Genomic DNA, 115,343 nt, shown 5'->3' on the forward strand with positions numbered 1-115,343 from the left:
TTTAAATTATTGAAGTTTTCTTTTAAAGTCTTTAACTTCTTCTTGGACCGCGGCTGCGCAGCCTATCTTAAATTCTTTTCTTTTATATTTGCAACTACAAAATAGTCAGAATACTAAAATCAATTTCCAATTCTGTTTTTCTCTTCTTGATTCCCAACGCTTCGTTGCCTTACATTTATTTTATCACTTCCAAACTTGTAAGAAACAGAAATACGAAAAGATTGTGTATCGTAATATTGTCTAAAAGACTGATTAACATCTAGTGATCTGTTGTAAATCGTATACTGGTTCGTTTTTAGAAAGTCATCGATGACAAATGATAATTGCAGTTTTTTGTTTAACATAGCGTATTTAATAGCTATGTTTAAATTGGAGTAGGAGGAAATATTAGACTCTCCATAACTTGTGGGGAAACTATAACTGTAAGCTAGTTGCCCGGTAAATGTCTTGCTTTTATTGAGTACAAAACTATTTGTTGTTGATACATAGCTTCCCCAACCTGAATATTTGGGTTCCAAATATTCAGAATAAACATTGTTTTCTGAGTAAAATACCCCAGCATTGTTGATTGAATTCCACCATGTAAAAAAGTCAAACGTCAGTGTTTCATCTAAACCTATAAAATTAGTCGTAAAATAATTCCGTCGTATGAATCTTTGAATTCTATTTATTTCGTCATGGACAGTAAGTTGACCAAAACCATTTTCAGTTTTAGAAAATGAAAGTGTAGAAACTAATAATTGTTTGAAGTTGTGCGAAAATTCTAGATTATGTGAAAATGAAGGTTGCAAAAAAGGATTACCCTCCTCATAAGAATTGGAATTGATATACCATCTAGCAGGATTCAGATCAGAATAGGAAGGCCTATTTATTCTGCGGGAATAATTGGCCGAAAAAGTGTTGTCTTCATTGCTCTTATAGGAAGAATATAAAGTTGGAAAAAATTTATAATAATTGTATCTCTTTGTGCTTTGAGTAGTTTGTAAAAAACCGGTTGTTTGCACAAATTCTGTTCTTAATCCTAATTTTAATTCCCACTTTTCTCCAAGTTTTTTGCTTGAGGAAAAATAGAGTGCCTGATTATTCTCTTTGTATTTAAAAACATTTACCTGGGTTGAATTAATTATATAAACTCCGTTGTTGTTATCATAACTTAATATTTCCACATCACTATTACTGTTTGTAGCACTTATTTTTGCACCAAAATTTATACTTGCCCACTCGTGCGGCATCTCAAAATCAATATCCGTAGAAAAATTACTTATTTTTTGATTATTTCCATTTTCATTATATTGTCTTTCAGTGATTAAATCTATATAATTATTATTTTCGTTTTGAAAAGTGTTCGCTTTGTTAGAACCGTAAGTAAAATAATCCGTATTGATTGTATATTTTTTACCTATACTATCGAGTTTAGTTGTTAAATTCAAATTTAAGGAATGGTTGTCGATATTTCTGTCTGTAAAACCGCTAGAATTTAAATAACGATCCAAAGAGTTCGTTTGATTGTTATATATATTACTTAAGTTATTGTCATTTACATTAGATCTATTAATACTCCCTAAATATTGAACCCCGAATTTTGATTTATTCGTTAAGTCATAAGTAAGCCCAATTAATGAACTGAAAACATTTTGACTAGTTTTGTGAACTACTTCGTTTTTCCATTTTTCTAGTGGATATTTATATGTTACATCATTGGTGTAAATACTTTTTCCGTTTCTTTCGGATAAATCCAAAACTAACCCAAATTTATTTTTTTGATAGGATAAATTTCCGCCAGTAGTCCCAGTTGCATACGTCGCCTGTTTGTAGTTAGCTCTTGTAGTAGCACTCCAACTATCTTTTTTTGCTTTTTTTAATTTAATGTTTATCAATCCACTATTGCCCTCCGCGCTATATTTTGCAGGTGGAGCGGTTATCACCTCAATACTTTTTATAATATCCGACGAGATGGTTTTCAAATAATTTACTAAATCATCTCCAGAGAGCAGTATCATTCTATCATCCACCATTACGCCCATGCCACTTTTGCCAATCATTTTTATGGCATCATTTTGCACTTTTATTCCCGGTGTCACTTTCAATGCATCGATAGCATCACCGCCAGCTGCAGCAACAGAATTCTCAACATTGAATACCAATCTATCTACTTTTCTTTCTATGAGTTTCTTTTTGCCCTGCACGACAACCTCAGCCAGCACTTCATTCCTTTGACTAATTTTTATGTTTCCCAAATCGAAATCTTGGGTTAAATCTATTTTTGAATTATATAATGTCTTTCCGAATTGTCTTATTTGTAAAAGATAGTTACCTTTTGTTATTGTTAATACAAATTCCCCTTTAGAATTAGTCAACTCACTTTTTTGAGCGATTGAATCTTTATTTATCAACAAAACTTCTGCTAAGTCAATAGGATTGTTTTCATAGTTGAAAACTTTACCAGTTACTTTTATCTGTGAAAACGAAACAGAACTATAAATAAGAACTAAGGCAATAATAATTTTTTTCATTGAAATAATAATTTGATTTTCTAAAACCAAAACTAGCCGAAAGACTATATTCAAACAAACGACAGTAGTCTAGATTTATAAATACAGAGTCTGAATTTATAAATTCTTCAAAAACACTCCTGTAATCAACTGATTTTTAAAAACATTATAAAATTATTTTTTTTTAAGGGTTTCACAGGTGTTTTACGGAAAATAGGAATTAATTTGTAAAATAATTAACTAATTTTGGCACATACACTCTTACAAGACAACATTTTTTATTCTTTCTATGTCAAAATCAAAAATAAGTTATTGTTCCTTTTCTTCCTTTATAATAAGGACCCCAGCTTATCCTATTGATTTTTATAAAAATCTCACAAAAGGACTATTTATTGAGTCAGATGCAATAAAAGAAATACTGAAAAACACTCCAATAAATGAAGGCCTGTTTTTGGCATCGCCTGAATTGTATGCCGAAATCCAAAAATGGATTATACAAGAAGATTATCCTGTTGAAAAATCAAATAAAATTAAACTATCGGGATTAAAATACCTTTTCCGGATGTCCACCAGGTGCACTCCTTTTGGACTTTTTGCTGCTTGTGGTGCGGGTAAACTGGCTAATGAAACGATTATCAACATCGATAAAGAAAAAAGCTTTCATAGAAAAACCCGTTTCGACATGCAGTTCCTTACTAATTTGGCCAGTGAATTAACCGCAAATCTAACTATCCAAAACCAAATCCTTTTTTATCCCAATTCGACACTTTATCATTTAGGTAACTTTTATAGATATGTGGAGTATACTTTACATCAAAATAAACGTAAGTATTCTCTTGAAGCATTAAAACGAACGGATTATTTAGATTTGGTATTACTGAAATCCATTGCCGGTGCTAGCAAAAAAGAATTGACAACTGTTTTGGTTTCTGACGAAATAACCAAAAATGATGCGAATACCTTTATCGAAGAATTGATAACCAATCAAATCTTGGTTTCAGAATTAGAGCTTACGCTGACAAGCCCATCCAAAAAAAAACTCTCCCTCCTTAACCCCTCTCCGGAGGATTGCTTCGCTGCTCGCAATGACAGAGAAACCAGTTCTGAAAATAAAACGAATGGTTATAGTTTGGAATTGGATGATTTAAATAAACAATTATTTGAAATTGATACTAAATTTGACAACCCAATTTCTTGTTATGAAGACATAATAGAAACTGTTGCAAAAACAAACATTCCTTTTGATAAAAAGTATTTGCTTCAAACTGATTTATTTCTGGATTCTAACGATTTTCAACTGGACAAGAAATATACCTCGGAATTGCTTAAAGCAATAGATGTTTTGAATAAAATTTCTGAAAAACCAAAAAATACTCTATTAGAAAATTTTAAAAAAGCTTTTGTTGAACGATATGAAAGTGAATCTATTCCATTAGTTAAAGCACTCGATGTAGAAACAGGAATTGGTTATTTACAACATAATGATAGTTTTGATGTTACACCATTATTAGATAGTATAGGAATAAGTCAAAAAAACGAAACTCATAATCATCAAATAAGCTTGAATAAAGCGGAGAAAATTATCTACAAAAAATTGCAATATGCCTTGCAAAATAATGACCACTCAATTGAATTAAAACAATCTGACTTTAATAATAATGATTTTTCAGGACAAAATTTACCTGCTACTTTTTCGTGTCTTTTTGAAATTGTTGAAGAACAAGGAAAAGAATGGATCATAATTCAAAGCATTGGCGGTTCAAGTGCTGCCAATCTATTGGCTCGGTTTTGCTATGGAGATCCTGGAATAAATGATTTAGCAAATGAAATTACCCAATACGAATCGGAAAATTATTCCGATAAAATCTTAGCTGAAATAGTTCACTTGCCAGAAGCAAGAACTGGAAATGTTTTACGTAGACCCAGTTTTAGGGCTTTTGAAATACCTTATTTAGGACAATCTAGTTTACCTGTTTCAAACCAAATAAATATTGAAGATTTAGTACTATTTATGAAAAATGACCGCTTAGTTTTGTGGAGCAAAAAACATGATAAAGAGGTTATACCCAGATTGACTAATGCGCACAATTATTCCTATAATGCGTTGCCCATTTACCATTTTTTGTGTGATATGCAATTTGAAAATTGTAAATCGGGAATAGGGTTTAATTGGGACAACTTGGAAATTTTTTTTGATTATTTTCCTAGAGTGACTATTGGGAATTGTATTGTATCAAAAGCCAAATGGGTATTTAACAAAGAAAAACATCCTGAATTTTTTAAAGTTTTGACAAAAAAAGAAATAATTTACGACAAAAATATTTTTAGTTTTGCGACACATATTCTTTCTTTTGAGGATAATGAACTTTTACCTCAATATGTTTCGCTGGCAGATGGAGATAATGCACTGATAATTAATCTAGAGAATAGTACTTGTATTGAAATGCTAGTTGAAACTGTTAAAAATAGATCGCAATTTGTTTTGGAAGAATTCTTATTTCCTTCAAGCAAAGTGGTTACCGGAAAAACAGATTGTTATGCAAATCAATTTATTGTAGGAATGAAAAGGGATAAGAAGTAATGATAAAATGAAAGAAATAAAAAGAACTTTTATTCTGGGAGAGGAATGGCTTTATTATAAAATTTATTGTGGGAGTTACTCTGCGGATGCTGTTTTGATTGAAAGTATATTACCAATCGTTAAGGAGCTACAAGAAAGGAAGCTTATCGATCATTGGTTTTTTATCCGTTATAATGATCCTAAAAATCATTTGAGAGTGCGTTTTCATTTGACTAATGTAGATAATCTTCAAGAAATCATAAAATTAATGCAACTCTATTTCGGTAAGTTGGTTGAAAAAGATATCGTTTATGACATAGCAACGGCAACCTATAAAAGAGAAATAGAACGATATGGTAAAACAATCATAACAGCAGTTGAAAAATTGTTTTATTACCACAGTGAGAAAATATTACAACTTATTGAGAACACCACTCCGGAAGATGATGAAATAGCCAGAATATTTGCTACTTTGCAAATGATAGATGATTTATTGGAAGAATTCGAGATATCTTTGACTCATCGACAAGAGTTTATACATAGTATGCAATTGCAATTCAAAGAAGAACATAATATAGGAAAGGACAATACAAAAAAACTAGACCAGCTGTATAGAAATTATAGAATGGAGATTTCATTGTTTATTACAGAAAAACAAGAACCATTATATTTAGAAGGACTCCTTGAAATAATAAAGACGAGAGAAGAGGAAACCAAAATAATAAAAACTATTTTGAGTAAAATTAAAGAAAACAGCACTATTACCTCACTTGATTTGACTGCCTCACTCATTCACATGAACATCAATAGAACATTTAGATCTAAACAAAGACAATATGAAATGTTATGTTATGATTTCATGAACCGATATTACAAAACCAGACTAGCCAGAAAATGAAAAATTCGATTATAATTATTTTATTATTGATTACGACAACTCTTTTTTCTCAAAAAAAAGAAAATTTTATCATTCCAGATTCTTTAAAAAAAATGTCTTTTGAAGACTTGGAGAAGCGTTTTGACAATTCTCTTTTTAATAAAAAAATCCTTGCTATTTATGCTAAAACCTATTATAAAAAATCTAAATTACAAAACGACGAAATACTAATCGCAAATGGAATGTATATGGCTGCTTATGTTGCTGTAAATGACGTAATTTCATTACAATATGCCGATTCCATCATAGCATTAACCAAAAAAGGTAATGATTTAAAATATCCAGCTAAAGGGTACATATTTAAGAGTAATATTTTTTTTACTAAAGATCAGTTAGACAATGCATTATATAACATTTTAGAAGCCAAAAAATATTCCAATAAAGCAGGAAATGCAGAACAGAAAATATTGATAAAACAACAAATAGGTTTAATTAAAATAGAATTAGGCAAACCCAAAGAAGCATTACCTTTGATTTTAGAGAATTATGACTATTTTAAATTAAAACATATAAACTCTCCTGAATTTATATATTCTGCTTGGATATTATCCGATATATATAATCGATTAGAAAAACCCAACATTTCTTTATTTTACATAAATATTATTTTAAGAGATATTAAAAAAGATAATCGTTATTATAAGTATTTCTTAATGAATAAAGGAGTTTCCTATCATTTAAAAAAACATTACCCTAAAAGCAATGAATTATTAGATCAATCAATATTGTTGTTAAAGAATGATAAATTGAATCTAGCAATCAGTTATTATTATAGAGGAGAAAACGTTTTGCAAGGTGAAAAAAATATACTTAAATCTAAACAATATTTTGAAAAAGTTGATTCGATATTGATTACTACAGATGAATTTACAACTCTTTTACGAAATAATTACATCAACTTAATTCAAATCACTAAGAAGTTAAAAGAAGACAAACAACAATTGTATTATTTGAATCGATTGATTGAAATAGATAAGAGATTAAATAATAACAATATTGTTTTATCTGAAAATATCAATCACAATTATGACACTCCACTTTTATTATCTGAAAAAGAAAAGGTTATTGTTAAAATAAATCAAGAAAAATACATCTACATTATTATTGGGTTTATTGTTTTTGCTGGTTTAGTTTTTTCACTCTATTGTTTAGTAAAAACTAAAAGAGAAAAACAACTTTATGAAAAAAGATTTCGTGAATTGATGGAGCAACCGATAAATGAAGTAATACCAGACAACATAATAGCGGAAGAAAACAAAACCAAATTGTTTGTAGATTTGCCAATAGTGATTGTAAAAGAATTATTAATAAAGTTGGCAATATTTGAAGAAGAACATGGCTATTTGGAATTGAATTTAAAATTAAATGATCTTAGCAAACGGTTGAATACGAATAGTAGCTACTTGTCTAAAACCATAAACCATTATAAGGGTAAAAACTTTACCCAATACCTTAACGATTTAAGAATTACTTATATAATAAACAAATTGAAAGTAGATAAAAAAATTAGAAAATATACGATAAAGGCCATAGCCGAAGAAGTAGGTTTTAGTAATTCTGAGTCATTTGCTAAGGCTTTTTTTAATAAAACGGGACTACAACCCTCCTATTTTATAAAAAAAATTGAGGATAATAATGAAATTTAATTTTTTTAACGTATTGAAATTAAAGTACATACTGTTATTTTAAATCGAAATTTATAAATCTAGACTACGGTTATTTTTTTATGAATAAGTAGCTCCTTACATTCGCCCAAATTTAATTTAAAAACAAATCATGAAAAAAAAGGCAATTAAAACCGAAAAAAAATTATCGTTAGAAAAATTTAAAGTAGCTGAATTAAAAAATCCCAAAATGATTATTGGGGGAGACCCAATTGATATAAAAACAATTACTACTCATGTTAATATATAAAGATATTTGTCTAAATAATTTTCATTGTAAAACAACCACTTTGTTAGGATTAACATACTGAAATTAATAAAACCTAATCACAAATAATACAAATCAATTATGTCAAAGATTATCTTTTTTATTACACTTTTAATTTGCCTAGTAACTAATTTTCTATTTGCACAAAACATTAAATCACCGGAAACACCTATGGAAACAACCGTTTTTAAGAAAAAGATAGTAGACACTTATCAATATCTTGAAAATACCAACGACACATTGGTTCAAAAATGGTACAAACAAAACGGTATCCAAAGTAGGGATGTTTTAGATAACATTTCAGGAAGAAAAGAAATTGTAGCTAAATTGCTTGAGATTGAAAATAGAAAATCATTTAGTGTAACATTATTGAATATTACAAATAATAATTATAGCTTTTATTTAAAGAAAACAGAGGATGATAAAACAGGAAAACTCTATTATAAAATAGCTGAAACAGGAGAAGAAATATTACTTTATGACCCATCTGAGTACAAAAAAGACCTTGATAGCAAGTATATTATAAATTACATTAAGCCTTCATGGGACTGTAAAACAATTGCTTTGGGTTTGTCTAAGAATGGAGAAGAAATAGCCGAAATAGCCTTTTTAAATGTCGAGACAAAAACACTTTTACCAGAAATCATAACGCATTGTTGGCCCGCTGAATTTGAAGTTAATTGGCTTCCTGATAATTCTGGAATCATGTACTTACACATTCCTGTAATTGACTCTAAAGATAAAAACTATATCCTAAATACTGAGTCGGTAGTATATAAATTAGGTAACAATCCATTAAATCATAAAGCTTTCTTCTCTAGAAAAAACAATCCAGAAATGAATATAGATCCTTCGGATTTTCCAATGATTGATAGTTATGATTTTGAAGACAAATATATTATTGGAACTTTAAGTGGTGCAACATTCTATGTAGATAGTTACTATGCTGATATAGAAGAGTTGAAAAATTCAAACGTAATTTGGAAACCACTTTTCAAAAAGGAAGATGAGCTTTTAAATCCTATAGTTTACAATGATGATTTGTATTGTATGTCTTCTAAAAACGCATCCAATTTTAAAATCATCAAAACCAAAATAACGAGCCCTGATTTTCAAAATGCAGAGATTGTTGTGCCGGAAAATAAAAATGAAACTATTGATGACTATGCTATAACCAAAGATGGATTATTTTATTCCACCACAATAAATGGTGTGGAAGCCAAATTGTATTTTGTTGCTGATAACAAAACACAACAAATAGATTTACCTATCAAAACAGGTATGCTATCTATAGTAACAAAAAACAAATTTAGTTCTGAATTATGGGTAACTCTTAGCGGGTGGCTGAATTCAAAGCAAAGATATAGTTATGACGTTACAAAAAATAAATTTACAGAAGCTGATTTAACTCCAGCCATTGTTCATCCTGAATTTAAAGACTTTGTAGTTGAAGAAGTCGAAATTCCTTCATACGATGGAGTTTTAGTTCCTGTCTCGTTGATTTATAAAAAAGGACTTCAAAAAAACAAACTGAATAATGTGCTAATCGATGGTTACGGTTCTTATGGAATCTCTATGACTCCCTCATTTCAACCAATTTATTTATCTTGGGTTCTTAATGATGGCGTATATGTAGTGCCACATGTGAGAGGCGGTGGCGAAAAAGGTGACGATTGGCATAAAAAGGGTTATAAAACCACAAAGCCCAATACTTGGAAAGATTTAATTGCCACTGCTGAATATTTGATTAAAGAAAAAATTACTACTAAAGAAAAAATTGCAATTTATAGCGGAAGCGCTGGAGGTATCCTAGTAGGAAGAGCTATAACCGAAAGACCTGATTTATTTAAAGTAATGATTTCTAGAAATGGGATATTAAATCCTTTAAAAATCAATGAAGCACCAAACGGACCAAATAACATGAAGGAGTTTGGCAATCCAGACATAGAGAAAGAGTTTAATGCGCTTTATGAAATGGATGCCTATCATCATATAAAAAAAGGAGTGCAATATCCAGCCTGCCTTATTTCGATAGGGATGAATGATGCACGTGTAGCACCGTGGATGTCTGGCAAATTTGTTGCCAAACTAAATGCATCAACAACTTCAAATAATCCAGTTCTTTTTGCTGTGGATTATAAGGCAGGGCACGGAATGGACAGTTCTAATTTACAACTTTATAATGATTTTGCAGATAGATTTGCTTTTGCCTTTTGGCAAATGGGGCATCCAAAGTTTAAGTTGATGAAAAAGTAATTTAGATTGAAACAATTCCCTCATTATTTGCAGAATGATTCTAAAGACTGTGGACCAACCTGCCTAAAAATCATCGCCAAACATTACGGCAAAACTATAAACATACAAGAGTTACGCAATTTATCAGAAACCACTCGCGAGGGAAGTAATCTGTTATTTCTAAGCGATGCCGCCGAGAAAATAGGTTTTCGAACATTAGGTGTAAAACTCAATTTAGAAAGATTAGATGAAGCACCATTGCCTTGCGTATTGCATTGGAACAAGAAACATTATGTTATACTATATAAAATTAAAAAAGGGACCTATTTTATTTCGGATCCTGGATTTGGTTTAATAGAATACAACCAGAAAGATTTTATAAAATTATGGATTGGCAACAATGCAGACGAAACCACAGAAGAAGGCATTGCTTTATTAGTTGAGGCTACTCCAAAATTCTTCCAGTCTGAGTTTGATAAGGAAGAAAAAAAGGGATTGGGATTTGGCTTATTATCCCAATATGTATTGCGGTACAAATCCTTTTTAATGCAATTAAGTGTTGGTTTGTTGGCGAGCAGTTTATTGCAGCTTATTTTTCCTTTCTTGACGCAAAGTATTGTAGATGTCGGGATTCAAAACCAGAATATTCATTTCATTTATTTGATTCTATTTGCACAATTGTTCCTATTTGCGGGAAGAACAGGATTGGAACTCATCAGGAGCTGGATATTATTGCATCTTTCCACACGAATCAATATCTCCTTGATTTCGGATTTCTTTATCAAATTAATGAATTTGCCGATTTCCTTTTTTGATGTTAGGATGACGGGCGATATTATGCAACGTATTAATGACCACCATCGTATTGAGCGAATACTTACCACTTCATCATTAAACGTACTGTTCTCGGTAATCAATATGTTCATTATGGGTGGGGTTTTGGCGTATTATAACCTACAAATATTTTTTGTGTTTTTTGCCGGAAGTTTATTGTATTTCGGCTGGATTACCTTATTTCTTAAACGTAGAGAAGTGTTGGATTACAAACGTTTTTCAGAAGTGAGTCAAGAGCAAAGTAAAGTTATGGAGCTTATTAACGGGATGCAAGAAATAAAACTCCATAACGCTGAGAAACAAAAACGTTGGGGATGGGAATATGTGCAGGCACGATTATTTAGAGTGTCTATAAAAGGCTTGGTTTTAGAGCAGACACAGACCATAGGTTCCACCGTAATTAATGAGTTAAAAAATATTTTCATTGTTTTTCTATCAGCAAAATTGGTTATCGACGGACAAATAACCCTAGGAATGATGATGGCAATTACCAGTATTGTGGGGAGCTTGGACGGTCCAATTATGCAACTAATTAATTTTGTTAGAGAATTACAAGATGCCAAAATATCGCTTGCCCGACTTTCTGAAATTCATGACAAAGAGGACGAAACTCAACAAGAAGTCCATCAAAAACAGGATATTCCGAAAGATTGTGCTATTCAAATAAAAGATCTTTCCTATCGTTATTTGGGATCGGATTTATCGGTTTTAGAAAATTTGAACTTGATTATTCCTGCTCATAAAGTAACCGCTATTGTCGGGGTAAGCGGAAGTGGAAAAACCACCTTAATGAAATTATTGCTTAAATTTTATGAACCTGACAAAGGAGAAGTTAGCATTGGTAATACTTCTTTAAAGAATGTTTCCCAGAAGGCTTGGCGCGCTAACATTGGAGCCGTAATGCAGGAAGGATTTATTTTTAATGATACCATCGCAAATAATATTGCAGTGGGAGTGGATATTATTAATAAAGAACGACTGGTTTATGCCGCAGATGTTGCCAATATAAAGGAATATATTTCGGGTTTGCCTTTGGGATATAATACCAAAATAGGCTCAGAAGGAGTTGGCATGAGTACGGGACAAAAACAGCGTTTGTTGATTGCGAGAGCGGTCTATAAAAATCCTGAAATGCTGTTTTTTGACGAAGCCACTTCGGCATTGGATGCCAATAATGAAAAAGAAATTATGAGAAAACTGGATATTTTCTTTAAAAACAAAACAGTGGTTGTGATTGCTCATCGATTAAGTACAGTTATGAATGCGGATCAAATTGTTGTTCTGGATAAAGGAAAAATTATTGAAATGGGGAATCATTCCGCATTGGTGGAACAAAAAGGGAATTATTTTGAATTGGTTCGGAATCAATTGCAATTAGGAAATTAATAAGATGGCAGATAACAATACTACATTCGAATTACGAAGTGAAGAAGTACAGGATATACTTACCCGTGTCCCGCATTGGATGATACGTTGGGGAACTGTTTTGATTTTTACGATTATCTTAATGTTATGTTTTGTCTCCTGGTTTGTAAAATATCCAGATATCGTATCGACTGAAATTATCATTACAACGATTATTCCCCCCGAAAAGTTAGTGGCTAGAACTTCAGGAAGAATAGAAACAATCTTGGTACAGGACAAATCTATTGTAAAAGAAAATACATCATTGGCTATTATTCAAAATACGGCTGAATATAAAGATGTGTTTTTACTTAAAAGCATCCTAGAAGACCATTCGCAAGGAAATGAATTTGATTTTGAAAAGTTAAAAAATGTACAACTCGGAGATATAGAAAGTGCCTTTGCTCTTTTTCATTCAGCCTATATTGCCAATGAATTGAACACCAATTTACAACCTTTTCAAGTAGAAAGGAATGCACAAAGTTCAGAAAGTATTCAAATTAGAGAAAGGTTAAACCTTTTGCAGCAACAAAAAACTATCAACGAAAGCGAATTGCAATTGCAGAAAAGCAATGTAAATAGATATGAAACTTTGTTTGAAAAAGGTGTTATCTCTGCGCAGGATTTCGAGAGTAAAAAATTAGGATATCTTCAAGCCGAAAAAAGCTACAAAAACTTATTGAGTAGTATTTCGCAATTAAAATCCTCTTTGATTGAAAATGAAAGAACCAGTAAAAGCACAAAAATCAACGGAACTAAAGAAGAAGTTAATCTGGAGAGTAGCAAAATGCAATCTTTTTATCAATTGGAGAAAGTAATAAAAGACTGGGAATTGGCTTATGTATTAAAATCATCTCTTCCCGGTAAAGTTTCGTTCTTACAAATCTGGACAGAAAACCAAACCATAAATGCGGGTGACAATGTCTTTTCTATAATTCCCACATTAGAGAAAGGATATATTGGAAAATTGAAAGCTCCAGCACTAAATTCCGGAAAAATAAAAATAGGACAAGTCGTAAATATTAGATTATCAAATTTTCCCGACAGAGAATTTGGAATGTTAAAAGGAAAAATTAAGAACATTTCTCTTACTCCAGACTCAGCCGGTAATTTATTGATTGATGTAGCCTTGTCGCAAAAACTTGAAACTTCCTATCACAAGATAATTCCTTTTCAACAAGAAATGAAGGGTTCAGCTGAAATTGTTACAGAAGATTTGAGGTTGACAGAACGTTTATTATATCAGTTTCGAGATATTTTTAGGAGGTAAATTAAAAAAAACTGTAATATGTAGGACGGGACAATTTATTATTGCTCTTTTAAAAGTTCCTCAATAAAGTATGATGTTGGCATCTTTGCTCTTGAAAAAAAAGCAGTAGCAAAACGTTGTGTGCTACTAAACCCAACTTCTTCTGCTAGTGCTTTATTTGTATAATTTCTCATCATCTTATCTTCTTTCAATAAAATAATCAAATAATCTACTTTTAGGTCATTGAGATAATCAACAAATTTTTTATCTCGGTAGTGGGATATTATTTTGGAAATATACCTTGTGTTTGAATCAAAGGCTACTGCAAGCTTTGTCAGAGTCAAATCTTTTTCCAGAAATTTTTTATCCTTTTCAAATTTCTCCAATTGCTTTAAGACTGCTGCTACCGTGTCTTGATTTATGTCTTCTATTCCATTGGCTATGTTTTTGGATTCAAGTTTAGTGGCGACTTCACTTTTTTTCATCAATTCATCAAATCTTTGCCTAAAGACCCTCTTGTTTCTAATATGTCTATAGATTAGAAATAATACAGATAAGAACAAAAAGACTATTACACTTGTAAAAATGAGATCGTTATACTTTCTCTTGTCGAGTATTTCTTCGATTTTTTTCTTCTGTGTCAGCAATTCTTTTGTATCGTATTCTTTGTGAATTTTACTGGACAGATACTGGTATTTAAAGTCTAAAATACTGTCTGCTTTCAGTAGTTTTTCAATATAGTAAAGTTGGAGATTCGGATTGTTTTTTGATTTAAAAAAGCTGATCAATAATTCATAGTTCTCGCGAAGATCAGGACGAATGTAGCCTCTACCATCAAAAATTGAATCTACTTTTTTGAAATAGGATACAGCCATTTGGGGTTTCTTAAGATCCCAATAGCTTTTTCCAATATAGAAATACCCAACAGCTTCATTTGCGAAATCCTTCTTTTTACGTATGGCTGGTAGCGAATAGGTGATTTTTTTAATAGTTACGGCATAATTGCCTCGAAAATACTGATTAACTCCTTCCGAGTGAATGAAGTAGTCCTTCATTTCATCATTAGCCAATCTTCCCCCTTCTACAATGCCCTTCTCATTTGTTTCCGTACATAATCCGTAATTGCCAACACGGTTATAGCACAAACCAAGCGAATGAAGAGAATTTAAATAAGCCCTATCATTGTTTTCTTTAAAATAACCAATGCATTCCCTAAACAAAGAAATCGCCTCGTCATAAAATCCGAGATAGTATTTTATATTCGCAATATTGTATTTTACCTTGTAGACCAAATATTTGTCATTGGTTTTTGAAATAAAATTATTTGCGATAAGATAATTATCTAAAGCAAAATTATGTTTTTTCTGAGCATAGTATACGATTCCCTTTGATAGATAGGCTGAGCCTATCAAAGCGTTGTCCCTCGATTTCTTCGCTGTATAGATCATACTGTCAGCATACACCAGTTTTAAATTTTCTGGTGAGCGACGGAGATAATTTTTATAGCCATTTACGATCTCCTCCGAATTTTTTTCTGATTTAGCTTTCGATAAAAAGGATTGCAGGTAAAGCGACTGTTTAACCTGGTCATTTTCTGATTCCTTTATCCGTTCAAAGAGATAATCATAATCCTTATTTCGAATCGTATCAGGAATTTTAAAATGGATTTCCTGCGCGCAAATTTGATCTCCCCAGCAAAGAGAGAGTAAAAAAAGATACTTTTTAATCATAGGTCAAATTAAAATGAGGGACTATTTCTTCGGAAAAACCTTTTTTGGAGCCAAGTAATTGGCTTATTAAAGAGTCATAGGATATTTTACTAGAAATCACCTCAAATATAACATAAACAATTAATAATGAGTGCTTTTTTTACAAAAAACAGGGTATGGATTTTCATAAAATCCATACCATAAATTATGAAAATCCATACACAAGGTGTTGCGGGGTTGAAATTCGACTTCTAGATTTGTCTCGAATTCAAAAGCAAAAACGTTTAGCATCGTGCTAAATTAAAGTTCTGCTTACCCGGGTGAAATGAACTGACTACAAAAGTAGTCGGACACATTTAACACATTTTAATCATGAAAAACATCTCATTAAGATTAGTGATTTTACCATTGCTAATCGTCTCTTGTACTACTGACTCTATTGATAATACTGAAAGTATTAATGGCAAGGTTAGCAGCAAGAAATCAGAAAAATTAGCACGTTTGATGCAAAACTTAACCCCAGAAAACCCGGCAAACATATATGACCTTGCGGGTAATTTGCATAATGACATCCTTGATATTTATTTGGCAGGTAATTATCAGTACACTACAATAGCACAAATTAGCCAACAAGTCGAAGCCATCGCAGCTGCGAATAATGATTTAATGCTTTTAAACTTAGGAACAAATCTGCCCATTAATCTTGACATAATACAAGAAACTGTAAATAATCCTCAGGCTAAATTAGATGAAGCTATTGCAAATTCCACAATGACAAATCTAGCAAAAGGCAGTCTTTCCAGTTTTATGAATGATGTCCTTTTATGGGAAAACGATGAATATGGAGCCATTTATCAATCTATAATTTCATATGAATCATCTGTGATGACTAATCCTCAATTTAATAACGAGGAGAAGAGAATTATCCTCACCACTTCATCTATAGTAAGGCATTCACTCTACTATGCCAAGGAGCGCAAAGATGAGGATTGGGACTCCTCTGTTGGCAACCGTGTTGGAGGACTTAGTGGTGCTTTTAATAATTCATCTATTGCGATAAGGAGGTCACTTGTAACAGGAATTATGATAAATAATCTTGTAACGGAGTGATAATGCACCGTATCCTCCTCATTGAAAAGGAAATAATATCCACATTTAGCGTGTTTTTGATTCTCTTCAATATAGTTTGCCTTTATTTCATCATAGATCTATTATCCTATGATGAAATAATTGGCTACCTCACAAATGGCGAGATAAAAAGTAGTAACCCACGGAATCTCGCCTACTTATTTTTTGTGAGTGGTATGTTTAATTTACTTTTTGTTTCAGTCTCATTGATGTCCGAATTACTTTCTAAGTATCCTCTCAAGCCACTTAAACCAAAGTAAAGTTTATTTGACTGATTATAATTCTATAAAAGAGTATTGTTTTGGTAAGTAAAAATTCAAAATATCGTCATTTAGGTTTACAAGTCTACATTTTTGAAAACTTTACATCTAAAATAGCTTTTAGTGAGCTACTTATGCTGGATCACTTTTCTATACTGATCGTAAATTCTGGTTCTTTATCCATACGACTAAATAATAGAGAAGTTGCTGTCTTCGAAAATGAGCTATTAGTGGTTCCAACACGAAGTTCATGTGAAATTTTGATTATGAGTGACCAACTGCAAATTTGTCTGCTATCATTCACCCCAGAGTTTGCTTTTGAGAATAGTATTAGGAGACCTCATGTTGGATATTTTGAATTTTTTATTACTAAATTATCTTCCAAAATCTTTCTCAAGAGTAAAGATGTGGTATTACTTATTGATCTGTTTAAACTACTTAATAGTAAAGTAATGCGGTCCAGTATCCATATTTTTAAAAATGAGACAATCCTATTTAGTTTTAATCTGTTACTGTATGAATTAGCAGGAATGTATCATAGATACTCCTGGCATATTACAGTAAAACACACACGAAAGGAAAAACTGGTCATGCAATTTATTACCAATTTAGAAATCAATTGCAGAAAACAACATAGTGTAAAATTCTATGCGGATACTTTACTGGTCACGACAGACCATCTTAGCAAAACTGTCAAACAAGTTACCGAAAAAACTGCCAAGCAGCATATAGAGCAAGCCATAGTCTTAGAAGCTAAAATTTTGCTTCACTATAATCATTTAACCATTTTGGATATTTCCGAAGAATTGCAATTCAGCAATTCTTCTTTTTTTAGTACTTTTTTTAAAAGACATACATCCCTGTCCCCTTCTGAATATCGTTCAAGATTAAATTTCCATTAAATACTACGAAATAGTATTTTGATCGGGTTATACATGTTCTACAAGCATTGATTTAGAGTACTATCGATCTACGATCGAGAGAAAGATTTACTAAGTAAAAGTAAAAAACATGACTCAAACCTATCTTTTAGAGTGGTTGGATTTAACGGTGACTTCGACCCTTAATCCCAATAAAACGGATCTTACTATGATTACTCCAATTCAATCAAGAGCGATTATTGAAAAAGCAACTGAGCAAACAGTTTTCATTCAGTCACAGTTTACCATACAAGTTTTTTCGCTTACCAAGGAGAAACAAATTAAAATTTTAGTTGGAAATTATTACTCTTCACTGCTATTCCTTTTAGATAAAATCAGAGAAATAAATAATCGCAACGATTTTGATGGAGATAGTCTAAAAGAGGTTGCAACAACTTTAATTTCTTGTTTGGATGAATTAATAATCTTTGTACAGTCAAGATTTGCAAATTATTTAGGTGCTCCCTCTCAAATTATACAAAGCAAAACCAATAATCTCTCTGTAATAGATTCCCCTTCCGGTAAAGTTTTATGTAAACTTTCGACCGATCAAACAGCCCTAATCCTAAGGGCTTCTGATGAATTAAAAATTCTTATTTCAAAATCAATGAATCATTTATTTAAAACAATCGTTCCTTTTTTATCGACTCCAAATAAAGTAAATCTGTCTTATAATGCTATGCGAAGCAAAGCATATGTTGCCGAAGAAAGAGATAAGGAAATAGCAATTGAAACATTGGAACGTATGATTAAACAGATTAAAGAATATTAACTAAATACTAATAATTTAAAATTTAAAGACATGAAAAACCTACCCTACATTTTAACAGTGGTGATTCTGATGATAACAGGCTGCCAACCTAAAACGCTAAATGAGAAATTGGCTATTGCCCTTATTATAGAAAAAAACCATTATCCTACTATTGTTGACCATGATGTTTTCTGTAATGATCCTGCACACGCTTACACCATTTTTAAATCCGGATTGATAGAAAAAGGGCTTGTAAAAGTGCTTGAAAGTAAGAAACTTGGCGATACTGCCTCTTTCGTGAGTTTTACCTCTGCAGCGAAACCGTATCTGCTGCCTACACCTAAAGCTCATAGGATATATAAAATTAAACGTGTAAAAGTAGCAGATGAAGAGTTTGGAGCAATTACAGCAATCAGGATTATGAGTTCCGGTAATAAGGCTGTTGTGGCTTACAATACTATTCTTAAAAAGAATGTTTTTGCTGCTGCTGTTAAAAATGGTTTGCGAGACACATTGAATTATGAAGTGTATTTTATACGAAACGATGATGGCTGGAAGATAATGGATAAAAAGTCGGAAATTGAATTTTTATCATTTTAAAATAGTAATAACTATCCTAAAATAATTTATTTCATCATCAAATAGCCTCCCATTGTGGAGGCTATTTGATTTTTTTATACATTTTTTTTTATTTTTTCCCTTGATTTTACTTAGGGTACAAAGGGGTACAACTGGGGTACAACAAAAAGTTGTACTTGTGGCAGTTTCTTGTCTATCGTTTCTTTGCCCTGTAATGATGAACATCCGGATTTGGAAAAATTTCCATTAAACGGATTGTAAAGAACTAATGTAGAACGATAAAATGAAGAAAGTATGTTTACAAACATTTCATGGGACAATTACATAGTTGTAGTTGTTCTGCTATTAGCCATTTGGTATTTATTTGTTGGATTGCGATTTTATTTTGATGACATCAAAGAAATCGTGACAGGAAAGCGGAAACTTCAATTCCACAGATTAGGGCACCCGAATTACCAGGAACCTCAATCCGAATTAAACTATCAGAATTCACCTGAAGTGACTTCACCCCAATCTTCATTTGGAGAATTTGATACTACTTTTCAAGACGTAGATAGTCTGGTAGAACGATTGAAAAACGTTATCGCAGATGCTGCCAAAAGAAAATTTCATAAACAGGAATTCCTGGATTACTTCAAATCAATTCTTAGGGAGTATCCTACGGTAAAAGATTCTCCATTTCGCTCCTCAGTAAGCGAGCTGATTGTCTCAGAATGTGACAAACTCGAATCCATCACTTTAACTCAGACAGAGGCGGAAGGATTGTGGGATGAAAAAGACTAAAACAAGATAGCGAAGGAAATGCCCCTGTCCGTCCCTACGCGGTATGGCTTATGTAACAGAAAAGTGGAATTGCGACAGTGGCAACCCCTTCGTTTTTTTATCTAATTATTTGAACTTTAAAATAATGTGTCATGAAAAAGTGCAACTGGAATTTTAAAATATTTACCCGACAAAAGACTGCTATCACTACTATCGTCCTTCTATTACTGGCCTTTAATTATCAGACATACGCCCAAGACGGACTAGCAGGAATTAATGAAGCCAATCAACTGGTGCGAAGCTACTTTGATGCAGGTACCGAACTAATGTATGCTGTTGGTGCCATATTGGGATTAATAGGTGCGGTCAAGGTATATCAAAAATGGAATGCGGGTGATCCTGATACCGGAAAGGTGGCTGCCGCCTGGTTTGGCAGTTGCGTTTTTCTGGTTGTTGTGGCCACCGTAATACAATCCTTCTTTGGTATTTAAAAAAAATCACTATGGAAGATATACTAAAAGAAAAGTTATGGTTTTATATTATCCATAACAATCCCGAGCTGATGTTTACGCTACAGGAAGAGTACAATGCATTGAGTTATCTCAATGAAAAAGTAAATGGTATAAAATCCATATTGGAGGATATGTTATCAGAAGGTACGCCCCAATATATCATAGAAGAAATTTGTCTCAATGTACTTACCGAAGATCTGAAACCATCCCGATTTATATATATCCGTTCCATATTGGCTGAGGAGTTTGAGAAAACCTATACTATTTTTTATGAATCAGGCATCCTCACTTATGAGGTAATCAACCTTATGGAAAGTTGTAGGAAAGTTTTTGAAACTATTGGTTTTACAAATGAAAATGTAGAGGATCCTACTTTAAGGAATGCCCTTATTGGTCAGATTGCTGACTATCTGAGTTGAGCTATTTATGGAAGTTAACAGTATGAAAATGAGTAATTATGGCTTACAATCTATCCCAAAAACTAAGTACTAATATCAAGGCGATTATTATTGCCATGCAATGGCAGCAGGGCGACGTTCTTACTGAAGAGGCAGTCGCAGCACTAAAGGCATACGCTGGTTTTGGGGGTATCAAGGCTATGTTATATCCATATGGCACTACCGAAGACTGGATGAAGTCCGGAGCAACAAAAGAAGATCTGAAGCTGCATCCAGAGATGATGCGCCTACATGAATCGTTAGAGGAACACTATTCTAAAAAGGATTATAGTACAGTTGTTTCGTCGCTGCGCAATAGTGTTCTCACTGCCTTTTATACACCAGAAATTGTTCCCAGAACATTGTACAATACTTTAAAAGGACAAGACATTGCTCCTAAAAGATTATATGAACCATCGGCTGGTTCAGGGATTTTTATCACAGAAGCAGAAAAAGTATTCCCGAAGTTGGAACAAATTAGCGCTGTTGAAAAAGACAAGCTTAGCGGACTAGTGCTTTCGGCAATAAACAGTACGCTGGTAACAAACACTACTACGCATATAACAGGATTGGAGGAAACCCCAACAAATGATAATGGCAGCTATGATCTTGTGGTCAGCAATATTCCTTTTGGTAATTTTTCAGTTTATGACCAGGCTTATCCTGATAAAGCTATTTCAGGGAAAATCCACAATTATTTTTTTGCAAAAGGACTGGACAAACTAGCGGATGGCGGCTTGTTGGCGTATATCACTACTGATGGTTTTTTGAATAGTTCTTCGAATCAGAGTGTACGTGAATACCTTTTTCAAAATGCAGATTTTGTGAGTCTGGCTGTTATGCCTGATAACCTAATGAAGGAAACAGGTAATACGGAAGCTCCTAATCATTTGCTTATTGTGCAAAAAAACGAGCGCAAGGAAACGTTATCTGACAATGAAACTGACCTATTGCAAACTGTTGGTATGGAAAACGAGTTTGGAAAATACAGTATTAATAAATACCTGTCCCATCGACCGGAACTACTAATTGGTAATGAAGTACAAGCTGGTAAAAACCAATATGGACAAGCACATCAAAGGGTATGGCAAAGTGGCGATATCAATTCAATTGTAGACAGGCTTGCCCAATCAATCACTGATGGATTAAAAGAGAATTTTAACAAGGAGCGCTTTGAACAGTCTCAACAAATAGGTATTGTTAAGCAGCCCGAAGTACTAGGACAAAAATTTACCTACTTGACAATGCCGGAAAGCAAGGCAAGCGGAATTTCTGTTCAGCTAGGATTGTTTGACACCGTGCCAGCGGAGAATATCAATCGTGCGATGGACTATATCAATCCATTGGATGAAATGGTAGTTGACAAAAAAACATCAAGAATATTAAGCACCATCCGCACAACGGATAATCCCTCACATGAAAATGTGGTGCTTATGACCGCCAAACAAAACAAGACTAATAGATACTTGTACAAGTTATATTCCAATGTAAAAGAGATAGATAGTTTTTCAGCCAATTGGATGAATGGTGGATTATTACCCCATGAACTACTGGCTTTATCCAATACGCTTCAGCAATATAACCATGCTTATATTTATGAAGGAGACAAAACGCTGGAGTCAGCCTTTAACCTTGAAAGACAGCTTTATAAAGAAGTTACCGGCTTCAAATCCTTCTATAAAGAAGGAACACTGGTTCGGCTAGGAGAAGCAATTGGAACGATCAATGATATAAATAACGACCATAAACAGGCTTTTTTCCAGCCATTACTGTTGCAAGGGAATCTGAAATTTTACGATTCCTATATTGTTATTAGGGATAACTACTTGGAACTGTTTGAAAAAGAACAATCAGATGAAGCCGCGAGTGATGAAGTGCGAAAAAATCTTGATGAGCAGTATACAAAATTTGTTTCTCACTATGGCATTCTTAACAGTGCTGAGAATCGCAGATTAATTATGCAGGATTCGGCTTTTGGCTTCACAATCCTTTCTTCGCTAGAACGAAAAGAAGGCGAGCGGTATGTAAAGTCCGATATTTTAAGCAAATCCATAGTAAAACAACAGGGTAGGTATTTTACTAATGATCCAATCGAAGCACTTGCCCGAAGCCTGAATGAAAAAGGAAATGTAGATCTGGGATTTATAACTGCTGCAACAGGACTTGACGAAAGTGAGGCCATAGAAAGCCTCAACCATCATATTTATCTAAACCCTATCCGTCAGGATTGGGAGACTACAGACCTGTATCTAAGTGGTAATGTTGTAGAAAAGTTACAACAGGCTAAACAGGCGGTGCAGCAAAATCCTGAAAACATCCAATATTATAAAGGAATGCAGGCACTGGAAAAAATACAGCCAGAGCGCATACCTTTTGAAATACTCGATTTTAACCTTGGTGAACGATGGATACCTATCAATTACTATGAGAATTTTGCCAGGCAATTGTTTGAACAGTCAACTGAAATTAATTACTTCCCATCGCTAGATACATTTAAAGTCAGTACGGGACATAATACCAAAATTGACAGAGAATTTGCGGTAACACCTAAAAGTGGAAGAACCACTTACGGTTATACCATATTGGAACACGCTTTGGAAAACACGACTCCATTTTTTACCTATGAGGTTAATGGTCCTGGAGGCAAACCACTACGACTACCCGACAATGAGGCCATACAATTGGCACATCAAAAAATTGAGAATATCCGTAATGCTTTTATAGAATGGCTGCAGGAATTACCAGAAAGCGATAAGAAGGAATTGGAAAACCTGTATAACGAAACGTTCAATTGCTTTGTACTCCGTGAATATGATGGAAGTCATCTCAGTTTTCCAGGATTGGATAAAAAAGCCCTTGAAATTAATGATTTATACAGTTCGCAAAAAAACGCCGCATGGCGTATTATTCAAAACCGAGGTGCTTTAATTGACCATGAGGTTGGACTCGGTAAAACACTTACCATGATTGTTGCAGCCAATGAAATGAAGCGCTTAGGAATCATACACAAACCAGCAATACTTGCCTTACATGCAAATGTAGATCAAATTGCAACTACCTATCGCAAGGCCTATCCCAATGCCCGAATTTTGGCTCCAGGTGAAAATGAGTTTACACCAGCTAAAAGGGTAAGATTGTTTCATGAAATTAAGAATAATAATTGGGATTGCATCATTTTGACACACGACCAGTTTGGAAAAATACCACAATCACCAGAAATCCAAAAAGAGATATTACAAAATGAATTGGACAATGTAGAACGTGACTTAGATACGGCGAAAGATTTGGGTAGGGACATCTCCAAAAAAATACTGAAAGGACTTGAGATACGCAAAAATAATCTGGATGGAAAGCTGAAAGGTATATTAAAGGATATTGAAGAAAAGAAAGACAGCGGTATCAACTTTAGCGAAATGGGAATTGACCATTTGTTTGTAGATGAATCACATAAATTCAAGAATCTGACTTTCACGACTCGTCATGACCGTGTTGCAGGAATTGGAAATATACAAGGAAGCCAGAAGGCACTTAACATGCTGTTTGCTGTCCGTTCGCTTCAGGAAAAATTTGATTCAGATTTGTGTGTAACTTTTCTATCTGGAACACCCATTTCAAACAGCTTAACGGAGATGTATCTGCTTTTTAAATACCTACGTCCAAAAGAAATGGAACGTCAACATATTGAGAACTTTGATGGATGGGCATCAGTTTTTGCAAGAAAAACAACTGATTTTGAGTTTTCGGTTACCAATGAAATCATCGCCAAAGAACGTTTCCGCCATTTTATTAAAGTTCCGGAATTGGCACTGTTTTATAATGAGATTACGGACTATAAAACGGCTAGGCATATTGATCTAGACAAACCGGAAATTGATGAACAGCTTGTCAATATAAGCCCGACACCAGAACAAAGCGAGTTTATTACACAGTTGATGCAGTTTGCAAAGACAGGTGACGCGACACTTATTGGAAGAGCACCCCTTAGCAGAGAGGAAGATAGAGGGAGGATGCTTATAGCTACAAATTACGCTAAAAAGATGGCTGCCGATATGCGACTCATAGATGAAGGATACGACGATCATCCCAACAATAAAGTCAATACATGCGCCCGAAATGTGGCTGAAATTTATAATACTTCAACCAAACATAAAGGTACTCAGATTGTTTTTTCGGATATCGGAACACCCAAGCCAGACGCATTTAATATGTTTGATGCCCTTAAAGAAAAACTAGTGACGGACTTTAATATCCCTGCCCATGAGATTACCTACATACACGATTGGACGGTTAAAAAGAAAGCGCAACTGTTTTCCAAAATGAACACGGGCGAAATACGCATTCTTTTGGGGAGCACGGAAAAAGCAGGCACTGGGCTGAATGTACAAAAACGGGTTGTGGCTATGCATCATTTGGATATTCCCTGGAGACCATCGGATCTAGGGCAACGTAATGGACGAGGCAGCAGGCAAGGAAATGAAGTTGCCAAACAACATTACGAGAATAAAGTAAAGAACTTTATATATGCCACGGAGCAGTCGCTGGATAATTACAAATTCAATCTATTGAAAAACAAACAGACTTTCATAAGCCAGATGAAAAACTGTGAACTGAATGTCAGATCCATTGATGAAGGTGCTATGGATGAGAAAAGTGGAATGAACTTTTCAGAATATATAGCAGTATTATCAGGTGATACTTCCTTACTGGAAAAATCAAAATTGGAGAAAAAAGTAGCCGTGATGGAAAGCCTTAAAAAGGCACATTATAAGGAAATTTCAAGAACCAAGTATCAAGTTGAATATCTATTGGAGGAAAAAACGGTCACTACTAAAACATTGGATAAACTCACTGTCGATAAAGGCTTTTATAAAAAGAGCTTGAAATATGAAAGTGACGGCACAAAGGCAAATCCAATACAATTACATGATTTTAAAGCGCAAGATACCGAGAGTATCGGCAAGCAGGTTATTGATCTCTATAAAAATTGGAAACCTCCAGATGGAGAAAGCGAAGCGAAACAAATTGGTAAGCTGTATGATTTTGGACTGTATGTAAAAAGGGAACGCGAAGCCTATCAGGGTGATGGTCTTTACCAATACCGCTACTCCAACAGCTTTTATGCGCAACGTTCGGATCAAGGCATTAAATATACTTTCAATGGAGGAACGCCTAATGTGGACAATCCAAAATTGGCAGTCCGTCACTTCCTAAATGCAATTGACCGGGTAGAGCACCTCAAGGAAAAGTACGAAAAATCCCTGAATGATATTGAAAATCAGTTGCCAGAATTACAACAATTAACTGCAAAACCCTTTAGCAAGGAGAACGAATTGCAACAGATGAAAAGTGAACTCTCCAGCCTCGAAAGGGAAATAGCATTAAAAATTCAAGAGAACCAATTAATGCAAGATAATCCGCAAGATACCAGTATCAATGGAGAAACAGCAGAATCTAACGAAGTCTCAGTGATTCAATTATCTATAAAAAGCAGTAAGGAGCATACAGAAAAATCAGAGCGTTTTTCAACTGTAGAAAGTGACAACGATAAATGGCAGCAACAATACTTTGCCGAAATGAGACGAAGTAACAGGATGAAATTTTAAAAGAAATACCATGACAAATAGTGTGTATCAAATCAACAAAGGAATTAACCAAAGTATTGAATTTAAAGGGTTAAAAGCACAATACATATGGTATTTGGGTGGAGGTGTCATTGTTCTTATTATGCTGTTTGCTGCTATGTACATTGCAGGTTTGCCCTCAATAGTCTGCGTAGGAATTGTAGGCGTTTCAGGGGCACTATGGGTTTTAAAAATATACAAGATGAGCCAGAAATACGGCGAACATGGTATGATGAAAGCCTTAGCAAAACGACAGGTTCCTAAGGCAGTCAAGTTCCAAAGCAGGAACATTTTCAAAATGCAAAAATAGCATTTTGTTAAAATTACTAACAGGTAAATAAAAATGAAGATGGAAAAGAGGATAGATGATATTTTACCAATTATGGATGTTGAGCATGACTGCATCCTGTCCAAACAGGGTGACGTGACAGTAGTTTTCAAGGCAGATCTGCCTGAGATATTTACCTTGTCGGATCAGGAGTATGAAACATTCCACCAAACTTGGTTGAAAGCAATAAAATTACTTCCTAAGTTCAGTGTATTCCATAAACAGGATTGGTTTATCGACAGCAAATTTCAAGCGGACTTTACCAATGAGGATAATAGTTTCCTGACCCGTAGCAGTGAGCGTTTTTTTAATGAACGTCCCTTTCTGGATCATTCGTGTTACATTTTCCTGACCAAGAAACCGCAAGGCAGAAAAACATCCAGTTCCTTATTCTCTAATTTACTTAGGAGTTCAATAGTTCCGGAAGAAACATTAAAAGCGCAACTGCGCCAAGAATTTATTGATAGTACTGGACAATTTGCACGAATCTTAGAAGACAGTGGTTTTGTAAAATTGACACGCCTTGGAAATGATGAACTCCGAAGCCACAGCCGAAAGATTGGGATTATAGAACGGTACTGCTTTCTTTCTGAAAAAGAAAATTCGTTTGTTTTTAAAGATATTACTTTCAATGATGGGCTACAGGTTGGCGACAAACATTGTCAAATTTATACCCTAGGTGATGCAGCTGACTTGCCTGCACTTTGCGGTTCCAGAATTAATTATGACCGATATTCCACGGATAAGACCAAGTTTAGTATCGGTTTTGCCTCAACACTAGGTCAATTGCTTTCCTGTAACCACATTTACAACCAGTATATTTTTATAGAGGATTTCCAAAAAACGTTGAAGAAACTGGAAAGCAAAAGATTGCGATTACAGTCCTTATCCGCGTATAGCAGAGAAAATATGATTGCACGTGATGCTACAAATGATTTTCTTAATGAGGCTATTAGCCAGCAACGGTTACCTGTCAAGGCACATTTCAATGTATTGGTCTGGACTGACGATAAAGAAGAACTGAAAGACCTGAAAAACAAAGTTTCTTCCGCACTAGCGCAGATGGATGCGGCCGCTAAACAGGAAACTGTGGGTGCTGCACAAATTTTTTGGGCGGGCATTCCTGGAAACTCGGCAGACTTTCCAATGAATGACACCTTTGATACTTTCGTAGAACAAGCCACCTGTTTTCTGAATTTAGAAACGGGTTATCGTTCTTCCCTTAGTCCAATTGGAATCCGACTAGGAGATCGTTTGACGGGAAAACCTGTTCATGTGGATATCAGTGACGAGCCTGTTAAAATGGGGATTTGTACCAATCGAAACAAATTTATTCTGGGGCCTTCTGGTAGCGGAAAATCCTTTTTTACCAATCACATGGTCAGGAGCTACTATGAGCAGGGAACACATATAGTTCTTGTTGACGTCGGCCACAGCTACAAAGGATTGTGCGATATGGTGGGTGGTTATTATTTCACTTATGATGAAAAAAATCCAATACGATTCAACCCATTCTATATCAGCGAGGGAGACACCTTGGATACAGAGAAAAAAGAAAGTATCAAAACTTTGCTACTGGCTTTATGGAAAAAAGACAATGAAACATTCAATAGAAGTGAATATGTGGCATTATCCAATGCGTTACAACTCTATTATGAAAAACTAGATGCCAATCCCGATTTGTTTCCCTGCTTCAATACTTTTTACGATTTTCTGAAAGGCGATTTTGTAAAAATATTGGAAGGAGACAAGGTTAAGGAAAAGGATTTTGATGTGAACAATTTTCTTTATGTACTTCGTCCATATTATCAGGGAGGTGAATTTGATTACCTGCTCAATGCTACCGAAAATCTCGAACTATTAAAAGAACGCTTTATTGTATTTGAACTGGATAACATAAAAGATCATCCGATACTTTTTCCAGTTGTGACTATCATCATTATGGAGGTCTTTATCAATAAGATGCGCAAGCTTAAAGGTGTCCGTAAAATGATTCTTATTGAAGAAGCCTGGAAAGCTATTGCTAAGGAAGGGATGGCCGAATACATTAAATATCTATTCAAGACGGTGCGAAAGTTCTTTGGCGAGGCAATAGTGGTTACACAAGAAGTGGAAGATATTATTTCTTCACCGGTAGTAAAACAGGCAATTATCAATAACAGCGACTGCAAGATATTGTTGGATCAGAGTAAGTATCAAAATAAATTTGAGCAAATCCAGGAATTACTTGGACTTACAGAAAAGGAAAAAGCACTGGTGCTTTCGGTAAACAAAGCCAATGACCCTGAAAAAAAATACAAGGAAGTATTTATCTCCTTGGGAGGAATGCTATCTAAAGTGTATCGTACTGAAGTATCCCTTGAAGAGTACCTCGCCTACACCACCGAAGAAACTGAAAAAGTAAAAGTACAAGCTTACACTAAAAAATTTGATGGCGACATCAAAAAAGGGATAGCGGCACTGGCTAATGATTTGCGGGCGCAGGCTTGATGATGAAAGTTAAATAACATCGTAGAATAAATAAGAAACGCACACTAAAATACAAAATTATGAAATCAAAGAAAAAAATCATGGTTTGCCTGCTGTGCCTATTACTCCTAAGCACTCCTGCAAGACCGTCAGCAACCTTTACAGCTTTTCCAATTATTGGATTGATTAAAGAGGCAGTAAAAAAAGTCATATTAGCAATTGATCTGCGGATTCAAAGGCTGCAAAACAAAACGATATGGTTGCAGAATGCCCAGAAGAAATTAGAAAATACGCTCTCCAAATTAAAACTGGATGAGATATCAAATTGGACCCAGAAGCAAAAAGACCTGTACCAAAATTACTATGATGAACTGATGAAGGTTAAAAACATCATTACCTATTACCAACGTATTAGGGACATCACCAAAAAGCAGATACGTCTTGTGGATGAGTACGAAAGGGCTTGGAGCCTATTTCAGCAAGACAATCATTTTAATGTGGACGAATTGGGCTATATGCAAAAAGTATACTCAGGCATATTGAATGAAAGCATGAAAAATATTGACCAGATCTTTTTAATCCTTGATTCATTTAGCACACAGATGAGCGATGCAAAAAGACTTGAAATCATCAATGCCGCTGCGGATCATATTGATGCCAACTACGATGATCTTATGTTGTTCAATAGGCAAAATGCACTCTTAAGCTTGCAGAGAGCGAAAACAAAAAATGACGTGGATGCTGTTAAGAAATTTTATGGGATTCCATTCTTAAAACCTTAAAATCATGAAAAAAATAGTTTTATTCCTGCTCTTTGCAGGATTCTTAAATGGAAATATTTATGGGCAAGCAAAACAAAGAGAAGCACTCCTGAAACAAATCGCATCCCTTCAAATCTACATTGGCTATGCTCAAAAAGGCTATTCCGTAGCCAAAAATGGACTGAACACTATTGGAGATTTCAAACGTGGAGAATTTAATCTCCACACTGATTATTTCAATTCGCTCAAGAAGGTTAACCCGAAAATAAAAAAGTATGCAAGGATTGCTGAAATCATATCCCTTCAGGTAAAGATTATAAAAAATTACGGTGGTATTTACCGGCAAATCAAGCATGATGATCTATTCCACGGGGATGAAATGGATTATATCAAACGGGTATTCGATCGCCTAATTCAAAATTGTGACGGCAATTTAAAGGAACTCATCACAATTATAACAGACGGGCAGCTCAAAATGAAAGACGATGAGCGAATGAAACGAATCGATGCAATCTATCAGAACATGCTGGAAAACGACGCTTTTTGTGAGAGTTTCAGCAATCAAACCAGATTGATATCCCTTTCAAGGACTACCGATACTAAAGAGGTAAAAACTAGCCGTGCCTTGCGTGGCACTAATACTTATTTACCATGAAAAAAATACTAATTGTAGGAATTCTGCTTGTCGGTTTGTTGTTACCGTCGAAGGTAACCGCCCAAGCACAGGAAATGCAGCAATTGATTTTAAACATAGAAAAGCTTGCCCAATTTAGGCAGATTCTCAAGGATATGAAAAAGGGCTATGAAATTCTTAATGGCGGTTATAATACGTTAAAAAAAATATCTCAGGGAAATTTTAGCCTTCATAAAACATTCCTTGATGCGCTAATGCAAGTAAGTCCAACAGTTAGGAATTACAGACGTGTTGGGGATATCATCACCTATCAGGTGCTTTTGTTAAAGGAATACAAGGCTGCATTTAGTCGTTTCAGAAACAGTGGGAATTTCAATCCCGATGAGATTGCCTATCTCGAAAGGGTATACAATAATCTTTTTAAGCAGAGCCTTAGAAATATTGACGAGCTCACCTCTGTCATTACCGCTAACAAAATGCGAATGTCCGATGATGAAAGATTGGCTGCAATTGATAAAATTTATGCTGATATGCAGGATAAGCTTTTATTCCTGCGAAGCTTCAATAACAACACTTCAGTGTTAGCGATACAACGTGCAAAAGAGCACAATGATGTGAATGCGATGCGTAGCATTTACAAGGTAAATAACTAAATACTCACTACCATGGTAAAGATAAATAAGGGGGCATTATCTGCTATCCTAGGAATAGCATTGCCTTTTAAGATCCAGGCACAAGGGATGGCAGACGACATGAACAGTCTGCATAGTGTATTGGAACAATTGTACGACGAGATGATGCCTTTATGTAGCAACTTGTTGGGTGTTGGGCAGGGAATCGCTGGCTTTGCGGCCATCTGGTATATTGCCTCTAGGGTTTGGAGGCATATCGCCAGCGCGGAACCTATAGACTTTTATCCGCTGTTTCGCCCATTTGTTATTGGCTTTTGTATTATGATTTTTCCTTCAGTGCTGGACATGATTAACGGAGTTATGAAACCTACCGTTACAGCAACTGCCGCAATGGTTGAAGGATCGAACAAAGCTATTGAAGTACTGCTTCGACAAAAAGAAGATGCGCTCAAGACTACCGATCCTTGGCAGATGTATGTTGGTGCAGATGGAAGTGGTGATCGTGATAAATGGTACAAATACACCCATGATGATAAGAATCCTAGTACTGAAGGAGTATTTGCAAGCATTGGAAACGATATCAAATTTGCCATGTCCAAGGCATCCTATAATTTTCGCAATTCTGTAAAAGAATGGATGAGCGAAGTATTACGCGTACTTTTCGAAGCCGCCTCACTTTGTATTGATACGCTTCGAACTTTTCAACTAGTAGTACTATCTGTTTTAGGACCACTCGTTTTCGGTATATCGGTCTTCGATGGATTCCAACATACGCTGACCGTCTGGCTGGCACGCTACATCAATATCTACTTATGGCTTCCAGTGGCTAATATTTTTGGTAGTATCATCGGCAAGATTCAGGAGAACATGCTAAAAATTGACATAGCACAGGCCAATGATTATGGGGATACCTTCTTTAGTAGAACGGATATTGCGTATCTGGTATTTATGATTATTGGTATTGTGGGCTATTTTACTGTACCATCAGTTGCTAATTACATTGTTCACGCAGGTGGTGGCGGAGCTTTAGGCCAAAAAGTGACCAGTATCTTCAGCAACTCCACAAATTCAGCGGTTAACAGCGCATCTGCTGGTGCAGGGATGGTAGTGGATGCAATGGGCAATGCCGCTGGACGCATGTCCCAAAACATGTCCAGTTCGAATACTTCGGCTCCTTACTTCAAGAGTAAGGACAGCTACATGGGCGATAAGTTAAAAGGCAATTCATAATCCTTAAAAAGAAAATATCATGTTTAGCAAAATGAAAAATATTGACACCGCCTTCCGGCATGTTCGCGGCTTTACTATGTTAGTGATTGCTGGTTGTATAGTAATCTCCTGCTTCGCCCTTTACAAGAGTTTCAGTTTAGTATCCCAAATGCAGGGTAAAGTCTATATACTGGCTAATGGAAAAGCGCTGGAAGCCTATGCTTCGGACAGGAAAGATAATATACCCGTTGAAGCACGAGATCATATAAAGACCTTTCATAAGTTATTCTTCACCCTTGATCCGGATGATCAAGTCATCAAAACCAATGTTACCAAGGCACTTTATCTTGCTGATGACAGTGCCAAGCGGATATATGATGATTTAAAAGAAAATGGGTATTACGCTGGAATCATATCAGGCAATATCAGCCAGACTATACAGGTGGACAGCGTGACAATTGACATTAATACCTATCCCTATCAATTCCGATGTTATGCTATCCAAAATATTACCAGAACTACCAGCATTGCATACCGAAACTTGATAACGGAAGGAAATCTTCGTAATGTATCGCGTAGTGATAACAATCCACATGGATTTTTGATCGAACGATGGAATACAATCGAGAATCGTGATTTAAGTACCGAAAATAGAAAATAATAAACCTGCTGATTATGGAATTTAACTTAAAAAAAAACAGCAAAAATAGCCCTGCTGAGACTGATAGTTTCAGGAGTAGTTTATTACAAAGATTTGATGAAGCGAATCTTCGCTTGCAACTTAAGTGCGCTAATTGGTTAGAGCGCAAGACAGCACATGTATCACGCAAAAGTTGGATTATTATCCTGTTTAGTTTTATAGTGTTTACAGGCGGCTGTAGCATTTACCTGATTGTGAATAGCTTTTCAGGAAATAAAACTAAAAGCATAACTATGACTCCGATTACCAGACCAACCAATGCGGTACCATTTAAAGAAAAATCCATCCAGCTAAATGTTGCCATCAATACAACCGAATTTGAAAAAATTGTTCGCTTTCACAGGTATATGGATAGCCTGAGCCGCAGTCCCACAGGGAAAAAACGGCATGACAGTATTGTGCACTATCGTCCCGGACTGCTGGACAGTATTGCCATAGTAAAACAGTATTATCACTCACAATTTAAAAATTAATATCATGGAACACAAAACAAAATCATTAAAAATGTTAAGACAGCGCAAGCTGCTCGTTGTATTACCGCTACTAGTTCTCCCGTTTGTAACCATTATGTTTTGGGCATTGGGTGGTGGAAAAATGGAGGCTGCAAATTCACAAGCATTAGAAAAAAAGGGTTTCAATATAAAGCTACCGGACGCGAATCTGAAAGAAGGACTTCCATTGGATAAGATGAATTATTATGATCAGGCTGCCCTTGACTCTATAAAGCTTGATGAACTCATCAAAAAAGACCCCAATTATTTGAGCCAATCTTTTCAGATTGATTCTACAGAGGGTCTCAGTGACGTTACTTCTAGAAAAGGAAATACAGGTTTAAATACATCGGTGCATCGTGACCCGAAAGAAGAAAAAGTACGTCAAAAATTGGAAGCATTGCAGAAGGCGATAAATACGCCTGCACCTCCTCCAGCACAAAATCGGGATTTTGATAAATATGCAAAATCAAATGAAACTTCGATGCATTCCAATGATGTTGACAGGCTCGAACAAATGATGCATTCCATGAACGGTAAAATTGATGATCATGATCCTGAACTGCAACAGCTCAGCGGAATGTTGGAAAACATCCTTGATATTCAACATCCTGACAGGATGCAGGAGAAATTGAGAAAAGCCTCGAAACAACAACGAGGACAGGTATTTGCCATTGCTACTAGAACGCATGAAGACAATATTTCTTCCTTGCAAAGTGCTCCCGTCAATACTACTGCCTCTCCTGGACAGTCCGGACACAATGGATTCTATTCTTTAGATGAACCGGAAAGTCCTGACTATGCACAAAATGCCGTAGAAGCTGTCATCCATGAAACCCAGACTATTGTAAATGGTTCAACAGTTAAGTTGCGACTTTCTAATGATGTTTTTATAAATGGAATAAAAATTCCAAAGGACAATTTTCTTTTTGGTACAGCTTCTCTAAAAGGAGAAAGACTGGCAATTACCATAAACAGCCTAAGATACAACAACTCCCTATTTCCTGTTGACTTGTCTGTATATGATATAGATGGACTCAGTGGGATCTATATTCCAGGCGCCATCAACCGTGATGTGGCCAAAGCATCTGCTGACCGTTCTATGCAAACGCTCGGTGTTGCAAGCCTTGATGATTCTTGGGGAGCGCAGGCGGCGGGAGCTGGAATTGAGGCCGCTAAAAGTCTTCTCGGTAAAAAAGTAAAACTAGTCAAAGTGGTTGTAAAGGCGGGCTATATGGTACTGCTTCGTGATGAAAATCAGAAACAAAAAGATTCAATTAAAAACTAAAAATTATTAACTATGAAAAATTTTAATCTATTGGTGATGGGGTTTCTACTACTTCTTACCATCAGTGCATTTGCGCAACAAACAGAAAAAAACCGTCTATCTAAAATTGAGCCTGATTCTTTAACAATAGCCTATTCAAAAACGACCAATATCGTATTTCCTTTTGCTATCAAAAGTGTTGACAGGGGAAGTCAGGATATACTGGTACAGAAAGCGAAAGGTCTTGAAAATATACTTCAGATTAAGGCTGCTCAGAAAAGATTTTTTCAGACCAATCTTACAGTGGTCACTGCCGATGGTAAATTATATTCTTTCGTGTTAAACTATGGTGAGAACTCGCCACAATTGAATCTCACCGTGAATAAGAACAAACCCGAAGGACAGGAAATTTATTTTTCGTCTAGAACGGGAAACGAAGAGGATGTTCAAGAGTATTCCAAATTGGCTTTTTACGACAAGAAAAAGATACGTGGTGAAAAGGAAAGAAACTATGGTATTGATTTTCAACTCAGCGGAATTTTTATTCATGATGAGGTCATGTACTACCGAATTAAAGTAAGGAACAATTCTAAAATCAATTATGATATTGACCAGCTTCGCTTTTTTATACGAGATACTAAGAAGGTAAAACGAACCGCTTCACAGGAAATCGAAATTACACCAATCTACATTCTAAATAATGTAGTTAAAATTGACGGGGAAGCGGAAAACACATTTGTATTTGCTCTTACAAAATTTACAATTCCGGAAAAAAAATACCTATCCATACAGCTAATGGAAAAAAATGGTGGTAGACATGTGGAACTGCATGTGAAAAACAAGAAACTAGCAAAGGTGACCGTGCTACACAAACTATAAATTATTAATCATTTAAAGAATTTAGTCATGAACGAGAAAAATTTTGAATACTTAAAAGACCAGGTTAAGTACACCGGTTTCGGTGAAGGACTGGAAAGTGAATTAAAAGCAAATTTACAAAAAGAGGAACCAAATTTCACCTTAAGCCACAATGCACAATACGGCAACGATACCGCTGTGGCAACATTGAATTTTAAAAAATCAGATCAAAGCGATATGTGTTTTTTTAATTCATACAAGGTTGAATTGCAAAAAGAAAATTCCAAGGAAGCTCTGGAACAAACCTTTTATATCAATAAAGGCAGCAACATTACCATGAAAGAAGCTTTTAATCTTATGGAGGGAAGATCCGTAAACAAAAACCTTACCAATAAAGAAGGAGAAATATACAACGCATGGGTGCAGATGGATTTTAAACAAGCCGATACTAACGGAAACTTTAAGTTAAACCAATACCATCAGAATTATGGTTATGATCTTGAGGCAACATTGGCTAAACATCCAATCAAGGAACTAGAAAATCCAAAGTACAAAGAGGATCTGATGGATTCCATGAAAAAAGGAAATCTGCAATCTGCTACTTTCTTAAAAGAAGACAATGAGGTCAAACAATATATTGAGGCCAGTCCACAATTCAAAACTATCAATGTGTACGATGGTAATATGCAACGAATTGACAACCGTCATTCCAAAGAGGAAAAGCAGTCCGAAGTCGAAAAAGCTTCGGTTAAACAGGATAGTAAAAAGCAAAACCAGAGTGTTGACGACGATGGGCCAGAAGTACCAAAGGAAGCTAAGAAAAAAAGGAAAAGCCAGTCTAATTCCATGTAGCAAAAAGGTTGATAAACAAACGCTGCTTAAAATTAATAAACTAGCATTTAATGGAAACACTAAAACCTTTATCCGATTTCTTTAAGGCGATAAAGAAAGATTGCCGTATTAGCATCACGCATATTGGTATCTATGCTGCATTGCTTCAATTCAGGGCGGATAGAGGCTTTATTAATCCAATTCAGGTATACAGTTATGAAATTATGGAAATAGCAATGATTTCTTCTCCAAAAACATACCATAAATGTATGCATGAACTAAATGAGTATGGCTATATTAAGTATGTGCCAACCAGAAACAGAAACCAAAGGAGCACGATTTATTTCCATATATAAGCAATTGAATCAATCAAAGAAAATATTAGTAAAGCCCGTTCGCGAGTATTTACTATAAATAACTTGAAAAAATCTAAACAAAGCTCATCTATTTTGATGTAACAAATGCACAGACGATAAAGTTTAATGTATTTAAAAAATAAAAGTATGGAACAATATGTAAATACTAAAGAAGCAATGGTGATTTTAGGAATAAGAAGTCAAACCACAATCGGGAAATATGAAACAGATGGAAAGATTAAAGTATACAGACCCTTTAGTAATAGAAAAAGGTATAAGGTCAGTGAATTATTAAAAATTCAACGTAAAAGATAGTGTAAAGCTATCTTTTTTTGTTTGATTCAAAAAAGGTATCTTTGCACCGTCCATATTAAACTCCTATTTAAAATTAGAGACCTAATTAGAGACCTCTTAATTTTAATAACCAGAAAAGCCCTGTTTTAGGCACTATTACACCATGAATTACCTATCAGTCGAGAATATATCCAAATCTTTTGGGGAAAGAACACTTTTTGAAAACATTTCTTTTGGAATTAACAAAGACCAAAAAATTGCTTTTATAGCCAAAAATGGTTCGGGAAAAACCACTATTATGAGCATTATTAATGGCTTAGACGAGTCGGATACCGGACAAGTGGTGTTGCGAAAAGGCATCAAAATGGCTTTCTTGTCGCAAAACAATAATTTACAGGAAGAATTGACTATTGAAGAAAGCATTTTTGCCTCTGATAATGAGATTTTGAAAGTTATTGAAGCCTACGAAAAAGCATTAGAAAATCCAGAAGACGAAGAAGCGTATCAAAAAGCTTTTGATGGAATGGACCAACACAATGCGTGGGATTTTGAAACCCAATACAAACAAATTTTGTTCAAATTAAAGTTGGAAGACTTTAAACTGAAAGTAAAAAACCTTTCTGGTGGCCAGAAAAAACGTTTGTCATTAGCTATTATTTTAATCAACCGTCCCGATTTATTAATCCTGGATGAACCGACGAATCACCTAGATTTAGAGATGATTGAATGGCTAGAAACTTATTTTGCCAAAGAAAATATTACGTTGTTTATGGTGACGCACGACCGCTTCTTTTTGGAACGTGTTTGTAACGAAATCATCGAACTCGACAACGGAAAATTATATTCCTACAAAGGAAATTACTCCTATTATTTAGAGAAAAAAGAGGAACGCATCGCTTCCGAAAATTCGAGTGTTGATAAAGCACAGAATCTTTTTGTGAAGGAATTGGAATGGATGCGCCGTCAGCCAAAAGCGAGAACGACCAAATCAAAATCGCGTCAGGATGATTTTTATGACATCAAGGAAAAAGCACAAAGTCGCCGTCGCGAAAATAAAGTGGAACTTGAAATCAACATGGAACGAATGGGAAGCAAGATTATCGAGCTTCACAAAATCTCCAAAAAATTTGATAACCATGTGATTTTGGATAATTTCAGTTTTGACTTTCAACCGGGAGAACGCATTGGGATTATTGGAAAAAATGGTACAGGAAAATCAACTTTTTTAAATTTATTGACTGGTGGAATTCCGCTTGATGGAGGAAAAGTAGTGATTGGTGAGACCATAAAACTGGGCTATTATACCCAAAGTGGTATTAACCCAAAGCCAGGACAACGCGTTATTGATGTTATTAAGGAATACGGAGAATTTATTCCTTTAATGAAAGGAAGAATGATTTCGGCTTCACAATTGTTAGAGCGCTTTCTTTTTGATGCCAAGAAACAATATGATTTCGTTGACCGATTGAGTGGTGGTGAATTAAAGCGTTTGTACTTGTGTACCGTTTTGATTCAGAATCCAAATTTCTTGATTCTCGATGAGCCTACTAATGATTTGGATATTGTGACTTTGAATGTCTTGGAAAGTTTTCTTTTGGATTACCCCGGATGTTTGGTCGTGGTATCCCACGATCGTTATTTTATGGATAAAATTGTAGATCACTTATTCATTTTTAGAGGAAAAGGTGTTATTGAAGATTTTCCGGGGAATTATTCTGATTTTAGAGCCTATGAAGATAGTGCTGATGTAGCTCAAAAAGAGGAAAACAAAGCGGAGAAAAAAGACTGGAAGCAAAACAACCCAACAGGAAATTTAACTTTCAATGAGCAAAAAGAATACCAAAAGCTTGAAAGAGAAATCAAGGATTTGGAGCTAGATAAAACTAAAATCGAGCAGTTATTCGCCGATGGTAAAGTGGCTGATGCCGATATTGAAAAGAAAGCCAAAGAACTCGAAAATATCATCAACAAAATTGAAGACAAAGAGGAAAGATGGTTTGAGCTGAGTGCGAAGATCGAGGGGTAAATCCCGCTTATCCCGCTAACAGTTCTCGGAAATATAAAGATATAAAAAAACAACCTAGCAGAATTTTATTCCGCAACAAAGGTTAAAAACAAAACCCACAACGAAATTTACTTTTTGTTGTGGGTTTTATATATTTGCATCTATAAAAAATACAAATAACAAAGAACCAATAAAATCAAAAGATAAGCATACAAAACCAATGAGTCTAAAAACTACTTTATCTAAATATTCAGGAAAGCCGAACTCATTATTTAAGAAAATTATTATAACGTTTTCATTTGCTTACTTACCCTTTTTAATCTTATTTTCAATCTTAGTAAGTTTTGGTTTTATGCCCGTAAACTTTAACGAGCAAAATATTTACGGTCTGAAAGGCGTAGTTATTTTAGTTTGCTTTGCTCCTATTTTTACTTTTATGTTTAGTGCTTTTGCTTACTTGTGGTTTGTCTTTGGAAATTTTGTTTTACAACTATTTATTACACTTTTGCCAGATAAGAAATCATAGCCGAATCGTTCATAAATACAGTCATTTATCTCAAAATAATACTTACAAAAAACCACAGAAAAATCCGATTCTGATGTGGTTCTTTTATTATACAACCTTTTTAATTCCCCTTTAGAGGGTAGGAGCCTGCTACCATGGAATAGGATTGTAATCCTTCAAAAACTTCCCACACCAATGTTTTCCAGTATTGATACCATCAAACAGCGGATCCATCACGCGTGCCGCACCATCTACAATATCTAATGGAGGTTGAAAATCTTCTTCTTCCTGTTTTCTTTTGGCTAGTTCAGCTGGATCTTCATCAGTCACCCAACCGGTATCCACAGCATTCATGAAAATTCCGGCTTTCGCCAAATCTCCTGCTGCAGTGTGTGTCAGCATATTCAGAGCCGCTTTAGCCATATTGGTATGCGGATGACGGGCTTCTTTAAAAAAACGGTGAAACTTACCCTCCATTGCTGAAACATTAATAATGTGTTTTTTTTCCGTATTGTCTTTTTTCATCACTTCCGAAAGGCGGTTGCACAATACAAAAGGAGCAACGGAATTAACGAGCTGCACTTCGATCATTTCGGTGGTTTCGATTTGGCCTAGTTTCAATCTCCAACTATTAGTTTTCCGCAAATCGACTTGCTGCAAATCGGCATCAAGCTCTCCCTCTGGAAAAACTTCAGTCGCCACCAATGCATTATCAAACGAATATGGAATTTGAGATAATTTGGCGGAAGCCCGCAAACCAATTCCTGGCTCTGGTCCGTGCCAAGTCACCGGCATATTTTGATTGGAAGAAATCCCCGTGGTTAAAACCTTTAATTCCTCTAAACAATCCGTATGATCTAATAACAATTCTTGCGCTTGTTTAGGCAAAGATGCGATTTGACGTTCTTCGTTTTCCATCAAATGCGCATAAAATCCTGCTGGACGCCGAACCGTTTGTGCCGCATTATTGATCAGTATATCCAATCGTTCGTATTTTTGCTCAATAAAATTGCAGAAAATTTCCACGCTAGGAATGTGTCGCAAATCCAAACCATGAATTCTGAGGCGATGTCCCCATTCCGTAAAATCATCTTCTTTAGAAAATCGCAAAGCAGAATCCACTGGAAAACGAGTCGTAGCAATAACAGTAGCTCCACCACGCAACAACATCAACGTAATGTGGTACCCAATTTTCAAACGCGAACCTGTGATAACGGCAACTTGCCCTTTTACATCTGCCGTCTGGAACCGTTTGGCATAATTGAAATCACCACAATCAGTACACATGGTATCATAAAAGTGGTGCATTTTAGTAAACTCGGTTTTACAAACGTAACAATTTCGCGGAGTTTCCAGCTCCAACTGCTCTTTGTGGGCGAGATCATTAAAAGCCAGTAATTTTGGCGCCACAAAAATACTAGCTTCGCGAGCATATCGGATTCCTGTCTCTTTTCGGGCGGTTCTATCTTGCTTTTCTTTTTTGCGTTTTGCGATTAATTTTCCGTCTTTTTTTCTACGTGAAAGCTCTTCTCGATCGGGTTTAGAAAACTGACCTGCCGCTTTGATTAATGCCGTTCGTTGTTCTTTTGGAATCTCAAAAATTTGATCCGTGTCAGTATTCAGTTGTGCCAAAATAGCGATACATCGATCAATTTCTTCTGAGCTAATCGCAGTTTTATGTTCTATTTGTTCAATCATTATTGTGAAAAATGGGTAATTAGTATGGTACAAATTCCAAGGGCGCAAAGATAGGTTTTAAAGTGAATAGTTAGTGGTGAATAGAAATTATTCAAGCACTAGACTTCTCACCATTCACTTCTCACTCCTTCTGACTTTTTTGTATCTTCGCACCTACTTTGAACTATCCTTATGTTATTCCAAATAAAATCATATTTACAATTTCTTTGGCACTCCAAAAATGAGCATGCCGTCCATTCTCCGTTTGTGTTTTGTTTACTGACGAAATGTTTCTATGATAAAAAATCTAAACCGGAATACGCTGTTTTAAGAAAGTATAGAAACTCGCTTCTAGCAAACAATAATACGATTGTAGTCACTGATTTTGGTGCGGGTTCGAAAGTTTTCAAATCCAATACAAGAGTAATTTCCAAGATTGCAAAAACGGCAGGAATTTCTTCGAAGCGAGCCGAATTATTATTTAGAATCATCCATTATTTTCAGCCTGACTCTATTTTAGAAATTGGAACTTCGTTAGGATTAGCGACGGCTGCGCTTTCATTAGGGAATTTAAAAGCAAAAATAACAACGCTGGAGGGCTGCCCGGAAACAGCAAAAATTGCTCAATTGCAATTACAAACATTCAATTACAACAATGTAGAATCTATAGTAACACCATTTAATTCTTATTTAGAGAAACGGAATTCATCTATGAATACTGCAACTGAACACGCTATACAAAACACGGAACACTTTTCCTTAATTTACTTTGACGGAAATCACTCTAAAAAAGCAACACTGGAGTATTTCAAATTATTACTTTCAACCGTGACCAACGGAACCGTTTGGATATTCGATGACATTCATTGGTCGAAAGAAATGGAACAAGCTTGGGAAATTATTAAAAGCCACCCGCAAGTCACAGTCACCATTGATACATTTCAGTGGGGATATGTCTTTTTTAGAAGAGAACAGCCCAAAGAACATTTTGTGATTCGGGTTTAAGCCAAAAAAAAATGACAGCCATTGCTGACTGTCATTCTTACTTGAATTAATTATTCCTTATTCTTTTGCTCTTTTCATTTCTCCTGATTTAGCTCCCATTCTATTCAAAGTATACATTGGGCCAAATTTCACTTTCAAACCAGAAATTTTTCTATTGTCTTCAGCTGAAAGCCCTTCTTTTTCAACAGTATTTTTTCTGCTGTCTAGTGCTTCATACATCAATTTGATTTCATCCCAGTCTTCACGAGAATATACATCTTTGTTATCTTCAACGGTATGAATAAATTGTTGGTACACATTATGAATGTTTGCAGCATTTACCCAACTAAAATTCATATCCTCACCCATTTTACCTTCACCAAACAAGGCGTTCCTCATTTGCTGCTTACTGTTAGGTGCGGTGGCTACTGCAGCTGCTTGTGCTGCCATTTGTTGAGCTTCTACCTTCGCTTTCAACGCTTCATATTTTGCTCTACTTGCATCAATACGTGCTTGCGCATCAGCATTATCTTTCATGTTAGCAATTGCCGCTTCAGCTTCTCCTGCTCTTAATTGGTACGATGCTTCTATGCCTTCCCAGTTTCCTTCAGCATCTGCTGCTGCAACATTACCTAATGAATCTACGTACATTACATAGCTATCCACTTTTTTTTCTGCTTGCTCCGCTTTTTCATCTTTACAAGATGTAAATCCAATAGCGATTACCGCTAATCCTAATGCTAATTTCGTATTTTTCATAATTTAAGTTTTGATTAATTATTTCCTAAACAAATGTAAATAAGATTGCTCTATATTCAATAAATAACAAAAAATTATATAAAAAATCAATATAATTGTGAAATAAAAAAGATAATAGTGTGAATTATACAAAACAAGACTAGAATTGTGTAAAACTTTAAATTCAGATTATGCTTATCAATAAACTTAAAAATCAAATTAAATGAAAAACTATTGAAAAATTCAAAATTATACAGGGTCTAAATTTCAGTGCTTGCAGACTGTAACAAATTTAAAAAATAACTACTTATTAGTAATTCAAAAGTTTTTGTACTTTTAAAATCTAAATTAATAGCAACCCGCGCACCGTCAAAGGTTAAAAATCATACATTCTAATGGCAAACCCGCTAATAAAAATAACTAACATCAAAAGAGATTTTGTATTAGGAAATGAAATCGTTTATGTTCTTAAAGGCATTGATCTAGAGATCAACAAAGGAGAATATGTAGCACTAATGGGACCTTCAGGATCTGGAAAGTCTACCTTAATGAATTTACTAGGATGCTTAGACACCCCAACTTCCGGAACTTATATTTTGAATGGAAAGGATGTAAGCCAGATGAAAGACGATGAATTAGCAGAAATTCGCAATAAAGAAATTGGATTTGTTTTCCAGACTTTCAACCTTTTACCACGAACAACGGCATTAGACAACGTGGCTTTACCTATGATTTATGCTGGATTTTCTAAATCAGATAGAAACAAGCGCGCCTCCGAAGTATTGGATCAAGTAAATCTGTCTGACCGAATGGATCACCAACCCAACCAACTTTCAGGAGGGCAACGTCAGCGTGTAGCCATCGCTAGAGCATTGGTAAACAAACCTTCAATAATCCTTGCAGATGAACCTACTGGAAATTTAGACAGTAAAACATCATTAGAAATCATGAAACTTTTTGGAGACATCCACGCCAATGGAAATACTGTGATTTTAGTAACACATGAGGAGGAAATCGCCGCTTATGCCAATCGCGTCATTCGTTTGCGCGATGGACTCATAGAAAGTGACACTACCAAATAATTTTTTTTCAGGAGCTTTTTCCGGCAATCCGCTACAATCTTTTCAAAAATCTTTCAGCCCTCAAAAGGCTGGAAGCTTTTTGAAAAGGATTTCCACTATTATCCGGGCTAGGAAATCCGAATTACAATTGCGTTAATTACTACCAAACATCACTTTAAAAAATGAAAATCGCCCTATTAACCTGCGAAAAACTTCCCGATTTAAATCCCGAAGACCAAAAAATAATTCCAGCACTCGCCCAACACAATATAGAATCTTCCGCTGTTATTTGGAGCGATAAAACCGTGAATTGGACTGATTTCGACTATTTAATTTTTCGCAATACTTGGGATTATTTCGAGAAAGAAACCGAGTTTAAAATTTGGCTAGACCACATAGAAAATTTAGGAATCAAAACACTAAATCCAATCGAGGTGATTAAGCAAAATATCCATAAGTTTTACTTACGGGAAATGGAGCAACAAGGAATCACAATATTGCCAACTCTTTTTATAGATAAAACAGCCCATCTTGATCTTGCAAAACGAATTCCTTCCCATTGGAAAAAGGCAGTTATAAAACCTGCTTTTTCTGCGGGTTCGTATCTAACAGAAGTTTTTGATGTATCAAATAGTACACAAATAGACCAACAATACGAAAGGATTGCTTTAGAAAAAGAATTACTGGTGCAGGAATTCATGCCTCAGATTCAAACATTAGGAGAAACTTCCTTTATCTTTTTCAACAAAAAATTCTCTCATGCAGTGAATAAAAAACCGGTTGAAGGCGATTTTAGGGTTCAATCTCTTTTTGGAGGAATTTATACCTTGGTGCATCCAAGTCAAGACTTGATTCAAAAAGCGCAAAAAGTAGTCAATACCTTTAAAGAAGATTTACTATATGCTCGCGTAGACGGTATTTTAATAGACCAAGAACTTTACCTCATGGAAGTTGAATGTATTGAACCCGATCTGTATTTCGATCTAAGTGAAAATTCATTGGAACGATTTGTTGCATCAATAGTAAAATTAATAGCCTAAATTTGTTTTTTTAAAAAAATCAAACACCCAGTAGATGAAAGTATATACAAAAACGGGAGATAAAGGAACAACGGCCCTTTTTGGAGGAACTCGTGTCCCAAAAGACCATGCCCGTATAGAAAGTTATGGAACGGTTGACGAGTTGAATTCTCATATCGGTTTAATTCGCGATCAGGAAATGAATGCGCATTATAAAGAAATTCTTATTGAAATTCAGGATCGTTTGTTTACCGTAGGAGCTATTCTTGCGACGCCACCTGAAAAAGAAGTGAAGAAAAACGGAGAACTTCGTTTGAAAAAATTAGGAATCATTGAATCTGACATTGAATTATTGGAAAATGAAATAGATGCTATGGAAGAGGCCCTTCCGCCAATGACTCATTTCGTGCTTCCTGGTGGACATACTACTGTGTCATATTGTCATATAGCACGTTGCGTATGTCGCAGAGCAGAGCGTTTAGCAGTCCATTTAAGCCATAATGAACCCGTTGCAGAGATCGCTATTAAGTATCTAAACCGACTTTCTGACTACCTTTTTGTGTTGGCACGGAAGTTGTCTCATGACCTGAACGTTGACGAGGTGAAATGGATTCCTAGGAAATAAGATTTCAAATTGAAGATTAACGATTTTTAAATTTAGATTTATTGAAAAATAAAAACCTTATTTACTTCAATAATTACAAGTTATTTAAAACAGTTACAAATCATTTTTTTTAATCAAAAATCGTTAATCTCAAATCAAGAATCAGCAATCAATAAAACGTTCTTAACTTTAACTAAAAATAAATCATTTTTTACTTGTTTTTTTCAGTAAAAAATTTATTTTTGCACAAAATTAAATCGACAACAGATGTATTGGACATTAGAATTAGCTTCCTATTTAAGTGATGCCCCGTGGCCTGCCAACAAAGACGAACTTATTGACTACGCTATTAGAGCAGGAGCTCCATTAGAGGTGGTAGAAAACCTTCAATCTATAGAGGATGAAGGCGAGATATATGAATCAATGGAAGAAATATGGCCAGATTATCCTACGGACGAAGATTATCTTTGGAATGAGGATGAATATTAAAAAGTAAACCAATTAAAAAGTCTCAAAAGAGGCTTTTTTTTGGTTTAAATTTACAGAATTACACAATTAGAAATAAAATATATTATGAGTTTCATAAACAGTATTATCAAAGTCTTTGTTGGCGATAAGTCACAAAAGGATGTAAAAGCATTACAACCCTATCTTAATAAAATTAAAACTTTTGAAAATCCTTTAATGTCATTAACAAATGATGAACTTAGAGCGCGTACCGCATTTTTCAAAGCTAAAATAAAAGAAGATCGTTCTGAAAAAGATGCCAAAATTACTGCCCTTAAGCAGGAAGTAGAAAGCATTCTTGATATAGATAAAAGAGAAGATCTTTACATCGCTATTGATGCACTGGAAAAAGAAGCATACGATATATCAGAAAAAACATTGATGGAAATTCTTCCTGAAGCTTTTGCTGTGGTCAAAGAAACAGCAAGACGTTTCAAAGACAACTCACAAATTGTAGTTATTGCTACTCCAAAAGACCGAGAACTATCTGCTACAAAAAGTTACATTACTTTAGATGGAGATACTGCTATCTGGGCTAATTCATGGAGTGCAGCTGGGAAAGAAATTACTTGGGACATGATCCACTATGACGTACAATTAATTGGCGGAATGGTTTTACATGAAGGAAAAGTAGCCGAAATGCAAACAGGAGAGGGAAAAACATTGGTAGCCACTTTACCACTTTACTTAAATGCATTGACTGGAAATGGAGTTCATCTCGTTACCGTGAATGATTATTTAGCAAAGAGAGATAGCACTTGGAAAGCACCTTTGTTTGAATTTCATGGTATGACAGTAGAATGTATCGACAATTACCAACCTAATTCTGACGAAAGAAGAAAAGCATACGACGCTGATATTACTTACGGAACCAATAATGAGTTTGGTTTTGACTATTTAAGAGACAACATGGCGCATTCGCCAAATGATTTAGTGCAAAGAAAACACAACTATGCCATTGTCGATGAGGTCGATTCTGTATTAATTGATGATGCTAGAACACCATTGATTATTTCAGGACCAGTTCCACAAGGTGACCGTCATGAATTCAATGAATTAAAACCAAAAATCGAAAATCTAGTTGCGCTACAACGCCAACTGGCCAACGGTTTTTTATCTGAAGCTAAAAAATTAATCAAAGAGGGAAATACTAAAGAAGGTGGATTCCAATTGTTAAGAGCTTATAGAGCATTACCAAAAAACAAAGCATTGATCAAGTTTTTAAGTGAGGAAGGAATTAGACAATTGCTCCAAAAAACTGAAAATCAATACATGCAGGATAACAAAAGAGAAATGCACAAGATTGATGAAGCCTTGTATTTTGTTATTGAAGAAAAAAACAATCAAGTAGAATTATCAGATAACGGTATCCAATACTTATCTGGAGATACCGATTCTGATTTTTTCGTTCTTCCAGATATTGGAACTGAAATTGCAGCTATCGAAAAGAAAAAATTAGACAAAGACACAGAAGCTGAAGAAAAAGAAAAATTGTTTCAGGATTTTGGTGTAAAAAGTGAGCGCATCCATACCTTGACACAACTTTTAAAAGCGTATGCTTTATTCGAAAAAGATGTAGAGTATGTAATCATGGACAATAAAATCATGATTGTAGATGAGCAAACGGGTCGTATCATGGATGGGCGTCGTTATTCTGACGGATTGCACCAAGCGATTGAAGCTAAAGAAAATGTAAAAATTGAAGCGGCTACTCAAACGTTCGCAACGGTTACATTACAAAATTACTTTAGAATGTACAACAAACTAGGCGGAATGACTGGAACTGCAGTAACAGAAGCTGGTGAATTGTGGCAAATCTATAAGCTAGACGTGGTAGAAATTCCTACGAACAGAGCAATGGCAAGGTTAGACAAAGAGGATTTTATTTATAAAACCACTCGTGAAAAATTCAATGCCGTTATTGAAGATGTTACGGAATTATCTAAAGCAGGAAGACCAGTACTTATTGGAACAACCTCTGTAGAAATCTCGGAATTACTGAGTCGAATGTTAAAAATGAGAGGTGTTGCGCACAATGTATTGAATGCAAAAATGCACAAACAAGAAGCTCAAATTGTAGAAGAAGCAGGAAAACCAGGTGTGGTAACTATTGCTACCAACATGGCTGGTCGTGGTACCGATATTAAATTATCTGCTGAAGTAAAAGCAGCAGGTGGATTAGCAATTGTGGGCACGGAACGTCATGACTCCCGTCGTGTTGACCGTCAGTTGCGTGGTCGTGCAGGACGTCAAGGTGATCCAGGAAGTTCTCAATTTTACGTTTCTCTAGAAGACAACCTAATGCGTCTATTTGGTTCTGAAAGAGTCGCTAAAGTAATGGATAGAATGGGCTTGCAAGAAGGAGAAGTGATTCAACACTCGATGATGACCAAATCGATTGAGCGTGCGCAGAAAAAAGTAGAAGAAAACAATTTTGGTGTTCGTAAGCGTTTGTTAGAATATGACGATGTCATGAACGCACAACGTGAGGTAGTTTACAAACGTCGTCGCCATGCCTTGTTTGGAGAGCGCTTGAAATTAGATATTGCCAACATGCTTTATGATACTTGCGAGTTAATTATTGATCAAAACAAAGCAACCAATAATTTCAAAAACTACGAATTTGAATTGATTCGTTATTTCTCTATTACTTCACCAGTTACCGAAAGTGAGTTCACAAAGTTGAGCGAAATGGAATTGACCGGAAAAGTATACAAAGCAACATTAGAATATTACACCGAAAAAACGGAGCGAAGTGCCAGAGAAGCTTTTCCAATTATAAAAAGTGTATACGAAGATAAAAACAATCAATTTGAGCGCATTGTAGTTCCGTTTACAGATGGAATAAAATCGTTAAATGTAGTTACGGATTTGAAAGCCGCATATGAGTCTGAAGGAGCACAACTGGTTGCTGATTTCGAGAAAAACATCACTTTAGCTATTGTTGATGAAGCTTGGAAAAAACACTTGCGTAAAATGGATGAATTGAAACAATCCGTTCAATTAGCCGTTCACGAACAAAAAGATCCTTTGCTTATTTACAAATTGGAAGCCTTCAATTTGTTTAGAGCTATGATTGAAAACGTGAATAAAGAAGTAATTTCATTCTTGTTTAAAGGAGATTTACCTGCTCAAGAAAACCAACAAATTCAAGAAGCCGTTGACGTTACTCCTAGAGAAGACTACGAATTGAGTAAAGATGAAATTGTAAGTAGCGAAGCTGCAAATCGTGAAGCTGGCGAAACCCAACAACGTCAAGTTACTGAAACTATCGTGAGAGATATGCCAAAAATCAATCGCAACGATACCGTGACCATTCAAAACGTGGCTAACGGACAAGTACAAGAAATGAAATACAAAAAAGCCGAAAGCCTAATCGCTTCAGGACAATGGGTATTGGTGAACTAAGCCCTTTTTATTTCAGGACAATCCAAACTCCACTACGCAAGTAGTGGAGTTTTTTTTATATCTTATTTTTTTAGGAGCCACTCCCGCCCTTCGCTAAAAAGCATTTGGTCGCCCACCCTTTTTCTAGGCGCTGGCAGGAGCTTCCTTTGGTCGCTCTGCCACCACCAGAAAAAGTGGTTGGCAACCGGCATGCATTTTTCGCTGCGGTCAGGGCTAGGGGTTTTGCTGTAAATAACTCTGTTTACGGTTTCCCGTAATGATCCTGTAAGGAAAGAATATACCTTTGAGATAAATGAATTACTGTTTTATTTTATAAGTATTTTCAGCGATTAATTTATATATTTGAACCCGTTGGGTGTAATTATTTAAAGTAAAATAAACTGATTAGATATTGGTCAAGATACTGAAATTCAGTATCTTGGAGTCGCTAAACAACCAATATCTATGTCAAATATAGTAAAAAATTATTTTAGAGTTTTAGAAGTTATAAGTTCTTTGAATTGCGAATTAGAATATAAATCAGATGTTGGTAGAAAACAAAAAATGTCTGATTTAGAAGTAGTTGCATTGAGTTTGACAGCTGAATTTATGTCTATCGATAGTGAGAATTCTTTATTTAAAGAGATTGATAAGCAACAAATTCCTAATTTATTCGAGCGAAGTCAATTCAATAAAAGAAGACGAAAATTGTTTTTATTTTCAGAAGAAGTAAGAACAAAATTAGCCTCACGGTTTTTAGAATTTGAAGATTATTATATAGTCGATAGTATGCCGTTGGAGATTTGCAAATTTGCTCGTCATAGGAGAATTAAAATCTGTAAAAATGAGTTCGAAACAGCTCCTTCAAAAGGGTTTTGTGCTTCTCAAAACAACTGGTTTTACGGATATAAATTACATGGAGTTTGCTCCATCAATGGGATTTTTCATTCCGTAGATATTACAAAAGCAGAAGTTCATGATGTTCATTTTTTAAAAAATATAAAACAACAAATGTCTGATTGTGTGTTGCTTGGAGATAGAGGTTATTTATCTCAAAGCATTCAATTAGATTTATTTCAAACAGTAAATATCAAATTAGAAACGCCAAAAAGGAAAAATCAAAAAGACTATAAACCACAACCTTATATTTTTCGAAAGTCAAGGAAAAGAATCGAAACATTATTTTCGCAATTATGTGACCAGTTCAGAATTAGAAATAATTATGCTAAAACTTTTGAAGGTTTTAAAACAAGAATTTTAGCAAAAATAACAGCATTAACATTGGTTCAATATATCAATAAATTTATCTTTGATAGACCAATAAATAATATCAAAAATCAAATCATTTAATTACACCCAACGGGTTATATTTGAAAATAAATATAATGTGATGTTTGTCAGATCTATCTATCCCATTTTGGGGTGATTAGTATTATTAAGTGATACCTATATACAAGTTGGTTTCAATTTTAACTCAGGGTCAAGAATCTAACGCAAAAACAAGTACTAAAAAATATGGATATAAATAAATATTACGAAAAATTATCTCGTCAATCTCAAGAAATATTTGAATTAACATTGTCTGATTTTAATAAAGAATTATCCAAATCTCATTATTTATGTGGATGTATATATGATTTTACTGAAGAAATTATTCGTGTAAATGAAGAACCTTGTGCATTAAAAAATGCTATTTCACAATTTGAAACAAGTTTGTATTGCTTAACAATGGGACTTTACAGACAGGCTAACTCTTGCTTAAGATTAGGTTTTGAACTTGCATTAGGTTCTATTCAATTTTCGGCCAACAAATTGGAATATTTAGAGTGGCAAATTGGAAAACAAGATGTTAAATGGCATAAAATTATAGATGATGAAAACGGAGTTCTTTCCATAAGATTCTGTAATGTTTTTAATTCTGATTTAGTTGAAAATACAGCTGTATTTAACAAAAGAGCAAGTGCAATATATAGAATTTTATCAGAATTTGTACATGGTAATAATGAAACATGGAATAAGGATGGTTTGCAACTTACATATCATAAAGACTTAGCAAGTAATTTTTTCAAATCATTTAATGAAGTTTCTGAAATTATACTTTTTACATTATCTATTAGATATTTAAAGAATTTAGATCTTGATAATGTCGATTTTATTAGAACAGAACTTTCACATATAGAAACAATTAGAATATATTTAGGCGGTCCAAAATAACAAATTATGTCAACATTTTATTTAAGAACAGAAAGCATAAAAACAGAAGACATCAAGAATTTATCAGTAGTAAGTAATCAAGATAAAGAAATAATTAAAAATTTATTACTTCCTGATCCATGTTTACTTGAAGGTTCTCGAGGGACAGGAAAATCTTTTTTATTGAAACTAACAGAAATTGAGGTTGATGAAAATCATCCTAAATCTATGTGTGTTTATATGTCTTTCAATATTAGCTCATTAGTAACTACAGAAGATCCTTTACAATTCTATCATTGGATGTTAGCAAAAACATTAAAATCATTGCTTAACACTTTGAGAAAAAAAGGAATTAGTATTAATTCAAATTCAGCGAGCTTACTAAGTAATGATGAAAACGAAAAAGAAGAAGATATATCAAATAATCTTAAGGACATTATTAAAGTTTACGAGAATTCATATAAAGGAAGATCGTCAATTAGTATTGATTCATTACCAGATATTGAAGATGTAAAAGAAGCTATTGAAATTATATGCAAGGAGAATGATTTAGAACGTATTTATTTTCTATTCGACGAAGCTGCTCATGTATTTAGACCAGAACAACAGAGACAATTTTTTAGTTTATTTAAAGATTTAAGATCTCCGTATATTACATGTAATGCAGCTATCTATCCAGGAGTAACATATTTTGGAAATTCGTTTGAACCATTACACGATTGTATTTATCTAAAATTGGAAAGAGATATAAGAGATTCAAATTATAATCAATATTTTAGAGATATTGTTTTCAAACAATCGGATGACTCTTTAAAAAAGCTTATTGAAACTCAAGAATCTAGTTTTATCACATTGGCATTATCAAGTGGAGGAAATCCAAGATTTTTGCTTAATACTTTACGAGATATCCAAACTTTTAATTCGAAAAATTTAGAACAAACTATAAAAGATTTTTATCGAACTAAAATTTGGTCTGAACATACTGATTTAGGAGATAAATATTTTGGACATAAAGTTCTAATTGATTGGGGAAGAGATTTTCTTGAAAAAAATGTTATACCTGCTATAGTAAAGTATAACGAAACAAGGATTACTAACAATAAAAATGAATCCACAATTTATTTTTGGATTCATAAAGATTCCCCTGAAACTGTAAAAGAATCTCTCCGGTTTTTAACATATACTGGAATCATTAGAAAAGTAGATTCAGGAATAAGAGCTACAAAAGCAGAATTAGGAGACAGATATGAAGTCAAATATGGATGTATTTTAAGTTTAGACGCTAAACCTCTAAATATTTCTAAAGATTTTTTTAATAATTTGACAATTACAAAATTTCCTGAATTTGGAAAAAATAGTCCCGCATATTCTTCAATTGTAGACTTAGTTGAAGTCATCAAAGATGATGAAGCAACTTTCCAACGGTCAATATCATATATACTTTTAAAGCCTATTTCCGTCCTTCAATTATTAACAAATTGGCAAAAAAGCAAATTAAGTGAAGTCGGAATAAATACAATTTCTGATTTACATAATAAAACTGAAGCTGAACTTATAGAACAAATATATAATGTTGGACCATATAGAGCAAGAATTATGAAAAGTGCTGTAGATGCAGAATTATTAGAATATATTTCAGGATAAAAACTACCGCTACCCGCCATTTTGAGCTAGCTAGAATTTAGTGGAATTACCGTTTCGCACCACGTTTTCGTTAAGGCGAAAACTGAAAGGTTACGGATTACTAGACAACTCAAAGCGTCTAAACGATAACTTTCAGGCTGACATGCAATAAAAATAAGAACAGCAAATCAAAATACATGCAAAGACAAAATTTGACAAAGATAAAAGCCCCTATTGTAGGTGTTGTGACATTTTTAATTTTCAGCTTCCTTTTTTGGGAGCATTTTCATGGTGGTGTCACTAGTCATCATTTGCTACACCAACAAGACCTTCCTTCAATCTCAAATTGGTGGAGTGGTATACTATTGCCTATTCTTACTTGGTTTCTTTTGAGTAGGATTGAAAAGAGACTTGATAAAAATATTTCACAGACAAAACAGACGAATAATGCTGTTAGCACCGTTTTTTGGCTTTTTATAACAGGGTTAGTGTTTGGAATTTTGCTTTCAACTTCTTTCACCAATGAGTATAAACCGTTTTTAGACAATGTTCTTTATGTAATAATTATACTCAGCTTTATTATCCCAGTATATTACTCAGAAATTATCTTAGGTTTTATTCTTGGTATGACTTACACCTTTGGAGCAGTAATTCCAACAGGATTTATACTAATAGTAGCAGTTATTGGTCTGGTAGTTTACAGAATAATCAGACCAATTGTTTTGAGTTTGACAACGAGACTTGGGAATAGTTTTACTAAAAGCCCAAACCGATAACATCAATTTGGCAATATGGCGGCTGAAGTACTTAGAGAACGCGGATTTGCAATCCGTGCCCACAACAGTAAGCAACAATACCATAAAATTTTAGCAATTTATGAGAAAGAAACAATTTACCATTTCTCACATCTTAAACCAAACAGCAGCACCTGCAAACAAAAATAGATCTAAAAATCGCGACCGCTACCAGAAAGTATTTTTTAGCGTAAATTGCTTGAAATAAAATTTTATATGCGACTACTACTTATTTTTATCTGTATGTGTTGTTTCAGTTGTAAAATTGAAAAAAATGTAAAAAATGCAGTACCAGACCTAGAACTAGAAAAGAGAGTTAGGCCTGTGCATGATACGATTGGTTTTACAAAATACAATTGGCAATTAGATTCTATTTATAACCGTTTAGGTATTAGGGATTCTAAAAATAATATGCAGTGGAAAGCAGCTATAACTCCGCATGACGATTATAAATACGCGGGACGTTTGTATTACGAATCGCTTAAAGGAATTAATGCCAACACGATTATTTTGATTGGTGTTGCTCATCGCGCTCGAAACTTTAATCTTCAAGACAAAATCATTTTTGGAGATTTCACACATTGGAAATCGCCTTATGGTGATTTAAAAATGTCTGATTTAAATTCTGAAATTATGGCGCGACTGCCAAAATCTTCCTATCTAATTCATAACGATATGCAAGAGTTAGAGCATTCATTAGAAGCTATAGTACCTTTTTTACATCGCAAAAACAAGAACTTACAAATAATCCCAATATTGGTGCCTTATATAAATTATGAAACGATTGATAGTATTAGTTCTGCTCTTTCTGATGTTATATCAAAAATTTTAAAAGAACAGCATCTTAAATACGGAAAAGATGTCGCAGTTGTCATTTCTAACGATGCTGTACATTATGGAAATGAAGAGTGGAGTGGCGATTTAGCACCTTTTGGAGTTGATGCTGAAGGCACTAAAAAAGCCAGAGCTTTAGATATGGAGATTATTGAAAAGTGTTTAGTAAACGAAATTAGTCCTGAAAAAATAAAAATATTTACAGAATACACCGTGCAAAAGAATGATTACAAGGAATATAAATGGGTTTGGTGTGGTCGTTATGCTGTGCCTTTTGGAGTGAGTTTTGCAAATAAATTAAATCAGGCAGTGTATAACAAACCTTTGACAGGGACTTTTTTAGATTACGCATCAAGTGTAGATCATGATCTTATAAAAGTAGAAGATTTAGGAATGGGAACTACAGCTATAGCAACTCAAAAACACTGGGTCGGATATGCGAGTATAAAATATGAATAAGTATGTCATTGTTGATGGTGAAGACATAAATTAATGATAACAAGCGATTTTGCTTTTGCTTACCTCAAGTACCATCCTAGAAAATCAAGTAATTACAAACAAACCTATATAAAAACAAGAGGAGAGTTTAGCGAAATTTTTTTCACAGACTGCCGTTATAAGCCATTTTATAAAAATCGTTAAAAATCAATCACCTAAAGCAAAAAATGAAATCTATAATCATAAAACCTAAAAATGAATTATTGAAAAGATATGTGCACTATTTTCTGTATTTTAAAAAGAAAGATAACAATATCTTGAATTACACCACTTTTCCTAATAGCAACTTGTGTCTTGCCATTTATAGAGAAAACAAAATAGAGTACGGAAACCAATCAAAAACAAACAATTGTATTATTACTAAAGACAATAAGTACTTTGTCAGTAAACTTTATGGATTTCATAAAATGCCATTTCAAGTTGATATTAATTCTCCCCTGGCGCTCGTTTGCAACGAGTGCCAACTTAAATTATAAAAAACAAATCATAGCGTTTGCATCGCGACTAACTTGTATAGAATTATTTTTAAAAAAGAAACTTCCCCGCTTCTCTAACAAGTTGTAAACCGTTAACGAAAACCGTGAAAACCAAGTATAAATAGTAAACCTTAAAATAAATTACATAATGAAAAACATGATTAAAATTAGTTCGCTTTTAGTTTCTGCAATGCTTTTGAATAGTTGCGCTTCCGGGTATAAAAAAATAAATCCTGAAACAATAAATTACGCTTCAAAAAGTATTGAAAACAATATTTTACTAGAATACAAATATGATTTGTTAGGAAAAAAATATAAAAAGAAAGAAACTAAAAATAACATCAAACTAATTGCAGTTAAGATTACAAACAATACCGAAAAAGAAATAGTTTGGGGTAGAGATTTTAAACTTTCTTATGCAAACGGTAATGAAGTTAGTTTAATTGAAACTGAAAAATTATTTAAAACTATCAAACAAAGTCCAGCTTCCTATTTATGGTACTTACTTTTAGCTCCAGTTCAATTACAATCAGGAACTACAACAACCTCGAATGGATTTTATACTGAAACTAAACCTGCAAACACATTTCCAATTGGATTGATAGCAGGCCCAGGATTAGCTGCTGGTAATATGATTGCAGCAAGTTCAGCAAATAAGAATTTTAAAAATGAATTAATGCAATATGATCTTAATGGAAAAACAATCAAACAAGGCGAAACTGTTTATGGATTGATAGGTTCAAATTCGAATAGTTATGATTCAATTAAAATAAAGAAAGTGGAATAACGGCTATCCGCTAACCGCCGTGTGGCAATATGGCGGGTTTAGGCTTAATTTAAAGTTGGTTTTGTGCCTGAAAGTTCAGTCATTAGCCGAAAGTTAGGCTACCTTAATCCGCCACAATGCCAAACAACCAAACGTTGTGCTTAATTAAAAAAACCGAACTAAATGAAAAACCAATCAATATCAACTTTAATTATTTTACTTCTATTTGGCTACAACTTAACTGCTCAAAATAGCGATAATAATTATCCAGCGACAAGCGAAGAAATTACAATAAGAATCGGAAATGATTCGATTGCAGCTTTCGGAATGTTCGCAGCTGGAAAAGAGAAAAAAGAAACTGTTATTCTTCTTCACGGGCTTCCAGGAAATGAAAGAAATCTTGATTTGGCTCAAGAATTAAGAAGAAATGGAAGAAATGTAATCTATTTTAACTATCGAGGAGCTTGGGGAAGTCAGGGAGAATTTTTGTATTCGAATTGTTTAGAAGACATAAAACAAGTTATGGATTTTTTCTCAACAAGTGAAAATTCCGAAAAATTTAGAATTGAATCAAAATCATTTATACTTTTTGGACATAGTATGGGTGGAGGAATTGCCCTAATTAGTGGAGCAAAAGACTCAAGGGTTCATAAAATTGCTGTATATTCACCTTGGAATGTTGGTTATGGACCAAAGGATAATAATGCACAAATCGAAGAATTCAAAAAAATGCTGAATTCATATTTTATGCTAAATATAGACTCTCAGAACTTTATTGAAGATTTAATTCAAAACAAAGATGAATACGATATTCTTAGTCATAAAAAGCAACTAGCAAATAAGCAACTTTTAATTATAGACGAAAATGAGAGGAATAAGGTTTGGATAGAAGAACTAGATAATACCGAATATATTTTGATAAAGACAGACCATTCATTTTCAGACAAAAGACTTGAATTGATTGAAAAAGTATGTAAATGGATAAATAACTAAGCACAACAACCAGATAGCGCGTATTTACAATCCGTGCCCACAACGATAAGAACTCAATCAAAAAAAAACTAAATATGATTGTTTCGTTCCTCGCAATGACAAAGTACACCGTTAAAATTCGATAGCGGATTTGCTATCCGCGCCCACAAAGCACACCTAAAAGAAAAGGACTAAATAAAACTATGTGATTGTTTTATTTGTAGCTTTTTATGTATTTTTAAATAAAAAAAGATGTCAACAAAATATAAAGCAACAACTACAGACCAAGCATATTTTATAACCATAACAACTGTAGGTTGGATTGATATTTTTACACGACTCAACCAAAAGTACAATATCGTTAATGCTTTGCAATATTGTCAGGAGAAAAAAGGACTTGAAATTTATGCCTATTGTATTATGCACAGTCATATACATTTGATGTGCAAAGCCACAAATGGTTTTATTTTATCAGAGGTCATGCGTGATTTTAAAAAATATACTTCTAAGAAAATTATTCAAACTATAATGGAAGAACCAGAGAGTCGCAGAGAATGGCTATTGGATTATTTTAAAAAAGCATGTGAGCATCTTAAAAGAGATCAAAGTTATAAAGTATGGCAGGACGGATATCACGCTAAAATAATAGAAACCAATTGGTTTATAAAACAAAAGATTGATTATATACACAATAATCCTGTTAAAGATAAAGTAGTTACCTTGCCAGAGGATTATTATTTTAGTTCTGCAAGAAATTATGCAGGCTTAGAAAATGATTTGGATATTGTAATGTTGGATTTATTTCGTCAGTTCGGCTAAAGCCTCGGGTGTTTTAGACTGTTGATTTACGATGTGGGCACGGATTGCAAATCCGCGCTATCGATGGGTTACAATCTGCGCTATCATGTAAGAAATGATACAGGCTTAGAAAATGATTTGAATATTGTAATGTTGGATTTACTTCGTCAGTTCGGCTAAAGCCTCGGGTGTTTTAGACTGTTGATTTACGATGTGGGCACGGATTGCAAATCCGCGCTATCGATGGGTTACTTCGTCAGTTCGGCTAAAGCCTCGGGTGTTTTAGATTGTTGATTTACGATGTGGGCACGGATTGCAAATCCGCGCTATCGATGGTTGCACTTATAGTATCTTCTAAACTTGAAAAACGCATTTGCTGACGGGAAATACCTATGATGTGTTGTATTCTTAAAAATACGAAAAATCTTCTTTTTATACAAGTTTTTTGTTATATTTGGGCATAAATACAACGGAGGTTTTTTCACATACTGACGTTAGCTGCCATTTAATCACGATACTATGAGAAACTACTTTTATACATTAATGTTCAGTTTAATTTTAATACAGTCATGTCAAAGAAAAATAAATTCTAATAAATTTATTGGAACTTGGAATGGAACTCACACTGAAGGGGGTTACGCAAAACTGAAAATTAATAAGGAAAATACTTTTTCATACGAAAGTGCTGGAAATGGAAATAAGACGTTTTCAAGTGGGCATTATAAAATTGTTGGAGATTCGATTGCTTTGACTTCTAAAAATGCAACAGAAGTTGACGGATGTTATATTATAATACAATATGGACAATGCTTTTTTAAAGAATTACGACAAACTCAAATGAATTGCCAACCTTCCAAAAATGAATTTTATGAGTTTTTTGATAATGATATTTTTTATTTTAAGAAGAATACTTTAATTCATAAAAATAATCCAGAAGAAGAAGAAAAGTGTCCTGACAAATCGGAAGATGGATTTGTAAAAAGTAAATAAATTAAAAAAACGGCAGCTAACAGCTAGGGATTCGTTGCGTGCGCAGCACGAACAATGAAACCAGATAGGCGTATTTACAATCCGTGCGCACAACGATAAGAACTCAATCAAAAGAAAACAATAAATATGATTGTTTCGTTCCTCGCAATGACAAAGTATACCGTTAAAACCCAGATAGCGCGGATTTACAATCCGTGCCCACAACGATAAGAACTCAATTAAAAAAAAACTAAATATGATTGTTTCGTTCCTCGCAATGACAAAGTACACCGTTAAAATTCGATAGCTAATGTCGCATCGCACATCCAACACAAACAATAACGGTGTCATAACGCAACCAAATCCCTTTTTTGCTATCTTTATAAAAAAATTTCGCAATGAAAAAAATAGTACTTCTCCTGCTGGTTTCATTTCTATTCATTTCCTGCTGGCCAACAACGGATAACGGTGAATTTGCTCGTCAAGAATACAAACCGGTGATTATTTCCCGAAGTACGCTTGAAAGTTCCATTGCTTTTCAAAATGCGCAGCCCATTATTAAATCGGGGAAAATCTACATCAAGGACGATTTGATGTTTATCAATGATGTGAATAAAGGATTTCATGTTTATGACTATGCGGATCCTACTAAACCTGTCCGTCTCCATTATATTAAGGCGCCAGGGGCAACTGATTTAGCCATCAAAGGAAATACGGTTTACATCAATCAAGCAGTGGATTTAGTTACTGCCACATTCAATCCTACTACAAAAATTTTTACGGTCACCAACAGAAATAAAAATGTGTTCCCGCAAAAGCAAGCTCCAAACGGCTTATATGGCTATACCAAAGAAAATGAAATAATAATCGATTGGACTTTAATCAAGTAACAAATGAAAAAAATTATATCCCTCCTATTACTCGTATTTAGTATAGGTTGCTCGGACAGTGATAGCGCGCAAAATAGCGACATAGGGCAAGGTGGCTCACTTGCTGTTTTTGCCATAAAAGGGAACTATCTCTACGGTGTTGACCAGATGAAGTTGAATGTATTCTCATTAATTGATTCCGAAAAGCCGGTAAAAGTCAATGAGATTTCAATTGGTTTTGACATAGAAACCCTATTTTCATACGGAGATAATCTTTTTATTGGATCCAGAAACGGGATGTTTATCTATTCGATCAGCAATCCTGAAAACCCAACGAAATTGTCGAGTGTGCAACATTTTACAGCTTGTGATCCTGTGATTGCTAATAGTACGCATTCCTATGTAACCTTGAATTCAAACACAACTTGCGGCAATAATACAAACGTGTTACAGGTTTATGATACTAAGGATCTAAGCAATCCCAAATTAATTCATAGCAGAACTTTAACGCAACCCAAGGGAATTGGCTTTTACACCTCTGATTATTTATTGGTTTGCGATGATGTTATTAAAATCTTTAACATTCAAAATCCTGCTGAACCCATTTTGGTTCATGCTATTGACAAAAATTGTTTTGATGTAATAGTGCGAGACAACACCTTATTTGCCATAGGAAATGGTGGTGTGTATCGCTATGAATTGAATCCGAGTAACATAAAAGATATAAAAGTAATTAGCGAAGTCAAATTTTAATTTTCCAAGAAATACCGTTCTTCAATCCTTTTAATGTCTTTTATAGAATTTTTGGCCCAAGCCAAACGTTTTTCTAAAATTTCATCTTCGGTTAAATGCCAATTGATGTCGGAATTACGCAATCGGTTTGTCAAATTTTGAATAATGATTGCAGCAGAAACCGAGATATTCAAACTTTCTGTAAAACCAACCATAGGAATTTTTAGAAAACCATCAGCGCGTTTCAAAATCTCTTCTGATAATCCGTCTCGTTCTGTTCCAAAAAATAATGCACTTGGTTTCGATATATCAAAATCTTCCATCAAACAATCATTCTCGTGAGGTGTTGTGGCAATAATTTGGTAGCCTTTATTTTTAAGCGTATCCACACAATTCGTGATACTATCGAAGGTGTTAATATCTACCCATTTTTGAGCGCCCATGGCAATTTCTTTATCGATACTTTTTCCATAGCGTTGCTCAATTACATTCAATTCCTGAATTCCGAAGATTTCACAACTGCGCATCACCGCACTTGTATTGTGCATTTGAAAAATATCCTCCACAGCAATTGTAAAATGCTTGGTTCTGTTTTCCAATACTTTAATAAATTTTTCTTTTCGGTTGTCTGTTAAAATGTTTTCAAGAAAAGTAAGGTAAGCGACATCAATCATTGGGAATTATTTTTTGCAAAAATAGTAAAAAAGAGTAGTTTTATAACTTCAAATTGAGTTTTGACTTCTCTTCGGTTTATAGTGTTCAACAGTAACGGAATCGTGATTGTTTACGGAATTTGCGTGAGGGATAGAGGCGGTATCCTTTTTTGGGGTTTTTTTGGCCCTAAAAAGATAAAGCCGAAAGCCCGACCCTTGTGGTCACGCCCAAATAAAAAAATATGAAAAAGAAACTAGTGGTTTTGACAGGAGCCGGAATTAGTGCAGAAAGTGGTATCAAAACTTTTCGAGACAGCGACGGACTTTGGGAAGGTCATAATGTTTTGGATGTTGCCACTCCGGAAGGCTGGCGTAAAAATCCGAGTTTGGTACTTGATTTTTACAATCAAAGACGAAAACAGCTTAGAGAAGTGCAGCCAAATTTAGGTCATCAGATTCTCGCTGAACTAGAAAGAGATTTTGAGGTGTACATTATTACGCAAAATGTAGACGATTTACATGAACGCGCCGGAAGCTCGAATGTGTTGCATTTGCACGGCGAATTATTGAAAGTAAGAAGTACCAAAAACCCAAATTACATTCTGGATTGGCACGACGATTTGAATTTTGGTGATTTAGACGAAAATAATAATCAATTGCGGCCGCATATCGTTTGGTTTGGAGAGGAAGTTCCAGCGCTTGACCAGGCCATAACAATCACTCAGAGTGCGGATTATTTTGCGGTAATTGGAACCTCATTGCAAGTATATCCTGCGGCTGCACTTATTGATTTCGCAGCTCGTGAAACGCCTATTTTTTATATTGATCCAAAACCCATAAAAATCCCAAATCTCCGAAATCCATTGGAAGTTATTCCAGAAGTAGCCTCAAAAGGAGTTGCTTTTTTAAGGGAAAAATTGCTCCAGAACTTGTAATAAAAAATGGCAATGGCAAGAGCAAAAAATCAAATACAATTTCAATAAAAATCCAAACTTATACCCCATAACTTATAACTTATAACTATTTTTGTCGCTTTCGAACAAACAACTAAACAATGACTACTTTAAACGAATTGAATGCTATATCTCCAATCGACGGTAGATATAGAAATAAGACCATTTCTCTAGCTCCTTTTTTCTCAGAAGAGGCTTTAATCAAATACCGTGTATTGGTTGAAATTGAATATTTCATTGCTTTGTGCGAAGTGCCTTTGCCACAACTAAAAAACATAAACCCGAACTTATTCGAAAGTTTACGTGACATTTATAAAAACTTTTCGACTGAAGATGCGCTTTGGATTAAAGAAACAGAGAAAGTAACCAACCACGATGTAAAAGCAGTAGAATACTTTATCAAAGATGCATTTGAAAAACTAGGTTTGTCCCAGTATAAAGAGTTTATCCACTTTGGATTGACTTCTCAGGATATTAATAATACCGCGATTCCATTATCTACAAAAGAAGCTTTCGAGAAAGTATACATGCCTTCCTTGATTACTTTAACTTCTAAATTAAAAGATTTAAGTGTGGAATGGCGCGATATTCCAATGCTTGCCCGTACCCATGGTCAACCGGCTTCTCCAACGCGTTTAGGAAAAGAAATAGGTGTTTTTGTAGAGCGTTTAGAAGAGCAAATGCGTTTGTTATTTAATATTCCGTTTGCGGCTAAATTTGGTGGTGCAACCGGAAATTACAATGCACATCATGTGGCGTATCCACAAATTGACTGGAGAAAATTTGGAGGTAAATTTGTGGAAGAAAATCTAGGTTTACACCACTCTTTCCCTACTACTCAAATTGAACATTACGATCATTTTGCCGCCTTTTTTGATGCTTTGAAAAGAATAAATACGATCATCATCGATTTAGATCGAGATATTTGGACGTACGTATCCATGGAATATTTTAAGCAAAAAATCAAAGCAGGAGAAATAGGTTCTTCGGCTATGCCGCATAAAGTAAATCCGATTGATTTTGAAAATTCAGAAGGAAATTTAGGAATTGCCAATGCAATTTTTGAACATCTATCAGCTAAATTGCCATTATCAAGATTGCAACGTGATTTAACGGATAGTACGGTTTTGAGAAATATTGGCGTTCCCATAGGACATACATTAATCGCTTTTGAAGCTACTTTAAAAGGATTGAACAAACTGCTATTGAACGAGCCGAAATTCCACGAGGATTTAGAAAAAAATTGGGCAGTAGTTGCTGAGGCTATTCAGACTATTTTACGTCGTGAAGGATATCCTAATCCATATGAAGCATTGAAAGGATTGACCAGAACCAATGAAGCGATTGATAAAAAAGCAATTCATGGTTTTATTGCAACCTTAGACGTTTCGGATATAATTAAAGCCGAATTGATGCAAATCACACCTAGCAATTTCTTAGGAATATAGATTAACAAAATTATTCGATTTTGTAAAATCCCGTTGAAAAGAAACAATAAATTCTTTTCAACGGGATTTTTGTTGCTAAAAAAATCATAAAAAGATGTTTTTAGTATTAATTATACTTTTAAAATTAAAGTTTTTTTATATCTTACCACAATACACAAAAAAACAAAAAAAACAAGTAAACGCCGATGAATACCGCGGAAACAGTAGCAAACGTATCGCAACACTTACAGCCCCTAATTAGAGATTTAGGATTAATCTTGATGACAGCAGCAGTAGCCGTTTTATTATTTAGATTAATAAAACAGCCACTTGTTTTGGGTTATTTAATTGCCGGATTTTTAGCTGGCAATCACTTTGATTTTTTCCCTTCCGTAAAAGACATTAAAAGCGTTGAAGTTTGGGCAGAAATCGGAGTAATATTTCTACTATTTAGTTTGGGACTCGAATTTAGTTTCAAAAAATTAATGAAAGTAGGAGGAACCGCTTCTATCACTGCTGTAACACAAATCGTTACGATGGTTTCACTCGGTTATTTGGTAGGACAATGGATTGGATGGAAACCCATGGATAGTCTCTTTTTAGGAGTCATTTTATCGATATCTTCTACAACTATAATTCTGAAAACCTTTGAAGAACTTGGTGTGAAAACTCAAAAATTTGCGGGAATTGTCGTTGGCTCCCTGATTGTGCAGGATATTGTCGCTATTTTGATGATGGTTTTACTTTCTACAATTGCTGTAAGTCAACAGTTTTCGGGTAGTGAACTGCTTTTATCCGTTTTTAAATTGATTTTTTTCTTAATAATATGGTTCGTAGGAGGAATCTTTTTTATCCCAACTTTACTTAAAAAAGCAAAAAACATATTGACGGACGAGATGTTATTAATCATCTCACTTGCCTTATGTTTGATGATGGTTATTCTTGCTGCAAATGTCGGGTTTTCTCCTGCTTTAGGCGCTTTTATCATGGGATCCATCATTGCTGAAACCACTCAGGCAGAACATATTGAGCATTTAGTTAAACCTGTAAAAGACCTTTTTGGAGCTGTTTTTTTTGTATCAGTAGGGATGTTAATCAATCCAGAAACGTTGTATGACTATGCCTTTCCCGTGGCTCTTTTGACATTGGTAGTGCTTCTAGGTCAATCTATTAGTTCAACAATTGGGGCCCTACTTGCTGGACAACCTTTAAAGCAATCGGTGCAAACTGGGATGAGTTTATCGCAGATTGGGGAATTCTCCTTTATTATCGCTACTCTTGGAATGACATTGAATGTAACTAGTGATTTTCTCTATCCAATTGTCGTGGCAGTTTCAGCAGTTACTGCTTTTACAACACCGTTTATGGTAAAATTCTCTACTCCATTCTCCGAATATCTGGAAAAAAAATTACCGCGAAAATGGATCAAGAAAATTGAACGATATAGTGCTAATGCCCAATCGATTAAATTAGTGAGCAATTGGCAAATAGTAGTCCGAGCTTTTTTGACCCAAGTAGTGATTCATTCCGTAATTATTGTTGCGGTTACGTTGCTGTCCTCTAAATTCATTTTGCCATTAGTAGAAGGATCCCCTTTTGCAAACATATTTGGCGCACTAATTACTTTAGTGATCATTTCTCCCTTTTTATGGGCGCTTTCCTTGCGTCGTGTCGCTGTTAAAGAAGTAGCCATCCTAAGAGAGGAACGCAAATACCGTGGACCAATTTTAATGATGATTCTAATGCGGATGCTTTTAGCACTTTTTTATATTGGCTTTTTATTGAATATCTTTTTCTCTCCAATACTCGCTTTTATATCACTGATTTCGGCTGTTGTGATCTACTTTGTCTTTCCAAAAAAATTAAATGCACAATATCATAAAATTGAAGGCCACTTTCTCAAAAATTTAAATGCCAGAGAAAATAAAAAAGTTATCAGAAGCCGCAGCGATTTGACCCCTTGGGATGGGCACATGACCACTTTTGATATTGCTCCAACGTCTAATATTGCTGGAAAAACATTAGAAGAATTGCGAATTCGGGAAGAATTAGGCATTAATATTGCCTTTATCAAAAGAGGAGAAATAATGATTAATATCCCCAATAAAAATGAACGTTTATTTCCAGGAGATGAAATTTGTATTATTGGAACAGACAACCAAGTCAAGGAATTTAAATCCTATTTGCATCAAAATGAAATAGAAGTACCTGAAATTTCTGAGACGGACATCATCTTAAAACAACTTGAACTTAAAGACGAAGAATTTATTGGTGCAACGATCCGTGATTCTCAATTACGAGAAAAAACGAATGCCTTAATTGTAGGAATTGAAAGAAGCGGAAGACGAATTCTTAATCCAGAATCCAATATGATTTTAGAAAAAAATGACATTCTTTGGGTCGTGGGAAGCAAAAAACTATTGACCACTTTTTTCAAAAATTAAATAAAAAAACGCCTCGTTGGATCAATCGCTTTTACACTACTAGTTGATTAATTCATAAACAATCGAATAATGTCTTTAACTAAATCCTGTCAGAATGATTTATTATTTTGACAGGATTTTCAGTTTGTCAGCTACTACAAGTAAAAAAATAGCTTTTCAGACGATTGCAATCAAGAATACTAAACAATATTTTATATCTTTCAATAATTTTAAAAAGGTCAAAAAATACTGTAAATCAGACCTTAAGCAGTTGTAAATTTCTGAAAAAGACATAATTAACCACTAAATTTTATGGCAAAAAATAAAATTTTAATCTTATTTTCTCATCCATTATTCGAAAAATCACACGCGAACAAGGCTTTGGTGAAAAATATTCCCCATTCAGAAAACATCACTTTTCATGATTTATATGAAGAATATCCCAATTTTGATATTGATGTAAGGCACGAGCAAGTCCTATTGAGCCAACACGATATTATTATTTGGCATCATCCAATGTATTGGTACAGTTGCCCGCCATTAATGAAACAATGGATTGATATGGTATTAGAACACAACTGGGCGTATGGAAAAAAAGGAAAAGCACTACAAGACAAAATTATATTTCAGGTCATTACCACTGGAGGTGACAAGGAGAATTATTGCGAAACAGGTAGTGATCGTTATAGTATTGTTGAATTGCTCGAACCGTTCAATCAAACGGCAAAAGTATGTAACATGCTCTACTTACCTCCTTTTGTAGTTCATGGAACTCATAACATGGCCAAAGAAGATTATGAGAAAAACGGAGTGGTTTATGGCTATTTACTTGACTATTTAGAAAACAATGATTTGGATTCTGATACCATTTTGCAATACCATTATTTGAATGAATGGTTTGCTACAATACAAGTTTAATATGGATACCAATTTTTTATTACAAGCAATCATTTATTTATCGGCAGCGGTAATTTGCGTCCCTATTGCTAAAAAGCTAGGCTTAAGTTCTATTTTGGGCTACTTATTGGCTGGAATCGTAATTGGCCCTTATGTTTTGGGATTTATTGGTCAGGAAGGTGAGGATATTATGCATTTTGCTGAATTTGGTGTTGTGATGATGCTATTTTTAATTGGTCTGGAACTAGAACCCCGCAAGTTTTGGAAAATGCGAAAATTCATCCTTGGAATGGGATCTTCTCAAGTACTAGGAACCACTGTGCTTTTATTTGTTGGATGCCTTCTTTTTATGGATTGGAAATGGGAAACTGCCTTAGCCATTTCACTAGCACTCGCCTTATCCTCAACGGCAATTGTGCTGCAAACTTTAAAAGAGAAAGGACTATTGAATACATCAGTAGGCCGTTCCTCCTTTGCCGTTTTACTGTTTCAGGATATCGCTGTGATCCCAATATTAGCTTTCTTACCGCTACTTTCAACTGTAAATCTTGAAGTGACAAGTGATGCTCCACAATCCTTAATTTCTGGATTTCCAAGCTGGTTGCAAACTCTAATTGTTCTGGGGATTATATCGACTATTTATTTTGCTGGTCGTTATGTATTTGTTCCGCTATTGCATATAATTGCAAAAACTAGGTTACAAGAATTGTTTACGGCCTCTGCATTATTGCTAGTATTTGGCGTCTCGTATTCGATGCAGTTGGTTGGATTAAGTCCTGCACTAGGTGCTTTTATGGCTGGAGTTGTATTAGCAAACTCGGAATTTCGACATGAATTAGAAGGAGATATTGCGCCATTTAAGGGACTTCTTTTAGGCCTTTTTTTCCTAGGCGTAGGCGCATCAATAAACTTTCAATTAATTATTGAAAATCCTCTTTTCATTTTTATTTTTGGAGCCATCCTAACTTTGGTGAAATTTGTAGTTTTATTTGTAATTAGTAGATTTCACAAAAAAAATACCAACCAAAACCTTTTGTTTGCTTTTGGTTTGAGTCAAGCCGGGGAATTTGGTTTTGTAATCATGAGTTTTTGCATGCAATTGAATATCATTCCTAGTGTTTTGGCAAATCAAGTGATGGCGGTAATCGCCATGAGTATGGTTGCAACTCCTTTTTTATTGTTAATAAACGAGCGAATAATTTATCCCAATTCCAGAATCAAAGAAAAAGTAACGGAAATTAATAAAGATGATGATTTCATAGATGAAGATAATCCTGTTATTATTGCTGGTTTTGGCCATTTTGGTAGTACAGTAGGCCGTTTATTAAGAGCAAATAAAGTTACATCGACTATTCTTGATTATGATTCTGACCGAATTGATTTATTACGAAAAATGGGTTTCAAAGTGTATTATGGAGATGCAACACGATTGGAATTGCTAAAAGCGGCTGGTTGTGAAAACGCCAAACTTTTTATTGCAGCCATAGACAATCCATCCGTAAATTTGCAAGTAATTGAAACATTAAAAAAACATTTCCCTCACTTAAAAATCTTGACTCGTGCCCGCAATCGAAATGATGCTTATGAACTAATCGATCATAAAGTCGAGCATATTTATAGAGAAACATTATACAGCGCTGTAAATATGGGTGTTGACGCCTTAGTAGAATTAGGGCATCGCAAGTATTCAGCCACTAGACAAGGACGGCAATTTATAAAATATGACGAAATTACCACTCGCAAATTAGCGGAAAAACGTCATGATAAAATGGCGTACATGATAACCGTTAAAGAAGAAATTGAATTACAGGAACAGTTACTAAAAAGCGATCTATATTCGCAGATTGCAGCAACAAACCACAGTTGGGATAGTGAACATTTGAAAAACAACCTCTCTGAACCCGCCGATTAAAAATTATTTTACTAAATAAAAAGGCATAATTAAAATCCTAAATGGAACTTAATTATGCCTTTTTCTATGGTTCTTAAACTATTATTTTACTGGTATCGTCGCTAAAATTTCCAATACAAATTTCCAAAATTTCTGAGAAGAGGAAATACTCGCTCTTTCGTCTGGAGAGTGAGCTCCATGAATGGTTGGTCCAAAAGAAATCATATCCATATCTGGATAATTGATTCCCAGAATTCCACATTCTAATCCAGCATGACACGCCACTACTTTTGGTTTTTCACCGTTTTGTTTCTCGTAAATAGGCACTAAAACATCTAAAATTTCTGATTCTGAATTGGGCGTCCAACCCGGATAAGATCCTGAAAATTCCACTTCACAACCCATAAGTTCAAAAGCAGAACGCAAGGCATTAGCCAAATCAAATTTAGATGTTTCAACCGAAGAACGCGTTAAACATTGTACTGTAAGTTGTCCGTCTCCAACAATTACTTTAGCAATATTATTAGAGGTTTCTACTAAATCATCAAAATCAGCACTCATTCTGTACACTCCGTTGTGAGCAGTATACATCGATCTTACGAAGTAAAACTGAGCAATTGTTGGCATTACTTTAGCAGGAGCTGCCTCCATTTTTTCAAAAACAACTTCTAAATTGGGTTCCGTTGTTTTAAACTCGGTTTTGATTTCGTTGACAATTTGCTGCATGTCAAAAACAAAAGCTTCATCATATACTTCAGCAATAATTACTTTTGCCATACTTTCACGAGGAATAGCATTACGTAAACTTCCTCCTTTTATTTCTGAAATTTGCAAACCAAAATTATCAAAACCATCAAACAACAATCGGTTCATGATTTTATTCGCATTACCCAAGCCTTTGTGAATATCCATTCCTGAATGTCCGCCTTTCAAACCTTTTACGGTAATGGTGTATCCTACTGAACCTTCTGGAGTTTCCTCCTCATCATACTCAGCAGTAGCCGTCACATCAATTCCTCCTGCACAACCAATATCAATTTCATCATCTTCCTCCGTATCCATATTCAACAGAATTTGACCTTGTAGAATACCGCCTTTTAAATTTAAGGCTCCAGTCATTCCTGTTTCTTCGTCAATGGTAAACAAAGCTTCGATTGCAGGATGAGGAATATCAGTACTTTCTAATATTGCCATGATAGCTGCAACTCCAAGACCATTATCAGCACCAAGCGTAGTTCCTCTAGCTCGAACCCAATCTCCATCAACATACATATCGATTCCTTGTGTATCAAAATCAAAAACAGTATCGGCATTTTTTTGGTGCACCATATCCAAATGTCCTTGAAGCACAATTGCTTTTCGGTTTTCCATTCCGGCAGTTGCCGGTTTGCGAATGATGACATTTCGAATATCATCTTCAAAAGTTTCTAATCCAAGGCTTTCGCCAAAGTTCTTCATGAATGCAATTACTCTATCTTCTTTTTTAGAAGGACGTGGAACCGCATTTAAATCGGCAAACTTATTCCACAGCGCTTTTGGCTCTAAATTTCTTATTTCTTGACTCATTTATATTTTTTTGAAGTTTACTATTTTTAAAGCTCAAAGTTACAAAGTTTAAATTCTTTATGGTAGTAATTGATATTGTAATTATATTTACATTTAGAAAATTCAAACATTGAAAACAAAATATTTCCTTTCCTGCTTTCTATTAATCCAAATTCTGCTTTTACAAATAATTCCCTTTTACCCAGAACAGATAGAAGACTGGTACAGCAATGGTTTTTATCCGATACTTTCGCTATTTTCGAGAACTATTTTGGGCAGAATTCCTTTTTCTGTGGGTGACTTTCTTTATTTCATTCTTATTTTATTTATTTTAAAATGGATTTGGAACAAACGAAAAACTTGGAAATCCGAATGGAAAGACACTATTTTGAGTATACTGAGTTTTGTTTCTGTTTTTTACTTTTTGTTTCATGTTCTTTGGGCTTTGAATTATTACCGTGAACCGCTTTTTGAAAAAATGGAAATTCAAAAAGACTATTCGGATGCTGATTTATTGGCTTTCACCAAAAAAATAATTACTAAAACCAATGCTATTCATTACCAAATCACAAAAAATGACAGCTTGAAAGTGGTATTTCCCTACTCACAAGAACAGGTTTTTGAAATGAGTTTGAATGGCTACAAAAACCTATCCGCGGAATATCCTTATTTTTCTTATTCTAAGTTAAGCACTAAAAAATCACTGTTTAGCCTGCCTTTGACCTATATGGGTTTTGGAGGTTATTTGAATCCGTTTACCAATGAAGCGCAGGTTAATTATTTGGGTCCAATGTACAGTTTCCCGATGACTACAAATCACGAAATGGCACACCAAATGGGGTTTGCCAGTGAAAGTGAATGCAACTTTATCGGCTTTCTAGCATCCATAAAAAATGAAGATTTATATATTCAATATTCCGGTTATAGTATGGCTTTACGATATTGCTTAGGGAATTGGCAAGCGAGAGATGAGGCTATTTTTAAACAATTATTGAAAACGGTCAATACCGGAATTTTAAAAAACTACAAAGAAAGCGAAGATTTCTGGAAGCAGTATGACACAGTAATTGATAAAGGTTTCCATGCTTTTTATGATCAATTCCTCAAAATAAACCAGCAAAAGGATGGCCTTGAGAGTTATAACAAATATGTAAATTTGATGGTAAATTACTATAAAGGGAATGGTTTTTAGATCTAAAGTTTTAAAGTAAATCACTACCCTTCTAGTACTAATTTTTGAGATTGATTTAAATATTCATAAAGAGATAAAGAGAATTTAGAGTGCTATTTGATGAGTTAATTTGGTTTTTATTGCATGATAATGTAACTAAAAAGCTAAAGTTGAATGACAAACAACTCTAAAATACTTTCGGCAATTACACTTCATCACTAGTAAACGTGGTAAAACTTTTCTTTTTAAACGGTCTGATAATCAAACGGCCTTCGCGGTCAAAACGAATGTAATTATAAACCCAATTTAAGAAAACTACCGCTTTATTTTTAAATCCAATTAGTGAAAATAAATGTACAAACATCCAAACAAACCAAGCAAAAACACCACTGAAATGGTATTTAGGCAAATCGACAACTGCTTTATTTCTTCCAATTGTTGCCATAGAACCTTTATCATTGTACTCGAATGCTTCCATGGGTTTATTTTGAATTAATTTCACCAGATTTTCACCCAATAATTCCCCTTGCTGCATTGCTGGTTGTGCCATCATAGGATGTCCTTGCGGATAAGTTTCAGATTCCATGGAAGCAATATCACCTACTGCAAAAATGTTTTCATAGCCCACCACTTGATTGTATTCATTTACACGTATGCGTTCTACTTTTTCTACTAGAGATTTTGCATCCAATCCCGCAACAATAGCACCTTGAACACCTGCTGTCCAGATTACCGTGGCAGTTTCAAAGGTTAAATCGGAATTTGCGGTTATCGTACGTCCATCGTAATTAGTGACGCGAACGTTTTTCCAAATTTTCACACCTAAGCTGATTAGAAATTTTTCGGCAGCTTGTGAGGATTTCTCACTCATGGTATTCAGGATACGGTCGCCACTTTGAATTAGGTTAATTTCCATTTTGGAAATATTAAGATCGGGATAATCTTTTTGCAGAATCGCTTTTTTCATTTCGGCTAAAGCTCCCGCAAGCTCTACTCCTGTTGGTCCACCACCTACGAGGACAAAATTGATAAGGCTGTTTTGTTCTGCTACATCAATAGTTAAAACGGCTTGCTCAAAATTTTCAAGAATCAAACTACGTATGTTGAGCGATTGCGGTATGGTCTTCATGGCCATACTGTTGCGCTCGATTTCTTTGTTGCCAAAATAATTCGTTTTGGAACCTGTGGCAATCACCAAATAATCATAACTTAATTCGCCTATCTCGGCAATTACTTTTTGATTTTTAGTATCTATTTCTTGAACATTGGTGAGCCTGAAGTAAACGTCATCGTATTCCTGAATTACTTTTCGAATTGGGTAGGCTATAGAACCGGCTTCCAAACCGCCAGTAGCAACTTGATATAATAAAGGCTGAAAAGTATGGTAATTGTGTTTGTCTAAAAGAACCACCTGAACTTTTTTATTTTTTAGCTTTTTGGACAATGCAATTCCTGCGAATCCACCTCCTATAATTACTATTCTGGGTAAAGCTGAATTTGGGATGTTCATTTTTAAAATAGAATGATGAATTACAAAGTTAGTAAAGATTTAAGAAATTAGCTACCAATGACTTACAATATATAATTGACAAAATCAGATGAATAGCGCATAAACATCAAAAAAAAGTGTCAATCAATTGTAATTACGATTCTATTATTACTATTTTAGCTACCTAATTAATTATAACCAAAAAAATATTTGCCTTATGAAAAAAAGAATTTCAGTTGTTGTGGTCTCCTTATCGATGCTCGTTTTGCTAAATAGCTGTGGTGTTATGTTTGGTGGTAGTAGGTACGAAGGTACAATTGTTGCCAAGGACCGACCAAACGCAGCAATTTATGTTGATGGCCAAAAAATGGGTGACGGTCAAGTTACCGCATTATTTCCAAGAAATAAAGCCTTAAACGTAGAATTAAAAGAAGAAGGTTGCGATACTAAAAAACAAACTTTTAATACTGCTTTTAGAACTGGAAACTTTATCTTAAGCGTTGTATCGTTTGGATTATTGGGTCTTGGAGTCGATTTAGGGACTGGTGCAGCATATAAACCAGACCACATCAATAATCCTGCTGTTAAGAAAGTTAGCGATAAAAAATATACTTTTAATGTTGATTATTCTGAATGTAAAAAATAGTCTAGTACTTTTTTAAACTTATCAAAAGCCTTTTATGAAATTCATAAAAGGCTTTTTTAAACCCGTTTCTCCTTCTTTTCACACTTAAATAAAGCTGAATACAGTTAATAGTTAGACTTAAGTTCTCTAACCACAATTTTATAACGCCTGCATTGATAGCCCTTAGCTGTTTATTGTAAAATTAGGAATGTGATTTGACTATTTGTATTTGCCAACTGTTGTTGTGAAATACACAATGGGTAAATTAGCCCCGATGGTAATGAAAATCCTTTATTTACTGATTTTTATCAGTAAATAAAGATTGAAATGTACAGCGGGACGACTCTTTTTTTATGAAGTGAAAATTTTTGTGCTCCAAAAAAAAAGGAAGCATTGTAACAAAAACCATGATTGACTTACTAACGTATATACTATGAGTGAAAATCTAGAACAATCTTTTGTAAAACAGCTACAGGAAAACCAGAATATAATCCACAAGATTTGTAGGTTGTACACTAATGGCGATGATGCGCACAAGGATTTGTTTCAGGAAATTACAATTCAGTTGTGGAAAGCTTTTCCAAAATTCAGAGGAGATAGTAAGTTTTCTACTTGGGCGTATCGAGTCGCCCTCAACACGGCGATTACTTTGTACCGAAAAACAAAACGATCCATAAACACAATAGAATTTGAAGGTCGCCAACATTTTCTGAATGATGTGGAATATGATTATGAAGAAGAGGAACAATTAAAGCTAATGTACAAGGCAGTTTACCAACTAAATGATATTGAAAAGGCGCTAATCTTTATGTATCTGGAGGACAAAGATTATCACGAAATAGCGGAAACACTAGGAATTAGTGAGGTAAATGCGAGAGTAAAAATGAATAGGATAAAAGGGAAATTAAAAAAAATATTAAATCCATTAGGAATATGAAAGAGCTGGATTTATTAAAGAAAGACTGGCAGAAGAGCGATAAATCTTTTGAGCAGGTATCGGAAATCGAGATTTATAAAATGATTCATAAAAAATCATCTTCAATAGTGAAGTGGATTTTGATTATAAGCATTTTGGAGGTTTTGCTATGGACTTGTCTTAGCGTTTGCTTTGACTCTAATGAGTATTTAGAAAAAATAAAACATGCAGAATTGATTGGCTATTTTGAAGTCTTAAACTACTTTAACTACGCTGTAATATTGATTTTTATTTATTTGTTTTACAAAAATTATATTCTGATTTCGACCACTGCTTCAACCAAACAATTGATGCAGGACATCCTCAGAACTCGCAAAACGGTTCAATATTATGTTTGGTATAATTTAGCGATGCTTGTTTTTAGTTTGATTATTGGCTTTATAATTGCATTTGCTTATAATCCTGAAATGGATGCTCTAAAAAATCAAATTAATGGCAATAGCAAAGTGATGGCAATAACAATAGCCGTATTAAGTATTTTTAGCATTGCATTATTCGGTTTGTTATGGCTGTTTTACAGAGTATTATACGGTACTTTATTGCGTAAATTGTATGCCAATTATAAAGAATTAAAGAAAATCGATTTATAAAAACTCGTTCTTTTTCCTAAAAAAAGGAACTACTTGACATGGTGTAATTGAAACAAGAAAGATTATTTAATCTATTCTTAGATTATGTTTGGTGCCTATTTGACCTAAAATATTTTTTAAACAACATTGATTTTTACAAACTAATTTAGATTACAAGCTTTAGACTAACAAACCTTACATATATATTGGTTGTGTTTTTGTAATGCTCTATATTTGCATTCTTAAAATATCAAACAATGATTAAGATTACTTTGCCCGATGGGTCAATTAAAGAGTTTGCTCTTGATGTAACACCTATGGATGTTGCTAAAAGCATTAGTGAAGGATTTGCCAGAAATGTAATTTCGGCTTCTTTTAATGGTACAACTATTGAAACAACAACCCCTTTGACGACGGACGGTAGTCTTACATTATACACTTGGAATGACGCTGATGGAAAGAAAGCTTTCTGGCATTCGACTTCACACGTGATGGCGCAGGTTCTTGAAGAAATGTATCCTGGAATCAAATTAACGCTAGGACCAGCAATCGCAAATGGTTTTTATTACGATGTAGATTTTGAAGATCATAAAATCACAGACGCAGATTTCAAGAAAATTGAAGACAGAGTTATTGAAATTTCAAGAGGAAAACATGAATTCAAATTGCGTCCTGTATCAAAAGCGGATGCCTTGGAATTATATAAAGACAACGTTTATAAAACAGAACTAATTACCAATCTTGAGGACGGAACAATTACGTTTTGTGATCATGACACATTTACTGATTTATGCCGCGGTGGTCATATTCCAAATACTGGAATTATCAAAGCAATGAAAATCATGAGTGTTGCCGGAGCTTATTGGCGTGGTGATGAAAAAAACAAACAACTAACTCGTGTTTATGGAACTTCATTTCCAAAACAAAAAGATCTTACAGAATATTTAGTATTACTGGAAGAAGCAAAACGCAGAGATCACAGAAAACTAGGTAAGGAACTTGAATTGTTTGCGTTTTCAGCAAAAGTAGGTGCAGGATTGCCATTGTGGTTGCCAAAAGGAGCTGCATTAAGAGATCGATTGGAACAGTTCTTGAAAAAAGCACAAAAAAAAGGGGGCTATGAGCAAGTTGTAACACCTCATATTGGTCAAAAAGAATTGTATGTAACATCTGGTCATTATGCAAAATATGGTGCTGATAGTTTTCAACCTATAAGTACACCGCATGAGGGAGAAGAGTTTCTATTAAAACCGATGAACTGTCCGCATCACTGTGAAATTTATAATGTTAGACCTTGGTCCTACAAAGATTTACCAAAGCGTTATGCTGAATTTGGTACGGTTTACAGATACGAACAAAGTGGTGAATTACACGGTTTGACTCGGGTACGAGGGTTTACTCAGGACGATGCTCATATATTTTGTACTCCAGATCAATTGGACGAAGAATTTAAAAAAGTAATTGACTTGGTACTCTACGTTTTCGGTTCTTTAGGATTTGAAAATTTCACGGCTCAAATATCATTAAGAGATAAAGAAAATAAAGATAAATACATTGGTACTGATGAAAACTGGGAAAAAGCGGAGAACGCGATTATCAGTGCAGCAGCAGATAAAGGCTTAAGCACGGTTATTGAATATGGCGAAGCTGCTTTCTATGGTCCAAAATTGGACTTCATGGTTAAAGATGCTTTGGGCAGACAATGGCAATTAGGAACTATTCAAGTCGATTATAACCTTCCAGAGCGTTTTGATTTAACTTATAAAGGTTCTGACAACGAATTGCATAGACCCGTGATGATTCACAGAGCCCCGTTTGGCTCCATGGAACGATTTATAGCAATATTATTAGAGCACACAGCAGGAAATTTCCCACTGTGGTTAATACCTGAACAGGCTATTATATTGTCTTTGAGTGAGAAATATGAAATATATGCGAAAAAAGTTTTAGATTTGCTAGAAAATCACGAAATTCGCGCCCTGATTGATAACAGAAATGAGACTATAGGCAAGAAAATCAGGGATGCAGAAATGCAAAAAATCCCGTTTATGCTGATTGTTGGTGAAGAAGAGGAGAAAAATGGAACAATTTCTATCCGTCGTCATGGTCAGGAAGGAAAAGGAAATATCAGCGTTACAATAGAAGAATTTGTTGCTATTGTGAATGAAGAAATAAATAAAACATTAAAAGTATTTACAGTTTAACTTAAATTATAAAGTCATAGCAATAAGAAGCAACAGAGGTTACCAACCTCGCGTAGAAAAAAAAGATGCACACAGAATAAATAGTCTTATTCGTGGTGTACAAGAAGTAAGACTTGTAGGTGAAAATATTGAGCCTGGAGTTTTTAAACTATCAGAAGCTTTAAGATTAGCTGACCAGTTTGAATTGGATTTAGTTGAGATTTCGCCCAATGCTGAGCCTCCAGTTTGTAAAATCATGGATTACAAAAAATTTGTTTACGAGCAAAAGAAACGTGATAAAATCCTAAAAGCGAAATCTACGCAAGTAGTCGTTAAGGAAATCCGTTTTGGACCTCAAACAGATGAGCATGATTATGAATTTAAGAGAAAAAATGCAGAAAAATTCTTAAAAGAAGGTGCTAAATTGAAAGCATTCGTTTTCTTTAAAGGACGTTCGATCATCTATAAAGATCAAGGTCAAATCTTATTGTTAAGATTAGCAACAGATCTTGAAGAATTTGGTAAAGTAGAAGCGATGCCAGTTCTAGAAGGAAAAAGAATGATTATGTTCATTGCTCCTAAGAAGAAGAAATAAAAAAGTCAAAAGTCGAAAGTTGCAATGTCAAAAGTCCTCACTTTATGACTTTCGACTTTATGACTAAAAGATAAGTAAGTAAGAATAAATTAAAACACTAGGAAAAAATGCCTAAAATGAAAACCAAATCTAGCGCCAAGAAACGTTTTAAAGTTACTGGTTCTGGAAAGATTAAAAGAAAGCATGCTTTTAAAAGTCATATCTTGACCAAAAAGTCTAAAAAACGTAAATTAGCATTGACACACTCTGCGCTAGTTCACAAAACAGATATGAAAAGTATCAAACAACAATTAAGAATTATTTAATTAAGTCTTAAAGTTGCAAAGTCAAAGGTCTTAAAGACTTTCGACATTCGACTTTAAAATATTTGACTAAATAGTCTTTAGGTTAAAACAATTTAAAATAACCTTGGAGTATGGCCATTAAGTGCTTTTGATTCAATTCAAGCCGCCTGCTACAAAAAAACAATAAAATTATGCCAAGATCGGTAAATTCAGTTGCAAAAAGAGCAAGAAGAAAAAAAATAATGAAGCAAGCCAAAGGTTTCTTTGGTAGACGTAAAAACGTTTGGACAGTTGCTAAGAATGCGGTGGAGAAAGCAATGTGCTACGCTTACCGTGACAGAAAAGTGAATAAAAGAAATTTCCGCGCTTTGTGGATTCAACGTATCAACGCTGGAGCCAGATTGGAAGGAATGTCTTATTCTCAGTTCATGGGTAAAGTAAAAAAGCATAACATCGAATTGAACCGTAAAGTTCTAGCCGATTTAGCTATGAACCACCCAGTAGCTTTCAAAGCAATACTTAATAAAGTAAAATAAACGTTTTATCAACACAATTTAGATTACTTACTTACCTTTATCTGAACTTGTTTCAGATTATAAAACCCATTCGCCAACGCGAATGGGTTTTTTTATTTTAGGGTTACTTCCTGCACAAATGCTACGGAAGATATCAACGAAAGCTTCAAAAAAAAATCCTATTCCTTACCATTGTCACAGATTGAAAGTTTATCAATAATTCTAAGTTCTGACGATGAAATGATTCTAAAACTGCCCTTAACCAATAATCTAAAGAGCAAAATCATAGATTATAAATTTTAAAATACTACTTCCAGTAAGGTTATTATAAATGTTACGTTCCCCGATTTCATTACACCTACTCTCGATTTATATCTATTCTTCTTATAAAAATTCAAACAGTAAATCAGATACTCATACAGAAAGCAGCAAAAAAATCAAAATTTACAAATATACTTAGCTGTAGGTGAATAAAAGTGATCGGGCTTGTTGTTGACATCTATCATATTGACAAAAACAGAAAACAAAAACCGCCTACACTACTGAAATAAGAATTGTGAAGAAACTTAATGAAGCATTGCCAAATAATGTATTGCAGACAATGGCATTTGCTGAACACAAAATTTATTCACATTTTTCAATAAAGAAATCATAGTAAGTAATCTAGATATAATTTACACTAAAACACGAACCAGTTCCAGAGAAAGCAACATTATAGAAATCGGCAATTATTTGGACCCAATCTAAAAGAAATTATTTCGGAATTTAAAACAGATTCCATTAATGTCCTTCTTAACGGATTTAGATACTGTCTCTTGGTTTATTCTTGAAGAAACTAAAAAAAAAACAATCTATTGTATCATCCTAGAACGTTCATTCAACAAAAAAAAGTACAAAAAGTGTAGTTTAATAGTGATCATATTTAAAAAAACTGAAAATAAATCTCAAATAAAGCATAGTGATAACTAGGTCGGAGTACCATTTGAAGTAATAAATTTAAAAAATAGGCTACACAATGTGGAAAACCGTATTCTAGTTATAAAAGGAACGATTACATTTGATAATGAATCCAGCAAAGGATTTAAAACAAAAATCACATTCCGTTAATAACTGACATTATTATGTTTAACAAAGTTTTAGTTGCCGAAGATTTAGACACGATCAGTGTGGCAGTAGTTCAAGCGTTAGAAAAACTTTCTATAGCAGAAATTCACAGTACAAAATACTGTGACGATGCCTTTTTGAAAATCAAAAAAGCAATTTATGACAATGCACCTTACGACCTCATGATTAGTGATTTATCATTTAAAAGTGATCATCGGGAGGATAAATTGACCTCCGGTGAAGAACTTATAGAAGCGATAAAGAAAATTCAACCCGACATCAAGACCATCATATTTTCTATTGAAGACAAGTCTTTCCGTATAAAATCACTCTTTAATAATTTAGGAATTAACGCCTACGTCTGCAAAGGGAGAGATAGCATCGAGGAACTTCAAACAGCAATTCAACGCATCTATAACAATGAAGAAGTTAAAACTTCAAACGAGTTAGCACTAACTTTAAGAGATAAAACTCTTTTTGAAATTGAATCTTATGATATTTCTCTGTTAAAATCTTTATCCAAAGGATTAACTGTAGAGGATATTTCTACTGAATTCAAAGATTCTGGAATTATTCCTAATAGCAATAGCAGTTTAGAAAAACGCATAAACAAACTAAAAGTTTATTTCAAAGCCAATAATAATGTTCATTTAATAGCCATTACAAAGGATTTAGGTTTAGTTTAAGATCCTTAGAAGATAAATTAAACAAGGAATATCCTAGTTTGGTTTTATGTCATTACCATTTAGAAACAGCTATGTTGTTGCTTCAAATCCCATTACATCTGATGTTACAATAAAAAAAAATGCTATACGGTATTCCGTAAAGAACTAAATTTAAAAGGTATTAGGTTTACAACTTCAAACCTAAATCAAATACAAATGACACGTTTTACTACAAATGACTTAGCATTTTCAGGATATTCCACAACTATTGATAGCAACAAAAGTCATGAAAACCTTGATTTAAATTACGTCAATAAAACAGATGAAAAGAATGTCACTGATTTTTGTAATTCGTTTTTAGAAAATTATAATGTTGCTCAAACTAAGGCTAATTTTCAAAAAGTAGAAACATTTTTACAACATCCATATTTAGAACACGCCGATTGCAGCGCTCACTTGTCAGATTGGATTGCTAGCAATTGGATAAAAAGAATACTTTAAATAATTATAAACATAAAACGCTTATTTACAGTATTTTAAATAATTCGTACTGAATCAATGTGTTTTTTTCTACTGCATTACGGTTACCCGTAAACTAAAACTTTTTAGTAATACTAATTTTGATGTGTTCCAACATTCTAATAAAAATAGAACATGAAGCAAAACGAAACCGAATCACCCTTACACCTGTCAAAAATAAGAAAAGAGAAAATTATACCTGACAAATGGACAAATACAGTAAACGATTATGATACTTACATAAAAGAGTACATCAAGCACTATAAAAAAGCACTGAAAGGAAATTCTTATTCAATAAAAAGATAACCTTATTTAAAAGCCAAATCCGAAAGCTTGAGTAAGAGGCTGAGTAAAGCACAAAAAAAAGGATTGCTAAAGGAAAAGCAATTACAGAAAATCTTGAGAATTCAATTGAAAATAGTTAACGCCTGCTGTGAATAACAAAGACATGAGAAAAATTATTGTTGTAACCGTATTAGTATTTATTGCATTATTTACTCTTCCACTAAAAAAAAAATATATTCCCAAAAAGAACTCCACCTATATCAAAACTAATATTAAAGTAGATTCACCAGATTTGATTATGAATAATACTAACGAAAATGATGTGCTTGAAGAAAAAGACAGAAAATTTAAGGATTTCAGTATATTTTATCAAACTCCAAAACCTGCCTTCATTCAGCACGAAACCGATACAATAAAAAGCATTGTATATTCTAGAAACCAAAAAGGCAAAATGATGTATGGCAAAAATACTAGTGAGTGTATATTAAATAATACAGATAGGTAAAATGAGAAAATTAACAACACCTAACTTTTAAATAAAGTGAAAAAATAAACATGAATATATTCCCTTTTTTAATTATTAATCTATTCTTTTCTACACAAATAGTAGTAATGATTTTGGGTGCAGCATGCATTATTTACTTAGTCTATAACATCTGGAAGAGCCGATAAAAAAAGAGATCTTAAAAACTTTAAAAAAAGGATTTTCCACAAATCAAAAAACACCCCAATTACTCAACAACTCCAATACTACAAATGAATTTAAAGTACACATTTGATGAACTAAGTTTAGAAAAAAATAAACTTATTTTAAGTTCTAGAAATAACAACCAAAAAGCAATCTTATTTACTGAATTAGATGAAATCTATATTTCTGTTCATAAATTTCCCTCGCTACTTGAGCTTGTACCATTTTTATTTTTAATTATAATTGCGACTTTGAGCCTTTTATACTTATCCCTTGAAATAATGCTTTTTCTTCCACCACTATTTATAGTTACCTTTATTGTAAAAATGAATGACTATAAAAGTTATGAATTAAAAATACGTTTAAAAAACGGTGTTTTCTTCACAAAGAAAGTCCCGCAAAAGCTAAAACACGAAACTTTGGATATTATAAGCAAAGTTCGGAAGCAAATTTATAACTACCGAATCGACAATTAAAACAGTACCTTGCTATATTTTATAATGTAGTTTTTAACAATTGCATTTAGATGCTTTACCGACTAGGCAAAAATCATCAAACAAATTTTCATAAAAACTAAAAGCTTTAGTTTTACTTTTTATCAAACAATATGCGTTAATTTGAATAGTATTATATGTACCTCCCTATTAAATGAAATCGCTCCTTTCCCTCCTGCTTTTCTTAATTTATTGTTCTGGATTCTCGCAAACCAAACTTCTTTCTTGGAATATTGAAAACTTTGGCAAATCAAAATCACAAGAAAGCATAAATTACATTGCCAATACAATGAAACATTATGATATTATCGCTATTCAAGAAGTCGTAGCGGGTTATGGTGGTCCACAAGCAGTAGCAAGGCTCGCAGAAGAACTTAATCGTAAAGGATCCAAATGGGATTACGTAATTAGTGATCCTACTAGCAGTACCGCCTATAAAACGGAACGCTATGCTTTTCTATGGAAAACGAGTAAAGTAAAAAAGATAGGTAAAGCGTGGCTGGAAAAAAAATACCAATTGGAAATCGACCGTGAACCTTATTTCTGTACCTTTCAATATGACAACAAACAATTTACAGTAGTTAACTTTCATGCCGTTACTCAAAAGAGACAGCCTGAAACAGAGATTAAATACTTTAAATTTTTGCCGGAGGAATACGGCACTTTAAATTTAATTTTTACCGGCGATTTTAATTGCCCACAATCGCATACGGTTTTTATTCCATTGAAGAAAATGGGCTATGAGTCACTTCTAATTGACCAAAAAACGTCACTGAAACAAGAATGTAAAAAAGACAACTGCCTCGCTTCGGAATTTGACAATATCTATTTCAAGTCTTCAAAAATCAACACGTTAAATTCGGGGATTATTCACTTTTACGAGAATTTTTCAACGTTAAAGGAGGCCAGAATAATTTCGGATCATATACCAATTTGGTTTGAATTTTCCTTGAATTAATACACTACGTAAAACGCTCTTTAAACAAAGAGTATTAGTCGAAAACTTCAAAATTTTCTCCATCAAAACTGGCAAAAACCATACTAGGATGCGAATCCTGATGCCACATATTTCCATGACTATCAATCGCAATCGCTCCAGCAAAACCATCATAAGGTTTCAGTTCGCTAAAAGTTTTAGAAAAGGCTTCCTGTAACGAAAAACCGTCTGAAACGCGCGTTACAATTTTTGCTGCGGTAGCATTACTAACGATATCTTCCCCTACGCCTGTTAAACTTACGCCACAAAATGCATTCGCATAATTCCCTGCTACAGTAGCCGAGTCGGAGATTCTACCTGGAATTTCAAAACCTTTACCTCCTGTTGAAGTAGCTGCTGCAATTTTATTATTTGAATCCAAAGCCACACAACCAACCGTTCCTATTCCATTCGCTTTGCGCTTCGCCTCATATTCCACTCGCCGTTGTGGAATTTCAGTTGAAAAAGCAGGAAACCCATGTACTCTGGCAAAACTGGTAGCGCCACTTCCACCCAAAACTCTATCGTCATATTGCATTAATATTTGAGCAACCTGAACTGGATTTTTAACCTCTTCAATATTAATTACACCACTCATTTTCTGCGTATCGCCATTCATAATGGCAGCACTCATCCTAATTTTTCCATCGCTTTGTATTTGAGAACCAGTTCCCGCATTAAATAGCTCGTCATCTTCGAGAAGTGAGACGGCATACACTACGGTTTCTACAGCTGAATGTGATTTCAAAAATTCATAGGAATCTTTAACAATTCGTTCTAATGCCTTTTGTTTTGCAGCTTTTGTTTCGGGGTTGGTTGATGATTCTGAAAAAAAACCACCATGAATAATTAGCTTCATAATTGATTGAAAATTTTAAATCGGCACTTTTTAACCATTACAAATAATGGGAGGATTGAATGTGCATTTTATGCGTTTCAAGGTTATAAGTATCAAATTTGCTCATAACATGGGTCACTAAATGTGAAATGGATATTGGCTGCCCTAATTCAACTTTTGTCAAATTAGTATCTTTTATTTCGCGACCATCAACTAAAATGACCAAGCCAGAACCTATTGCTTCCATTTCTCGATTATTAGTAATCAACAAACCCGTATCTTCTCCAAGACCTATTCCAAGTACCCTAGGGTTACCAACAACAGCTTGAAAAAGTCTGCCAATTCTACCACGTTGAACGAAATGGGTGTCGATAATCACACCATCTATTAATCCAAGTCCACTAGAGATTTTTACTTCCCCTTTCAATAAAGCTTCTGAACTACTTCCTTGATAAATCATGTTATTAGATGCTGCCGCAGCTCCAGCCGAGGTTCCTGCATAAATAAATTCCTCATTATGGTATTTATCCAATAAAATATCATGAAAAGGAGTACCTCCAAGAATGGATGATAATCGCAATTGATCTCCTCCAGTAAACATCACAATATCTGCTGCTTTTAGACGAGCTAAAACCTCTTCATCAGCAGCTTGTTCACGTCTTTCAATTGTAAGTATATCTACGTTTTTAGCATTCAAGTACTCGAATGCTTTCACATATTCAGGACCGATTTCCTTTGGTATAACTGAAGCTGTCGTGATAATTTCTATCCGTGATTTCTCTTTGTGTTTAGATTCATTTATGATTCTTTTTAAAATGCCAGCCTCAAAAAAGTTTAAGTTGCTTGCCGCATTTTTATCTAAATTGATTTCTGTAAAACTCCCTTTATCTACCGCACCACCTATTATTATAAGTTTTCCTAATATATTCATTTTGTAAAAATAACCAAAAAGATAAAAAGAGCCTTTGAAGTTGCGTTTTTTTTTTAATTATTTAGCAATGATAGCACTTACAAAAGATTATATCCTAGACAGTCTTTACGTTATTTACTGCCATATATTACTTGACTTGACATTGAATTTAAAGACATTTAACCCCGTGTAAAATTTTACTTTTATCAATTAGTCCTGAATCATAAAATTCATTCAAAAAAAACAATTGGGTTACGCTGAACAAATCACGCGCAGCGTTTCACTTGATTTTAAAAATAAATTTTGATTCCTATTCTAAAAAACTTTAATTTAGGAGCAGTGTAGCGCATTTAGACGGATTGAATAGAATGTACTTTACTTTTTTTCAAGTCAATACGGGTTGACACTTTGGAAAGATACTTCTAAATTCAACCGTTTTTATATAAGTAATAATTTTTCCATTTTATGAAAATAATCAAAGTACAAGCCCTTCGTGGCCCGAATATCTGGAGTATTCAAAGAAAAAAATTAATCCAAATGCGTTTGGATTTGGAGGAAATGGAACAATTTCCAACCAATAAAATCGACGGTTTCAAAGAACGAATTGAAGCTATGTTCCCTTCCATGATTGAACACCGTTGTTCTGAGGGTTGCCGTGGTGGTTTCTTTTCTAGAGTAGAACGCGGGACCTGGATGGGACATGTAATCGAACATATTGCACTTGAAATTCAATCTCTTGCAGGAATGGAAACCGGTTTTGGAAGGACTAGGGAAACCAAAACTCTTGGTACCTACAACGTCGTTTTTAGTTATACCGAAGAAAATGTGGGCCTCTTTGCTGCAGAATCATCTGTTGCCATTGCCGAAGCCCTAATTGCAGGAACAGAATATGATTTGAATGCCGACTTGCAGAAAATGCGTGAAATACGCGAACGCGTGCGACTTGGACCCAGTACTGGAAGTATTGTAGAAGAAGCTGTTTCCAGAGATATACCTTGGATACGTCTTGGAACAAATTCTTTAGTACAACTTGGATATGGAGTTAATCAAATGCGTTTTCAGGCAACAATCACCTGTAAAACCAGCAGCATTGCCGTTGATATTGCTTGTAACAAAGAGCAGACAAAAAAAATGTTAGACATGGCCTCTATTCCTGTTGCCAATGGAAGCATTTGTGCTGACCAAGAAGGATTGGCTGAAACTATAAAAAAAATTGGGTATCCCATTGTATTAAAACCTTTGGATGGTAATCATGGAAAAGGAGCATCTATAAATGTTACCAATTGGGAAGATGCGGTTTCAGGTTTGTCTTTTGCACAAGCATATGGCAAACGTGTTATTGTCGAAAAATTCATAACCGGTTTCGATTTTAGAATATTGGTAATCGATAATAAACTAGTGGCTGCCGCAAAAAGAGTTCCTGCTCACGTAGTAGGAAATGGAACGGATACTATTCAGCAATTAATTGAGATAACCAATCAGGATCCAAGAAGAGGTTATGGGCATGAAAATGTACTGACTCAAATCGATGTTGACAGGGATACTGAAGATTTATTGGAAAAACTAAACTATACATTGGAAACCATTCCAAGAATTGGTGAAATTGTTTTCCTAAAATCTACCGCAAATTTAAGTACCGGTGGAACTTCAGTAGATGTTACTGATATGATGCACCCGGAAAACATCTTTCTTGCTGAAAGAATTTCAAGAGTAATTGGACTCGATGTTTGTGGAGTCGATATAATGGCCGAAAATCTAACACAACCTTTGAAAGAAAATGGTGGTGTAATTCTGGAAGTCAATGCAGCTCCAGGGTTTAGGATGCATCTCGCACCTTCTGAAGGATTACCTAGAAATGTTGCTGCCCCAGTAATTGACATGCTGTATCCCCCCGGAAAATCATGCCGAATTCCTATTATTGCTGTTACAGGAACGAATGGTAAAACCACCACCACCCGACTTTTAGCCCACATTGTAAAAAATAATGGTTTTAAAGTAGGATTCACCACCTCAGATGGGATTTATATTCAAAACCACATGATGGAAAAAGGAGATACTACAGGACCTCTTAGTGCTGAATATATTTTACGAGATCCAACAGTAGAATTTGCAGTTCTGGAAACTGCCAGAGGCGGGATCCTGCGTTCTGGCTTGGGCTTTAGTCTTTGTGACATTGGAGTTATCACTAATATTCAGGAAGATCATTTAGGTATCAGTGACATTCATACTTTAGAGGATTTAGCAAAAGTAAAAGCCACAGTAGTAAAAAGTATCAGAAAAAATGGATGGGCTGTTTTAAACGGAGATGATCCCCATTGTGTAAAATTAGGCAAAGACCTGAACTGCAATGTCGCTTATTTTAGTTTGAATGAGGACAGTGAATTCATCAAAAAGCTTTGTGCTGAAGGAAAAACCGTTGCCGTTTATGAAAACGGATACATTACTATCAAAAAAGGAGAATGGAAAATTCGAATTGAGCGTGCCACTCACGTTCCATTAACTTTAGGTGGAAAAGCAAAATTTATGATCGCTAACGTGCTTGCTGCAACGTTAGCCAGTTATTTGTGGGGGTTCAAAACGGAAGATATTAGTTTATCTCTACAAACTTTTATTCCAAGTCCCGCACAAACTCCAGGAAGGATGAATATTTTTGAATTCAAAAAATTTAAAGTCCTAATCGATTTTGCTCACAATGCATCTGGCTACAAAGGTGTTGAAGAATACCTACAAAGTGTAGATGCGACCAAAAAAATTGGGATCATAGCTGGTGTTGGTGATCGACGTGACGAGGACATCAGAGAATGTGCCAATATCGCAGCCCGAATGTTTGACCACATTATCATCCGACAAGAAAAATACCTGAGAGGAAGAACAGAAGACGAGATTATAGAATTAATTTTAGAAGGAATAAAGAGTTCTGGAAGATCAGTGACCTATGAGATAATTCCCAAAGAGACGGAAGCCATAAAACACGCCATAAATAGTGCTGAGGAGGGAAGTTTTATTACCGCTTTGAGCGACGTAGTTGCCAATGCAATTGAAATCGTACAAGAATATTTAGACAAAGAAAACGAGCACGGAATTATTTAAAAGAATTCCTTATTACCAATAAAAGCGACTGTGAAAAGTCGCTTTTATTTTTAAAAATAGAATTGTAAACTAGTATTTAATGCTTTCATTCTAAAACTAGCCTGCTGGCATTTTTGCCAATTTTACTGGCGGAACATTTCGCTTTCGCCAAAATTAAAAACGCAACATTAGTATTTTATTTAGTTTACTACGTTTTCAACTTTTTCTTTCTAGCAGCTGGAAACAGAACATTATTTAAAATCAGGCGATAACCCGGTGAGTTAGCATGCAGATCTAAAACTGTGGGTGGATCACCAACTTGGTGTTGAAAATCCTCTGGATCGTGTCCTCCATAAAAGGTGAACATGCCTTTCCCTTTTTGACCATGAATGTATCGTGCCTCACCATTCAGCTCGCAAGTACCCATCAACAGAACATTGGACTTTATTAAAGAAGCGTCAAAAGCAGTAGTTTGTCCCATAAATCCTTTCACTAGCTGGGTGTGATTCTGACACAGCATGCTTGGAATTGGGTCCCACTTTGCAGAAAATTCCATCAAAGTAAAATAATCCTTCTCCATTGGTACTCGCCTTTTGGAAGTCATATCAATATCCGAAAATTCATATTGCTCAGGTCTTCTTTCCAAAGTAAAATCTTTGAAGGCAAAAGAACTACCATAGTTCATTTTAGATTGGTAATTTCCCTCACTTGGATCTCCATCAAACATGGCTTCACAAATATCAACACCATCAGCAGCTAAAGAGATATCAAAACTATCCGTTGCAGAACACATAGCAAACATGAATCCTCCTCCAATTACAAAATCTCTAATTTTCTTGGCTACAGCTCCTTTTTCGTGCGATACTTTTGCGTAGCCTAATTTCGTAGCTAATGATTCGGCCTCTTTCTTTTGCTCGATATACCACGGCACATTTTTATAAGCCCCATAAAACTTTCCATATTGTCCTGTAAAATCTTCGTGATGCAAATGCAACCAATCGAAAAGTAACAGCTGATCACTCAACACTTCCTCATCATATATAGGGGTAAAAGGAATTTCGGCATAGGTCAAAACTAATGTGACTGCATCATCCCAAGGTTGTTTTCCTTTTGGTGTATACACAGCAATTTTAGGTGCTTTTTCCAATACTACGGATTCCATATTCTGTGATGGACTAGCGATTTCATTTGATATTAAAACTTGTTCTGCGTCTGAGATAATCTCAAAACTAACTCCCCGAATCTGGCATTCCTTTCGAATTTCCATGGCATCAGGAAGCAAAAATGAACCACCGCGATAATTTAGTAACCAGCTCGCTTTGTAATTCTTCTCCAAACACCAAAAGGTAATCCCATACGCTTTTAAGTGATTTTGCTGCGTACTTTCATCCATTGGAACCAAAAGAAAAGAAGCTTTAGCCGTTATTACAGACAAAAAAATTGATAGACCTATAATTTTTTTTAACATATTAGAATAGTTTTTGCACATCAAAGATAGAAAGTACGTACTTCAAATAACCAAAATTTAACTTTTAAATCAACCATTAAAGCGACTATAAAGGTAAAATCACGTAAAAATACGCATAGCCAAACTATTTCTATATTTTAAATTTGCAGATATCCTTTAATCATCCACCATGAAATATTTTACAATGAATTCAAACGAAAACAACGACCCGTTAAATCTTATGAATGTATTAAAAAAAATAGGATTATGTTTTTTAATAATTCTCATCATCCTCTTTTACACTCTTTGCTATCAACAACTTAGTTTATAGTTGATTTAAAAAAAATATTTTGAAAAATTATCATACCTCCTTGTCACAAGAAATTCTGCTGATCGCTAAATCACAGGAAAATACAAGCCCGCTGAGAAGACAACTCTTCTATATTCGGCAATCCAAACTAGAGAAGAGTTTAGACTCTGATGATTTGAAAAAGACTTTTTGGATTAATATTTATAATGCTTTTTACCTTATTATTTCAATAGATACGTCAGATCATCTCTCTATTTTCAAATGTAAAAGAATAAAAATTGCACGATCTCAATTTTCATTAGATGATATTGAGCATGGTATTTTACGGAAATTAAAATTTAAATTAGGATTTGGATTTTTTTACAATCCTTTTTACTCTAATGCGATAAAAATGCTATCTGTAAATAAGTTAGACTACCGAATCCACTTTGCACTACGGAGTATTACATTAGAAAATACTTTAATTGACTATTAAAAATGTGAGAAGATAGAAAAACAGTTAAAACAGGTTACTCACGACTTTATTAAATCAGAAACCCAAATGGATTCTACCTTGAAAATAGTTAAAACATCTAAATTTTTATTGCTGTATTTTCGTGATTTTGGTGGAATGAGCGCAGTGAAAAACTTATTAAAAAGGACTTTAAAAACAGACTTTAAAGGATATACAATACAGTTCATAAATACAGAAAAAATAGAAAAAATCGACAATGCTTCTTAATGTATTTTTCTGGAACAACACTATTTTTATACTCCTACTATTATAGATCAAATACCATAATTTCATTTTGAACCGCATAGACTACTAATCCGGCTATATTTCTGGATTCGGTTTTCAACAGTAAATTATTCCGATGTCCTTCTACTGTCCTTGGACTTATAAAAAGATCTTCTGCAATTTCAATTGTACTTTTTTGAGAGCAAATGAGCTTAAGCACATCCATCTCTCGAGTAGTTAGAAAGTTATTATCAAAAATACTTTTTGTTTTTTTGGAGGTCAGGACATCATCTTGGATAATTTTCATCACATCATCTGTGTAATAAAATCCTTTCAAGGCAACCTCATTTATAGTAGTTATCAATTCCAAAGGTGTCGCGTTCTTTATTAGATAGGAAACTGCACCTACATCTATCATATTTGCAATGAAAGATTTAGAATTATAACTCGTTAAAGCAATAATTTTAACCTTTGGAAACTCCGCATGTATAATCTTTGTCGCTTCAACACCATTTATTCCCGGCATTTTTAAGTCCATGAATATAATGTCTGGATGCTTTTTTAGATTGTTTTGAAGAAAATCAATTAGTTCTTCGCCATCAGCAGCTTCAAAAATAATATCAATGTTTTTTTCACGACTCAACAAAAATGAAATTCCCTTTCTAAAAAGAATTTCATCATCCACTAGTATTATTTTTATCGTTTTATTCATTTTTAAAAATTAAAAACTACTGCAATTCCCTTGTTGATTGAAGAATCCAAAGTCATTTTACCATTTAAAAAAGTAATTCTGCTTTCTATATTTTTCATTCCTAAGCCCTTTTTATTTGCGTCGGATTTCATTTCAAAACCAATTCCATTATCTGAATAAAAACATTTTTTGATACCATTATTTTCTTCAAAAAGAACAGCAATACTAGTGGCTTTTCCATGTCGAAGTGAATTATTCATTAGCTCTTGCAAAATTCTAAAAACGTGCAAATGCCTATCAATGTCTTTGATGTCAAATGTAGTATTGTTTTCATAATTTACTTGTACAGCTTTGGAACTGCTAAACTCCAAACATAATTCTTCGACACCTGCATGAAGTCCAAATTTTTCTAAAACGGGAGGTAATAAGCCGTGTGCAATTTTTCTTGAATTATCTAAAGCTTTCCCGGTAAGACTGATAATATTTGCTGTAATTTCATGAATCTCGTTTGGAGATAAATTAGGTGTGGTCAATAAATGAGAGTTCAGCGAAACGATATTCAGTTTTGAGCTGATGTCATCATGCAAATCTTGTGCAATACGCTTGCGTTCCTCTTCCTGAGTAATAATTACGGCGCTCAAAAGTTCTTTTTGATACTGGATTTCTAAATCCTTTTTTTCTAGCTCCTTTTGAATAATTTTCTTTCTCGAAAAATAGAAAAACAGTATCAAAACCAATCCCATCAGAAGGAAAGCGATAAAACTATACACTATGATTTCAATTATTTCACTTTCCTGCAGTGTACTGACTTTCATAAAATTGTTTTAAATTCTCTTTTTTTAGAAAAACTTTTTTTCCATTCTACTAATATAAAAATTTGATACAAGACATACAATATGCTATTCAAAATCCATGTAATTTTATTCATTTTGGGACTTAAAACAATTGTAAGGTTCCCTACCAGAAACAAAATTGTACTTCCGAACAAATAGAATAAAATTCCTATATTAATAAAATAAAATTCTTTTTTTCCATTTAACATATTATAAAAATGAAAAGTGGCATACAGAATCAATAATATGGAAGTAATGAATATTTCAAAAAGATTAAATTTTAAAAACAAAGAAAAGTCAATGGTATATTGTGTCGTTAATGCTAACAAGACTATGATTAAACAACCTTTCACTATTTTTTTTTGCAATTCTCCTTTTAAAATATTTAGGTAAAAAAGACTCAGAAGTATAAACTGGCCGATAAAATAAAAATGCGACAGATATAAGTTATTAATATTGAATTTTTTCAAGATCATTGATACAATTTGGACTAAAAAAATTGCACCAAGATACCATTTGAAAATTGAGTGTGCTTTGCCGTCATTGCTGGCGCCTTTAATAAATAAAATCAGGTTAATAAATAAAATCAAGTTCCCTATATTTGCAAATAAACTCCACATGTCAATTAGGAATTTAAAGGACTTTCGGGATCACTCGCCGGCGGGCAAGGCTGAGTAAAATCATATATATTATCTTCACCTCCTGCTGAATTTCCAACCCCAACAGTAATCATATCTACATAAATTCCTGTTTCCGGATTGAATTTTGTTCCTACAATCATTAATTTTTCACCGCCAGCATCATCCACTCCAATATAAGCTCTCACTGCATCCACTCCTTCTGTTAAAACTTCCAGTAAATCAACTTTAGGAATCAAAAAAGCGTTTACATGATGGTGTTTATTGTAATTCCCTTCTCGTTTAGTCCAACGTTTGGCCCATTTTTGTGCCGTTTTTAATGGAATAGAATTTACTGTTTTTGTTTGTTTTTGGTTTTCAGAAGCAGTTTCTTGTGACATCTATTTTTTGGTTTTGTTTAATTCTATTTATTAATTAAAAAATCAGTAGCTAAACTACTATTTTTTATTGTTTTAACAAAATTCATCTTAAGATTTCAAAGTTAAAAAGCCTAAACTAGATTACTAATTTAGGCTTTTTAATGCTTTATTTTTAAAAATGAGATCAATTATATTTTCTAAAAAGGAACGTCGCTGTCATCATCTGGATCATTCAAATTACTTCCAAAAGCGTCATTAGCAGAAGGTAGATTTTTAGTTATAAAAGGATTGTCATCTTGATTCATACTGGAAGGTAAATCATCATAGCCACCGCTATAATCTTCCAAATTATCAAACTTTCCTAAATGGCCAATAAACTTCAATCGAACGTTTTCAATACTACCGTTACGGTGCTTTGCAATCATTATCTCCGCCTGACCCGCAGTTGGTGATGCTTCATCATCATCCCATTCGTCAATTTTATAATATTCGGGACGATATAAAAAAGATACAATATCGGCATCTTGCTCAATCGCTCCCGATTCACGTAAATCAGATAATAATGGTCTTTTGCTGGACCCACGCGTTTCTACCGCACGCGATAATTGAGATAGCGCAATCACAGGAACATTTAACTCCTTTGCTAATGCCTTTAAGTTTCGGGAAATCGTAGAAATCTCCTGCTCTCTATTTCCGCCTCCTTTTCCGTTTCCTCCAGCGGTCATTAATTGTAAATAATCGACAATGATAATTCGGATTCCATGTTGTGACACTAAACGTCTAGCTTTTGCACGTAAATCAAAAATCGATAACGAAGGTGTATCATCAATAAACAATGGGGCTTTTTCTAAATTTTTAACTTTAGTACTCAACTGTTCCCATTCGTGTTTTTCTAATTTTCCCGTACGTAATTTCTCGGAAGACAATCCCGTCTCAGAGGATATTAAACGGGTAATTAACTGAACCGATGCCATTTCCAGAGAAAACAAGGCCACTGGCATTCCAAAATCAATTGCCATATTTCTAGCCATAGAAAGTACAAATGCAGTTTTACCCATTGCTGGTCTGGCCGCTATAATGATTAAATCACTCGGCTGCCAACCAGAAGTAATCTTGTCTAACTTGTCAAAACCAGTGGCAACGCCACTCAATCCTTCTTGACCTGCGATTTCCTCAATTCGTTTTTTGGCTTGCAAAACTAAACTTTGGGCCGTTTCGGAACTTCGTTTGATATTTCCTTGTGTAACCTCGTATAATTTAGACTCGGCTCTGTCTAATAAATCAAAAACATCCGTTGTTTCGTCATAAGAGTCTTCGATAATTTCTGTTGAAATCCGAATCAAACTACGTTGAATAAATTTTTGAAGAATGATTCTAGAGTGAAATTCAATATGTGCGGAAGACGATATCTTTTGCGTGAGCTGAATGAGGTAAAAATCACCACCTGCCAATTCTAATTTAGCATTTTTCTTGAGTTGGGCAGAAACGGTTAATAAGTCAATAGGCTGTGTTTCTGTAAACAGCTGAACAATAGCTTCAAATATATGTTTGTGTGCTTCTTTATAAAAAGCATCAGGCTGTAAAATGTCAATTACATCATCAACTCCTTTTTTATCAATCATCATGGCACCCAGCACAGCCTCCTCCAAATCGAGAACCTGCGGTTGCAATTTTCCTTTTTCAAGGCTTATTATTGTAGTTTTATCAACCTTAACAGGATTAATATTTCTGAAGTTTTCCATAAAGCGAAAGTAGCGAAAATTAAAAAAAGATGGTCTTTGAGTTGTTACAAATAATTGTTCATAACTAACTAATTTTTGTTTATAACCAAAAAAAATCCGTCTCGTTTAACAACGAGACGGATTACATTTCATTTCATAAAAATTTATTCCTTGTACTCGCCCATTTTACTGTACTTATCCATTCTTTGGGCAATTAATTCTTCTGTTGATAAGTCTTTCAACTCATTAAATCCTTTCATAATATATTGCTCTACAGTTTTGAAGGCAGTTTCTCTATCGTAGTGTGCTCCGCCTAAAGGTTCTGGAATAATATCATCTACTAATTTTTGTTTTTTCATATCGGCAGAAGTCAATTTCAACGCCTCAGCAGCCTGTTCTTTATATTCCCAGCTTTTCCAAAGAATAGAAGAACATGATTCTGGCGAAATAACGGAATACCAAGTGTTTTCCATCATATATACTTTGTCACCCACTCCTATTCCTAATGCTCCTCCAGAAGCTCCTTCACCAACAATAACGGTGATAATAGGCACTTTTAAGCGAATCATTTCAAATATATTTCTGGCTATGGCTTCTCCTTGTCCGCGTTCTTCGGCTTCTAATCCTGGATAAGCTCCCGGAGTATCAATAAGTGTAACGACTGGAATACCAAATTTTTCAGCCATTTTCATCAATCGCAACGCTTTCCTGTAGCCTTCTGGATTAGCCATTCCAAAATTACGGAACTGACGCATTTTAGTATTGATCCCTTTTTGCTGACCTACAAACATAAACGATTGTCCATTAATTTGCCCTAAACCACCTATCATGGCTTTATCGTCTTTAAACCCTCTGTCTCCAAAAAGTTCAAGAAATGTCCCTTTAGTAAGATTAGTAATATGCTCTAGTACATAAGGCCTATTAGGATGACGAGATAACTGAACACGTTGCCAAGCCGTTAAGTTTTTATAAATATTCCTTTTAGTCTCCTCTAGTTTCTTGTTGATTTGTTTGCAAGTATTCGTTACATCAACATTTGATTCCTGACCAATAATGAGACATTTGTCTAACTGATCTTCTAGTTCTTTTATTGGAAGCTCAAAATCTAAATATTCCATAGGATTTTTGCGTTTTTGTTTTTATTTCGAACCGCAAATATAAAATTTTAAATCGTTCGAAAAGGTAAATATTCTATTTATGTGTAAAAATTCACTTTGACAAAGTTGAAGTATCTTCTTTCGTTTTACTCTTTTGATAGTGTTTAATTACACCATTTAGGATTACGGTCAGCACTATTATAAGTGCTCCAATGTAAAACTCAAAACTCATTTTCTCTTTTCCCCCTAGTATGAAATAGGCTAAAACAATGCCGTAAACGGGTTCCAAATTAGTGGTTAACATCACAGTATACGGGGTCAATTTCTGCATTACTTTTACAGAGGCCGTAAAGGCATAAGCGGTACAAATTGAAGCCAACACCAAAATTAGAATCCAATTGTTAGTTGTCAAAATAAAAAAGTCTGCAGTAAACTTACCTTCGAATAAAAAGTGAATTGTAATGAAGCCCACGCCGGCCAAAAATTCATAGAAGGAAATCATAGAAGGATCGTGGTCGACAATCAGCTTTCCATTCATCAGCGTAAACAAAACACCTAATATGATAGATGCCAAAGCATATATCATTCCGTCCAAATAATTTATTTCGACTTTCATAATCAAGGCCAAACCAGCAATGATAATCAATCCAAAGAACACTTCGTACCAGAGCACTTTTCGACCATAAAAAATCGGTTCTAAAATGGAGGCAAAAAAAGCGCCCAGTGAAAAAACAGAAAGTGTAATGGAAACATTAGATACATGAATGGCTTTGAAAAATAAGATCCAATGCAGCGCAATAAGCAAGCCTACAAAAATTAATTTCAAGAAAGATTTTAACGGAATTTTGAATGATTTCTTCTTGAAGATCAAAAATAAAGCTAGAAAAATACCGGCAAAAAACATGCGATACCAAACCAAAGCATCTGCTGTTATGGTGATTAAAGCGCCTAAAATGGCCGTAAAACCCCAAATAAAAACAATTAAATGGAGGTTTAAATAACTTTTTAAATTATCGTTTTGCATTTCGTAGTAAATAAATGGCTAAAATTCCAAAGGCAATATTGGGCAACCAAACAGCTAACATGGGCGGAATACTCGATTTTTCAGCTAAAACTCCAAAGATCTTATCAAAAAAGACAAAAGCAAAAGCAAGCGCAATTCCTATGGCGAGATTCGTTCCCATTCCACCTCTCCTTTTCATCGAAGATACGGCAACAGCAATAATAGTAAGGATAAATGCCGATACCGGAACACTGTATTTCTTATACAAAACCACGAGATATACATTTATATTAGACGAGCCTCGTTCTTTTTCTTTTTCAATAAATGCATTCAATTTTCCCAAACTTAACGTTTCCGCAATGTAAACAACAGGTGTTAAATCCTCTAGATCAAAAGTAAAAACAGCATCTTTTTGTGGTAATTTTTCAATTTTATCATTCAATTCGCCTACCGTTCTTTTAGTATAATCATACATCGTGTAAGTGCTGTCCTTTGGGTTATATTTTATTCTAGAGGCAGTAATTTTATGTACTAACTTTTGATCTTTAAACTTTTCCAATGAAAAATTAAAAGCCGTTTTCGATTCGGTATTAAAACTATTTACATAAATAAATTCATCATCACTAATTTGGCGGTACACGTCCGTATTGTCACCACGCATAGCTTCTTTTCCACCACCTTTTAGATAGGTATATCTGAAGTTGTTGAAACCTTCACTGGCTGCAGGAACAACGAAAAAACCCATTAACAAAACAAATACAGAAACTATTGAAGCACCGAAAATATACGGTCTTAAAAATCGTGTAAATGAAATTCCCGAACTTAAAATAGCAATAATCTCCGCATCATTCGCCAGTTTTGAAGTAAACCAAATCACCGATAAAAATAAGAATATAGGAAAAAGAGAATTTGCAAAATAAACCGTAAAGTTGTAATAATAGAGTGCAATCTCTAAAAACGGAACTTTATTTTCCAGCATTTTGTTGATCTTCTCAGAAACGTCAACAACAATTCCAATAGGTATAAACAACAACAACATCACGGCAAACGTGGCTAAATATCTTTTTAGGATGTATTTATCTATTATTGTTAGCATTTAAAAAAGTTTAAGGTTTAAGGTTTAAAAGTTTAAGGTTTAGTATAGTTGCAAATTCACATAAGGAGTTTTAAACTTTAAACTAAAAAACTTTAAACATTTCTATAATCTTTGGCTCATATTTTTCACCATCATCTCTTTCCAAGTTCTAAAATCCCCGGCTAAGATATGTTTTCTGGCTTCACGAACCAACCACATATAAAAACCAAGATTATGGATTGTAGCAATTTGTTTTCCCAAGTATTCATTGGCTGCAAAAAGATGTCTTAAATAAGCTTTAGTATATTCTGTATCCACATAAGTGATGGCCATTTCGTCAATAGGCGAAAAATCATCAGCCCATTTTTTATTTTTAATGTTTATCGTTCCATTTGCGGTAAACAACATCCCATTTCTGGCATTTCGCGTCGGCATCACACAGTCAAACATGTCGATTCCCAAGGCAATATTTTCTAGAATATTAATCGGAGTACCCACGCCCATTAAGTAACGGGGCTTGTCTTCAGGTAAAATTTCACACACTACTTCGGTCATTGCATACATTTCTTCTGCTGGCTCTCCCACTGAAAGTCCGCCAATAGCATTTCCCTGTTGATTAGAGTTCGCAATATATTCTGCTGATTGTCTGCGTAAATCTTTGTATGTGCTTCCTTGGACAATAGGAAAGAAAGTTTGGTCGTACCCGTATTTAGTTGGTACTTTTTCCAAATGATTGACGCAACGGTCTAGCCAGCGGTGTGTCATGTGCATCGAGCGTTGCGCATAACGGTAATCACAAGGATATGGGGTACACTCATCAAAAGCCATGATAATATCAGCACCAATGGTGCGTTGAATTTCCATCACATTCTCTGGTGTAAAAAAGTGGTATGAACCGTCGATATGCGATTTAAACTTCACTCCTTCTTCCTTAATTTTTCGGTTAGCCGAAAGGGAATACACTTGGTATCCGCCTGAATCCGTCAAAATATTACGGTCCCAATTCATGAATTTATGCAATCCACCCGCTTTCTCCAAGATTTCGGTTTGCGGGCGCAAGTATAAATGGTACGTGTTTCCCAAGATAATATCCGGGTTTATATCCTCTTTCAATTCCCGTTGATGCACCCCTTTTACAGAGGCTACAGTACCTACAGGCATAAAAATTGGGGTTTCAATCACCCCGTGATCAGTAGTTATACTTCCCGCTCTTGCTTTAGACAGCGGATCTTTTTTTAATAAATCAAACTTCATAGTAACGTTTTTCTCCCGACCATTCGGGTGCGCAAAGATAGGTTAATTCGACAATTTGAAAATTAGATAATTATAAAAATAAATTAAGATTTAGAATTTTCTGTTAAAAGGTGGTTGCAACACAAAACTTTCCATTATCTACAAGGGGTTATTAAAGTCAAATCTAAATTTATAAGTGACAATTAATCGCACTAAAATAATGTGGAAGTGTTCGTCGTGAGGGATTACACGTTCCTCAGTGCGTTTTTCTTATTGTTGAGCTTCCCAACAGCAACTGCACCACTTGATTTCTCAGCCGATAAGAGTGTCCTTATGTATGACTATAGTATTTCTCACTTAAAAACATAAAGACGCATCTATAGAAAACGACGACATTCATGATGTTTAGCTTACCATGATACACTATTATGTCCATCAAAAAAGAAAACAACCTATTTTGGAGGCATCTCAAAAGAGCAGCAAACTACTCCTCGAGAGGTTACTAAATATAAAAAGAGGTGCTCCACAGGAACACCTCTTTTTAACATTATTTTTTACTATAATTTATTGCGGTTGTACCACTGTGTTTCCGTCAAGAATTACGGCAGTTTGTGCTAAGGCTCTTCCATTAAAAGACGCTCCTGTTCTAAAAGTCACTCCTGTCTTTGACAAGATAATACCTTCAAAATGAGAAGTAGTCCCAAAAGAGGCTTGACCCGCTACTTGCCAGAAAATGTTTGAGGCTTTGGCTCCTCCTTGTAAAATCACTCTTGTTGCAGCACTCATTGCTAGATCACCTGAAATCTGGAAAATCCAAACGTCATCTGCAGATCCTGAAATGGTAATATTAGATGGTACTGTTACTGCACTAGTCCATTTATAAAGTCCTGGAGTCAATGTTTTCCCACCAATGTTCCCAGCACCCAATTCAACAAAATTAGGAGATGGACGTCCGGCCGCATCATTGTAAGCTGTAATCATATTTTCAACCGCTGTGGTAAGATTTGTTGATGTTGGAGAAACCATGTCAGCCGCAAATACTTTTCCTGTAACTTGCGCAGCCTTTGCATAACCTGTAAAATCTGTCAAAGAAAATCCTGTGATATATGATGTAGCTGCAGGACTTAACCCTAGGTCTCCTGTAATCACCGACGTGGGTACATTAGTAATTGTTGTCTTTGCAAGAATCACATAATTCCCTGCTGAACCAAGACTAACAGCTTTTAAACCAGTGTTCACATTAGCGGTAGTCGTAAAGTCCCATTGCTTATTAGCACTAATAGCTACTCCTTCTGCACTTTTTACTCCCGTGGTTAATGTGGCGGTGTAAAGTGTGTTAGCTGAAAGTACCGTGAAAGGAACAAACTGTGCAGTTGTACCTGAATACGAAACAGTTCCTAATACTGGATTTCCTCCTTGTTTTAAAGTAAACGTGGTAGTATTAATGGACGAAGCATCCATTTGGACACTAAAGTTCACCGAAACAACTTTATTTCTGGCAACGTTTGTATCACTGCTTAGCGGACTAGTTAAAGCTACAGTAGGAACTGGTGCAGGAGTAGATTGGGTATTCTCGTCATTTGAACAACTCGTAAATAAAACAACCATTGCGATCCCAGCGGCTGATAGTAGGTTTTTAAATTTCATGTTTATTTGTGTTTGTGTTTGTGAAGTTATAAATTATCACATTACAAATGTAGGGTTGCCTTAAACGTTTGATGTTACATAAAAATACTGTTAAGTTCCATAATTCACACTTTCCTTCTATACCTTAAATGGGGATTTTATCAAACTATAGCTGTCATATAAAGGAGGGAACATCACGAAAATTGATTATCCATCCGTGTGTATTCCTTTTCTAAAAGCTTATTGTCGATTCCTACCTTCAATGTTTTATTGCTAATCCAATCATATCATCCAATCATACCATCCAAAAAGACACTAAAATTCATTAGTAGTATTTTCCACGCCCCAGGTATCCAAACTACGTAAAATATTTTCTAGCGACCCTCCTTTCTCGCTCAATTTGTATTCTACCTTGGGAGGAACCACTGCAAAAACTTTTCTGGTAACAAGGCCATCTTTTTCTAATTCTCTTACGGTTTGGGTAAACATTTTATTAGAAATACCGGAGATTTTCTTTTGCAGTAATCCGGAACGTAAACTACCATCCAGCAAATGAAATAAAATCAAAGGTTTCCACTTAGTCCCAATTAAACCCATTGTATAATGAAGAGGGCAATAATTTTTTTCGCTCATTTTAAATTTTAATCATTTGACAATCTATATTTTACTCTTTTTTGTAACTATACTACTTTAAAGTAGGTTATTGCTATTTATGCAAATGTACCCTAAATTTGTAATCTAAAATAATAACACATGACCACTCAAACAAATTATCCAAAAGCATTTTCTCATATCGGAATTACAGTTCCTACTATTAAAGAAGCCGTTACGTTTTACTCAGAAGTAATGGGGTGGTACATTATTATGGAACCGTCTATAGTAAAAAAAGAAAAAGAAACAGCCATCGGCCAAATGTGCATTGATGTTTTTGGTGAAGATTGGGAAGAATTTGAAATTGCACATTTAGCAACTTCTGATGGCACAGGAATCGAATTATTCTCGTTCCCTCACGGAATTAAAGAAGCACCAGAATTCAATCCTTTTAATACAGGTCTTTTTCATTTTTGCATACAAGATCCAAACATTGAAGACCTTATCGCTAAAATTGTATCTTATGGTGGCAAACAAAGAATGCCTATTCGTGAATATTATCCAAATGACAAACCTTTTAAAATGTGTTATGTAGAAGATCCTTTCGGAATTGTTTTCGAAATCTACACGCACAGTTATGAACTGACATATTCATCCGGCGCCTATTCAAAATAAAACCAACTAGCTCATCGCTACTATTGAACTTTTAAAATTAAAAAAAATGAAAAAAATTCTTCATCTACTCGCCCTTTTAACAGTGTTTATTTCTTGTAAAGAACCAGCACACGATAAAAGCGACATTGAAACAACAAAGCAGATACAAAGCAGCACAAAAGAAGTTCAACAAGTAGCTGAATTTAGAGGACAACAGGTAACAGGTGTTACCGTGAGCACAACAGGACGGATTTTCGTGAACTTTCCTCGATGGAGAAAAGGCGTTGCAAATTCAGTGGTTGAAATCACCAAAGACAATCAAAAAGTAGCTTATCCTAATGAGGAATGGAATTCATGGGAAATTGGAAGTGCAGTTGAAGATCAAAAATTTGTGGGTGTACAATCAGTAGTGGCTTTTGAAAACATGCTTTATGTGTTAGACACGCGTAGTCCATTATTTGGTGCCGTTTTAGATGCACCTCGACTTTTTGTATTTAATTTAAGTGACAACAAATTAGAGAAAACGTATATACTACAAAAAGGTAGTTATTATCCTAATTCTTACATCAACGATTTACGAGTGGATAAAAAAAACAATAAAATCTATTGTACAGATTCTGGTAGAGCCGGTTTAATTGTACTGGATATCACTTCTGGAAAATCTACTCGAGTTTTAGACAATCATTTCTCTACAAAAGCGGAGCAATCCTATTTGACTTTCGACAACAAAAAGTGGGTGAATACTATTAATTCTGACGGAATTGCATTAGATACTAAAAACGACTTACTCTATTATCATGCCTTAACGGGTTACAGTTTGTATTCTGTACCCACGAAAGTATTAGCCAATGGAGCTATTAAAGAAGTTGAAAAAGCAGTGAAATTAGTAGCAAAAACAGCAGCTCCAGATGGAATGATTCTGGATCATAATGGCACTTTATACTTTGCTGATTTAGAAAATAGCAAAATCATGTACCGAAAAAAAGACGGAAGTATTCACACGCTGGTTGAAGGTAAAAAAATCAGATGGGCAGATACCTTTAGCATCTACAACAATTACTTGTATTTTACCAACTCTAGAATTAATGAAGTGACAGCCGATATTTCGAATATGAATTTTACATTAAACAAAATAGCTTTAGATACTAATTAACAAAAGCACAAAGTGTCTTGTCAATTTAGGAGTTTATTGGGTTTTAATAACAAAAGACCGCTTTATATTTCTTTTAAAACGGTCTTTTTAGAATTTATTTTTATTTGCTTTTAAGTGTGTACTTTAAAATATACCCAACTTCACCCGTGGTACCCCCACTCCTATTTGCGTATTTACACTAGTTCTGGGTGTTCTGTTCTCGTATTGTGGTTGGCGGTATCCATAGTAGTAATACCCTGCATTTTGATACCAGTAAGCACTGTGATCGCAATGATTGTCACAATGATCGTGATGCGCTGCATAACCTTCTTTTTTACCTTGAAGATATGCGTTGTAGGCTCTTCTATTATTTTTCCGTAATTCCTTTTCGTATTGTTTTTGCTCCTTCCAAAAGACACGTTCTTCATTTTTACTTTTCACTTTAAACTGCTGCTCGTGTTGAGCATCCTCTAAACCTCTTTGCTGATAATACGACAATTCATTTTTTGTCTGGACCTTGGTATCTTGATTAAATCCTGATTCCTGTGCATTCACCTTGGGTAAGAAACAAAAAATCATTAGAACTAAAATGCTTTTAACTGTTTTCATAATTTTTAAATTAGTGTTATTACAATAGTCTTGATTGATAACTACACTAATAAGACAACTCTAAACTAATTTACCCTACCTCACTACGCATTAATTGTGAAAATTTATTTTAAATTGCTTTTCATAAAGTCTATAACCTCATCAAACCTATCGCTCCAAGGATAGAAATATTGAACTACCATAGGGACATGCTTTTTATTTAATCGTATTGGTGTTACATCTGGCTGAAAGGGCTTCATGGCCGATAAAAAACGACTATTCGCTACTTTAATAGAATTATAGGTTTTGTCTCCAACATAAATTAAAAAAGGAGGCGTATTTTTACTTAAAAAATAAATGGGAGAAGCGGCTTTCCATTGCTCGGGATTTGAAGTCCAAGTGGTTAAATAATCGTCTTTTGAGGTGGGTGGATTTCCTTCTAAATAATTATTCATATCCAATCCGGCTGCATCGTTGAGTATAATACCGGAAATACTGTTCGAATCAATGCCATATTTAGGATTCATTACTGCTAATGCGCCTAAATGTCCACCAGCAGAATGTCCTGTAATAAAGATTTGATTGGGATTACCATTGTATTGACTGATGTTATTTTTAGTCCACTGTATTACAGAAGCAATTTGCTTAGCCATATCGTAATAAGTGGCGTTAGGGCTCAACGTATAATCTGGGATAACAGTAACGATTCCATTACTTGCAAAATTTCTACCTAACAAATCATAGGTTCCTTTTCGACCGGTATTCCAGTTTCCGCCATGCACAAAAATTAATACAGGCACTTGTTCTGCACTTGCTTTTCGGGGAACAAACACATTTAACTTTGGTGCTTTCAAGCTATTTTCATTCTGAGATTCTAAGTATGAAACATCAGTATTTTTTTTAGCACCGCAATTTACGAGGAGAATTGCATGCAATACAACGAGAATAACTAATGGAAAACGCATATTTATTTTTTTCACTAATATAAGATTAAAAAAAATACTGGCTATATTGGTTGTTTCAAAAAAAAAAACCAAAATAGCACAATAAGAATTCATTTTGTTTGCCATTTCATTAAAAATAAGAGAGCGCATAAAAAAGGCTATCCTTTTAAAGACAGCCTCGAATACCTTATTTATAAATCAATTAGTTGAATTGTGTTGTTACATATTCCACTAGACTTTCATCACTCATCTTATTAGAAGTGCTTTCTTTCGTCTCCACGTTTTTATATTGCGCAGTGTCCTTTAAATAGTTAATAAACTGTTCTTGAGCCGTACCCGTTCCTGTTATATGCAATTCATCCACATTTTGCATGTGAACTGTGATGTTTTTGAATAGTTTGCGAAGCAAATCTCTCTCGGCATTATTGGCCGCATTTTCGCTGGTATTGTAACCCTGTCCGTCTACGGTTTCGTGTCCTAATATTACAAAATCACCCGAATCTACATTTTCTCTTCCAACAATAGTCGCATGATGTGTATCCATCCAAACTCCAAACTGTTTTTTATTTTTCTCTGACATAATTAATTGTTTATTTATTAAAAAATTTATTGTTATCGGATTAAAAAGAGTACTACTAATACTTCAATCTATTATATTTTAAAGATACCATAATTAATCTAAAACAAAATAAATATTAACAAACAATTAATTGTTAAACGGCCTTGATCTATTATTTTTTGTTCCAAAAAAACTTTCCTAATATGTTTAAATTTTTTCTGATGTACTATAATATCTCGGCTAAAAAAGCAGTTAAAATCCACCAAATCAACTCTTGTTTATTAGTACTACTCATTCCATTATTTTCATTGGCACAAATCAGCACTAAAAAAAGTACTCGTGACACCCCTTTGAATATAAATACGGCAGAAAATTTCACTATAACTTCCCAACAGTTATCACTAAAAGAAGCTTTTCAAATAACGGGGAAGCACGATTAGCAGCTACAGCACTAGGCATAAATGTCACCATTGCTGTGCTCGATGCCTGAGGATAAATCATCATGCTTACGCGAGGCGAAACGGTTGGCCCACACAACACCGAAACAGCTCGAAGAAAAGCTTACACGGCATTATCTACTAAAACGCCAATATTGCTCCTATCTAGAAATGCGCGATCGAATCCAGATTCACAAAATTTAGCTACCCTACCTGAACTTTTACTCTTGTCTGGAGGTGTTCCGCTGTGGCACAACGATCAGGTAATTGGAAGTTTTGGAGTCGCAGGCGGAGGAAGTCCCCAAAATGATGATTTTATCGCTAAATCTGGAGCAATCATCGATGCTCAAATCACAACTCATTAATTTTAAAAATAAATAAAAATGAAAAATTTACTTTTTAGCTTACTTTTAACAGCTTTCGCAACCGCATTTTATGCGCAAAACAACAACAACAACAACAACAACAACAACAACAACAACAACAACAACAACAACAACAACAACAACAACAACAACAACAACAACAACAACAACAACTATCAATTGTCTAGACATATTCTAGACATATTCTAGACATATCAAGCGGAACAACCGCAATTGGCGTACCGGTTACCTTATAAAAATATGATGAAAGCACTAAAATATGGTCTTTCTTTGATGAAAAAATAACCGATAAAAATGGTCGAATTACCGATTTTCTGAATTATAAAGAAGCTAAAAACGGTATTTACAAACTTAGATTTCTAGTTGCAGATTATTTCAAAAACAAAAAAACAGATAGTTTTTATCCTTTTATAGAAGTTGTATTTCAAATTAAGGATACCAATCATTATCATGTTCCCATTACGCTTTCCAGCTATGGATTTGCAACTTATCGTGGTAATTAATTGTAGTACATTATTAATTCATCAAAAATTAAAACCATGATCCTTACTGGTTTTAATTTTCAAAACCGACGCTAATTCAGCTTTCTAATTGTATTTTTGTAACAGTAGGATTTAAATAAAACGAGTTCTTATCTTAAAACAAAAAAATGGAAGTAGCCAAAATAATTAAAGAAAAAAGAGGAACTATTGTCGATGTGCGTTCTTATGATGAATTCATGGGTGGCCATGTGGTAAGTTCCATTAATATTCCATTGAATGAAATACCCCATAGAATGCAGGAAATACAAGAATTAAAAGCACCATTAGTGGTCTGTTGCGCCTCTGGAAATAGAAGCGGACAGGCACAAGTTTTTCTGACAGCACATGGAATCGAAAGTTACAATGGTGGTTCTTGGCTGGATGTGAATTACCTTCAAGCTCAATCTGAATAACGGGAAAAGTCGGCAAAACAATTAGGCGGTAGCAGTACCAAAATAAACTATTTTTCTCCTTAAAATTAGCAGTTATTCACGCCAAACTATCGGTTTGATTACTAATGCTGTGAATTTATTATACTGTAATCTGCGCAGTCTAGAACGAACTAATCCAGGTACTCGTTTTAGGTGTATTCAGGAAATTCAAGTAATTTGGCAAAAAGCATTTTGCATGCAATGGGCTGTGCAATAGCCTATTTTGATACCATCAGCAGTACTATAGAAGACAAAATTAGAATACAAAAATGTTCATTTCAGCACTCTAAATAATACAAATCTTATTTATAATTAGTTAATTAACAGTTGTTTGAAAATTAATATGTTTAATTTTATTACACTTAAAAGTTAAGTAAACATTGAATAGGAGAACCTATGAATTCGATCGTTTCTCCTGTAAAATTAATCTTAAAAACTACCGTTATGAGAACCGCAATTAGTAAAAACGAAAGCATTAAAGGTACCGCAAAAGGAGAAACCAATTCGACACATGGATTACGAGATTTATTTGAAGTTGGACTAAAAGATATTTACTGGGCGGAAAAAGTATTGACTAAAACCTTACCTAGAATGATGAAAAATGCGTCATCACCAGAACTAGTTAACTCTTTGAAAAATCAGCTGAATGAAACGCAGGAGCATGTAGCTCGCCTCGAGAAAATTTTCGAAACTACTGGAGTTGCAGCTACAGCTAAAAAATGTGAAGCCATGGGCGGCATATTAAAAGAAACAAATAGCCTTATCAAACAAACCAATCACGGAGTGGTTCGCGATGCAGGAATTATTGCAGCAGACCAAAAAGTAAAGCATTATGAAATTGCCACCTATGGTACATTGCATGCCTATGCAAAAATATTAGGAGAAAATAAAGTGGCAAACTTGCTAGCGATGAGTCTTGATGAAGAGAAAAAAACAGATGCAGCGTTAAGTGAAATGGCGATGTCACAGATCAACAGACAAGCCCATAAGGCTACTGCAATTACCAACACGTAGGACTACGATTTTACAAGAGCATGAAAATTTATTTCCTATATAAAATAGAGAGCCCGCATGTAGCGGGCTCTCTAATGAATTATAATTTCTCCTTGAAAGAAAATCTTTTAAAAAAAATAAAAATGACAGGCGTTACTCAGCCATAGCGGGATAATCAATATATCCTTTCTCAGTATCAGTGTAAAACGTAGTTTGGTCTGGTGTGTTTAAAGGTGCATCCACTTCAAAACGAGCCACTAAATCAGGATTTGCTATAAAGGGAACTCCATAAGCTACAAGATCTGCATCTCCGTCTTCAATAACTTTGATTCCAGTTTCTTTCGTAAAACCTTTATTGATAATTAATGTTCCTTTGTAAAACGGTCTGAAATGTTTGGCAACTTCAGTAACGGCAAAAGGGACATCAGTTACATCAGTGAAAGGCTCTGTTAAATGAATGTAGGCTAAACCGTAATCATTCAGTTTATTGATAATATACTCATAAGTTGGAATTGTCTTTTCATCCAGCATCATTCCCTGAGCATTGTGCAACGAAGGATTCAATCGAACACCAACTTTAGCAAAATCAATAACTCCTTCTAAAGCATCTAAAATATCAAATAAGATTCGGGATTTGTTTTCAATAGAACCACCATATTCATCCGAACGATGATTGGAATAACCATTAAAAAACTGTTGCAACAAATACCCGTTGGCTGCATGCAATTCGACTCCGTCAAAACCTGCAGCAATCGCATTTTTAGCTCCGTTTTTGAAATCTAAAACAGTTTGTCTGATATCTTCAATCGTCATTTCTTTTGGAATAACTGTATCTACAAAACCATCATTCGTATACGCTTTTGCAAAAGGATTCAAGGCTGACGGTCCGTGCGGCAATTCGCCGTTATGCAAATCCGGATGCGACAATCGTCCTGTGTGCCACAATTGTGCAAATATAGTTCCTCCTTTTTCGTGTACTGCTTTTGTGACCAGTTTCCAACCTTCGGTTTGTGCTGCACTGTAAATTCCGGGTACATTGATAAAACCAACTGCTTTTGTACTTACAAAAGTTCCTTCGGAAACAATTAAACCTGCTGTAGCTCTTTGCGCATAATATTCTGCCGTAAGTGCTGTAGGCACATTTCCTTCATTATTCGAACGGCTTCGCGTCATTGGTGCCATCACCATTCGGTTTTTTAAAGTACTGTTTCCTAATGTATAAGGCTGGAATAAAATTGATTTGCTCATTTGATTTTTTTTAAATTAATGTTAGTTTATAAAATATCGGCTTTCAAACCAATATTTGTCAATAATGTCAAAATAGTCTTTACGGCTTCCTTATCGTTTCCGTTCAAAAAAAAGGAATCGTTAGAATTATCCGCTGATTCGAAACTCTGAATAACTTTAGAAAAAGGGAACAAATCCTGCCATTTTTCAGCAGTATTCCCGCTAGTATTTTTTTTGTTTTCCAAAAAAAGTACAATCTTGCCTGTAGCCACTTTTCTGATTTTTTCAGTAAGATTGCTGTCAGATGCCGCAGCATTTGAAAGTATAATAACGTCAGCTTCCCAACTGGCATTGGTTGGACAAATCATTATCTCCGCGTTTGCGTTTGGATATTCTAAAAGTATTTGGGAATAAACGGTATTCAGTACAACTGCATCATGATCAAACAGTAAAACGGGATTGGTTTTGGCAATTTGCTTCGCTAGAAAAATACTGTTGGTTTCTGAAATACCAAGTACTGCAAAAGTTCTTCTATTTGACATCGACTTTTATTTACTTGGCAAATTTAGGGCTGTATCGGTACATTTTCCGTTGATGTAAAACAAGAAATTCTCTTGATTTAAATCAATTAAAATTAACTCTTGTTGCTAATTTGTTTGCGAACCCGACTCAATGTTTCTGGTGTAAGTCCAAGATAAGAAGCAATCATGTGTTGGGGAACTCGTTTGACAATTCCAGGATAAGCATTTCCTAAATTGATGTATTTTTCTTCGGCAGTTTCGGTTAAAGCCGAATTTATTCTGGCTTGATTGGCGATATAGGCATTTTGCAACAGCAAGCGTTGGTATCTTTCGAACATGGGGATTTGATTCATCAAAGCTTCTCTGGCTGCTGTTGTCAGCAAAAGTAATTCAGAATCCTCGAGGGCTTCAATGGTATAAATGGAGTTACTGTTGGTCAGAAAACTAGACAAATCAGTAATCCACCAACCTTCGATGGCAAATTGCACAAGATGTTCATTTCCTTTTTCATCTATATAAAAAGAGCGAAGTATGCCTTTTTCAATAAATGCGTTGTAGATACAAATGTCTCCCTCTTGTAACAACGTTTGTTTTTTACGTAACTTTTTTGGAATAAAAAAAGTTTTACATAACTCCATTTCCTCGTGGGTCACTATCACTTTTTCCTGAATGCTTTTGAATAATTGTTGAAACATGATTGCAAGGTACTAAATACTTGATACTTCATAAAAAAAGTAGTCCATTAAAAAAACACAACCCTTAATAACTATTGATAAATCTAAAAATGGAACTAGACGTAAATCCAATAATCTGATTATCTTTGCACAGTCTAATTTTAACACACAAATGAAACCGAACACACAACAATTAAACGATTTAACAATCCAAGTCAGAAGAGATATTCTTCGAATGGTACACGCAGTCAACTCAGGTCATCCAGGTGGCTCTTTAGGTTGTACTGAATTTCTTGTCGCTTTATATCAAAATATCATGGACCGCAAAGAAGGTTTTGATATGGACGGAATTGGAGAAGATCTTTTCTTCCTTTCAAACGGACATATTTCACCTGTATTTTACAGCGTTTTAGCAAGAAGCGGTTATTTTCCTGTATCGGAATTAGCGACTTTCCGTTTGATCAATTCCAGATTGCAAGGACACCCAACTACACATGACGACTTACCGGGAGTGCGTATTGCATCTGGTTCTCTTGGACAAGGATTATCAGTAGGAATTGGCGCTGCACAAGCTAAAAAACTAAATGGGGACAACCATATTATTTATACGCTTCACGGCGATGGAGAATTGCAAGAAGGTCAAAACTGGGAAGCCATCATGTATGCTTCTGCAAAAAAAGTAGACAACCTTATTACTACAATCGATTTAAACGGAAAACAAATTGATGGTTCTACTGACGAAGTATTAGCTATGGGAAGTATTCGTGCTAAGTTTGAAGCTTTTGATTGGGATGTTTTAGAAATTGAAAATGGAAACGACCTCGAAGCGATTATTGCTGGTATGAATGACGCCAAATCAAGAACTGGAAAAGGAAAACCGGTTTGTGTATTGTTGCATACTGAAATGGGGAATGGTGTTGATTTTATGATGTACAGTCATGCTTGGCACGGTAAAGCACCTAATGATACGCAACTTGACGTTGCTTTAGGTCAAAATTATAATACTGGAGGCAATTCAGATTATTAAGTATTAAGATTATTGAGGAAGAATTTCTGATCCATGCGATGGCCAAATGGCGAAACATTTCAGAATTTTTTAATCTTTAAATTTTTTAATCTTTCAATTTTAAAAAGAATAATGAAAAAATATACAAATACAGGAAGTAAAGATACTCGCTCAGGTTTTGGAGCGGGAATGACGGAACTAGGTCAAAAAAATGAAAATGTAGTAGCACTTTGTGCTGATTTAATAGGTTCCTTAAAATTTGACGATTTCAAGAAAAACCATCCCGAACGTTTTTTCCAAATCGGTATTGCGGAAGCCAACATGATTGGAATCGCAGCTGGATTAACTATAGGTGGTAAAATTCCATTTACAGGAACTTTTGCTAACTTTTCTACAGGAAGAGTATACGATCAAATTCGCCAATCGGTTGCATATTCTGAGAAAAACGTAAAAATCTGTGCTTCACACGCAGGTTTAACTTTAGGAGAAGATGGTGCAACTCACCAGATCCTTGAAGATATTGGGTTAATGAAAATGTTACCTGGAATGACTGTAATCAACACTTGTGATTACAACCAAACGAAAGCGGCTACATTAGCAATTGCAGAGCACCACGGTCCTGTTTATTTGCGTTTTGGTCGTCCAGTTGTGCCTAACTTTATGCCTGCAGACGAACCTTTTGTGATAGGAAAAGCAATTGTTTTAACAGAAGGTTCTGATGTAACGATTGTTGCCACAGGACATTTAGTTTGGGAAGCACTTATTGCAGCTGAAGCATTAGAGGCACAAGGTATCTCTGCTGAAGTAATCAATATTCATACGATCAAACCATTGGATGAAGAAGCAATTTTGAAATCATTAGAAAAAACAAAATGTATTGTTACTGCTGAAGAGCATAACATTTTGGGAGGTCTAGGAGAAAGTATTTCTAGAGTTTTGGCTTTAAATAGCCCCTTACCACAAGAGTTTGTTGCCGTAAATGACAGTTTTGGAGAATCTGGAACACCAGAACAATTAATGGATAAATACAAATTGAACAATCAATCGATTGTTGAGGCTGTAGAAAGAGTCATGAAAAGAAAATAATCTTTTTATTTGATTCCAAAAAAAAACCAGTTCGATTTATAAACGAACTGGTTTTTTTATGCTTTGAATGCTTCTAATTACATTTAACTAAATGTCTTTTTATCCTTGCTGGATCCGTCGTATTTCCATCACAAGCGGGAATAGAGGCAAAAGGAATTAAAACACCATTAGCATCTGTAATTTCTGTTCTGGTACTTAAGCCGTCCCCATCATCATCCCTGTCTAAAAAATTAGGAATTCGATCCCCATCTGTATCATCCAGATTAATTGTTTCTGCTGAAGAATAGTGAGCCGTATTCGTATAATCATAAATATACCCGTCATTATTCAAATCTTCTAAATAAGAAGGAATTCCATCACCATCTTGATCTAATCTACTTATTTCAAGTAATTTAAAACTAAAAACTAAAGGTGTATAAGCCGGAATCGAACCAGATCCAGAATTAAAGTATCCTAATCCGGAAGGAATAAACATGACTCCTGCTCCAAAATTAGTGTGAGTAAGTGTTCCGTCAGCATTTGACGAATAATTTCCTGTTTTAAATTGTGGAAAAATTTCACTCCAAGCTCTAAGTGGAACAGGTTGAATTGTGTATAAACTAAAGAAATTTTGTGGATATTTTACATCCTCAAAAAAAGTTGAAGTAAGTGCGGTTTCGGTTCCAGAGACAACGGTACGCTGTAAATATTCTCCCCGATAAGCCGCTAAAACACCATCAACATTAGATGGAGATTGTCCTACTCCAGGTCTTAATACTAAATAATAAATTTTATAAGCTACATTATGGATCAGCAAATCCTTACTAACTTCCCTAACCAACAGTTTAGGGTAAGTAGTGCTATTTAGATAAGAAAAAATTGAGGGTTGCGTAGCTGTATTCGTGATTTTAGAAATCGTCACATCCTGATCATCTATAGCTCCAGGATTATTAACAACAGTAATATAATTCGTTTTTAAATATTCTTCAATATCATTTAAATCAGTAGCATATTGCACCGCATAATCCCTTGGTGGAGTTATTGGTGCTACATCATCCTTTGAGCATGAAAATAAAGTGATAGTTGTAATAAATAGAATAAAATAATACTTAAATTTGTTCATTATAGCTAATTTTTTAAGTGCGCAAGATACAATATTGATTGATTTTTGTAAACTATTTAACTCCGATTTTAGAAAATTTATGAGAATAGATAAATATTTATGGTGCGTGCGGTATTACAAAACCAGAAACATGGTCACCGAGGCCTGTAAAAAGAATCATGTAACAGTAAATGGCCTTGTTGCCAAACCCTCTAAGGAAGTTTTTCCTACCGATAAAATCACTTTTAGAAAAGATCAAATCACCCAAATCATTACGGTTTTAGACATTCCTGAAAATCGCGTAAGCGCTAAATTGGTGGATATTTATAGAAGAAATGACACCTCGGCAGAAGCCTATCAACATCTTGAACTCTTGAAATTATCCAAAGAACATTATCGCAAAAATGGAACTGGACGACCTACTAAAAAAGACCGTAGAGACATTGACGAATTTGGAAATGAAATCAAAAACGAAGAGCCATAGGTTTAATGTTCGTGCAAAACCTAAATTTTAAAAACATTTGCAAAAGCATCTTGAAACCTTATACACGCAAAAAAAAAACAAAAGACAATGAGCAAAAATATAATTTTAACAAATCAGGAAATAGAACACAAAATAAAAAGAATTGCATACCAAATCTACGAGACCTTTGTGGAGGAAGAAGAAATTGTCATTGCCGGAATTGCAGCTAACGGTTTTATATTTGCAAAAAAAATAGCGCAGGTGCTAGAAACCATTTCGCCAATTAAAGTTTCTCTTTGCGAAGTACAAATTAACAAACAGAATCCGGACTTACCAATCCACACTTCCTTATCAAAAGAGCAATATACCAACAAAGGCCTTATTCTTGTGG

The 115,343-nt window shown here is 34.5% G+C and carries 108 protein-coding genes (1 of these 108 running past the window's edge); 81 read left to right on the forward strand and 27 right to left on the reverse strand.

Annotated features, from left to right (window positions below):
- Positions 1 to 119: 119 nt before the first annotated feature.
- Positions 120 to 2,513, reverse strand: coding sequence for an outer membrane beta-barrel family protein (locus tag BLS90_RS02235; protein WP_139171376.1), 2,394 nt, complete (start codon positions 2,511 to 2,513; stop codon positions 120 to 122).
- 268 nt (positions 2,514 to 2,781) lie between these two features.
- Between BLS90_RS02235 and BLS90_RS02240 the strand changes: the two genes are divergently transcribed.
- The 7 genes from BLS90_RS02240 to BLS90_RS02265 all read left to right on the forward strand — a co-directional run bounded on the left by BLS90_RS02240 (position 2,782) and on the right by BLS90_RS02265 (position 13,664).
- The gene (locus BLS90_RS02240; RefSeq protein WP_091254737.1) at positions 2,782 to 5,073 is read left to right on the forward strand and encodes a lantibiotic dehydratase family protein; all 2,292 of its coding nucleotides are present in this window, start codon (positions 2,782 to 2,784) and stop codon (positions 5,071 to 5,073) included.
- 7 nt (positions 5,074 to 5,080) lie between these two features.
- Positions 5,081 to 5,950, forward strand: coding sequence for a thiopeptide-type bacteriocin biosynthesis protein (locus BLS90_RS02245; RefSeq protein WP_091254740.1), 870 nt, complete (start codon positions 5,081 to 5,083; stop codon positions 5,948 to 5,950).
- On the forward strand, positions 5,947 to 7,635 hold the full coding sequence (locus BLS90_RS02250) for a helix-turn-helix domain-containing protein (protein ID WP_091254743.1): 1,689 nt from the start codon (positions 5,947 to 5,949) through the stop codon (positions 7,633 to 7,635). The genes BLS90_RS02245 and BLS90_RS02250 overlap by 4 nt, the downstream gene beginning before the upstream one ends.
- A gap of 130 nt (positions 7,636 to 7,765) precedes the next feature.
- Positions 7,766 to 7,903, forward strand: a complete 138-nt coding sequence (locus BLS90_RS16745) for a hypothetical protein (RefSeq protein WP_175455421.1) — start codon at positions 7,766 to 7,768, stop codon at positions 7,901 to 7,903.
- Between the two features lie 99 nt (positions 7,904 to 8,002).
- Positions 8,003 to 10,177, forward strand: coding sequence for a prolyl oligopeptidase family serine peptidase (locus BLS90_RS02255; protein WP_091254745.1), 2,175 nt, complete (start codon positions 8,003 to 8,005; stop codon positions 10,175 to 10,177).
- A gap of 6 nt (positions 10,178 to 10,183) precedes the next feature.
- Positions 10,184 to 12,376 carry a peptidase domain-containing ABC transporter gene (locus BLS90_RS02260; RefSeq protein ID WP_091254748.1) on the forward strand — a complete coding sequence of 731 codons (2,193 nt, stop codon included), beginning with the start codon at positions 10,184 to 10,186 and terminating at the stop codon, positions 12,374 to 12,376.
- A 4-nt stretch (positions 12,377 to 12,380) separates the two neighbouring features.
- Positions 12,381 to 13,664, forward strand: a complete 1,284-nt coding sequence (locus BLS90_RS02265) for an HlyD family secretion protein (protein WP_091254751.1) — start codon at positions 12,381 to 12,383, stop codon at positions 13,662 to 13,664.
- Positions 13,665 to 13,702: 38 nt separating this feature from the next.
- Here BLS90_RS02265 and BLS90_RS02270 read toward each other — a convergent pair whose 3' ends face one another.
- Entirely contained in the window at positions 13,703 to 15,373 is a 1,671-nt protein-coding gene (locus BLS90_RS02270; RefSeq protein WP_091254754.1) for an AraC family transcriptional regulator, read from the reverse strand.
- Between the two features lie 387 nt (positions 15,374 to 15,760).
- On the opposite strand from BLS90_RS02270, the gene BLS90_RS02275 reads away from it, so the two are divergent.
- The 22 genes from BLS90_RS02275 to BLS90_RS02385 all read left to right on the forward strand — a co-directional run bounded on the left by BLS90_RS02275 (position 15,761) and on the right by BLS90_RS02385 (position 39,178).
- The gene (locus BLS90_RS02275) at positions 15,761 to 16,462 is read left to right on the forward strand and encodes a hypothetical protein (protein WP_139171377.1); all 702 of its coding nucleotides are present in this window, start codon (positions 15,761 to 15,763) and stop codon (positions 16,460 to 16,462) included.
- Between the two features lie 319 nt (positions 16,463 to 16,781).
- Positions 16,782 to 17,642, forward strand: a complete 861-nt coding sequence (locus BLS90_RS02280; RefSeq protein WP_139171378.1) for a helix-turn-helix domain-containing protein — start codon at positions 16,782 to 16,784, stop codon at positions 17,640 to 17,642.
- A 109-nt stretch (positions 17,643 to 17,751) separates the two neighbouring features.
- The gene (locus BLS90_RS02285; protein WP_091254765.1) at positions 17,752 to 18,432 is read left to right on the forward strand and encodes a hypothetical protein; all 681 of its coding nucleotides are present in this window, start codon (positions 17,752 to 17,754) and stop codon (positions 18,430 to 18,432) included.
- Between the two features lie 30 nt (positions 18,433 to 18,462).
- Entirely contained in the window at positions 18,463 to 19,011 is a 549-nt protein-coding gene (locus tag BLS90_RS02290) for a hypothetical protein (protein ID WP_139171379.1), read from the forward strand.
- Between the two features lie 273 nt (positions 19,012 to 19,284).
- Positions 19,285 to 19,773 (forward strand): hypothetical protein, encoded by a 489-nt coding sequence (locus BLS90_RS02300; RefSeq protein ID WP_091254775.1) that lies wholly within the window; start codon positions 19,285 to 19,287, stop codon positions 19,771 to 19,773.
- Between the two features lie 131 nt (positions 19,774 to 19,904).
- Positions 19,905 to 20,243: a DUF4134 domain-containing protein gene (locus BLS90_RS02305; protein ID WP_091254778.1), complete on the forward strand. Its 339-nt coding sequence runs from the start codon at positions 19,905 to 19,907 to the stop codon at positions 20,241 to 20,243.
- 11 nt (positions 20,244 to 20,254) lie between these two features.
- The gene (locus BLS90_RS02310; protein WP_091254781.1) at positions 20,255 to 20,683 is read left to right on the forward strand and encodes a DUF1896 family protein; all 429 of its coding nucleotides are present in this window, start codon (positions 20,255 to 20,257) and stop codon (positions 20,681 to 20,683) included.
- A gap of 38 nt (positions 20,684 to 20,721) precedes the next feature.
- Complete coding sequence (locus BLS90_RS02315) at positions 20,722 to 26,304, forward strand: Eco57I restriction-modification methylase domain-containing protein (protein WP_091254784.1); 5,583 nt, start codon at positions 20,722 to 20,724, stop codon at positions 26,302 to 26,304.
- A 10-nt stretch (positions 26,305 to 26,314) separates the two neighbouring features.
- Positions 26,315 to 26,632, forward strand: a complete 318-nt coding sequence (locus tag BLS90_RS02320; RefSeq protein WP_091254787.1) for a DUF4133 domain-containing protein — start codon at positions 26,315 to 26,317, stop codon at positions 26,630 to 26,632.
- Positions 26,633 to 26,671: 39 nt separating this feature from the next.
- Entirely contained in the window at positions 26,672 to 29,140 is a 2,469-nt protein-coding gene (locus tag BLS90_RS02325) for a TraG family conjugative transposon ATPase (protein WP_091254789.1), read from the forward strand.
- 59 nt (positions 29,141 to 29,199) lie between these two features.
- Entirely contained in the window at positions 29,200 to 29,901 is a 702-nt protein-coding gene (locus BLS90_RS02330) for a conjugal transfer protein TraI (protein WP_091254792.1), read from the forward strand.
- 4 nt (positions 29,902 to 29,905) lie between these two features.
- Entirely contained in the window at positions 29,906 to 30,535 is a 630-nt protein-coding gene (locus BLS90_RS02335; protein ID WP_091254793.1) for a hypothetical protein, read from the forward strand.
- Positions 30,532 to 31,167, forward strand: coding sequence for a hypothetical protein (locus tag BLS90_RS02340; protein WP_091254796.1), 636 nt, complete (start codon positions 30,532 to 30,534; stop codon positions 31,165 to 31,167). The genes BLS90_RS02335 and BLS90_RS02340 overlap by 4 nt, the downstream gene beginning before the upstream one ends.
- A 12-nt stretch (positions 31,168 to 31,179) precedes the next feature.
- Positions 31,180 to 32,376 carry a conjugative transposon protein TraJ gene (gene traJ / locus BLS90_RS02345; RefSeq protein ID WP_091254800.1) on the forward strand — a complete coding sequence of 399 codons (1,197 nt, stop codon included), beginning with the start codon at positions 31,180 to 31,182 and terminating at the stop codon, positions 32,374 to 32,376.
- Between the two features lie 19 nt (positions 32,377 to 32,395).
- Positions 32,396 to 33,016 (forward strand): conjugative transposon protein TraK, encoded by a 621-nt coding sequence (gene traK, locus BLS90_RS02350; RefSeq protein ID WP_091254806.1) that lies wholly within the window; start codon positions 32,396 to 32,398, stop codon positions 33,014 to 33,016.
- A 14-nt stretch (positions 33,017 to 33,030) separates the two neighbouring features.
- Positions 33,031 to 33,528, forward strand: a complete 498-nt coding sequence (locus BLS90_RS02355; protein WP_091254810.1) for a hypothetical protein — start codon at positions 33,031 to 33,033, stop codon at positions 33,526 to 33,528.
- Positions 33,529 to 33,559: 31 nt separating this feature from the next.
- Entirely contained in the window at positions 33,560 to 34,834 is a 1,275-nt protein-coding gene (gene traM, locus BLS90_RS02360) for a conjugative transposon protein TraM (protein ID WP_317039374.1), read from the forward strand.
- 12 nt (positions 34,835 to 34,846) lie between these two features.
- Entirely contained in the window at positions 34,847 to 35,692 is an 846-nt protein-coding gene (traN, locus tag BLS90_RS02365) for a conjugative transposon protein TraN (RefSeq protein WP_091254816.1), read from the forward strand.
- Between the two features lie 27 nt (positions 35,693 to 35,719).
- A complete protein-coding gene (locus BLS90_RS02370; protein WP_091254819.1) occupies positions 35,720 to 36,523 on the forward strand; it encodes a hypothetical protein in 804 nt (267 codons plus the stop codon).
- Positions 36,524 to 36,573: 50 nt separating this feature from the next.
- On the forward strand, positions 36,574 to 36,858 hold the full coding sequence (locus BLS90_RS02375) for a hypothetical protein (RefSeq protein WP_091254822.1): 285 nt from the start codon (positions 36,574 to 36,576) through the stop codon (positions 36,856 to 36,858).
- A gap of 147 nt (positions 36,859 to 37,005) precedes the next feature.
- A complete protein-coding gene (locus BLS90_RS16750; protein WP_158614935.1) occupies positions 37,006 to 37,173 on the forward strand; it encodes a MerR family transcriptional regulator in 168 nt (55 codons plus the stop codon).
- A gap of 142 nt (positions 37,174 to 37,315) precedes the next feature.
- Positions 37,316 to 39,178: an ABC-F family ATP-binding cassette domain-containing protein gene (locus BLS90_RS02385; RefSeq protein WP_073355150.1), complete on the forward strand. Its 1,863-nt coding sequence runs from the start codon at positions 37,316 to 37,318 to the stop codon at positions 39,176 to 39,178.
- Positions 39,179 to 39,812: 634 nt separating this feature from the next.
- On the opposite strand, the gene BLS90_RS02390 is transcribed toward BLS90_RS02385, so the two are convergent.
- Positions 39,813 to 41,360, reverse strand: a complete 1,548-nt coding sequence (locus BLS90_RS02390; protein ID WP_175455422.1) for an SDR family NAD(P)-dependent oxidoreductase — start codon at positions 41,358 to 41,360, stop codon at positions 39,813 to 39,815.
- Positions 41,361 to 41,531: 171 nt separating this feature from the next.
- Between BLS90_RS02390 and BLS90_RS02395 the strand changes: the two genes are divergently transcribed.
- The gene (locus tag BLS90_RS02395) at positions 41,532 to 42,344 is read left to right on the forward strand and encodes an O-methyltransferase (protein ID WP_091254827.1); all 813 of its coding nucleotides are present in this window, start codon (positions 41,532 to 41,534) and stop codon (positions 42,342 to 42,344) included.
- Between the two features lie 57 nt (positions 42,345 to 42,401).
- Here BLS90_RS02395 and BLS90_RS02400 read toward each other — a convergent pair whose 3' ends face one another.
- Entirely contained in the window at positions 42,402 to 43,082 is a 681-nt protein-coding gene (locus BLS90_RS02400) for a hypothetical protein (protein WP_091254832.1), read from the reverse strand.
- Positions 43,083 to 43,456: 374 nt separating this feature from the next.
- Between BLS90_RS02400 and BLS90_RS02405 the strand changes: the two genes are divergently transcribed.
- The 17 genes from BLS90_RS02405 to BLS90_RS02485 all read left to right on the forward strand — a co-directional run bounded on the left by BLS90_RS02405 (position 43,457) and on the right by BLS90_RS02485 (position 61,184).
- Positions 43,457 to 44,143: an ABC transporter ATP-binding protein gene (locus tag BLS90_RS02405; RefSeq protein ID WP_073355646.1), complete on the forward strand. Its 687-nt coding sequence runs from the start codon at positions 43,457 to 43,459 to the stop codon at positions 44,141 to 44,143.
- 161 nt (positions 44,144 to 44,304) lie between these two features.
- Positions 44,305 to 45,162 (forward strand): ATP-grasp domain-containing protein, encoded by an 858-nt coding sequence (locus BLS90_RS02410; protein WP_091254834.1) that lies wholly within the window; start codon positions 44,305 to 44,307, stop codon positions 45,160 to 45,162.
- Positions 45,163 to 45,196: 34 nt separating this feature from the next.
- Positions 45,197 to 45,766 carry a cob(I)yrinic acid a,c-diamide adenosyltransferase gene (locus BLS90_RS02415; protein WP_091254836.1) on the forward strand — a complete coding sequence of 190 codons (570 nt, stop codon included), beginning with the start codon at positions 45,197 to 45,199 and terminating at the stop codon, positions 45,764 to 45,766.
- Between the two features lie 246 nt (positions 45,767 to 46,012).
- Positions 46,013 to 46,234 (forward strand): DUF2795 domain-containing protein, encoded by a 222-nt coding sequence (locus BLS90_RS02420; protein ID WP_007138072.1) that lies wholly within the window; start codon positions 46,013 to 46,015, stop codon positions 46,232 to 46,234.
- An 84-nt stretch (positions 46,235 to 46,318) separates the two neighbouring features.
- Positions 46,319 to 49,660, forward strand: coding sequence for a preprotein translocase subunit SecA (secA, locus tag BLS90_RS02425; protein WP_091254838.1), 3,342 nt, complete (start codon positions 46,319 to 46,321; stop codon positions 49,658 to 49,660).
- 444 nt (positions 49,661 to 50,104) lie between these two features.
- Positions 50,105 to 50,989 (forward strand): IS982 family transposase, encoded by an 885-nt coding sequence (locus BLS90_RS02430; protein WP_091254840.1) that lies wholly within the window; start codon positions 50,105 to 50,107, stop codon positions 50,987 to 50,989.
- Between the two features lie 165 nt (positions 50,990 to 51,154).
- Positions 51,155 to 51,853, forward strand: coding sequence for a hypothetical protein (locus tag BLS90_RS02435; RefSeq protein ID WP_091254842.1), 699 nt, complete (start codon positions 51,155 to 51,157; stop codon positions 51,851 to 51,853).
- Positions 51,854 to 51,859: 6 nt separating this feature from the next.
- Positions 51,860 to 53,476: a hypothetical protein gene (locus BLS90_RS02440; RefSeq protein WP_220083865.1), complete on the forward strand. Its 1,617-nt coding sequence runs from the start codon at positions 51,860 to 51,862 to the stop codon at positions 53,474 to 53,476.
- 176 nt (positions 53,477 to 53,652) lie between these two features.
- Positions 53,653 to 54,231 (forward strand): hypothetical protein, encoded by a 579-nt coding sequence (locus BLS90_RS02445; protein WP_091254845.1) that lies wholly within the window; start codon positions 53,653 to 53,655, stop codon positions 54,229 to 54,231.
- A gap of 234 nt (positions 54,232 to 54,465) precedes the next feature.
- Positions 54,466 to 55,542, forward strand: a complete 1,077-nt coding sequence (gene amrB, locus BLS90_RS02450) for an AmmeMemoRadiSam system protein B (RefSeq protein WP_091254850.1) — start codon at positions 54,466 to 54,468, stop codon at positions 55,540 to 55,542.
- Between the two features lie 206 nt (positions 55,543 to 55,748).
- Entirely contained in the window at positions 55,749 to 56,057 is a 309-nt protein-coding gene (locus tag BLS90_RS16755) for a hypothetical protein (protein WP_091254853.1), read from the forward strand.
- A gap of 148 nt (positions 56,058 to 56,205) precedes the next feature.
- Positions 56,206 to 56,844: a hypothetical protein gene (locus BLS90_RS02460; protein WP_245705033.1), complete on the forward strand. Its 639-nt coding sequence runs from the start codon at positions 56,206 to 56,208 to the stop codon at positions 56,842 to 56,844.
- A 162-nt stretch (positions 56,845 to 57,006) separates the two neighbouring features.
- Positions 57,007 to 57,816: an alpha/beta hydrolase family protein gene (locus BLS90_RS02465; protein ID WP_091254857.1), complete on the forward strand. Its 810-nt coding sequence runs from the start codon at positions 57,007 to 57,009 to the stop codon at positions 57,814 to 57,816.
- Between the two features lie 231 nt (positions 57,817 to 58,047).
- On the forward strand, positions 58,048 to 58,614 hold the full coding sequence (locus BLS90_RS02470; protein ID WP_091254860.1) for an REP-associated tyrosine transposase: 567 nt from the start codon (positions 58,048 to 58,050) through the stop codon (positions 58,612 to 58,614).
- Between the two features lie 498 nt (positions 58,615 to 59,112).
- Positions 59,113 to 59,583 (forward strand): hypothetical protein, encoded by a 471-nt coding sequence (locus BLS90_RS02475; RefSeq protein ID WP_139171380.1) that lies wholly within the window; start codon positions 59,113 to 59,115, stop codon positions 59,581 to 59,583.
- A 377-nt stretch (positions 59,584 to 59,960) separates the two neighbouring features.
- Positions 59,961 to 60,452 (forward strand): hypothetical protein, encoded by a 492-nt coding sequence (locus BLS90_RS02480; protein WP_091254868.1) that lies wholly within the window; start codon positions 59,961 to 59,963, stop codon positions 60,450 to 60,452.
- Positions 60,453 to 60,455: 3 nt separating this feature from the next.
- Complete coding sequence (locus BLS90_RS02485; RefSeq protein WP_091254871.1) at positions 60,456 to 61,184, forward strand: LVIVD repeat-containing protein; 729 nt, start codon at positions 60,456 to 60,458, stop codon at positions 61,182 to 61,184.
- On the opposite strand, the gene BLS90_RS02490 is transcribed toward BLS90_RS02485, so the two are convergent.
- Positions 61,181 to 61,837, reverse strand: a complete 657-nt coding sequence (locus tag BLS90_RS02490) for a TrmH family RNA methyltransferase (protein WP_091254875.1) — start codon at positions 61,835 to 61,837, stop codon at positions 61,181 to 61,183. The two genes, BLS90_RS02485 and BLS90_RS02490, sit on opposite strands and share 4 nt — an antisense overlap.
- 221 nt (positions 61,838 to 62,058) lie before the next feature.
- Between BLS90_RS02490 and BLS90_RS02495 the strand changes: the two genes are divergently transcribed.
- The 5 genes from BLS90_RS02495 to BLS90_RS02515 all read left to right on the forward strand — a co-directional run bounded on the left by BLS90_RS02495 (position 62,059) and on the right by BLS90_RS02515 (position 69,428).
- Positions 62,059 to 62,751, forward strand: coding sequence for an SIR2 family NAD-dependent protein deacylase (locus BLS90_RS02495; protein ID WP_091254878.1), 693 nt, complete (start codon positions 62,059 to 62,061; stop codon positions 62,749 to 62,751).
- A gap of 119 nt (positions 62,752 to 62,870) precedes the next feature.
- A complete protein-coding gene (gene purB / locus BLS90_RS02500) occupies positions 62,871 to 64,217 on the forward strand; it encodes an adenylosuccinate lyase (protein ID WP_091254881.1) in 1,347 nt (448 codons plus the stop codon).
- Between the two features lie 185 nt (positions 64,218 to 64,402).
- Positions 64,403 to 66,640, forward strand: coding sequence for a cation:proton antiporter domain-containing protein (locus tag BLS90_RS02505; RefSeq protein ID WP_091254884.1), 2,238 nt, complete (start codon positions 64,403 to 64,405; stop codon positions 66,638 to 66,640).
- 291 nt (positions 66,641 to 66,931) lie between these two features.
- Positions 66,932 to 67,537, forward strand: a complete 606-nt coding sequence (locus BLS90_RS02510) for an NAD(P)H-dependent oxidoreductase (RefSeq protein WP_091254888.1) — start codon at positions 66,932 to 66,934, stop codon at positions 67,535 to 67,537.
- Between the two features lies 1 nt (position 67,538).
- A complete protein-coding gene (locus BLS90_RS02515) occupies positions 67,539 to 69,428 on the forward strand; it encodes a monovalent cation:proton antiporter-2 (CPA2) family protein (RefSeq protein WP_091255396.1) in 1,890 nt (629 codons plus the stop codon).
- A gap of 81 nt (positions 69,429 to 69,509) precedes the next feature.
- Here BLS90_RS02515 and BLS90_RS02520 read toward each other — a convergent pair whose 3' ends face one another.
- A complete protein-coding gene (locus BLS90_RS02520) occupies positions 69,510 to 70,973 on the reverse strand; it encodes an aminoacyl-histidine dipeptidase (RefSeq protein ID WP_091254891.1) in 1,464 nt (487 codons plus the stop codon).
- 109 nt (positions 70,974 to 71,082) lie between these two features.
- On the opposite strand from BLS90_RS02520, the gene BLS90_RS02525 reads away from it, so the two are divergent.
- On the forward strand, positions 71,083 to 72,144 hold the full coding sequence (locus BLS90_RS02525; protein WP_091254895.1) for a DUF3810 domain-containing protein: 1,062 nt from the start codon (positions 71,083 to 71,085) through the stop codon (positions 72,142 to 72,144).
- Between the two features lie 184 nt (positions 72,145 to 72,328).
- Here BLS90_RS02525 and BLS90_RS02530 read toward each other — a convergent pair whose 3' ends face one another.
- The gene (locus tag BLS90_RS02530; RefSeq protein ID WP_091254899.1) at positions 72,329 to 73,633 is read right to left on the reverse strand and encodes an NAD(P)/FAD-dependent oxidoreductase; all 1,305 of its coding nucleotides are present in this window, start codon (positions 73,631 to 73,633) and stop codon (positions 72,329 to 72,331) included.
- 196 nt (positions 73,634 to 73,829) lie between these two features.
- Between BLS90_RS02530 and BLS90_RS02535 the strand changes: the two genes are divergently transcribed.
- The 13 genes from BLS90_RS02535 (at position 73,830) to BLS90_RS02590 (ending at position 84,072) form a co-directional block, all read left to right on the forward strand.
- A complete protein-coding gene (locus tag BLS90_RS02535) occupies positions 73,830 to 74,258 on the forward strand; it encodes a hypothetical protein (RefSeq protein WP_091254903.1) in 429 nt (142 codons plus the stop codon).
- 412 nt (positions 74,259 to 74,670) lie between these two features.
- Complete coding sequence (locus BLS90_RS02540) at positions 74,671 to 75,174, forward strand: RNA polymerase sigma factor (RefSeq protein WP_091254906.1); 504 nt, start codon at positions 74,671 to 74,673, stop codon at positions 75,172 to 75,174.
- The gene (locus BLS90_RS02545; protein ID WP_091254910.1) at positions 75,171 to 75,803 is read left to right on the forward strand and encodes a hypothetical protein; all 633 of its coding nucleotides are present in this window, start codon (positions 75,171 to 75,173) and stop codon (positions 75,801 to 75,803) included. Before BLS90_RS02540 ends, BLS90_RS02545 begins: the two co-directional genes overlap by 4 nt.
- A gap of 236 nt (positions 75,804 to 76,039) precedes the next feature.
- Positions 76,040 to 77,986 (forward strand): threonine--tRNA ligase, encoded by a 1,947-nt coding sequence (thrS, locus tag BLS90_RS02550; protein WP_091254913.1) that lies wholly within the window; start codon positions 76,040 to 76,042, stop codon positions 77,984 to 77,986.
- 16 nt (positions 77,987 to 78,002) lie between these two features.
- A complete protein-coding gene (gene infC, locus BLS90_RS02555; protein ID WP_370273076.1) occupies positions 78,003 to 78,560 on the forward strand; it encodes a translation initiation factor IF-3 in 558 nt (185 codons plus the stop codon).
- Between the two features lie 107 nt (positions 78,561 to 78,667).
- Positions 78,668 to 78,865, forward strand: a complete 198-nt coding sequence (gene rpmI / locus BLS90_RS02560; protein WP_022827375.1) for a 50S ribosomal protein L35 — start codon at positions 78,668 to 78,670, stop codon at positions 78,863 to 78,865.
- Between the two features lie 170 nt (positions 78,866 to 79,035).
- Positions 79,036 to 79,380 carry a 50S ribosomal protein L20 gene (rplT, locus tag BLS90_RS02565; protein ID WP_066077922.1) on the forward strand — a complete coding sequence of 115 codons (345 nt, stop codon included), beginning with the start codon at positions 79,036 to 79,038 and terminating at the stop codon, positions 79,378 to 79,380.
- A 1,100-nt stretch (positions 79,381 to 80,480) separates the two neighbouring features.
- Positions 80,481 to 81,149, forward strand: coding sequence for a DNA-binding transcriptional response regulator (locus BLS90_RS02570; protein WP_091254918.1), 669 nt, complete (start codon positions 80,481 to 80,483; stop codon positions 81,147 to 81,149).
- Between the two features lie 195 nt (positions 81,150 to 81,344).
- Complete coding sequence (locus BLS90_RS02575) at positions 81,345 to 81,629, forward strand: hypothetical protein (protein ID WP_091254922.1); 285 nt, start codon at positions 81,345 to 81,347, stop codon at positions 81,627 to 81,629.
- Positions 81,630 to 81,782: 153 nt separating this feature from the next.
- On the forward strand, positions 81,783 to 81,953 hold the full coding sequence (locus BLS90_RS16760; RefSeq protein WP_175455423.1) for a hypothetical protein: 171 nt from the start codon (positions 81,783 to 81,785) through the stop codon (positions 81,951 to 81,953).
- 142 nt (positions 81,954 to 82,095) lie between these two features.
- Complete coding sequence (locus BLS90_RS02580) at positions 82,096 to 82,437, forward strand: hypothetical protein (RefSeq protein WP_091254925.1); 342 nt, start codon at positions 82,096 to 82,098, stop codon at positions 82,435 to 82,437.
- Between the two features lie 251 nt (positions 82,438 to 82,688).
- The gene (locus tag BLS90_RS02585) at positions 82,689 to 83,096 is read left to right on the forward strand and encodes a hypothetical protein (RefSeq protein ID WP_091254928.1); all 408 of its coding nucleotides are present in this window, start codon (positions 82,689 to 82,691) and stop codon (positions 83,094 to 83,096) included.
- Positions 83,097 to 83,268: 172 nt separating this feature from the next.
- Positions 83,269 to 84,072 (forward strand): endonuclease/exonuclease/phosphatase family protein, encoded by an 804-nt coding sequence (locus tag BLS90_RS02590; protein ID WP_091254931.1) that lies wholly within the window; start codon positions 83,269 to 83,271, stop codon positions 84,070 to 84,072.
- Positions 84,073 to 84,106: 34 nt separating this feature from the next.
- Here the strand turns inward: BLS90_RS02590 and BLS90_RS02595 are convergent, their stop codons facing one another.
- Complete coding sequence (locus BLS90_RS02595; protein ID WP_091254933.1) at positions 84,107 to 84,949, reverse strand: isoaspartyl peptidase/L-asparaginase; 843 nt, start codon at positions 84,947 to 84,949, stop codon at positions 84,107 to 84,109.
- A gap of 37 nt (positions 84,950 to 84,986) precedes the next feature.
- Positions 84,987 to 85,859 (reverse strand): cyanophycinase, encoded by an 873-nt coding sequence (locus BLS90_RS02600; RefSeq protein WP_091254935.1) that lies wholly within the window; start codon positions 85,857 to 85,859, stop codon positions 84,987 to 84,989.
- Between the two features lie 444 nt (positions 85,860 to 86,303).
- Between BLS90_RS02600 and cphA the strand changes: the two genes are divergently transcribed.
- Positions 86,304 to 88,928: a cyanophycin synthetase gene (cphA, locus tag BLS90_RS02605; RefSeq protein ID WP_091254937.1), complete on the forward strand. Its 2,625-nt coding sequence runs from the start codon at positions 86,304 to 86,306 to the stop codon at positions 88,926 to 88,928.
- A gap of 187 nt (positions 88,929 to 89,115) precedes the next feature.
- Here cphA and BLS90_RS02610 read toward each other — a convergent pair whose 3' ends face one another.
- Complete coding sequence (locus tag BLS90_RS02610) at positions 89,116 to 90,375, reverse strand: asparagine synthetase B (RefSeq protein ID WP_091255399.1); 1,260 nt, start codon at positions 90,373 to 90,375, stop codon at positions 89,116 to 89,118.
- A 329-nt stretch (positions 90,376 to 90,704) separates the two neighbouring features.
- Here BLS90_RS02610 and BLS90_RS02615 point away from each other — a divergent pair, with 329 nt between their 5' ends.
- Positions 90,705 to 91,139, forward strand: coding sequence for a DUF547 domain-containing protein (locus tag BLS90_RS02615; RefSeq protein WP_175455424.1), 435 nt, complete (start codon positions 90,705 to 90,707; stop codon positions 91,137 to 91,139).
- A 66-nt stretch (positions 91,140 to 91,205) separates the two neighbouring features.
- On the forward strand, positions 91,206 to 91,385 hold the full coding sequence (locus tag BLS90_RS02620) for a hypothetical protein (protein WP_091254940.1): 180 nt from the start codon (positions 91,206 to 91,208) through the stop codon (positions 91,383 to 91,385).
- Between the two features lie 40 nt (positions 91,386 to 91,425).
- On the opposite strand, the gene BLS90_RS02625 is transcribed toward BLS90_RS02620, so the two are convergent.
- From BLS90_RS02625 to BLS90_RS02675, 10 genes are all read right to left on the reverse strand, one after another.
- Complete coding sequence (locus tag BLS90_RS02625; RefSeq protein WP_091254942.1) at positions 91,426 to 92,094, reverse strand: response regulator transcription factor; 669 nt, start codon at positions 92,092 to 92,094, stop codon at positions 91,426 to 91,428.
- A gap of 2 nt (positions 92,095 to 92,096) precedes the next feature.
- Positions 92,097 to 92,888 (reverse strand): sensor histidine kinase, encoded by a 792-nt coding sequence (locus BLS90_RS02630; protein ID WP_091254944.1) that lies wholly within the window; start codon positions 92,886 to 92,888, stop codon positions 92,097 to 92,099.
- A gap of 643 nt (positions 92,889 to 93,531) precedes the next feature.
- Complete coding sequence (locus tag BLS90_RS02640) at positions 93,532 to 93,924, reverse strand: hypothetical protein (protein ID WP_091254947.1); 393 nt, start codon at positions 93,922 to 93,924, stop codon at positions 93,532 to 93,534.
- A 176-nt stretch (positions 93,925 to 94,100) separates the two neighbouring features.
- Positions 94,101 to 95,645 carry a replicative DNA helicase gene (dnaB, locus tag BLS90_RS02645; RefSeq protein ID WP_073350996.1) on the reverse strand — a complete coding sequence of 515 codons (1,545 nt, stop codon included), beginning with the start codon at positions 95,643 to 95,645 and terminating at the stop codon, positions 94,101 to 94,103.
- Positions 95,646 to 95,788: 143 nt separating this feature from the next.
- On the reverse strand, positions 95,789 to 96,742 hold the full coding sequence (locus BLS90_RS02650; RefSeq protein WP_091254949.1) for an acetyl-CoA carboxylase carboxyltransferase subunit alpha: 954 nt from the start codon (positions 96,740 to 96,742) through the stop codon (positions 95,789 to 95,791).
- 91 nt (positions 96,743 to 96,833) lie between these two features.
- Positions 96,834 to 97,745, reverse strand: a complete 912-nt coding sequence (locus BLS90_RS02655) for a DMT family transporter (RefSeq protein ID WP_091254951.1) — start codon at positions 97,743 to 97,745, stop codon at positions 96,834 to 96,836.
- Positions 97,732 to 98,820 (reverse strand): LptF/LptG family permease, encoded by a 1,089-nt coding sequence (locus tag BLS90_RS02660; protein WP_091254953.1) that lies wholly within the window; start codon positions 98,818 to 98,820, stop codon positions 97,732 to 97,734. The genes BLS90_RS02655 and BLS90_RS02660 overlap by 14 nt, the downstream gene beginning before the upstream one ends.
- 102 nt (positions 98,821 to 98,922) lie before the next feature.
- Entirely contained in the window at positions 98,923 to 100,053 is a 1,131-nt protein-coding gene (gene tgt, locus BLS90_RS02665) for a tRNA guanosine(34) transglycosylase Tgt (RefSeq protein WP_091254955.1), read from the reverse strand.
- Positions 100,054 to 100,596: 543 nt separating this feature from the next.
- The gene (locus BLS90_RS02670) at positions 100,597 to 101,679 is read right to left on the reverse strand and encodes an ice-binding family protein (protein ID WP_091254957.1); all 1,083 of its coding nucleotides are present in this window, start codon (positions 101,677 to 101,679) and stop codon (positions 100,597 to 100,599) included.
- Between the two features lie 294 nt (positions 101,680 to 101,973).
- Entirely contained in the window at positions 101,974 to 102,291 is a 318-nt protein-coding gene (locus BLS90_RS02675) for a winged helix-turn-helix transcriptional regulator (RefSeq protein ID WP_091254959.1), read from the reverse strand.
- Between the two features lie 120 nt (positions 102,292 to 102,411).
- Between BLS90_RS02675 and BLS90_RS02680 the strand changes: the two genes are divergently transcribed.
- Together BLS90_RS02680 and BLS90_RS02685 are read left to right on the forward strand one after the other, a co-directional pair.
- Positions 102,412 to 102,924 (forward strand): VOC family protein, encoded by a 513-nt coding sequence (locus BLS90_RS02680; protein WP_091254962.1) that lies wholly within the window; start codon positions 102,412 to 102,414, stop codon positions 102,922 to 102,924.
- A gap of 46 nt (positions 102,925 to 102,970) precedes the next feature.
- Complete coding sequence (locus BLS90_RS02685; RefSeq protein ID WP_091254963.1) at positions 102,971 to 104,056, forward strand: L-dopachrome tautomerase-related protein; 1,086 nt, start codon at positions 102,971 to 102,973, stop codon at positions 104,054 to 104,056.
- A gap of 123 nt (positions 104,057 to 104,179) precedes the next feature.
- Here the strand turns inward: BLS90_RS02685 and BLS90_RS02690 are convergent, their stop codons facing one another.
- The 3 genes from BLS90_RS02690 to BLS90_RS02700 form a co-directional block, all read right to left on the reverse strand.
- Complete coding sequence (locus tag BLS90_RS02690) at positions 104,180 to 104,614, reverse strand: hypothetical protein (protein WP_245705034.1); 435 nt, start codon at positions 104,612 to 104,614, stop codon at positions 104,180 to 104,182.
- A gap of 134 nt (positions 104,615 to 104,748) precedes the next feature.
- Positions 104,749 to 105,588, reverse strand: a complete 840-nt coding sequence (locus BLS90_RS02695; protein ID WP_091255401.1) for an alpha/beta hydrolase — start codon at positions 105,586 to 105,588, stop codon at positions 104,749 to 104,751.
- Positions 105,589 to 105,769: 181 nt separating this feature from the next.
- A complete protein-coding gene (locus BLS90_RS02700; protein WP_091254967.1) occupies positions 105,770 to 106,147 on the reverse strand; it encodes a P-loop NTPase family protein in 378 nt (125 codons plus the stop codon).
- Positions 106,148 to 106,347: 200 nt separating this feature from the next.
- Here BLS90_RS02700 and BLS90_RS02705 point away from each other — a divergent pair, with 200 nt between their 5' ends.
- The 6 genes from BLS90_RS02705 to BLS90_RS02730 all read left to right on the forward strand — a co-directional run bounded on the left by BLS90_RS02705 (position 106,348) and on the right by BLS90_RS02730 (position 108,915).
- Positions 106,348 to 106,566: a hypothetical protein gene (locus BLS90_RS02705; protein ID WP_139171381.1), complete on the forward strand. Its 219-nt coding sequence runs from the start codon at positions 106,348 to 106,350 to the stop codon at positions 106,564 to 106,566.
- Between the two features lie 62 nt (positions 106,567 to 106,628).
- Positions 106,629 to 106,928, forward strand: a complete 300-nt coding sequence (locus BLS90_RS02710; RefSeq protein WP_091254971.1) for a GlcG/HbpS family heme-binding protein — start codon at positions 106,629 to 106,631, stop codon at positions 106,926 to 106,928.
- Positions 106,929 to 106,946: 18 nt separating this feature from the next.
- Positions 106,947 to 107,138 carry a hypothetical protein gene (locus BLS90_RS02715; protein WP_091254973.1) on the forward strand — a complete coding sequence of 64 codons (192 nt, stop codon included), beginning with the start codon at positions 106,947 to 106,949 and terminating at the stop codon, positions 107,136 to 107,138.
- A gap of 113 nt (positions 107,139 to 107,251) precedes the next feature.
- Positions 107,252 to 107,452, forward strand: a complete 201-nt coding sequence (locus tag BLS90_RS17330; RefSeq protein ID WP_394331021.1) for a hydroxyisourate hydrolase — start codon at positions 107,252 to 107,254, stop codon at positions 107,450 to 107,452.
- Positions 107,453 to 107,598: 146 nt separating this feature from the next.
- Positions 107,599 to 107,883 (forward strand): rhodanese-like domain-containing protein, encoded by a 285-nt coding sequence (locus BLS90_RS02725; protein ID WP_091254976.1) that lies wholly within the window; start codon positions 107,599 to 107,601, stop codon positions 107,881 to 107,883.
- Between the two features lie 462 nt (positions 107,884 to 108,345).
- A complete protein-coding gene (locus tag BLS90_RS02730) occupies positions 108,346 to 108,915 on the forward strand; it encodes a YciE/YciF ferroxidase family protein (protein WP_091255407.1) in 570 nt (189 codons plus the stop codon).
- A 132-nt stretch (positions 108,916 to 109,047) separates the two neighbouring features.
- On the opposite strand, the gene BLS90_RS02735 is transcribed toward BLS90_RS02730, so the two are convergent.
- From BLS90_RS02735 to BLS90_RS02745, 3 genes are all read right to left on the reverse strand, one after another.
- Positions 109,048 to 110,142 (reverse strand): alkene reductase, encoded by a 1,095-nt coding sequence (locus BLS90_RS02735; protein WP_091254978.1) that lies wholly within the window; start codon positions 110,140 to 110,142, stop codon positions 109,048 to 109,050.
- Between the two features lie 26 nt (positions 110,143 to 110,168).
- Positions 110,169 to 110,663 carry a hypothetical protein gene (locus tag BLS90_RS02740; protein WP_091254980.1) on the reverse strand — a complete coding sequence of 165 codons (495 nt, stop codon included), beginning with the start codon at positions 110,661 to 110,663 and terminating at the stop codon, positions 110,169 to 110,171.
- Between the two features lie 92 nt (positions 110,664 to 110,755).
- Positions 110,756 to 111,337: a Crp/Fnr family transcriptional regulator gene (locus BLS90_RS02745; RefSeq protein ID WP_091254982.1), complete on the reverse strand. Its 582-nt coding sequence runs from the start codon at positions 111,335 to 111,337 to the stop codon at positions 110,756 to 110,758.
- A 151-nt stretch (positions 111,338 to 111,488) separates the two neighbouring features.
- On the opposite strand from BLS90_RS02745, the gene BLS90_RS02750 reads away from it, so the two are divergent.
- On the forward strand, positions 111,489 to 112,343 hold the full coding sequence (locus BLS90_RS02750; protein WP_091254985.1) for a transketolase: 855 nt from the start codon (positions 111,489 to 111,491) through the stop codon (positions 112,341 to 112,343).
- Between the two features lie 111 nt (positions 112,344 to 112,454).
- The gene (locus BLS90_RS02755; protein ID WP_091255409.1) at positions 112,455 to 113,408 is read left to right on the forward strand and encodes a transketolase family protein; all 954 of its coding nucleotides are present in this window, start codon (positions 112,455 to 112,457) and stop codon (positions 113,406 to 113,408) included.
- A gap of 73 nt (positions 113,409 to 113,481) precedes the next feature.
- Here BLS90_RS02755 and BLS90_RS02760 read toward each other — a convergent pair whose 3' ends face one another.
- Complete coding sequence (locus BLS90_RS02760; RefSeq protein ID WP_091254987.1) at positions 113,482 to 114,510, reverse strand: FKBP-type peptidyl-prolyl cis-trans isomerase; 1,029 nt, start codon at positions 114,508 to 114,510, stop codon at positions 113,482 to 113,484.
- A 79-nt stretch (positions 114,511 to 114,589) separates the two neighbouring features.
- On the opposite strand from BLS90_RS02760, the gene BLS90_RS02765 reads away from it, so the two are divergent.
- Entirely contained in the window at positions 114,590 to 114,973 is a 384-nt protein-coding gene (locus BLS90_RS02765) for an RNA-binding S4 domain-containing protein (RefSeq protein ID WP_091255412.1), read from the forward strand.
- 87 nt (positions 114,974 to 115,060) lie between these two features.
- Positions 115,061 to 115,343, forward strand: the 5' portion of a protein-coding gene (locus tag BLS90_RS02770; RefSeq protein ID WP_091254989.1) for a phosphoribosyltransferase domain-containing protein. The gene runs 218 nt beyond the window's last position; only the first 283 of its 501 coding nucleotides appear in the window; the start codon lies at positions 115,061 to 115,063; its stop codon lies off the right edge, out of view.

This window comes from Flavobacterium omnivorum (assembly GCF_900099915.1).
Taxonomy (GTDB): Bacteria; Bacteroidota; Bacteroidia; order Flavobacteriales; family Flavobacteriaceae; genus Flavobacterium; species Flavobacterium omnivorum.

What these genes read in the sequence shown, in the direction of transcription:
- BLS90_RS02710 (WP_091254971.1), top strand. Translation starts at nt 106,629, where the DNA reads ATGCTTACGCGAGGCGAAACGGTTGGCCCACACAACACCGAAACAGCT.
- BLS90_RS02480 (WP_091254868.1), top strand. Translation starts at nt 59,961, where the DNA reads ATGAAAAAAATAGTACTTCTCCTGCTGGTTTCATTTCTATTCATTTCC.
- BLS90_RS02390 (WP_175455422.1), bottom strand. Translation starts at nt 41,360, where the DNA reads ATGATTGAACAAATAGAACATAAAACTGCGATTAGCTCAGAAGAAATT.
- BLS90_RS02485 (WP_091254871.1), top strand. Translation starts at nt 60,456, where the DNA reads ATGAAAAAAATTATATCCCTCCTATTACTCGTATTTAGTATAGGTTGC.
- BLS90_RS02465 (WP_091254857.1), top strand. Translation starts at nt 57,007, where the DNA reads ATGAAAAACCAATCAATATCAACTTTAATTATTTTACTTCTATTTGGC.
- BLS90_RS02340 (WP_091254796.1), top strand. Translation starts at nt 30,532, where the DNA reads ATGAAAAAAATACTAATTGTAGGAATTCTGCTTGTCGGTTTGTTGTTA.
- thrS (WP_091254913.1), top strand. Translation starts at nt 76,040, where the DNA reads ATGATTAAGATTACTTTGCCCGATGGGTCAATTAAAGAGTTTGCTCTT.
- BLS90_RS02650 (WP_091254949.1), bottom strand. Translation starts at nt 96,742, where the DNA reads ATGGAATATTTAGATTTTGAGCTTCCAATAAAAGAACTAGAAGATCAG.
- BLS90_RS02240 (WP_091254737.1), top strand. Translation starts at nt 2,782, where the DNA reads ATGTCAAAATCAAAAATAAGTTATTGTTCCTTTTCTTCCTTTATAATA.
- BLS90_RS16750 (WP_158614935.1), top strand. Translation starts at nt 37,006, where the DNA reads ATGGAACAATATGTAAATACTAAAGAAGCAATGGTGATTTTAGGAATA.
- BLS90_RS02570 (WP_091254918.1), top strand. Translation starts at nt 80,481, where the DNA reads ATGTTTAACAAAGTTTTAGTTGCCGAAGATTTAGACACGATCAGTGTG.
- BLS90_RS02725 (WP_091254976.1), top strand. Translation starts at nt 107,599, where the DNA reads ATGGAAGTAGCCAAAATAATTAAAGAAAAAAGAGGAACTATTGTCGAT.
- BLS90_RS02370 (WP_091254819.1), top strand. Translation starts at nt 35,720, where the DNA reads ATGAACGAGAAAAATTTTGAATACTTAAAAGACCAGGTTAAGTACACC.
- purB (WP_091254881.1), top strand. Translation starts at nt 62,871, where the DNA reads ATGACTACTTTAAACGAATTGAATGCTATATCTCCAATCGACGGTAGA.
- traK (WP_091254806.1), top strand. Translation starts at nt 32,396, where the DNA reads ATGTTTAGCAAAATGAAAAATATTGACACCGCCTTCCGGCATGTTCGC.
- BLS90_RS02325 (WP_091254789.1), top strand. Translation starts at nt 26,672, where the DNA reads ATGGAAAAGAGGATAGATGATATTTTACCAATTATGGATGTTGAGCAT.
- BLS90_RS16755 (WP_091254853.1), top strand. Translation starts at nt 55,749, where the DNA reads ATGAAATCTATAATCATAAAACCTAAAAATGAATTATTGAAAAGATAT.
- secA (WP_091254838.1), top strand. Translation starts at nt 46,319, where the DNA reads ATGAGTTTCATAAACAGTATTATCAAAGTCTTTGTTGGCGATAAGTCA.
- BLS90_RS02290 (WP_139171379.1), top strand. Translation starts at nt 18,463, where the DNA reads ATGAAAAACCTACCCTACATTTTAACAGTGGTGATTCTGATGATAACA.
- BLS90_RS02535 (WP_091254903.1), top strand. Translation starts at nt 73,830, where the DNA reads ATGAAAAAAAGAATTTCAGTTGTTGTGGTCTCCTTATCGATGCTCGTT.
- BLS90_RS02660 (WP_091254953.1), bottom strand. Translation starts at nt 98,820, where the DNA reads ATGCTAACAATAATAGATAAATACATCCTAAAAAGATATTTAGCCACG.
- BLS90_RS02670 (WP_091254957.1), bottom strand. Translation starts at nt 101,679, where the DNA reads ATGAAATTTAAAAACCTACTATCAGCCGCTGGGATCGCAATGGTTGTT.
- BLS90_RS02315 (WP_091254784.1), top strand. Translation starts at nt 20,722, where the DNA reads ATGGCTTACAATCTATCCCAAAAACTAAGTACTAATATCAAGGCGATT.
- BLS90_RS02255 (WP_091254745.1), top strand. Translation starts at nt 8,003, where the DNA reads ATGTCAAAGATTATCTTTTTTATTACACTTTTAATTTGCCTAGTAACT.
- rplT (WP_066077922.1), top strand. Translation starts at nt 79,036, where the DNA reads ATGCCAAGATCGGTAAATTCAGTTGCAAAAAGAGCAAGAAGAAAAAAA.
- BLS90_RS02610 (WP_091255399.1), bottom strand. Translation starts at nt 90,375, where the DNA reads ATGTTAAAAAAAATTATAGGTCTATCAATTTTTTTGTCTGTAATAACG.
- BLS90_RS02435 (WP_091254842.1), top strand. Translation starts at nt 51,155, where the DNA reads ATGGATATAAATAAATATTACGAAAAATTATCTCGTCAATCTCAAGAA.
- BLS90_RS02705 (WP_139171381.1), top strand. Translation starts at nt 106,348, where the DNA reads ATGTACTATAATATCTCGGCTAAAAAAGCAGTTAAAATCCACCAAATC.
- BLS90_RS02620 (WP_091254940.1), top strand. Translation starts at nt 91,206, where the DNA reads ATGGATTCTACCTTGAAAATAGTTAAAACATCTAAATTTTTATTGCTG.
- BLS90_RS02490 (WP_091254875.1), bottom strand. Translation starts at nt 61,837, where the DNA reads ATGATTGATGTCGCTTACCTTACTTTTCTTGAAAACATTTTAACAGAC.
- cphA (WP_091254937.1), top strand. Translation starts at nt 86,304, where the DNA reads ATGAAAATAATCAAAGTACAAGCCCTTCGTGGCCCGAATATCTGGAGT.
- BLS90_RS02305 (WP_091254778.1), top strand. Translation starts at nt 19,905, where the DNA reads ATGAAAAAGTGCAACTGGAATTTTAAAATATTTACCCGACAAAAGACT.
- traM (WP_317039374.1), top strand. Translation starts at nt 33,560, where the DNA reads ATGTTAAGACAGCGCAAGCTGCTCGTTGTATTACCGCTACTAGTTCTC.
- BLS90_RS02420 (WP_007138072.1), top strand. Translation starts at nt 46,013, where the DNA reads ATGTATTGGACATTAGAATTAGCTTCCTATTTAAGTGATGCCCCGTGG.
- BLS90_RS02585 (WP_091254928.1), top strand. Translation starts at nt 82,689, where the DNA reads ATGAATTTAAAGTACACATTTGATGAACTAAGTTTAGAAAAAAATAAA.
- BLS90_RS02530 (WP_091254899.1), bottom strand. Translation starts at nt 73,633, where the DNA reads ATGAACATCCCAAATTCAGCTTTACCCAGAATAGTAATTATAGGAGGT.
- BLS90_RS02270 (WP_091254754.1), bottom strand. Translation starts at nt 15,373, where the DNA reads ATGATTAAAAAGTATCTTTTTTTACTCTCTCTTTGCTGGGGAGATCAA.
- BLS90_RS02405 (WP_073355646.1), top strand. Translation starts at nt 43,457, where the DNA reads ATGGCAAACCCGCTAATAAAAATAACTAACATCAAAAGAGATTTTGTA.
- BLS90_RS02285 (WP_091254765.1), top strand. Translation starts at nt 17,752, where the DNA reads ATGACTCAAACCTATCTTTTAGAGTGGTTGGATTTAACGGTGACTTCG.
- BLS90_RS02595 (WP_091254933.1), bottom strand. Translation starts at nt 84,949, where the DNA reads ATGAAGCTAATTATTCATGGTGGTTTTTTTTCAGAATCATCAACCAAC.
- BLS90_RS02335 (WP_091254793.1), top strand. Translation starts at nt 29,906, where the DNA reads ATGAAAAAAATAGTTTTATTCCTGCTCTTTGCAGGATTCTTAAATGGA.
- BLS90_RS02445 (WP_091254845.1), top strand. Translation starts at nt 53,653, where the DNA reads ATGCAAAGACAAAATTTGACAAAGATAAAAGCCCCTATTGTAGGTGTT.
- BLS90_RS02400 (WP_091254832.1), bottom strand. Translation starts at nt 43,082, where the DNA reads ATGAAAAATACGAAATTAGCATTAGGATTAGCGGTAATCGCTATTGGA.
- BLS90_RS02250 (WP_091254743.1), top strand. Translation starts at nt 5,947, where the DNA reads ATGAAAAATTCGATTATAATTATTTTATTATTGATTACGACAACTCTT.
- BLS90_RS02375 (WP_091254822.1), top strand. Translation starts at nt 36,574, where the DNA reads ATGGAAACACTAAAACCTTTATCCGATTTCTTTAAGGCGATAAAGAAA.
- BLS90_RS02245 (WP_091254740.1), top strand. Translation starts at nt 5,081, where the DNA reads ATGAAAGAAATAAAAAGAACTTTTATTCTGGGAGAGGAATGGCTTTAT.
- BLS90_RS02700 (WP_091254967.1), bottom strand. Translation starts at nt 106,147, where the DNA reads ATGTCAGAGAAAAATAAAAAACAGTTTGGAGTTTGGATGGATACACAT.
- BLS90_RS02470 (WP_091254860.1), top strand. Translation starts at nt 58,048, where the DNA reads ATGTCAACAAAATATAAAGCAACAACTACAGACCAAGCATATTTTATA.
- BLS90_RS02765 (WP_091255412.1), top strand. Translation starts at nt 114,590, where the DNA reads ATGAGAATAGATAAATATTTATGGTGCGTGCGGTATTACAAAACCAGA.
- amrB (WP_091254850.1), top strand. Translation starts at nt 54,466, where the DNA reads ATGCGACTACTACTTATTTTTATCTGTATGTGTTGTTTCAGTTGTAAA.
- BLS90_RS02310 (WP_091254781.1), top strand. Translation starts at nt 20,255, where the DNA reads ATGGAAGATATACTAAAAGAAAAGTTATGGTTTTATATTATCCATAAC.
- BLS90_RS02430 (WP_091254840.1), top strand. Translation starts at nt 50,105, where the DNA reads ATGTCAAATATAGTAAAAAATTATTTTAGAGTTTTAGAAGTTATAAGT.
- BLS90_RS02675 (WP_091254959.1), bottom strand. Translation starts at nt 102,291, where the DNA reads ATGAGCGAAAAAAATTATTGCCCTCTTCATTATACAATGGGTTTAATT.
- BLS90_RS16760 (WP_175455423.1), top strand. Translation starts at nt 81,783, where the DNA reads ATGAAGCAAAACGAAACCGAATCACCCTTACACCTGTCAAAAATAAGA.
- BLS90_RS02755 (WP_091255409.1), top strand. Translation starts at nt 112,455, where the DNA reads ATGAAAAAATATACAAATACAGGAAGTAAAGATACTCGCTCAGGTTTT.
- BLS90_RS02540 (WP_091254906.1), top strand. Translation starts at nt 74,671, where the DNA reads ATGAGTGAAAATCTAGAACAATCTTTTGTAAAACAGCTACAGGAAAAC.
- BLS90_RS16745 (WP_175455421.1), top strand. Translation starts at nt 7,766, where the DNA reads ATGAAAAAAAAGGCAATTAAAACCGAAAAAAAATTATCGTTAGAAAAA.
- BLS90_RS02745 (WP_091254982.1), bottom strand. Translation starts at nt 111,337, where the DNA reads ATGTTTCAACAATTATTCAAAAGCATTCAGGAAAAAGTGATAGTGACC.
- BLS90_RS02395 (WP_091254827.1), top strand. Translation starts at nt 41,532, where the DNA reads ATGTTATTCCAAATAAAATCATATTTACAATTTCTTTGGCACTCCAAA.
- BLS90_RS02580 (WP_091254925.1), top strand. Translation starts at nt 82,096, where the DNA reads ATGAGAAAAATTATTGTTGTAACCGTATTAGTATTTATTGCATTATTT.
- BLS90_RS02575 (WP_091254922.1), top strand. Translation starts at nt 81,345, where the DNA reads ATGACACGTTTTACTACAAATGACTTAGCATTTTCAGGATATTCCACA.
- BLS90_RS02690 (WP_245705034.1), bottom strand. Translation starts at nt 104,614, where the DNA reads ATGATTTTTTGTTTCTTACCCAAGGTGAATGCACAGGAATCAGGATTT.
- BLS90_RS02715 (WP_091254973.1), top strand. Translation starts at nt 106,947, where the DNA reads ATGAAAAATTTACTTTTTAGCTTACTTTTAACAGCTTTCGCAACCGCA.
- BLS90_RS02320 (WP_091254787.1), top strand. Translation starts at nt 26,315, where the DNA reads ATGACAAATAGTGTGTATCAAATCAACAAAGGAATTAACCAAAGTATT.
- BLS90_RS02695 (WP_091255401.1), bottom strand. Translation starts at nt 105,588, where the DNA reads ATGCGTTTTCCATTAGTTATTCTCGTTGTATTGCATGCAATTCTCCTC.
- BLS90_RS02300 (WP_091254775.1), top strand. Translation starts at nt 19,285, where the DNA reads ATGTTTACAAACATTTCATGGGACAATTACATAGTTGTAGTTGTTCTG.
- BLS90_RS02630 (WP_091254944.1), bottom strand. Translation starts at nt 92,888, where the DNA reads ATGAAAGTCAGTACACTGCAGGAAAGTGAAATAATTGAAATCATAGTG.
- BLS90_RS02590 (WP_091254931.1), top strand. Translation starts at nt 83,269, where the DNA reads ATGAAATCGCTCCTTTCCCTCCTGCTTTTCTTAATTTATTGTTCTGGA.
- BLS90_RS02415 (WP_091254836.1), top strand. Translation starts at nt 45,197, where the DNA reads ATGAAAGTATATACAAAAACGGGAGATAAAGGAACAACGGCCCTTTTT.
- BLS90_RS02460 (WP_245705033.1), top strand. Translation starts at nt 56,206, where the DNA reads ATGAAAAACATGATTAAAATTAGTTCGCTTTTAGTTTCTGCAATGCTT.
- BLS90_RS02355 (WP_091254810.1), top strand. Translation starts at nt 33,031, where the DNA reads ATGGAATTTAACTTAAAAAAAAACAGCAAAAATAGCCCTGCTGAGACT.
- BLS90_RS02330 (WP_091254792.1), top strand. Translation starts at nt 29,200, where the DNA reads ATGAAATCAAAGAAAAAAATCATGGTTTGCCTGCTGTGCCTATTACTC.
- BLS90_RS02385 (WP_073355150.1), top strand. Translation starts at nt 37,316, where the DNA reads ATGAATTACCTATCAGTCGAGAATATATCCAAATCTTTTGGGGAAAGA.
- BLS90_RS02440 (WP_220083865.1), top strand. Translation starts at nt 51,860, where the DNA reads ATGTCAACATTTTATTTAAGAACAGAAAGCATAAAAACAGAAGACATC.
- traN (WP_091254816.1), top strand. Translation starts at nt 34,847, where the DNA reads ATGAAAAATTTTAATCTATTGGTGATGGGGTTTCTACTACTTCTTACC.
- BLS90_RS02495 (WP_091254878.1), top strand. Translation starts at nt 62,059, where the DNA reads ATGAAAAAGAAACTAGTGGTTTTGACAGGAGCCGGAATTAGTGCAGAA.
- dnaB (WP_073350996.1), bottom strand. Translation starts at nt 95,645, where the DNA reads ATGGAAAACTTCAGAAATATTAATCCTGTTAAGGTTGATAAAACTACA.
- BLS90_RS02625 (WP_091254942.1), bottom strand. Translation starts at nt 92,094, where the DNA reads ATGAATAAAACGATAAAAATAATACTAGTGGATGATGAAATTCTTTTT.
- BLS90_RS02655 (WP_091254951.1), bottom strand. Translation starts at nt 97,745, where the DNA reads ATGCAAAACGATAATTTAAAAAGTTATTTAAACCTCCATTTAATTGTT.
- traJ (WP_091254800.1), top strand. Translation starts at nt 31,180, where the DNA reads ATGGTAAAGATAAATAAGGGGGCATTATCTGCTATCCTAGGAATAGCA.
- BLS90_RS02265 (WP_091254751.1), top strand. Translation starts at nt 12,381, where the DNA reads ATGGCAGATAACAATACTACATTCGAATTACGAAGTGAAGAAGTACAG.
- BLS90_RS02545 (WP_091254910.1), top strand. Translation starts at nt 75,171, where the DNA reads ATGAAAGAGCTGGATTTATTAAAGAAAGACTGGCAGAAGAGCGATAAA.
- BLS90_RS02235 (WP_139171376.1), bottom strand. Translation starts at nt 2,513, where the DNA reads ATGAAAAAAATTATTATTGCCTTAGTTCTTATTTATAGTTCTGTTTCG.
- BLS90_RS02640 (WP_091254947.1), bottom strand. Translation starts at nt 93,924, where the DNA reads ATGTCACAAGAAACTGCTTCTGAAAACCAAAAACAAACAAAAACAGTA.
- BLS90_RS02760 (WP_091254987.1), bottom strand. Translation starts at nt 114,510, where the DNA reads ATGAACAAATTTAAGTATTATTTTATTCTATTTATTACAACTATCACT.
- BLS90_RS02740 (WP_091254980.1), bottom strand. Translation starts at nt 110,663, where the DNA reads ATGTCAAATAGAAGAACTTTTGCAGTACTTGGTATTTCAGAAACCAAC.
- tgt (WP_091254955.1), bottom strand. Translation starts at nt 100,053, where the DNA reads ATGAAGTTTGATTTATTAAAAAAAGATCCGCTGTCTAAAGCAAGAGCG.
- BLS90_RS02680 (WP_091254962.1), top strand. Translation starts at nt 102,412, where the DNA reads ATGACCACTCAAACAAATTATCCAAAAGCATTTTCTCATATCGGAATT.
- BLS90_RS02750 (WP_091254985.1), top strand. Translation starts at nt 111,489, where the DNA reads ATGAAACCGAACACACAACAATTAAACGATTTAACAATCCAAGTCAGA.
- BLS90_RS02515 (WP_091255396.1), top strand. Translation starts at nt 67,539, where the DNA reads ATGGATACCAATTTTTTATTACAAGCAATCATTTATTTATCGGCAGCG.
- BLS90_RS02475 (WP_139171380.1), top strand. Translation starts at nt 59,113, where the DNA reads ATGAGAAACTACTTTTATACATTAATGTTCAGTTTAATTTTAATACAG.
- BLS90_RS02600 (WP_091254935.1), bottom strand. Translation starts at nt 85,859, where the DNA reads ATGAATATATTAGGAAAACTTATAATAATAGGTGGTGCGGTAGATAAA.
- BLS90_RS02510 (WP_091254888.1), top strand. Translation starts at nt 66,932, where the DNA reads ATGGCAAAAAATAAAATTTTAATCTTATTTTCTCATCCATTATTCGAA.
- BLS90_RS02505 (WP_091254884.1), top strand. Translation starts at nt 64,403, where the DNA reads ATGAATACCGCGGAAACAGTAGCAAACGTATCGCAACACTTACAGCCC.
- BLS90_RS02735 (WP_091254978.1), bottom strand. Translation starts at nt 110,142, where the DNA reads ATGAGCAAATCAATTTTATTCCAGCCTTATACATTAGGAAACAGTACT.
- rpmI (WP_022827375.1), top strand. Translation starts at nt 78,668, where the DNA reads ATGCCTAAAATGAAAACCAAATCTAGCGCCAAGAAACGTTTTAAAGTT.
- BLS90_RS02685 (WP_091254963.1), top strand. Translation starts at nt 102,971, where the DNA reads ATGAAAAAAATTCTTCATCTACTCGCCCTTTTAACAGTGTTTATTTCT.
- BLS90_RS02410 (WP_091254834.1), top strand. Translation starts at nt 44,305, where the DNA reads ATGAAAATCGCCCTATTAACCTGCGAAAAACTTCCCGATTTAAATCCC.
- BLS90_RS02520 (WP_091254891.1), bottom strand. Translation starts at nt 70,973, where the DNA reads ATGAGTCAAGAAATAAGAAATTTAGAGCCAAAAGCGCTGTGGAATAAG.
- BLS90_RS02730 (WP_091255407.1), top strand. Translation starts at nt 108,346, where the DNA reads ATGAGAACCGCAATTAGTAAAAACGAAAGCATTAAAGGTACCGCAAAA.